Annotated in this window: 109 protein-coding genes and 5 pseudogenes (2 of these 114 only partly in view); 79 read left to right on the top strand and 35 right to left on the bottom strand. The window is 31.1% G+C overall.

Annotated elements, in window-relative coordinates:
• From wecB to AC0L3M_RS11880, 29 genes and pseudogenes are all read left to right on the top strand, one after another.
• Positions 1 to 380 carry the 3' portion of a non-hydrolyzing UDP-N-acetylglucosamine 2-epimerase gene (gene wecB, locus AC0L3M_RS12020; protein ID WP_292948129.1) on the top strand. Its footprint begins 757 nt before the window's first position, so 380 of the gene's 1137 nt are visible here — the last part of the coding sequence; its start codon lies beyond the left edge, outside the window; it ends in the stop codon at positions 378 to 380.
• Positions 365 to 1414: a glycosyltransferase family 4 protein gene (locus tag AC0L3M_RS12015; protein ID WP_473430909.1), complete on the top strand. Its 1050-nt coding sequence runs from the start codon at positions 365 to 367 to the stop codon at positions 1412 to 1414. Before wecB ends, AC0L3M_RS12015 begins: the two co-directional genes overlap by 16 nt.
• A 2-nt stretch (positions 1415 to 1416) precedes the next feature.
• Positions 1417 to 2823, top strand: a complete 1407-nt coding sequence (locus tag AC0L3M_RS12010) for a lipopolysaccharide biosynthesis protein (protein ID WP_473430908.1) — start codon at positions 1417 to 1419, stop codon at positions 2821 to 2823.
• A gap of 364 nt (positions 2824 to 3187) precedes the next feature.
• The gene (locus AC0L3M_RS12005; RefSeq protein ID WP_473430907.1) at positions 3188 to 4111 is read left to right on the top strand and encodes an O-antigen ligase family protein; all 924 of its coding nucleotides are present in this window, start codon (positions 3188 to 3190) and stop codon (positions 4109 to 4111) included.
• Between the two features lie 1215 nt (positions 4112 to 5326).
• Positions 5327 to 6412, top strand: coding sequence for a CapA family protein (locus AC0L3M_RS12000; protein WP_473430906.1), 1086 nt, complete (start codon positions 5327 to 5329; stop codon positions 6410 to 6412).
• A 62-nt stretch (positions 6413 to 6474) separates the two neighbouring features.
• On the top strand, positions 6475 to 7809 hold the full coding sequence (locus AC0L3M_RS11995; RefSeq protein WP_473430905.1) for a phenylacetate--CoA ligase family protein: 1335 nt from the start codon (positions 6475 to 6477) through the stop codon (positions 7807 to 7809).
• Positions 7810 to 7813: 4 nt separating this feature from the next.
• Entirely contained in the window at positions 7814 to 8962 is a 1149-nt protein-coding gene (locus AC0L3M_RS11990) for a glycosyltransferase family 4 protein (protein WP_473430904.1), read from the top strand.
• Between the two features lie 23 nt (positions 8963 to 8985).
• Positions 8986 to 9564 carry a hypothetical protein gene (locus AC0L3M_RS11985; protein ID WP_292948114.1) on the top strand — a complete coding sequence of 193 codons (579 nt, stop codon included), beginning with the start codon at positions 8986 to 8988 and terminating at the stop codon, positions 9562 to 9564.
• 6 nt (positions 9565 to 9570) lie between these two features.
• Positions 9571 to 10171 (top strand): annotated as a pseudogene (locus tag AC0L3M_RS11980) (sugar transferase).
• 6 nt (positions 10172 to 10177) lie between these two features.
• Complete coding sequence (locus AC0L3M_RS11975) at positions 10178 to 10819, top strand: acetyltransferase (RefSeq protein ID WP_473430903.1); 642 nt, start codon at positions 10178 to 10180, stop codon at positions 10817 to 10819.
• A gap of 3 nt (positions 10820 to 10822) precedes the next feature.
• Positions 10823 to 11953, top strand: coding sequence for a DegT/DnrJ/EryC1/StrS family aminotransferase (locus tag AC0L3M_RS11970; RefSeq protein WP_473430902.1), 1131 nt, complete (start codon positions 10823 to 10825; stop codon positions 11951 to 11953).
• A gap of 1309 nt (positions 11954 to 13262) precedes the next feature.
• Complete coding sequence (locus tag AC0L3M_RS11965; protein WP_473430901.1) at positions 13263 to 15224, top strand: polysaccharide biosynthesis protein; 1962 nt, start codon at positions 13263 to 13265, stop codon at positions 15222 to 15224.
• 13 nt (positions 15225 to 15237) lie between these two features.
• Positions 15238 to 16536, top strand: a complete 1299-nt coding sequence (locus AC0L3M_RS11960; RefSeq protein ID WP_473430900.1) for a UDP-glucose dehydrogenase family protein — start codon at positions 15238 to 15240, stop codon at positions 16534 to 16536.
• Positions 16537 to 17526 (top strand): UDP-glucuronic acid decarboxylase family protein, encoded by a 990-nt coding sequence (locus AC0L3M_RS11955; RefSeq protein ID WP_473430899.1) that lies wholly within the window; start codon positions 16537 to 16539, stop codon positions 17524 to 17526. It begins immediately after the preceding gene.
• Positions 17527 to 17532: 6 nt separating this feature from the next.
• Entirely contained in the window at positions 17533 to 18777 is a 1245-nt protein-coding gene (locus AC0L3M_RS11950) for a sugar transferase (RefSeq protein WP_473430898.1), read from the top strand.
• Positions 18720 to 18941 carry a sugar transferase gene (locus tag AC0L3M_RS11945; protein WP_473432506.1) on the top strand — a complete coding sequence of 74 codons (222 nt, stop codon included), beginning with the start codon at positions 18720 to 18722 and terminating at the stop codon, positions 18939 to 18941. Before AC0L3M_RS11950 ends, AC0L3M_RS11945 begins: the two co-directional genes overlap by 58 nt.
• Positions 18942 to 18943: 2 nt before the next feature.
• Positions 18944 to 19720 carry a glycosyltransferase family 2 protein gene (locus AC0L3M_RS11940; RefSeq protein ID WP_473430897.1) on the top strand — a complete coding sequence of 259 codons (777 nt, stop codon included), beginning with the start codon at positions 18944 to 18946 and terminating at the stop codon, positions 19718 to 19720.
• 326 nt (positions 19721 to 20046) lie between these two features.
• Entirely contained in the window at positions 20047 to 20292 is a 246-nt protein-coding gene (locus AC0L3M_RS11935) for a hypothetical protein (protein ID WP_292942504.1), read from the top strand.
• A 3-nt stretch (positions 20293 to 20295) separates the two neighbouring features.
• A complete protein-coding gene (locus AC0L3M_RS11930) occupies positions 20296 to 21048 on the top strand; it encodes a GLPGLI family protein (protein ID WP_473430896.1) in 753 nt (250 codons plus the stop codon).
• Between the two features lie 85 nt (positions 21049 to 21133).
• Entirely contained in the window at positions 21134 to 21847 is a 714-nt protein-coding gene (locus tag AC0L3M_RS11925; RefSeq protein WP_473430895.1) for a GLPGLI family protein, read from the top strand.
• Positions 21848 to 21889: 42 nt separating this feature from the next.
• Positions 21890 to 24568: a TonB-dependent receptor gene (locus AC0L3M_RS11920; RefSeq protein WP_473430894.1), complete on the top strand. Its 2679-nt coding sequence runs from the start codon at positions 21890 to 21892 to the stop codon at positions 24566 to 24568.
• A 378-nt stretch (positions 24569 to 24946) separates the two neighbouring features.
• Complete coding sequence (locus AC0L3M_RS11915) at positions 24947 to 25237, top strand: hypothetical protein (RefSeq protein WP_473430893.1); 291 nt, start codon at positions 24947 to 24949, stop codon at positions 25235 to 25237.
• Positions 25238 to 25323: 86 nt separating this feature from the next.
• Complete coding sequence (locus AC0L3M_RS11910; RefSeq protein WP_473432505.1) at positions 25324 to 26193, top strand: GLPGLI family protein; 870 nt, start codon at positions 25324 to 25326, stop codon at positions 26191 to 26193.
• Positions 26194 to 26852: 659 nt separating this feature from the next.
• On the top strand, positions 26853 to 28106 hold the full coding sequence (locus AC0L3M_RS11905; RefSeq protein WP_473430892.1) for a hypothetical protein: 1254 nt from the start codon (positions 26853 to 26855) through the stop codon (positions 28104 to 28106).
• A gap of 1035 nt (positions 28107 to 29141) precedes the next feature.
• The gene (locus AC0L3M_RS11900; protein ID WP_473430891.1) at positions 29142 to 29792 is read left to right on the top strand and encodes a hypothetical protein; all 651 of its coding nucleotides are present in this window, start codon (positions 29142 to 29144) and stop codon (positions 29790 to 29792) included.
• 65 nt (positions 29793 to 29857) lie between these two features.
• Entirely contained in the window at positions 29858 to 30688 is an 831-nt protein-coding gene (locus AC0L3M_RS11895) for a GLPGLI family protein (protein WP_473430890.1), read from the top strand.
• Positions 30689 to 30693: 5 nt separating this feature from the next.
• Complete coding sequence (locus AC0L3M_RS11890; protein ID WP_473430889.1) at positions 30694 to 31818, top strand: carboxypeptidase-like regulatory domain-containing protein; 1125 nt, start codon at positions 30694 to 30696, stop codon at positions 31816 to 31818.
• The gene (locus AC0L3M_RS11885; protein WP_473432525.1) at positions 31761 to 32570 is read left to right on the top strand and encodes a hypothetical protein; all 810 of its coding nucleotides are present in this window, start codon (positions 31761 to 31763) and stop codon (positions 32568 to 32570) included. Before AC0L3M_RS11890 ends, AC0L3M_RS11885 begins: the two co-directional genes overlap by 58 nt.
• 3 nt (positions 32571 to 32573) lie before the next feature.
• Positions 32574 to 33350, top strand: coding sequence for a hypothetical protein (locus tag AC0L3M_RS11880; protein WP_473430888.1), 777 nt, complete (start codon positions 32574 to 32576; stop codon positions 33348 to 33350).
• Positions 33351 to 33445: 95 nt separating this feature from the next.
• Here the strand turns inward: AC0L3M_RS11880 and AC0L3M_RS11875 are convergent, their stop codons facing one another.
• Positions 33446 to 33823 (bottom strand): helix-turn-helix domain-containing protein, encoded by a 378-nt coding sequence (locus AC0L3M_RS11875; RefSeq protein WP_473430887.1) that lies wholly within the window; start codon positions 33821 to 33823, stop codon positions 33446 to 33448.
• A gap of 11 nt (positions 33824 to 33834) precedes the next feature.
• The gene (locus tag AC0L3M_RS11870; protein ID WP_473430886.1) at positions 33835 to 34131 is read right to left on the bottom strand and encodes a type II toxin-antitoxin system HigB family toxin; all 297 of its coding nucleotides are present in this window, start codon (positions 34129 to 34131) and stop codon (positions 33835 to 33837) included.
• A gap of 204 nt (positions 34132 to 34335) precedes the next feature.
• Here AC0L3M_RS11870 and AC0L3M_RS11865 point away from each other — a divergent pair, with 204 nt between their 5' ends.
• Together AC0L3M_RS11865 and AC0L3M_RS11860 are read left to right on the top strand one after the other, a co-directional pair.
• Complete coding sequence (locus AC0L3M_RS11865) at positions 34336 to 34878, top strand: Riean_0653 family protein (protein WP_473430885.1); 543 nt, start codon at positions 34336 to 34338, stop codon at positions 34876 to 34878.
• An 85-nt stretch (positions 34879 to 34963) separates the two neighbouring features.
• Positions 34964 to 35089, top strand: coding sequence for a hypothetical protein (locus AC0L3M_RS11860; RefSeq protein ID WP_473432504.1), 126 nt, complete (start codon positions 34964 to 34966; stop codon positions 35087 to 35089).
• Positions 35090 to 35137: 48 nt separating this feature from the next.
• On the opposite strand, the gene AC0L3M_RS11855 is transcribed toward AC0L3M_RS11860, so the two are convergent.
• A complete protein-coding gene (locus AC0L3M_RS11855; RefSeq protein WP_473430884.1) occupies positions 35138 to 36445 on the bottom strand; it encodes a phenylacetate--CoA ligase family protein in 1308 nt (435 codons plus the stop codon).
• A gap of 112 nt (positions 36446 to 36557) precedes the next feature.
• Between AC0L3M_RS11855 and purD the strand changes: the two genes are divergently transcribed.
• Complete coding sequence (gene purD / locus AC0L3M_RS11850) at positions 36558 to 37829, top strand: phosphoribosylamine--glycine ligase (protein WP_473430883.1); 1272 nt, start codon at positions 36558 to 36560, stop codon at positions 37827 to 37829.
• Positions 37830 to 37832: 3 nt separating this feature from the next.
• On the opposite strand, the gene AC0L3M_RS11845 is transcribed toward purD, so the two are convergent.
• Positions 37833 to 38060 carry a DUF6341 family protein gene (locus AC0L3M_RS11845; RefSeq protein WP_473430882.1) on the bottom strand — a complete coding sequence of 76 codons (228 nt, stop codon included), beginning with the start codon at positions 38058 to 38060 and terminating at the stop codon, positions 37833 to 37835.
• 46 nt (positions 38061 to 38106) lie between these two features.
• Here AC0L3M_RS11845 and AC0L3M_RS11840 point away from each other — a divergent pair, with 46 nt between their 5' ends.
• Complete coding sequence (locus AC0L3M_RS11840; RefSeq protein WP_473430881.1) at positions 38107 to 39030, top strand: DUF6427 family protein; 924 nt, start codon at positions 38107 to 38109, stop codon at positions 39028 to 39030.
• Here the strand turns inward: AC0L3M_RS11840 and upp are convergent.
• A complete protein-coding gene (gene upp / locus AC0L3M_RS11835; RefSeq protein WP_473430880.1) occupies positions 39019 to 39678 on the bottom strand; it encodes a uracil phosphoribosyltransferase in 660 nt (219 codons plus the stop codon). The genes AC0L3M_RS11840 and upp overlap by 12 nt on opposite strands.
• Before the next feature lie 111 nt (positions 39679 to 39789).
• Here upp and AC0L3M_RS11830 point away from each other — a divergent pair, with 111 nt between their 5' ends.
• Together AC0L3M_RS11830 and AC0L3M_RS11825 are read left to right on the top strand one after the other, a co-directional pair.
• Positions 39790 to 40398, top strand: coding sequence for a DUF4254 domain-containing protein (locus tag AC0L3M_RS11830; protein WP_292948687.1), 609 nt, complete (start codon positions 39790 to 39792; stop codon positions 40396 to 40398).
• A gap of 36 nt (positions 40399 to 40434) precedes the next feature.
• Positions 40435 to 41460: a glycosyltransferase family 9 protein gene (locus AC0L3M_RS11825; protein WP_473430879.1), complete on the top strand. Its 1026-nt coding sequence runs from the start codon at positions 40435 to 40437 to the stop codon at positions 41458 to 41460.
• Between the two features lie 197 nt (positions 41461 to 41657).
• Here AC0L3M_RS11825 and AC0L3M_RS11820 read toward each other — a convergent pair whose 3' ends face one another.
• Positions 41658 to 42713, bottom strand: a complete 1056-nt coding sequence (locus AC0L3M_RS11820; protein WP_473430878.1) for a 2Fe-2S iron-sulfur cluster-binding protein — start codon at positions 42711 to 42713, stop codon at positions 41658 to 41660.
• A 109-nt stretch (positions 42714 to 42822) separates the two neighbouring features.
• On the opposite strand from AC0L3M_RS11820, the gene AC0L3M_RS11815 reads away from it, so the two are divergent.
• From AC0L3M_RS11815 to AC0L3M_RS11690, 26 genes and pseudogenes are all read left to right on the top strand, one after another.
• Positions 42823 to 43161: a PadR family transcriptional regulator gene (locus tag AC0L3M_RS11815; RefSeq protein WP_101202823.1), complete on the top strand. Its 339-nt coding sequence runs from the start codon at positions 42823 to 42825 to the stop codon at positions 43159 to 43161.
• Between the two features lies 1 nt (position 43162).
• The gene (locus tag AC0L3M_RS11810; protein WP_473430877.1) at positions 43163 to 43813 is read left to right on the top strand and encodes a hypothetical protein; all 651 of its coding nucleotides are present in this window, start codon (positions 43163 to 43165) and stop codon (positions 43811 to 43813) included.
• A 2-nt stretch (positions 43814 to 43815) separates the two neighbouring features.
• The gene (locus AC0L3M_RS11805) at positions 43816 to 44439 is read left to right on the top strand and encodes a hypothetical protein (protein WP_473430876.1); all 624 of its coding nucleotides are present in this window, start codon (positions 43816 to 43818) and stop codon (positions 44437 to 44439) included.
• 3 nt (positions 44440 to 44442) lie between these two features.
• A complete protein-coding gene (locus AC0L3M_RS11800) occupies positions 44443 to 45120 on the top strand; it encodes a hypothetical protein (protein WP_473430875.1) in 678 nt (225 codons plus the stop codon).
• A gap of 6 nt (positions 45121 to 45126) precedes the next feature.
• Positions 45127 to 45816 carry a hypothetical protein gene (locus AC0L3M_RS11795; protein WP_473430874.1) on the top strand — a complete coding sequence of 230 codons (690 nt, stop codon included), beginning with the start codon at positions 45127 to 45129 and terminating at the stop codon, positions 45814 to 45816.
• Between the two features lie 53 nt (positions 45817 to 45869).
• A pseudogene (locus tag AC0L3M_RS11790) lies at positions 45870 to 46219 on the top strand (DUF5687 family protein).
• Complete coding sequence (locus tag AC0L3M_RS11785; RefSeq protein ID WP_473430873.1) at positions 46206 to 47348, top strand: DUF5687 family protein; 1143 nt, start codon at positions 46206 to 46208, stop codon at positions 47346 to 47348. Before AC0L3M_RS11790 ends, AC0L3M_RS11785 begins: the two are co-directional and overlap by 14 nt.
• 21 nt (positions 47349 to 47369) lie before the next feature.
• Positions 47370 to 48078: pseudogene (locus AC0L3M_RS11780) on the top strand (ABC transporter ATP-binding protein).
• 270 nt (positions 48079 to 48348) lie between these two features.
• Entirely contained in the window at positions 48349 to 50769 is a 2421-nt protein-coding gene (gene porW, locus AC0L3M_RS11775; protein ID WP_473430872.1) for a type IX secretion system periplasmic lipoprotein PorW/SprE, read from the top strand.
• A 106-nt stretch (positions 50770 to 50875) separates the two neighbouring features.
• Positions 50876 to 51166, top strand: a complete 291-nt coding sequence (locus tag AC0L3M_RS11770) for a bactofilin family protein (RefSeq protein ID WP_473430871.1) — start codon at positions 50876 to 50878, stop codon at positions 51164 to 51166.
• On the top strand, positions 51135 to 51377 hold the full coding sequence (locus AC0L3M_RS11765; RefSeq protein WP_145004811.1) for an AtpZ/AtpI family protein: 243 nt from the start codon (positions 51135 to 51137) through the stop codon (positions 51375 to 51377). The genes AC0L3M_RS11770 and AC0L3M_RS11765 overlap by 32 nt, the downstream gene beginning before the upstream one ends.
• Positions 51370 to 51741 carry a DUF6168 family protein gene (locus AC0L3M_RS11760; protein ID WP_473430870.1) on the top strand — a complete coding sequence of 124 codons (372 nt, stop codon included), beginning with the start codon at positions 51370 to 51372 and terminating at the stop codon, positions 51739 to 51741. Before AC0L3M_RS11765 ends, AC0L3M_RS11760 begins: the two co-directional genes overlap by 8 nt.
• Before the next feature lie 134 nt (positions 51742 to 51875).
• The gene (atpB, locus tag AC0L3M_RS11755; RefSeq protein WP_341587742.1) at positions 51876 to 52991 is read left to right on the top strand and encodes a F0F1 ATP synthase subunit A; all 1116 of its coding nucleotides are present in this window, start codon (positions 51876 to 51878) and stop codon (positions 52989 to 52991) included.
• Positions 52992 to 53031: 40 nt separating this feature from the next.
• Complete coding sequence (atpE, locus tag AC0L3M_RS11750) at positions 53032 to 53220, top strand: ATP synthase F0 subunit C (RefSeq protein WP_090837241.1); 189 nt, start codon at positions 53032 to 53034, stop codon at positions 53218 to 53220.
• A 92-nt stretch (positions 53221 to 53312) separates the two neighbouring features.
• Positions 53313 to 53813, top strand: a complete 501-nt coding sequence (locus AC0L3M_RS11745; protein ID WP_473430869.1) for a F0F1 ATP synthase subunit B — start codon at positions 53313 to 53315, stop codon at positions 53811 to 53813.
• Between the two features lie 9 nt (positions 53814 to 53822).
• Complete coding sequence (gene atpH / locus AC0L3M_RS11740; RefSeq protein WP_341587737.1) at positions 53823 to 54359, top strand: ATP synthase F1 subunit delta; 537 nt, start codon at positions 53823 to 53825, stop codon at positions 54357 to 54359.
• Positions 54360 to 54401: 42 nt separating this feature from the next.
• Complete coding sequence (gene atpA, locus AC0L3M_RS11735; protein ID WP_145004797.1) at positions 54402 to 55982, top strand: F0F1 ATP synthase subunit alpha; 1581 nt, start codon at positions 54402 to 54404, stop codon at positions 55980 to 55982.
• Between the two features lie 104 nt (positions 55983 to 56086).
• Entirely contained in the window at positions 56087 to 56947 is an 861-nt protein-coding gene (atpG, locus tag AC0L3M_RS11730; RefSeq protein WP_341587735.1) for an ATP synthase F1 subunit gamma, read from the top strand.
• A gap of 115 nt (positions 56948 to 57062) precedes the next feature.
• Complete coding sequence (locus AC0L3M_RS11725; RefSeq protein ID WP_473430868.1) at positions 57063 to 57536, top strand: hypothetical protein; 474 nt, start codon at positions 57063 to 57065, stop codon at positions 57534 to 57536.
• A gap of 64 nt (positions 57537 to 57600) precedes the next feature.
• Complete coding sequence (locus tag AC0L3M_RS11720) at positions 57601 to 59028, top strand: oligosaccharide flippase family protein (RefSeq protein ID WP_473430867.1); 1428 nt, start codon at positions 57601 to 57603, stop codon at positions 59026 to 59028.
• A 41-nt stretch (positions 59029 to 59069) separates the two neighbouring features.
• Positions 59070 to 59504: a dUTP diphosphatase gene (dut, locus tag AC0L3M_RS11715; RefSeq protein ID WP_473430866.1), complete on the top strand. Its 435-nt coding sequence runs from the start codon at positions 59070 to 59072 to the stop codon at positions 59502 to 59504.
• A gap of 85 nt (positions 59505 to 59589) precedes the next feature.
• Positions 59590 to 60609, top strand: coding sequence for a sugar phosphate nucleotidyltransferase (locus tag AC0L3M_RS11710; RefSeq protein WP_473430865.1), 1020 nt, complete (start codon positions 59590 to 59592; stop codon positions 60607 to 60609).
• Between the two features lie 29 nt (positions 60610 to 60638).
• The gene (locus AC0L3M_RS11705; protein WP_145004780.1) at positions 60639 to 62003 is read left to right on the top strand and encodes a tetratricopeptide repeat protein; all 1365 of its coding nucleotides are present in this window, start codon (positions 60639 to 60641) and stop codon (positions 62001 to 62003) included.
• On the top strand, positions 62003 to 62776 hold the full coding sequence (gene lolB1 / locus AC0L3M_RS11700; protein WP_473430864.1) for a lipoprotein insertase outer membrane protein LolB1: 774 nt from the start codon (positions 62003 to 62005) through the stop codon (positions 62774 to 62776). The genes AC0L3M_RS11705 and lolB1 overlap by 1 nt, the downstream gene beginning before the upstream one ends.
• A gap of 3 nt (positions 62777 to 62779) precedes the next feature.
• Positions 62780 to 63103 (top strand): hypothetical protein, encoded by a 324-nt coding sequence (locus AC0L3M_RS11695; protein WP_473430863.1) that lies wholly within the window; start codon positions 62780 to 62782, stop codon positions 63101 to 63103.
• A gap of 23 nt (positions 63104 to 63126) precedes the next feature.
• Positions 63127 to 64011 carry a murein hydrolase activator EnvC family protein gene (locus AC0L3M_RS11690; RefSeq protein ID WP_473430862.1) on the top strand — a complete coding sequence of 295 codons (885 nt, stop codon included), beginning with the start codon at positions 63127 to 63129 and terminating at the stop codon, positions 64009 to 64011.
• Positions 64012 to 64062: 51 nt separating this feature from the next.
• On the opposite strand, the gene AC0L3M_RS11685 is transcribed toward AC0L3M_RS11690, so the two are convergent.
• Positions 64063 to 64572 (bottom strand): acyl-CoA thioesterase, encoded by a 510-nt coding sequence (locus AC0L3M_RS11685; RefSeq protein ID WP_028282450.1) that lies wholly within the window; start codon positions 64570 to 64572, stop codon positions 64063 to 64065.
• Between the two features lie 134 nt (positions 64573 to 64706).
• Positions 64707 to 65642: an HU domain-containing protein gene (locus tag AC0L3M_RS11680; protein ID WP_473430861.1), complete on the bottom strand. Its 936-nt coding sequence runs from the start codon at positions 65640 to 65642 to the stop codon at positions 64707 to 64709.
• A gap of 106 nt (positions 65643 to 65748) precedes the next feature.
• On the opposite strand from AC0L3M_RS11680, the gene dprA reads away from it, so the two are divergent.
• Positions 65749 to 66852 (top strand): DNA-processing protein DprA, encoded by a 1104-nt coding sequence (gene dprA / locus AC0L3M_RS11675; protein WP_473430860.1) that lies wholly within the window; start codon positions 65749 to 65751, stop codon positions 66850 to 66852.
• A gap of 8 nt (positions 66853 to 66860) precedes the next feature.
• On the opposite strand, the gene trpS is transcribed toward dprA, so the two are convergent.
• Positions 66861 to 67829, bottom strand: a complete 969-nt coding sequence (gene trpS / locus AC0L3M_RS11670) for a tryptophan--tRNA ligase (RefSeq protein ID WP_473430859.1) — start codon at positions 67827 to 67829, stop codon at positions 66861 to 66863.
• A gap of 78 nt (positions 67830 to 67907) precedes the next feature.
• Between trpS and AC0L3M_RS11665 the strand changes: the two genes are divergently transcribed.
• Positions 67908 to 68645 carry a lysophospholipid acyltransferase family protein gene (locus AC0L3M_RS11665; RefSeq protein WP_473430858.1) on the top strand — a complete coding sequence of 246 codons (738 nt, stop codon included), beginning with the start codon at positions 67908 to 67910 and terminating at the stop codon, positions 68643 to 68645.
• Positions 68646 to 68725: 80 nt separating this feature from the next.
• On the opposite strand, the gene AC0L3M_RS11660 is transcribed toward AC0L3M_RS11665, so the two are convergent.
• From AC0L3M_RS11660 to recA, 4 genes are all read right to left on the bottom strand, one after another.
• Entirely contained in the window at positions 68726 to 70276 is a 1551-nt protein-coding gene (locus AC0L3M_RS11660; protein WP_473430857.1) for a hypothetical protein, read from the bottom strand.
• Positions 70276 to 70818, bottom strand: a complete 543-nt coding sequence (locus tag AC0L3M_RS11655) for an RNA polymerase sigma factor (protein WP_292948741.1) — start codon at positions 70816 to 70818, stop codon at positions 70276 to 70278. The genes AC0L3M_RS11660 and AC0L3M_RS11655 overlap by 1 nt, the downstream gene beginning before the upstream one ends.
• A gap of 29 nt (positions 70819 to 70847) precedes the next feature.
• Positions 70848 to 71252, bottom strand: a complete 405-nt coding sequence (locus tag AC0L3M_RS11650) for a hypothetical protein (RefSeq protein ID WP_292948743.1) — start codon at positions 71250 to 71252, stop codon at positions 70848 to 70850.
• 100 nt (positions 71253 to 71352) lie between these two features.
• Entirely contained in the window at positions 71353 to 72357 is a 1005-nt protein-coding gene (gene recA, locus AC0L3M_RS11645) for a recombinase RecA (protein ID WP_145004751.1), read from the bottom strand.
• A gap of 430 nt (positions 72358 to 72787) precedes the next feature.
• On the opposite strand from recA, the gene trhO reads away from it, so the two are divergent.
• The 7 genes from trhO (at position 72788) to AC0L3M_RS11610 (ending at position 80338) form a co-directional block, all read left to right on the top strand.
• The gene (trhO, locus tag AC0L3M_RS11640; RefSeq protein ID WP_292948744.1) at positions 72788 to 73852 is read left to right on the top strand and encodes an oxygen-dependent tRNA uridine(34) hydroxylase TrhO; all 1065 of its coding nucleotides are present in this window, start codon (positions 72788 to 72790) and stop codon (positions 73850 to 73852) included.
• Positions 73853 to 74041: 189 nt separating this feature from the next.
• Positions 74042 to 75409: a PSP1 domain-containing protein gene (locus AC0L3M_RS11635; RefSeq protein ID WP_473430856.1), complete on the top strand. Its 1368-nt coding sequence runs from the start codon at positions 74042 to 74044 to the stop codon at positions 75407 to 75409.
• Positions 75396 to 75878 carry a gliding motility lipoprotein GldH gene (locus tag AC0L3M_RS11630; protein WP_292948748.1) on the top strand — a complete coding sequence of 161 codons (483 nt, stop codon included), beginning with the start codon at positions 75396 to 75398 and terminating at the stop codon, positions 75876 to 75878. Before AC0L3M_RS11635 ends, AC0L3M_RS11630 begins: the two co-directional genes overlap by 14 nt.
• Positions 75879 to 75893: 15 nt before the next feature.
• A complete protein-coding gene (locus AC0L3M_RS11625) occupies positions 75894 to 78254 on the top strand; it encodes a penicillin-binding protein 1A (RefSeq protein ID WP_473430855.1) in 2361 nt (786 codons plus the stop codon).
• Positions 78255 to 78342: 88 nt separating this feature from the next.
• On the top strand, positions 78343 to 79044 hold the full coding sequence (locus AC0L3M_RS11620; RefSeq protein ID WP_473430854.1) for a CoA transferase subunit A: 702 nt from the start codon (positions 78343 to 78345) through the stop codon (positions 79042 to 79044).
• A gap of 11 nt (positions 79045 to 79055) precedes the next feature.
• The gene (locus tag AC0L3M_RS11615) at positions 79056 to 79709 is read left to right on the top strand and encodes a CoA transferase subunit B (protein WP_473430853.1); all 654 of its coding nucleotides are present in this window, start codon (positions 79056 to 79058) and stop codon (positions 79707 to 79709) included.
• Between the two features lie 2 nt (positions 79710 to 79711).
• Positions 79712 to 80338, top strand: coding sequence for a hypothetical protein (locus AC0L3M_RS11610; RefSeq protein ID WP_473430852.1), 627 nt, complete (start codon positions 79712 to 79714; stop codon positions 80336 to 80338).
• 283 nt (positions 80339 to 80621) lie between these two features.
• Here AC0L3M_RS11610 and AC0L3M_RS11605 read toward each other — a convergent pair whose 3' ends face one another.
• Positions 80622 to 82310, bottom strand: coding sequence for an ABC transporter ATP-binding protein (locus AC0L3M_RS11605; protein WP_473430851.1), 1689 nt, complete (start codon positions 82308 to 82310; stop codon positions 80622 to 80624).
• 182 nt (positions 82311 to 82492) lie between these two features.
• On the opposite strand from AC0L3M_RS11605, the gene AC0L3M_RS11600 reads away from it, so the two are divergent.
• Positions 82493 to 85147, top strand: coding sequence for a GEVED domain-containing protein (locus AC0L3M_RS11600; protein WP_473430850.1), 2655 nt, complete (start codon positions 82493 to 82495; stop codon positions 85145 to 85147).
• Positions 85148 to 85238: 91 nt separating this feature from the next.
• Here AC0L3M_RS11600 and AC0L3M_RS11595 read toward each other — a convergent pair whose 3' ends face one another.
• The 16 genes and pseudogenes from AC0L3M_RS11595 to hemA form a co-directional block, all read right to left on the bottom strand.
• On the bottom strand, positions 85239 to 85952 hold the full coding sequence (locus AC0L3M_RS11595) for a 3'-5' exonuclease (protein ID WP_473430849.1): 714 nt from the start codon (positions 85950 to 85952) through the stop codon (positions 85239 to 85241).
• Between the two features lie 6 nt (positions 85953 to 85958).
• A complete protein-coding gene (locus AC0L3M_RS11590) occupies positions 85959 to 87812 on the bottom strand; it encodes a S41 family peptidase (protein WP_473430848.1) in 1854 nt (617 codons plus the stop codon).
• An 89-nt stretch (positions 87813 to 87901) separates the two neighbouring features.
• Positions 87902 to 88168 carry a hypothetical protein gene (locus tag AC0L3M_RS11585; protein WP_473430847.1) on the bottom strand — a complete coding sequence of 89 codons (267 nt, stop codon included), beginning with the start codon at positions 88166 to 88168 and terminating at the stop codon, positions 87902 to 87904.
• Positions 88169 to 88241: 73 nt separating this feature from the next.
• Positions 88242 to 89399, bottom strand: coding sequence for a serine hydrolase domain-containing protein (locus AC0L3M_RS11580; RefSeq protein ID WP_473430846.1), 1158 nt, complete (start codon positions 89397 to 89399; stop codon positions 88242 to 88244).
• 52 nt (positions 89400 to 89451) lie between these two features.
• Positions 89452 to 89970: a DUF4442 domain-containing protein gene (locus AC0L3M_RS11575; RefSeq protein ID WP_473430845.1), complete on the bottom strand. Its 519-nt coding sequence runs from the start codon at positions 89968 to 89970 to the stop codon at positions 89452 to 89454.
• Positions 89970 to 90443, bottom strand: a complete 474-nt coding sequence (locus tag AC0L3M_RS11570) for a methylated-DNA--[protein]-cysteine S-methyltransferase (RefSeq protein ID WP_473430844.1) — start codon at positions 90441 to 90443, stop codon at positions 89970 to 89972. Before AC0L3M_RS11570 ends, AC0L3M_RS11575 begins: the two co-directional genes overlap by 1 nt.
• Before the next feature lie 2 nt (positions 90444 to 90445).
• Complete coding sequence (locus AC0L3M_RS11565) at positions 90446 to 91519, bottom strand: CNNM domain-containing protein (RefSeq protein WP_473430843.1); 1074 nt, start codon at positions 91517 to 91519, stop codon at positions 90446 to 90448.
• 30 nt (positions 91520 to 91549) lie between these two features.
• Positions 91550 to 92539, bottom strand: coding sequence for a porphobilinogen synthase (gene hemB / locus AC0L3M_RS11560; protein WP_473430842.1), 990 nt, complete (start codon positions 92537 to 92539; stop codon positions 91550 to 91552).
• A gap of 7 nt (positions 92540 to 92546) precedes the next feature.
• A pseudogene (locus AC0L3M_RS11555) lies at positions 92547 to 92842 on the bottom strand (YchJ family protein).
• Between the two features lie 94 nt (positions 92843 to 92936).
• A complete protein-coding gene (gene hemF, locus AC0L3M_RS11550) occupies positions 92937 to 93839 on the bottom strand; it encodes an oxygen-dependent coproporphyrinogen oxidase (protein ID WP_473430841.1) in 903 nt (300 codons plus the stop codon).
• A complete protein-coding gene (locus tag AC0L3M_RS11545; RefSeq protein ID WP_473430840.1) occupies positions 93829 to 94368 on the bottom strand; it encodes a GNAT family N-acetyltransferase in 540 nt (179 codons plus the stop codon). The genes hemF and AC0L3M_RS11545 overlap by 11 nt, the downstream gene beginning before the upstream one ends.
• The gene (locus AC0L3M_RS11540; RefSeq protein WP_473430839.1) at positions 94368 to 95120 is read right to left on the bottom strand and encodes an EI24 domain-containing protein; all 753 of its coding nucleotides are present in this window, start codon (positions 95118 to 95120) and stop codon (positions 94368 to 94370) included. The genes AC0L3M_RS11545 and AC0L3M_RS11540 overlap by 1 nt, the downstream gene beginning before the upstream one ends.
• Positions 95121 to 95122: 2 nt before the next feature.
• Positions 95123 to 96475, bottom strand: a complete 1353-nt coding sequence (locus tag AC0L3M_RS11535; RefSeq protein WP_473430838.1) for a TrkH family potassium uptake protein — start codon at positions 96473 to 96475, stop codon at positions 95123 to 95125.
• A 2-nt stretch (positions 96476 to 96477) separates the two neighbouring features.
• Positions 96478 to 97506, bottom strand: coding sequence for a uroporphyrinogen decarboxylase (gene hemE / locus AC0L3M_RS11530; protein ID WP_473430837.1), 1029 nt, complete (start codon positions 97504 to 97506; stop codon positions 96478 to 96480).
• Positions 97507 to 97585: 79 nt separating this feature from the next.
• On the bottom strand, positions 97586 to 99163 hold the full coding sequence (gene hemC / locus AC0L3M_RS11525) for a hydroxymethylbilane synthase (RefSeq protein ID WP_473430836.1): 1578 nt from the start codon (positions 99161 to 99163) through the stop codon (positions 97586 to 97588).
• Complete coding sequence (gene hemA, locus AC0L3M_RS11520) at positions 99156 to 100418, bottom strand: glutamyl-tRNA reductase (protein WP_145004678.1); 1263 nt, start codon at positions 100416 to 100418, stop codon at positions 99156 to 99158. Before hemA ends, hemC begins: the two co-directional genes overlap by 8 nt.
• 195 nt (positions 100419 to 100613) lie before the next feature.
• Here hemA and AC0L3M_RS11515 point away from each other — a divergent pair.
• Positions 100614 to 101506 (top strand): annotated as a pseudogene (locus tag AC0L3M_RS11515) (helix-turn-helix transcriptional regulator).
• A 38-nt stretch (positions 101507 to 101544) separates the two neighbouring features.
• On the opposite strand, the gene AC0L3M_RS11510 reads toward AC0L3M_RS11515, so the two are convergent.
• The gene (locus AC0L3M_RS11510) at positions 101545 to 105027 is read right to left on the bottom strand and encodes a TraB/GumN family protein (protein WP_473430835.1); all 3483 of its coding nucleotides are present in this window, start codon (positions 105025 to 105027) and stop codon (positions 101545 to 101547) included.
• Between the two features lie 152 nt (positions 105028 to 105179).
• On the opposite strand from AC0L3M_RS11510, the gene hemH reads away from it, so the two are divergent.
• The 5 genes from hemH to AC0L3M_RS11485 are packed head-to-tail and all read left to right on the top strand — an operon-like array spanning position 105180 to position 110440.
• Complete coding sequence (hemH, locus tag AC0L3M_RS11505; RefSeq protein WP_473430834.1) at positions 105180 to 106211, top strand: ferrochelatase; 1032 nt, start codon at positions 105180 to 105182, stop codon at positions 106209 to 106211.
• Entirely contained in the window at positions 106211 to 107551 is a 1341-nt protein-coding gene (locus AC0L3M_RS11500; RefSeq protein ID WP_473430833.1) for an MATE family efflux transporter, read from the top strand. Before hemH ends, AC0L3M_RS11500 begins: the two co-directional genes overlap by 1 nt.
• A 37-nt stretch (positions 107552 to 107588) precedes the next feature.
• Positions 107589 to 108137 carry a CopD family protein gene (locus AC0L3M_RS11495; protein WP_473430832.1) on the top strand — a complete coding sequence of 183 codons (549 nt, stop codon included), beginning with the start codon at positions 107589 to 107591 and terminating at the stop codon, positions 108135 to 108137.
• Between the two features lie 54 nt (positions 108138 to 108191).
• Entirely contained in the window at positions 108192 to 109646 is a 1455-nt protein-coding gene (locus AC0L3M_RS11490) for a sensor histidine kinase (protein ID WP_341587684.1), read from the top strand.
• Between the two features lie 11 nt (positions 109647 to 109657).
• The gene (locus tag AC0L3M_RS11485) at positions 109658 to 110440 is read left to right on the top strand and encodes an enoyl-CoA hydratase/isomerase family protein (protein ID WP_292948798.1); all 783 of its coding nucleotides are present in this window, start codon (positions 109658 to 109660) and stop codon (positions 110438 to 110440) included.
• Positions 110441 to 110514: 74 nt separating this feature from the next.
• Here the strand turns inward: AC0L3M_RS11485 and AC0L3M_RS11480 are convergent, their stop codons facing one another.
• Entirely contained in the window at positions 110515 to 111099 is a 585-nt protein-coding gene (locus AC0L3M_RS11480; RefSeq protein WP_473430831.1) for a hypothetical protein, read from the bottom strand.
• Between the two features lie 214 nt (positions 111100 to 111313).
• Here AC0L3M_RS11480 and AC0L3M_RS11475 point away from each other — a divergent pair, with 214 nt between their 5' ends.
• Both AC0L3M_RS11475 and AC0L3M_RS11470 read left to right on the top strand, forming a co-directional pair.
• Positions 111314 to 112186: an AraC family transcriptional regulator gene (locus AC0L3M_RS11475; protein WP_292948802.1), complete on the top strand. Its 873-nt coding sequence runs from the start codon at positions 111314 to 111316 to the stop codon at positions 112184 to 112186.
• Between the two features lie 61 nt (positions 112187 to 112247).
• Positions 112248 to 113009: a hypothetical protein gene (locus AC0L3M_RS11470; RefSeq protein WP_473430830.1), complete on the top strand. Its 762-nt coding sequence runs from the start codon at positions 112248 to 112250 to the stop codon at positions 113007 to 113009.
• A 65-nt stretch (positions 113010 to 113074) separates the two neighbouring features.
• On the opposite strand, the gene AC0L3M_RS11465 is transcribed toward AC0L3M_RS11470, so the two are convergent.
• The 3 genes in view from AC0L3M_RS11465 to AC0L3M_RS11455 are tightly spaced (at most 4 nt apart) and all read right to left on the bottom strand, a layout consistent with a single transcriptional unit that may run on beyond the window.
• Positions 113075 to 113731 carry an HD domain-containing protein gene (locus AC0L3M_RS11465; RefSeq protein WP_473430829.1) on the bottom strand — a complete coding sequence of 219 codons (657 nt, stop codon included), beginning with the start codon at positions 113729 to 113731 and terminating at the stop codon, positions 113075 to 113077.
• Between the two features lie 3 nt (positions 113732 to 113734).
• Positions 113735 to 114721, bottom strand: a complete 987-nt coding sequence (locus AC0L3M_RS11460; protein ID WP_292948810.1) for an acyl-ACP desaturase — start codon at positions 114719 to 114721, stop codon at positions 113735 to 113737.
• 4 nt (positions 114722 to 114725) lie between these two features.
• Positions 114726 to 115343, bottom strand: the 3' portion of a protein-coding gene (locus AC0L3M_RS11455) for a lysophospholipid acyltransferase family protein (protein WP_473430828.1). The gene runs 120 nt beyond the window's last position; only the last 618 of its 738 coding nucleotides appear in the window; its start codon lies beyond the right edge, outside the window — the gene reads right to left on this strand; its stop codon occupies positions 114726 to 114728.

Here is a 115343-nt window from a genome sequence, read left to right as displayed (position 1 = left end):
TGAAAACACATAAAAACATTCAGTTTTTAAAACCATTAGGATTTTCAGATTATAACGCATTACAAATGTATTCTTTTGCTGTGTTATCAGATTCTGGTACAATATCAGAAGAGTCTTCTATCCTTAATTTTCACGCACTTAATATTCGTGATGCACATGAGCGTCCAGAAGCTATGGAAGAGGCTTCTGTGATGATGGTAGGACTAAATCCAGAACGTATTATGCAAGGATTAGCAGCGTTAAATGTTCAAGAAAGAAGCCCTAAAAGAAATTTTAGAGAAGTATATGATTATTCTATGCCAAATGTTAGCGAAAAAATAGTAAGAATTATACTTTCTTATACTGATTATGTAAATAGGGTCGTATGGTCAAAAGAATAACGATTTTATTAAACTCTAATACTGAAGGTGCAGGTTTAAATAGGATAAGATTATGTGCTAAAGGCTTTGAAGAACTAGGTATAGAAGTGCAATGGATTTATCTGTTGGATAAAAATTTAAAATATAAGGTTTTTCAGCTTGCTAATTTTTTTGTTCAGTGTATTAAACTTCTTTTTTTAAAGAATCGGAAAATATGGGTTTATGGGCACAAACCAAGTTTTGTACTTAAACTAATTAAAAGTAATAACCTTATTTTTGAAAGAACAGAGTATCCCTTACAGTTAATACAATCTGACAGCAATAAGAAAGAGGACTTAAATAACTATAAATATGCATCTAAATTTATTTCGTGCTCAGATGCATTGATTAATTACTATAAAGGTTACACTAATGATAGTTGTGAGTTTATTAAAGTACCAGCTGTTGTGGATTATAACAAATTTTCTAAAACAGACATGACTTCACCATTAGGTGAAAGAGAATATATAGCTTATTGTGGCGATATGAATAACAATAAAGATGGGATTTATGATTTATTAAAGGCTTTTGCTTTAATTTCTAAACAATTTTCGTCAATATCACTTTGTTTAATTGGAACTGCTTCTAAAACCGAATTAGGTAAAATTCAGGCAACTGTTAAAGATTTAGACATAGTGGATAGGGTTCATTTTACTGGTAGAATACCGCATAGTCAAATGCCTACATATTTATTTCATGCAAAACTTGTTGCTTTAGCTAGACCAGATAATAAACAGGCTGAAGGAGGTTTTCCTTCTAAATTAGCAGAGTATTTATCTACAGGTACACCAACATTAGTAACTAAAGTTGGCGAAATCCCTTTATATATAAAACACAATATAAATGGTTTTTTATCAGAGCCTAGTAACCCTGAGCTGTTTGCTAAAAATATTGCAATTATTTTAAAAGATTACGATAAAGCAAAACAAGTTGCAAGATCAGGTCAACAATTAGCTATAAATGAGTTTGCTTATAAAGCAAAATCAAAATTACTAGCCGATTTTATATTTAATTAATTGTGAAAAAAGATTTAATAAAATCATTTTTAGTATACGGTATAGGTGATGCGTTTTCAAAACTTGTACCTTTTTTATTATTACCTTTTTTTACAGAAGTTTTAGTTCCGTCAGAGTATGGAATTTTAGAAATAATAAATACAATTATTTTAATTCTAGCAGTTTTAGGTCGTGTACAATTGGACACTTCATTACAGCGTTTTTTTTACGAAGAAAAAAATCAATCTAAATTAGTATCTACGATCTTTTGGGCAATTACATTGTTTTCATTAGTTCTAGGTGCTATTGCATTCTTGTTTTCATATCAATTATCTGTACTTATTTTTGAGAATCCTGATTATAGTTTATTAATTAAAATGGCTGCTATTGTGGTTTTTTTAATGAATGTTAATTCCTATTTTTCAATAGTATGTCGGTATTTAAATATGCCTATATATTTTACTGTAATTACTTTTTTAGGCGTCTTTTTAAATGGATTGCTATCATTATATTTAGTTTATTATTTAAAAATAGGTCTTATAGGTATCTTATATGGTCAAATTCTAGGTTTTGGCACAACAGCCTGCTTGTTTATGATACTGTGCAGGAAATACATCCGATTTACCTTTTATAAAGATATTTTTAATAGATCTTTAAAATTTGCATTTCCCTCCTTTCCAGCAGCAATTTTGGCGGTATTTAATATGCATATAAACAAATTTGTAATACTTTATTTTTTAACATACGCCAGTATTGGTGTTTATTCTATCGCATTAAATATAGGTAGTGGTGTAAATATTATTGTCGGAGCATTCTCTTTGGTATGGTATCCATTTATGTATAAAAATTATGATAATACGCAAGGGAAAAAACTTATTTATGATATATACTATTTAGCTTGCTTTTTAATAATGATTGTTATTATAATAATATCATGTTTTGTTGAGGATTTGCTTCCTTTTTTAATTAAAAACACTGCTTATCATGATTCTTTTTATTTAGTAGCAGCTATGTCACTTTGCTTTTTTTACAGAATTATCAAGTATATTTTAGACAGCAGTATACTTATTCAAAAGAAAACAATCTATATTACATATCAGTATTTGGCTACATTGTTTATTAATATTTTATTTTTATTTGTGCTTATAAACAAACTTGAATTGCTAGGTGTCGTTATTGCTTTAATTTTAGCTACAATAACCAGTTTAGTTATTAGTTTTATTTATATGAAAAAAATCAAGATATTTTCATTTAAAGCTTCTGTATTAAGTTATACATTACTTATCGCAGTAATAGTTGTGTTTATAAATTTACTTTATGATTTTGATTTTTTATATCGTTTATTATTTGTTTTAATGTCAATCTTTATATCATTTCTAATAATAGCGAAAAATTACAATTTAAATTTACTAAGCAAATTTAAATTCTGAAAGTAATGGAAGTTAGCAAGTTTAGGTTTTGGGATTTATTTAAAAGTAAAGTAACATATTATTTGTTAATTCTACTTTGTGCTTTTCCATTAATGGTTTTTCATATACAGTCCAAAGTAATAATTGTTTGGGCATTGTTGTCACTAATTTTTATGGTAAAAAAATCTGGCAAAAAATTTGTTAGAGAAAATTTAGTCTTATACTTTATAAACATTGGTTGGGTTATTTGGCTTCTTGCTACCTTAATTTATTCTAGTGATGTTTTGGTTGGCTTAAAAGAATTTGAGCGGATTATTTCTATAATAATAGTTCCTCTAATAATCTTTTTTTTACCGATAGAATATCTAGTCGGAAAAAATTTATATTGTTTTTAACTTTTGCAATAGCTATTCTGTGTTTTACTATTTATAGTTATGTTTATATCATTAATTACTTTAAAGTTCATTACTATTCTTTATACCTAAAAGGAAATGAGTTTGATTTATTCCATTACATTAAATTTCATTTAAAAGTTAGTAGATTATATCTTTATGGTAGTGATTCAGACTCTAGTTTTTTGCTATTTTATCACAAGTCCTATTATTCTTTGAGCTTATTGTTTTGTATATGCTTTTTGGTTTATAGCACTTTTAAAAAGCCTAAGTATAAATTTTATTTTATACCGCTTTTATTAGTTTTTGTACTTATGATGTTTGTTCATTTATCAAAAGTTCATGTATTACTGCTTGTTTTTTTCTGTGTAATTTCACTTTTGTTTTATCTTAGTAAAATTGACTTATCAACAATTAAACATAAGAATATAATCATAATAGTAAGTATGATTACAGCAGCTATTGGATATTATGGAGCTAATAAAAATGCAGACTATCTAGGGAGTAGTTTTATAAGTAGAAATAATATTAATGAGTGTTCTGTGGCACTAATAAAAGAAAGTCCTATTCTTGGATATGGCTTTGGTAGTGTTAAAAGAATAATGAAGGATTGTTATACAGAAAAATTAAAAACAAATCCAAATTTTAAGTTTCCATTACAATTAAATCAAAACACTCATAATTATTATTTTTATATTTATTTGTCTGGAGGAATATTAGGACTGATCTTATTTTTAATAATGGCATATTATAATATTAATATAGCGTTGCAAAATAACGATAAGTTATATTTGTTGTTTTTAATAGGCTTTTTTATAACCTTGTTGTTTGAAAACTCTCTATTTAGAATTTACGGAATATTGTATTTCACCATTTTTAATAGCATTTTTTTACAAAAATACTTAAGAACAAATTAGAATAAAATTGCAATCCTACAAATGACATATTTTATTTATTTAATATTTAATGTACTAGTTTTCGCTACAATTATGACCGTTTATCTTTATGGGACAAAAAAAGTCACATTAAAGATGTCAAATGTTTGGCAGAAAAAATTCATTTGGCTTTTACTGTTGTTTCACTTATTGTTCACCTTTGCTTTTTATTTATTGTCGGTAAACTCAACTTCGGACGCAGGCGCATATTATAAAGTGGCATCATGGTCCAAGAGCTGGTTTACATTATTTGGAATGGGAGCTGATTTTATGAGATTTATAACTTACCCATTTGTAAAACTCCAATTTTCCTATTTTAATATTAATTTATTATTTTCAATTTTTGGGCTTTTTGGGTTTTATAATTTATACTACCTTTTAATTAAAATTGCACATAAAGATAACAGTAAGATTTATTGGGGAGCTAATGTATTGTTCTTGCTGCCTACTTTTCATTTTTATACATCAGGTATAAGTAAGGACAACCTTCTTTTTTTTTAGTAACAACACTAATGACTTACCTCTACTTTAAGGAGCTAAAAATTTGGAAATATTTTGTAATCCTATTGTTAATCTTTTTTGTAAGATCTTATTTACTAATTTTCTTATTTGTTTCGTATCTAATTTATATTCTTTTTTTAAGTAAAATTAAAGTCATAATTAGGGTTTCCATTATTCTTTTAGGTTTATTAGCATTGTTTATAATGGAGCCAATTATATCTTCAAAATTAAACATCGAGATTTTCTCATTAGATAGTGTTGCTCAATTTTTAGAAAGGGTACAATCTTATGGTACAAATGACAGACTAGGAGGAGGAATAATCGATGCTTCAAATATGTCCGTTTTATATAGGATGTTTGCTTTTTCGTATTTACCATTAATTCTTGAATCTAATTCTCTTTTAAAGCACCTTACATCAGTTGAAAATTTCTTTCTGCTTTTTATTTTTTTTAAGTTTCTATTAAGTAGTGGTAAATTTAAATTGTTTAGCACATCAATTCCATTAATAAAAGTTACGATAGTGTATACTTTAATAACTTGGTTTATAATGAGCTTTACTTTGTACAATTTAGGTGTTTCAACACGACATAAATATATGTACATCCCTTATCTATATTTGGTTATATTTGTGCACTTAAAAAAAGAAAAGATATTAGTCTTGTCTGATTTATAAGCATATATATAAATATTACATTATGAAAATTGCATTGTTAGGTGATATTGGCTTTTTTGGAAAATATACCTTAGAAAACAATACCGATATTAAGCAATATTTTAAATCTGTTTCCGAGGTTTTAAGTAAGTACGACTTAGTAGTTGGTAATTTAGAGACTCCTTTTGTAGGTGATTTAAAACCAACTTTAATAAAATCAGCTTGTATAGGTTCTCTTAATGAAAATGTACAACTATTAAAATACTTAAACATAAGTTGTGTTAACCTAGCTAATAACCATTTATTGGATTATGGTATCGATGGTTACAATTTGACTTTAAAGTTATTAAAGGAAAACAATATTAATTATTTTGGAATAGAAGATAAAGCATATTGTTTTGAAAAAAATAACAATAAAATTGCATTTCATGGTTACTGCGCCTACAATACTAGTCCTGCAGGAATGTATAGTAAAAGAAAAGGGTACGGAGTTAATGTTTTAAATTTTCCAAATGTATTAGAAAATTTTAAAAAGTTTGATAGTCAAGGTTATTTTAATATATTAAGTATGCATAGTGGGCAAGAACATATAAACATTCCTAGCTTTGAAGATATAAAAATGGCAAGATGTTTATCAGAAACAGCTCCTTATGTTTACTATGGTCATCATCCTCATGTATTACAAGGAATAGAAACGGTTAATAACGCTCTTATAGCATATAGTTTGGGTAATTTTTGTTTTGATGATATATATACAACAAAATCTAAAGAACCATTAGTTGTTCAAAATGAAAATAATAAATCATCAATAATATTAGAAGTTGAAATTATAGATAATAAAATAGCTAACTATAAATCAATACCTATTTATTGTGATGAGAAAGAATTAGTAGTTGGATCAAAACTTATTGAGAAAAACATAAAGGAGTATTCAGAAAAACTAAAAATTAATGAGTCTGATTACACAGAAGCTAGAAATAAACAAATAAGTAAGTTTGTTAATAGCAGAAAACAAATGCGAGATTTTAATTGGTACCTTAAAAGATTAAGCTACCAGTCGATTGTAAGGATTTACGACGCAAAATCTAATATTAAAAAACAACACGATAATGTGTCACAATATTTTTAGAATTTATTATGCTTAAGCTGTTTTTTTTATTACCAAACGGATTTCAAAACTTAGTAATATCCTTGATTAATTCTTTGCAATATAAAAAGCGATACGGAGGGAATTATAAAAAATATAGAGCTGAAATAAATAAAAAAGAAGATTTAAAATTATCAAAAATTAATCAAATTCAAGAAGAGAAAGCTTTAAGTTTTTTAAACTATACTATTTTAAACTCTAAATTTTATCAAGAAAAATACAAGGATATTGATGTCAATAAAATAGAAACAATTTCAGCTTTTAAAATACTTCCTATTTTAAAAAAAGAAGAGTTAAGAAAACATATTGATTTGGTTTATACTATTCCAAAAAATAAGGGAGTTATCTCTAAAACTGGAGGTACAACAGGAAAACCTTTAGAGGTCATATATACCAAAGACGATATACAAACAAGATTTGCCTATTTAGATAACTTTAGGGGACGATTTGGTTACAAATTAGGTAAAAAAACAGCATGGTTTAGTGGTAAAAAATTGCTTTCAGACAGAGATGTTAATAAAAACAGGTTTTGGAAGCACGATTTTATTAATAAAGTAAGATTTTATTCAACATTTCATATTAATCAAAAATATTTAGAATTTTATATTAAAGATTTACTTCAATATCAACCAGAATATTTTGTTGGATTCCCTTCCACATTACTTGAGATAGCAAAATATGGATTAAAAAACAACCTAGCATATAGCAGTGATAACTTAAAAGCTATTTTTCCAACAGCTGAAAGTATAAATGATAATGACAGAGAAGTAATTGAGTCTTATTTTAAAGCTCCTATATATGATCAATACGCTTCTTCAGAAGGAGCACCATTTATTTTTGAATGTGTAAATAAAAACCTACATTTAGAGCTTTCAAGTGGTATATTTGAGGTGTTAGACGACGACGACAAACCAGCAAATACAGGTAGACTAATATTAACGTCTTTTAGTACTCATGGAACGCCATTAATTAGGTATGATATTGGTGATAGACTTAAATTAGCACAAGATAAAACTTGTAATTGTGGTAATAATAATCCGCTTGTTTTGGAGATATTGGGTAGAATAAATGATTTTGTGTATTCTCCTGAAACTGGAAAAATTAATTTAGGAAACATATCAAACACACTTAAAGGTGTAGAAGGCGTTATTAAATTTCAAGTAATACAAGATAATTTAGATCAATTAGATATTAATATTGTTATAGATAAACCCAGTTTTAATGAAAATAATCGATTAATTTTTAAACAAAATTGGATTGATCGTGTAGGAGAAAAAATGAAGCTAAACATTCATACGGTAAATGATATACCAAAAGAGAATAGCGGAAAATTTAGAATAGTAAAAAATAATATTAAGCATTTAATAGAAGAACAATAACCAAATGTCAAAACCCAAATTAATACGGATAACAACAGTTCCTCAATCCTTAGCCATTCTTTTAAAAGGGCAACTAGGGTTTATGAAACAACATTTTGATGTAATAGGCATTTCTTCCAAAAGTGCTTTGTTACAAGAAGTCGAGAAAAATGAAGGGGTAAGAACTTTATCAGTAAATATGACTAGACAAATTACTCCAATTAAGGATTTTGTCGCATTATATAAGCTATATAAAATTTTAAAATCCGAAAAACCTTATATTGTTCATACTCATACGCCAAAAGCAGGATTATTAGGTATGATAGCGTCTTACCTTGCAAAAGTTCCTAATAGGTTACATACAATTGCAGGTCTACCTGTTATGGAGGCAAAAGGCCTAAAAAGGCATATTCTCTTAGGTGTAGAAAAAATAACCTATGCTTGTGCTACTAAAGTTTATCCAAATTCTAAGGGATTGCAGGATTTTGTTTTAGAACAAAAGTTAATCACAAAGACTAAGTTACGTATTATTGGAAAAGGTAGTTCTAATGGTATTGATACAAATTATTTTAATAAATCTAATTTTAATGAATCTGACTTATTAAACCTCAAAGAAACTCTAAAAGTTACTTCAAATGATTTTGTATATATTTTTGTAGGTCGACTGGTTACAGATAAAGGCATTAATGAGATGGTAGAGGCTTTTTCAACTATAAGTAAAGACAACAGTCGTGTCAAATTATTACTTGTAGGACCTCTAGAGAGTGATTTAGACCCTTTGCAAAGCTTTACTTTAAACCAAATAGAAACTAACAATCAAATCATATCTGTTGGTTTTCAAAAGGACGTAAGACCTTATTTGGCCATATCAAATGCTTTAGTTTTTCCTAGTTACAGAGAAGGGTTTCCAAATGTAGTTATGCAAGCAGGAGCAATGGGATTGCCTGCTATTGTTAGCAACATTAATGGTTGTAACGAAATAATTGAAAACAACTTTAATGGTTTAATTATACCAACTAAAGATAGTGGTTTGTTAAAAGAGAAAATGGAACTAATTTTAAAAAATTCCGATCTATGCAAGAAAATGAGTGCAAATTCGAGACAAAAAATAGTCGTTAATTATAACCAAAAATATATTTGGGAAGAATTGCTACAAGAATATAAAAAATTATAAATTTGAATTGTAAAGTTTGAACTATGAAAATCAACATTAAATTAGTTATCCTATTTTTATTAATCATATCAGTTAATGCCTGTAAATCAGACAAAAGCGATCAGTCGGATACAGATGAGCAAAATTTAGAAATAGATGAAACCAACACGGAAAAATTAACTGAGAATAAAAACAAAATTGATGATGAAAATTTTATTGTTAAAATTGATTTTAGCTCAAGTGAAGAAGGGTTGTTTCAAGTACTATATAACTTACAGCAGGACCCAAGTCAATGGGAAAAAAGATATTTTAAAATAAATAAAGGAGAAGAAGTTCAAACTATTGAAGCTAAGTTTGATTTAAACAAATTTGGCTCACCAAAGATAGTAAGACTTATTCTAGGAGGAGAACAGCCAAAACAAATTAGCTTAAAAAAATTCCAACTATCTGGAGACGGTAATTTAATAGATATATCTTCAGATAATTTTGATGAATTTGTTAATGTAAATGAATTTGTACAGTTAAATAAACAAAACAATACCTTAACAACTTTTAAGGTTAAAGATAGGCACATTCCTATTATTGCGCTTTCTAAAAAAGCATTAGACTCATTGTTATATTAATTGCTTGTGTATAAAACTATTTTTAAACGCTTAATTGACCTTCTCATATCAATAACTGGTATGATATTTTTATGCCCTATATTTTTAATTGTCTTAATTTATTTGTGGTTTTATAATCAAGGCTCTCCATTTTTTTCAAAAAAGACCAGGTGAAAACTGTAAAATATTTTCAATAATAAAATTTAAAACCATGAATGACAAAAAAGATGTTCATGGAAATTTATTATCAGATGAACAAAGGTTGTCTAAAGCTGGGAAAATTATTAGGAAATTATCATTAGACGAAATCCCTCAATTAATTAACGTAATTAAAGGAGATATGAGTTTAATTGGTCCTAGACCTTTATTGGTAGAGTATTTACCACTATATTCAAAGGAACAAAATAAGAGACATCTAGTTAAACCAGGAATAACTGGTTGGGCACAAGTAAATGGCAGAAATGCTATTAGTTGGGAGAAAAAGTTTGAATTAGATGTTTGGTATGTTGAAAACATTAGTTTTAAATTGGATATTAAAATCTTCATAAAAACAATTTTTAAAGTAATAAAATCAGAAGATATCAATACTGAAAACCAAGCAACAACCACTAAATTTAAAGGTAGTTAATATATTATGGAAAAAATTGCAATAATTGGAGCTGGAGGTTTTGGGCGAGAAGTTAAAACTTTAATAGATAGCATTAATCAATCAGAAAAAAGGTATAATTTAATAGGTTTCTTTGATGATAATATTGATCGTGGTACCATAGTTAATGGATTAATGGTATTAGGAGGATTAACTGATTTAAATAAAATTGATTATAAACTAAATGTAGCTTTAGGCATTGGTGTTCCTGATGTTAAACAAAGATTAATATCCAGTATAACAAATTCAAACATTAATTTCCCTAATTTAATTCATCCTTCTGTTATACTATCTGGTGATGATGTAACATTAGGAAAAGGTAATATCATTTGTGCAGGAAACATCTTAACATGTAATATAATAATAGAAAACTTTATCACTCTTAATTTATGTTGTACAGTTGGACATGACACTAAAATTGGTGATTATAGCTCATTTATGCCTAGTGTAAATATTTCTGGTGAGGTAGATATTAATCAGTCTGTTTATGTTGGTACAGGTGCAAAAATAATAAATCAATTAAGTATTGGAGAAAACACTATTGTTGGCGCAGGAGCAGTCGTTGCAAAAACATTACCAGCCAATTGTACAGCAGTTGGTATACCAGCAAAACCAATAAAATTCCATTAGACTATGAATACTAAAATATGGCTATCCTCTCCACATATGGGAGGAACTGAACAAGATTATGTAAAAGAAGCTTTTGAGGCTAACTGGATAGCACCACTAGGACCAAACGTGAATGGTTTTGAAAAAGATTTAGAAACTTATTTAGGTGAAGATAAAAAAGTAGCATGTTTATCATCTGGTACTGCAGCTATACACTTAGCGTTAGTTCAATTGGGAGTTCAACTAAATGATGAGGTTATTTGTCAAACCTTTACTTTTTGTGGTTCATCTAACCCAATAGCATATCAAGGAGCAACACCTGTGTTTGTAGATAGTGAGTCTGAAACTTGGAATATGTGCCCTAAACAACTTGAAATAGCCATAGAAGATAGAATAGCTAAAGGTAAAAAACCAAAAGCAATTATTATAGTTCATTTATATGGAATGCCTTCAAAAATTGACGAATTATTGCAAGTAGCTTCAAAGTATAAAATCCCAGTTATTGAAGATGCTGCAGAAGCTTTGGGGTCAACTTATAAAGGAAGGAAGTGTGGTACATTTGGAGATTTTTCTATATTATCTTTTAATGGTAACAAAATAATTACGACATCAGGAGGTGGAGCAATGGTGTGTAATACGGATGAGGATAAGATTCAAACGGTTTTCTATGCTACGCAAGCAAGAGATAACGCACCACATTACGAGCATTCTAAAATTGGATACAATTACAGGATGAGTAATATTAGTGCAGGAATAGGAAGAGGTCAAATGGAAGTTTTAGATAAACACATTGCTTTAAGAAGAGATATGCATGATTTTTATGTTGATTTGTTTGAAGATATCAAAGGAGTAGAGGTGCAAAAACAACCTAGTTCAGATTTTTACTCAAATTTTTGGTTAAGTTGTATTTTAATACATGAAAACGCTGCGTTTACAAAAACTCAATTTCAGGAAGCTATGGAGGCTGATAATATTGAAACTAGACCTTTATGGAAACCAATGCATTTACAACCTGTTTGTGCGGATAATCCTTATTATGGAGATGGGTTTTCAGAGAGTTTATTTGTAAAGGGTCTGTGTTTGCCTTCAGGATCAAATCTTACAATAGAAGAAAAAAACAGAATTAAACATAGTATAGCATCTCTTATTAAGTAACGGTATTTTAATGCTTTAAAATAGTTTTACATTGTTTTTGTAATTAAATAAACGCTTAACAACTCTGTTTTTAATCACTATAACAAAAACAAACTAAAGTGATAATTAATATAATATTTATACTGCTTTTAGTAGTTCTGTGTGTTGCGATTTTTAGATTTTTCGCAAAAAAATCAAATGGTTTGTATACCAATATATTGCTATTTGGAGTAAGTATAGTTCACTTTTTTATATTTGTTTATCGTTTTTTTTACCTTAATATAGATGATGTAGACTCTAGAAGATTTTATGATGTAGCAAGCCAATCTACTGATTGGTTTAGCCTATTTGGAATAGGGAACAAGTCTATGCCTTTTTTGTTATACCCATTTGTAAAAATAGGAATAAGTTATTTTAGTCTCTCTCTGTTATTTAGCATTTTAAGTTTTATAGGTTATTTAATTTATTTTAAGATACTTACAAAAAGCATATCTAATAAAACCCTATTAGAAAAGACTTTGATTGCCCTTTTTTTATAATACCTTCTCTACATTTTTGGACAGTATCTATAAGTAAAGAAGCTATTATTTTTTTATTAATGGCTATGGTTTTTGAAAAAATAAATAATCTTAAATTTAGCAACTTAAATATAATTGCTAGCATTGTAATTATATTATTTATTAGACCATATTTGGCAGCTATTCTTATGTTTCCATTAATTATTTTAAATTTTAAAAATTTCTCTTTTAAATATAAAATAATAATCACTAGTATCTTAGCAGTATCAGTACCAGTAATTTTAAATTTTCTAAGAATCTCTAGTCTTGAAAGCTTAAAGTCAAACTATCTAAAAGTCATATTGTTTGCTAAAGAAAACGGAAGTAGCTCAATTAATTTATTAGATAATAATTATTTTGAAAGGGTGTTTCTCGTTTTATTTAGACCTCTTTTTTATGATGCTCAAACTATACTACAGTATTTAGTTTCGTTTGAAAATGCAATTTGGATAATTCTTTTTGTTATATTTATTTTACTTTTAAAAAACAAACCTACCGTGTTTAAGAGTATGATTTTTAAATTCTTAATTATCTATGCAATTAGTGTTGTAGCTTTTTACAGTATTTATATGTATAACCTAGGTTTGGCAAGTCGAATGAGGGTAATGTTTATGCCTTATGCAATGATATCACTTATACTTCTTAGTAACAGTAGCGAAAAAAATATAATAATTTTTAAAAGTTATTTTCGGTTTTGATTCTAGTAATAGATTGATATATTTCTCTATTATAGATTAATTTAAGATATTTACACTCTTTTATAGCTACACATAATGTTTAAACAATTAAAACAAGCTTTATTTCAAGTTTTAGAATCTAGTCAGAAAAAGATAGATTTTAAAAATGTAAATTACTTACCAAGGTGGGCAATACTTTGTTTTGATAGTTTCATTTTAGTAATTTCTTTATTTTTTACTAAGATTATTGTAAGCAAAATTAAAAATGCAGCTTTTTTTAATTTAGGATTTTCAAAAGAGGAGCTTTTAATAGTTGTAATTAATGTCTTATTTTTTATACTATTTAGGACTTATGCTGGCCTGATAAGGCACTCAACTTTTATTGATGCTGCTAAGTTTTTCCTAGCGTCTATAGCTACATTGCTTTCGTCCTTAGCATTATACTACGGTTATTTTTATTTGGTTGGAGACGAGTTGTTTTCAATTCCTCAACTGTTTATATATTCCATCGTATCTTTTTGTGGTTTATTTTTATTCAGGATTTTGGTTAAACAAGTCTTTGAAGTTTACCAACGTTACAATGATGAAGAAGCAAGACTAAATGTTTTAATTTATGGTACCAGTGAAAATGCAATAGCAATAGCAAGTGCATTAAAATCGGAAAAACCTTCGCGATACAAGGTTTTAGGATTTATTGATAAGGATGGTAAAAATAAAAGTAAAGAAATATTAGGTCTACCAATTATTTATTTAAAACGTAAAACAGCTGTATTACTTAGGATATATAATGCACAAGCACTTATTATAGCAGATAGCTCCTTAACAAAAGAGGAAAGTATTAAAATTGTTGATAGCTGTTTAGAGTTTAACTACAAGGTTTTTAGGGCGCCTTTAATTTCCGATATAGAAAAAAACACTACACTGTCTAATCAAATTCAAAAAATACAAATTGAAGACATTTTAGAGAGAGAACCAATACAGTTAGATAACAAGTTAGTTGCAAAAGAAATTTTTAATAAATGTATTCTAGTTACAGGTGGAGCAGGTTCTATTGGAAGCGAAATTGTTAGACAAGTAGCTAGCTATAAACCTAGTAAACTATTGATTTTTGATCAAGCAGAATCGCCTTTATACGAAATTCAGCAAGAAATTAAACATGATTTTCCAGATCTAAACTTCGAAGCAATTATAGGAGATGTAAGAAAAGTAGATGTTTTAGAAGATGTTTTTAAAAAATATAACCCACAAGTAGTTTATCATGCAGCAGCATACAAGCATGTGCCATTAATGGAAAAACACCCATCGGAAGCTATTTTTGCTAACATAATGGGATCAAAAAATGTAGCGGATTTATCTTATAAATTTAAATCAGAAAAATTTGTCATGGTCTCTACAGATAAGGCTGTTAACCCAAGTAACGTAATGGGAGCCTCAAAACGTATTGCCGAGATTTATGTCCAAGCTTTACAGGTTAAAGCTATGGCAGATCCTAAAAACAAAACTAACTTTGTAACCACTAGATTTGGAAATGTTTTGGGTAGTAATGGCTCTGTTGTACCATTATTTAAAAGACAAATTGAAGAAGGTGGACCTTTAACAATAACGCATCCAGATATTATTAGATATTTTATGACCATACCAGAAGCTTGCCAATTAGTTTTGGAAGCAGGTGCAATGGGTAATGGTGGAGAGATTTTTATCTTTGATATGGGAGAAGCTGTTAAGATAATTGACTTGGCTAAAAAAATTATCCGTTTAGCAGGTTTTGTGCCTTATAAAGATATTGATATTAAAGTTGTTGGATTACGACCAGGAGAAAAGTTGTATGAAGAGCTGCTAAGCGATAAATCTACAACATTGCCTACTTACAATAGCAAAATCATGATTGCCAAAGTAGATAACTGTACTCATACAGAAATTAACAAAGATGTAAATGAGTTATTTATTTTAGCTAAAGAAGACAATAAAAATGAAATCGTAAAAAAAATGAAGGATATTGTACCTGAATTTTTAAGTATGAATTCTGATTATGAGGTTTTTGATAAAAAGATAGTTTAAAAGAAAAAAACAAATGAAAATAGCAGTAATTGGTACTGGTTACGTTGGTTTAGTAACAGGAACTTGTCTAGCCGAAACAGGAAACGAAGTACTTTGCATTGATATAGATCAGGAAAAAGTAAAACAAATGCAGTCTGGAAAGGTGCCGATTTACGAGCCTCATTTAGATGTATTATTTGAAAGAAACATTAAAGCTAATAGGCTTAAATTTTCTACTAGTTTAGAAGAAGGATTGGAGCATGGAGATATCATTTTTCTTGCATTACCAACGCCAGAAGATGAAGATGGATCTGCAGACCTTAAATATATTTTAGGTGTAGCAGATAATATTGGAAAGTTAATAAAGGACTATAAAGTCATCGTTGACAAAAGTACAGTACCAGTAGGTACATCTGATAAAGTTAAAGCAGCCATATCTAAAAATGCAAGAGTAGATTTTGATGTTGTTTCTAATCCAGAGTTTTTACGCGAAGGATTTGCTGTAGACGATTTTTTAAAGCCAGAGCGTATCGTTGTTGGTTCAAGTAGCGATCGTGCAACTAAGCTTATGGAAAAACTATATAAACCATATGTAAGATCTGGAAATCCAATTATTGTAATGGATGAAAAGTCTGCCGAACTTACAAAATACGCTTCCAATTCGTTTTTAGCTGCCAAAATAACCTTTATGAATGAGATTGCTAACTTTTGCGAAAAAGTAGGAGCAGACGTAGATAAAGTTAGAATTGGTATGGGAACAGACTCTCGTATCGGAAAACGATTTTTATTTCCAGGGATTGGATATGGTGGCTCATGTTTTCCTAAAGATGTAAAAGCATTACATAAGTCGGGATTAGATAATAATTACGATTTTAAAATTTTAGACGCAGTTATTAATGTCAATGCTAGACAAAAACTAGTATTAATTCCTAAGATAGAATCTCATTTTAATAATGATTTAAAAGGGAAAAATATAGCTGTTTGGGGATTAGCATTTAAACCAGAAACGGATGATATTAGAGAAGCTCCAGCATTATATATGATAGACGTATTGTTAGAAGCAGGATGTAATATTACAGCTTTTGATCCAGAGGCTATGCCAAATGTTAAACGTAAATTAGGTGATAAAATTAACTTTGCAGATAGTATGTATGAAGCATTAAATAATGCAGATGCGTTAGTTATATCAACAGAATGGAGTATTTTTAGAACACCAGATTTTAGTAAAATGAAACAATTAATGTCCTCGTTTTCAATTTTTGATGGTCGTAATCTATATGACGTAAAAGATGTAGAAAATGAAGGATTTAAATATGTGTCAATAGGAAGATAAATGAGTCAAAAAAGAGTTTTAATTACTGGAGCAGCAGGATTTTTAGGATCACACTTATGTGACCGTTTTATAAATGAAGGTTATTTTGTTATTGGTATGGATAACTTTATAACAGGAGATCCTAAAAATATAGCACACCTGTCTTCAAATGCTAATTTTCTTTTTATACAACATGACGTTACCAATTTTATAAATATAGAAGGTGACCTAGATTATATTTTACATTTTGCTTCTCCTGCAAGTCCAATAGATTATCTTAAAATACCTATTCAAACACTAAAAGTAGGTAGTTTAGGGACACATAATTTATTAGGTTTGGCTAAAGCTAAAAATGCAAGGTTACTTATTGCTTCTACATCAGAGGTTTATGGTGACCCATTAGTGCATCCACAGACAGAGGATTACTATGGTAATGTTAATACCATTGGACCAAGAGGCGTGTATGACGAGGCTAAACGTTTTCAAGAATCTATAACTATGGCGTATCATAGGTTTCATGGATTAGAGACACGTATTGTCCGTATTTTTAACACTTATGGACCAAGAATGCGACTTAACGATGGACGTGTAATTCCTGCTTTTATGGGACAAGCATTGCGTGGTGAAGACTTGACCGTATTTGGTGATGGTGTGCAAACGCGCTCATTTTGTTATGTGACAGACCAAGTTGAAGGGATTTATAGACTGCTTTTAAGCGATTACGCAAACCCAGTTAATATTGGTAATCCACATGAAATTACCATTAAAGATTTTGCAGAAGAGATTATTAAATTAACAGGCACAACGCAAAAAGTAATATATAAAGATTTACCTGTCGACGATCCCATGCAACGTCAACCAGACATAGCATTGGCTAAAAAGTTGTTAGGTTGGGAGCCTAAAGTAGGTCGTGCGGAAGGAATGAAAAAAACCTATGACTACTTTAAAAACTTAACGCAAGCAGAGCTTCATAAAAGCGAACACAAAGACTTTTCAAATTATAATAAGTAATTTTTTATGGAGTATAAACGCGGAAGGTACTCTTGGTTACTTAGACCTGCATTAATCATTTTTGACCTAGTTGTCATCAATGTACTTGCGTTTTACTTTTTTAACTTTAATCAATCAAGTCTTTACTATTTTGATATAGATATATTGAATAACAAACACTTTTTGTATGTGGTGTATTCAATATTTTTCTGGATGATATCGACGTCTTTATTGCGATTTTACGAAGTCTATCGTTACACCTCAAGTATTAACATTATATCCTTAATTATAAAGCAATTTTTAGCTTTTGGTATTATCGTATATGCCTTTATAGGTGCTTTTAGAAGCATAGATACACCTGCATTTACAACACTTAAATACTTACTACTTTCATTTTTAATTATAAGTACTGCAAAACTAGTTAGCTATTATATTTTAAAATCGTATCGTTCCTTTTTAAAAGGTAATGTTAGACGTGTTGTTATTATTGGAAAGGATGAAGGTGCACAAGAGTTAAAACAATTATTTACTAAACGCAAAGAATTAGGGTATACCATTAAAGCGACCTTTGCAAATACAGATGCTAAAGGGTTTACAGGAAATATTTCAGATAGTTTTCAATTTTTATCTAACGATAAAAGTATTGACGAGATTTATTGCGCAATTGATGAACTAACTGAGAAGCAAGTCAATGATTATGTAAAGTATGCCGAGATTAATCATTGTAATATAAAGTTTATTCCAAGATCCAGCAAATTACTAACTAGTAGATTAAAAACAGATTATTATAATTACCTACCTGTATTGTCAATGCCAGAGGTAACATTAAATAATGATTTTAATAAATTTATTAAACGCATTTTTGATGTTGTTTTTTCATCACTTATTATAATTTTTATCTTATCATGGCTAGTCCCATTATTGTTTATTGTTATAAAATTAGAATCTAAAGGACCTTTGTTTTATAAACATACACGTAACGGAATTAATTATAAAGAGTTTGATTGTTATAAGTTTAGATCATTAAAAACTAATAAAACTATTGCAGGAACCTATATCACCCAAAATGATAAACGAGTAACTAAAATTGGTAAGTTTTTACGTAAAACTAGTTTGGACGAGTTTCCGCAATTTTACAATGTATTAAAAGGTGACATGAGTGTTGTTGGTCCCAGACCACACATGCTATCTTATACAGATGACTATTCAAAAAAATTGACAAGTACAATTTTATATTTAGACACAACGTTAAGCCTGGCGTTACAGGATTAGCCCAAGTTAAAGGTTATAGAGGTGAAATTAAAAATGACGAAGACATAATTAACCGTATTAAATATGATAATTTTTATATCGAAAATTGGTCACTAGTCTTAGATATTAGAATCATTTTTCAAACCATGATAAACGTTTTTAAAGGTCAAAAAGAAGCCTACTAAACATGAAACCATTAGTCTCTATAATAACACCAATGTATAACTCAGAAGCTTTTATAGATCAGACTATAAAAAGTATTTTGTGTCAGACGTATACTAATTGGGAGTTATGGCTAATAGACGACTGCTCAACAGATAATACCATTGCATTAGTAAAAAAATATGTTGCTATGCATGACAATATTCAATTACTATCAAATGCAACTAATGCAGGCGCAGCAATATCCAGAAATAAAGGTATTGATGCATCACTAGGCGATTTTATCACGTTTTTAGATGCAGATGATTTGTGGATGCCTAATAAATTGGAAGTTCAAGTTAATGTTATGCTAACTCAAAATTGTGATGTAAGTTTTAGTAGTTACAAACAGATTAATGAGGCAGGACAATCATTAAACAAGTTAGTAAAAGCATTACCACAACTCAGTTACAAAAAATATTTAAAAACCAATTACATTGGTAATCTTACCGGAATGTATAATGCTAAAACTTTAGGCAAAATAAAAGCGCCTAACCTGCGTAAAAGACAGGATTGGTTACTATGGTTGTCTGCTATCAAAAAGTCCGGTAAACCTGCTCTAGGCATCCAAGAGCCATTAGCATATTATCGTGTCAGAGCAAACTCTATCTCTTCTAATAAATTAGAGTTATTAAAGCATAACTATTGGGTGTATAAAAAAGGCTTAGGATTTTCAACAATAAAATCCATATACAGCATGGTTATTTTTATTTACGAACATTTTTTTGTTAAGTCAAGACTAATTGTATCTACTAAACAGTAGTTTATACACTGTATTTTGCTAAATATTTGATTATGTGTGGTTTTAACCACAACACAAAATGAGTAAAATATGCTACTTTCGATAAGGCGCAAAAAAAACGCTTAAAAAACTGTTGTTTTATTTTTTTAAACTTAGCTTCGATTTGTTAATAGTAAAATAGTTAAACTTTGTCGATTTTAACTACTAGCTAGAGACACAAGATTTATCTTTAACAAGCGCTTGTTTTTTATTTTTTTCGACTACTTATTACAAATTTAATAGCGAAAATTAACTTAATTAATAATCTACCAGTTTAAACAATGTGCTGTTTTAAAATTTTAGAAAGTATGAAAAAAGTATTAGGATTAACTTTTGTGGCTTTATTTATGATGAGTACGACATCGTCTAATTTTAAAAAAATTGAAGACCCATCGTTTAATTATGATCATTGTTTTGCTGGTGCTGAAGGTTATGAAGCCTTAGGCGTTTCTTTGGGTCTTGATGCTGAGGCTGCTTATGCAGTAGGAAACACTTATTTTGATAAGTGTGTTTTAGAAGTAGATTTTATTGCTGGATCTTATTGGAGTCAATAAATTATGAATAGAACAAGCTATATTATTTTCATTTTTCTATTGGTGGCAAATTCTTATGCTCAGCAAAGTTTAACCGTTGATTATAAAATAACTTTTAATAGTCAAAAAGTAGAAAATGACACCATTAAAAAGCACTTAAATAAAATTGAGGATGCGCCAGAAGTGGTAAAAACCTATAGTAAGGGAATAGCATTATTAAGCTCGATAAAAATGATTTTAAATGCTAATCAAAATTCAGCAGTTTTTACTGGAGTAAATCAAATGGATAATGATGTTAATCCGTTTGAGTCTAAACTTGCTAAAATCATGTCTGAACTTGAAACCAAGTATTATTATAACATCAAACCTAATGAATGCAAAAAGTGGTTTAAATTTTTAAATAAAAAATACATTTATAAGGATTCTATTAGTATTAAAAATTGGAAGATTACAAACCAAAGTAAAACAATTGATAAGTACGTCTGCTATTTAGCAACAACAGATTATGTTGAATATGTCAATGGAAAAAAGCAATTGCATAAAGTATCAGCTTGGTTTGCACCAGAAATACCATTTAGATTTGGTCCAAGAGGATTTTATAATTTACCAGGATTAATTTTAGAATTAAATTTTAAAACTTTAATTTATACTGCTACTCAAATAAAATTTCATAAAAACAGTCAGGAGCTTGAAAAAACACCAAAAGGCGAATTTATTTCTAAAAAAGAATTATCTCATAAAATAGCTAAACTTAAAGAAGAAAGAAGGAATAATTAATGGCTAAAATTCAAAAAAATAAAAATAAACAACAAGAATTTAGTTTTAATATTTAAGGCGTTTTAAACAGTTTCAATTTTTAGTTATGAAATATATTTTAATATTCCTACTATGTTTTGCTTATCAAGGGATTAGTCAAAACAAAATTAATAAGGTAACCTACAACAGAGTAGTAAACCTTGAGGCTATAAAAGAAAATTTAAAAAGTGACTTTTCTGAGTCCTCATTAAAAAAAATAGTTGAAGATGCCGATAATTATAAACATCTTAGTTATAGCTTACTATTTGATGCAAATCAATCCTACTTTTCTTTAAATGACATTAAAATAACTTTAGATTCAGACAACGAACAAAACGAGTTAAATAAAATTATAAAAAGAGTAAAACACCAAAAGTATTACGTTAATCTAAAAGAGAACAAAACATTGTATGCAATGACAATGGGAGGCGAAAAACTTTTGGTTGTAGATAGCACAAAGCAACTAAATTGGAAGTTGACTAAAGACTATAAAAAAATTGGCGATTATACTTGTTTTAAAGCACAACTATTAAATGGCTCAGAGGTTTTGGCTTATAAAGATGGTATGGCTATAGAGGCATGGTATACACCACAAATACCAGTACCTTTTGGTCCACTTCAGTTTGAAGGTCTGCCTGGATTAATCTTAGAAGTAAATGTAGGTAATAACACTTATTTTGCTTCAGAAATAAAATTTGATGTAGACCACAAAATAGAGCAACCAACCGAAGGAAAAGAGGTACAACGAAAAACTTTTTTTCTGAAATTAAAGCTAATTTAGAAGCTAGAATAAAACGAGCAAAGCAATCTAGACAATAAAGCTATGTTAATTAAACATTTAGTTTTGATTTTAGTAATGTCAATTAGTGTAGCTCTACAAGCACAAACCATTACCTTGCAAGGTAAAGTATCAGACAGCTTGCAACAACCCTTGCAATATGCTAATATTTTGGCAGTTCCAGTTGCAGATAATATTGACGTTACGTTTGCAATTACTAACCAAGATGGTAATTACAAATTACAATTAGAAAAAAATCAAAATTATACCGTTACAACAAGTTATTTAGGGTTTTTACCTAACGTCGAAGATGTTAATTTAGACAAAGACACCTCCAATAACATCATTTTAAAAGAAAATTTAGACCAATTAGACATGGTCACTATTACATACACTCCACCAATGGTGGTCAAAAAAGACACCATTGTTTATCTAACAGATAAATTTGTAACAGGCGAAGAACGTAAACTTAAAGATGTCCTTAAAAAATTACCAGGTGTAGACGTGGATCGTAGCGGTAATGTCACAGTTAATGGTACTAAAGTCACTAAAGTTTTAGTAGAAAATAAAACCTTTTTTACAGGAGACAGTAAACTAGCTGTTAATAATATTCCTGCAGATGCAGTAGATAAAGTTGAGGTTTTAGACAATTACAATGATGTCGCAATGTTAAAAGGCTTGCAAGATAGCGATGACATGGCTTTAAACATTAAGTTAAAAGAGGACAAGAAAAAATTTATGTTTGGAGATATTGAAGCTGGAGCAGGCATAAAAGACCGTTACGTAGTACATCCAAGTATTTTTTATTACAGCCCTAAAACCAATGTAAACGTTATTGGTGATCTTAATAACACTGGTGTCAAAAGTTTTACTATTAAAGATTATTTAGAGTTTGAAGGAGGTATTGGTAAATTGTTAAGCGATTCAGGAAACTATTTTAAACTATATCGCAGTGATTTTGCCCAATTTTTAGACAATCAAGATTATAAGTCTAGTACCAACCAATTTGGCGCCTTTAATATCAGGCAATCCATTAACCAGGTTACAGATTTAAGCGCTTATGCGATTGTTAATAACGAAAAAAATACCACTGCAAGTAATACCATAAATACCTATCAAAATATTGACCAACCATTTACAGAACAACGTTTTGCTAATAATACGTTGGATAATTTTTTTACCATAGGAAAAGTAACTTTAGAGTATAAACCAACCATAAAAGAAGATCTAAATATAAATACCGTAATAAAAGTAACCAACAATAAAGGTTTAGGAGTAATAAATACGATTAATCCATCACAGGATAATACTATTAGCACAACTAACAATGTTACAGGATTAAATCTAAAGCAAAACTTTAGTTATAGCAGGAAGTTATCCAAAAATCACACCGCAACTTTACAAAGCATATATAATTTTAAAAATGATCAACCCATTACTAATTGGCTAACCAATCAGCAAATATTACAAGGTTTAATACCCTTGCAAATAGATGTAAATTATAATATACAACAGACTAAAACGGTAAAAACCAATAGCGTAAATACCATTTTAAAAGACTATTGGGTACTAAATAATTTTAATCATTTATATACGTCTTTGGGTGTTAATGCAGCATTTAATAGTTTTAATACTCAAGATTTACAACAACTTAGTGATGGGACTATTAACAATTTTGAAACCGCAGGATTTAATAATCAGTTGCATTATAATTTAATGGATACTTATTTAGGCTTAGAGTACAAGTTTCAAATAGGGATTGCAACATTTAAGCCTGCAGCTTATCTTCATTTTTATAATTGGCAGGCTAATCAATTGTCTCATGGTATAAGTAATTCTAAAACAGTACTATTACCTCAATTTACTAGTAATATCGAGTTTAGTAATTCCGAAAAAATAGATTTTAAATATAAGCTTAACGCTACTTTTCCAACAGTAAACAGGATTGTAAATAATTTTGTTTTAAATAATTTTAATAGTGTGTTTAAAGGTGACGCAAACCTAAGTAATACATTATACCATACTGCAAGTGTAAGTTATAGGAGATTTAGTTTGTTTAGAGGTTTAAATTATAGTCTGATTACAACTTATAATAAACGTGTAAAAAGCATAAAAAATACAATACAGTTGCAAGGTATCGAGCAGTTTAGCACACCAGTAATGTTTGATCAACCAGAGCAAGCGCTTAGTGTGTCTGGTCGTTTTTCTAAAAATATTAAAAAGCTAAAGCTGAAATTTAATTCTAGATGGAGTTATAATGATTACTATCAAATTGTAAATCTAAATACTAGTTTAAACAGTTCTAAAAACTTTAATAATACACTAAGCCTAGAAACTAATTTTAAAAACCATCCTAATATTGAGGTTGGTTATAAGCACGCGACTAGTAATTACAAATCTAGAGGAAATCTTACTCAATTTTTAAATACCAGTTTTTTTACCAATTTGGAGTATGATTTTTTAAACGACTTTATTTTTAAAGCAGACTACAGTTTAGATACCTTTAATAACAAAACAACAAATAACACCAATCAATTTGATATGGCTAATGCCAGTTTGTTTTATCAAACCGAAGATAGTCCTTGGGGTTTTGAGGTTAGTGCAAGTAATATGTTTGATGTCAAATTTAGACAAACCAATAACTTTAGTAACTTTTTGATTCAGGATAGTAAAACATTTGTTTTACCACGTATTATCATGTTTAAAGTGATTTATAAATTGTAAAAAAAATTGATTTTTATAATTTTAATATGCTTAAAAACAGATAGGTGAGGTTTTAACCACAACACAAAATGAGTAAAATATGCTACTTTCGATAAGGCGCAAAAAAAACGCTTAAAAAACTGTTGTTTTATTTTTTTAAACTTAGCTTCGATTTGTTAATAGTAAAATAGTTAAACGTTGTCGATTTTAACTACTAGCTAGAGACACAAGATTAATCTTTAACAAGCGCTTGTTTTTTTATTTTTTCGCCAACTATTAATTTAATAGCGCCAACTATTAATTTAATATCGACTAATAACTTAATTAATAATCAACCAGTTTAAACAATGTAATTGGTTTAAAATTTTAGAAATTATGAAAAAATAATTGACAGTTGTTATGATGTTTTTTGCGCTAGCCAGTTTGGCAAATAACTCTATAAGAAACGAAGACATTAAGTCCAAAACTAGCAGTCTTGAATTAACAAACCAGAAGTTACTTAACATAGTAATGACTAATGTTGATCAACGATATATTGCTCTTTGTTATGTAACTATTACAAACCATGAAACAGGAGAAACAAGAAAAATTTATGGTATGGGTACTGGATCATCACCAAGCGTTGCAATGTCTAATTGTGGATCTAATGCATATGGTAATGCACAGTCTACAATTGGTGGTCTACAATAAAAAAACTTATATTAAAAGTAAACTTGGAGGTTAGTTTATTATTAGAACTAACCTCCAAAATTTTTTAGTTAAATTATGATAAAAAAATATTTATATTAACAATTATAATTCTATTTGAATTAAATGTTTATGCACAACAAGACTCTATAAGTGTTTACCAAGTACAATATGATAGAAGTTTAACCGTAGAGGCAACTCAAAATACATTACATGGCGTTTATGAGTTAACTACTTTTATTGAGTTTGAAAAATCACTATTTCAAAGAAAAACCCCATATAAAAACACAGATAAACTTGTCATGGATGATGACGATGACACTGCTTTTATATACACACCATCAGATAAAAATGTGAGTGTAGTCTTTAAAGATTACAATAATAATAGTTTTTACAATAAACATGAAATAGCCTACAAGTATTTTGTAGTCAGAGACAGCCTAAACATCTATAATTGGACTATTTTAAGCGATAGTAAAGAGATTTTAGGCTTTAAATGTCAGTTAGCTACTATGGATTTTAGAGGAAGACAATATGAAGCGTGGTTTACACCAGAGCTTCCTATTGGTGGTCCATGGAAGTATGATGGATTACCAGGAATGATTTTAGAGATTAAATCATTAGATAATTTTATAGTTTTCGAAGCATTTAATATAAAAAACGCAAAAATTAATTTAGACACTATTGAAAACCCACTTAATATAAAAAAAGCACTTACATGGGAAGAATTTAAAGCTTTATACAAGAAAAAAGCTATTGAACTTATTAGCTATAAACCAAATGAAAATGCAGTTGGTGTAGAATCTTCTAGAGGAGGTATTGAAAACTACATAGACCAAGATGACGAGGAATATAATAAAGCTTTAAAAAAATACATAAATCGCAACAATAACATATTCATTGTATCAATTTTGAATAACTACACAAATAAACTTATTTATCTCTTATTTTTTTCTTAATTATAGTTATGCTCAAACAATAAGCGGAACTGTATTTGACAGTATAGGTAATCCTATTAAAGCCAATATATTAATAAAGGATCCTAATAAAAAAGAGGTCATAAGCGAGTTTATAATAGCCCAAAAAGGCATATTTAGTCATAAACTTAAAAAAGAATATAGTACTAATGGTCTTTTATTGGAAGCTACTGCTATTGGTTATAGTACATATGAAAAGTTTATAAAACCTATCGAACTAAAAAAACATAGATTTTAATATTACCCTTTCAAAGGAAAAAGTAGAAAAACTTGATGAAATTTTTTTAGAAAGTAGAAAAAGACCGTATGCAATAAAAAATGATACTGTAGTCTATAATGTAGATTCTTATAGTGATGGTACAGAAAGAAAAGTAGAAGATTTATTAAAAAAAATACCTGGAATTGAAATAAGCGACGATAGTAACATAATTAAATACAGAGGTAAAAGTATTGAAACCGTTACTATAGAGGGAGACAACTTATTTGATTATAATTACAGTATAGGTACTAAGAATATTAATATTGATTTAGTTAAGGAGATTGAAGCTATAGAAAATTATTCAGAAAATAAGCTGCTAACGGATATTGAAAACAGTGATAAAGTAATATTAAATTTAAAGTTAAAAGAAAATAAAACGGATTTGTCAGTAAATACAGATATAGGGTTGGGAGATTTTCCTGATGCAAGTAAAACGCCCATAAATTTATCTAGTAATCTATTATCTATTAATAAAAAACAAAAATCATTTTTAGTAAGCACATACAATAACGTGGGTGAAAATGCTTCCCCTTTTAACTACTCAGGCAATCAATTTAATTTAGAGCAATTAAAAGAAAATCAATATTTAGCTAAGCAAATTATACCAGAATTATACTTGCCTCAGGTAACAAAAAATAATCTTTCAAATATTAATAATCAACTATTTGGCAACTTAAATAGTGTTTTTACACTTTCAGATAAAATAAAAACAAAAATTAATCTATATTATATTTCTGATAGAGTTAGGAGTAATCAACTCTCTGAAAGTAACATCAGGATTAATAATCAAGAGTTTTATACATTTGATAATAAATTAATTGAAAAAAAACCTATTCAATACCGAGGAGATATAGAATTAAAATTTAATACTTCTAAAACTTCTTTACTCGAATATAATTTAAGTTTAAGAGATGAATCTATTAATACAAACGCTTCTATCTTATCAAATCAAGAAAATGATTTTAGATCATTTTTACAATCAATTAATACGTTTCTAAAACAGAATCTTGATTACACTAAAAAGTTATCAAAAAAAGAAGCCTTACAAATCAAAATCACAAATACAACAAACATTTTAGGTCAAAACTTTAATATTCAACCATCAACTTTAAGTAGCCTAGCGTTTGGTAATGACATTCAAAATAATAATACAAAAAAGCAAAACACCTCTTTAAAGGCTCTTTTACTTGGAAAAGGAATAAAGAATAACAAATATAGTATTGGTTTTGGATTTAAATTGAATAATGAATCCTTCAACTCTAATTTGTTCAGTCAAGATAATACTCAAATAGTAACTATAGATAATGGTACAAATAATTTAAATTACAGAAAGAATGTCTTTTATACCAATGGTTCATATAATTGGCGTTTGGGTAAATTTACGATAACACCAAATTATGCTTTAAAGTATATAGATCAAATTTTAGAAAAAGAATTTTCATTATCAAAATCTAACCATTTTGTTTTTGAGCCTTCAATTACCATAGCATACAAAGTTGATAGAACTTCTTTTTTTAATTTAACTTCAGGTTTAAATAATAACACTTCATCTTTACAGTATTTGTTTACTAATCAAATATTAATTGATAACAGAATAGTAAAAAAACACACCAAATATATCGTTGCAAAAAAATAAAACTATAAATCTATTTTTTTCAAAAAACGACCTATTTAATCAGTTAGAATTATATTTAGGAGCAAGTTATACTAAACAAAAAGGTAATATTTTTAATAACGTATCAATTACTGAAAATACAACAGAAATCGAAAATTTCTTTCTCCCAAAAAACACAGAAAATATTGCTTTTAATTTGAATTTTTCAAAATTAATAACCCTTTTAAAAACCAACGTAAAGCTAATTTCTAACTATTCAATTTTTAACTTTAAAAACGTAGTTAATAATTCTGGATTAAGAAGCAATAAAAGTATTTTTTCTTCTAATAGTATTTTTTTAAAACAGTATTTAATTTACCCTTTAATTTAGAGAATAAAACCACGTATCTTTTGCAAGAAACTAAGAATACAAGTACATTTCTTAATAAGTCTATAGAGAACAATTTAAAATTAATTTTTACACCTAATAAAACAATATCAGGTACAATTTCTTATGATTATTTTATTCCTTCTCTTAAGAATAAAAAGAACAATTACTCGTTTTTAAATTCTGAATTAATTTTCAAGCCAAAAAATAAAAATTGGCTATTAAATGTATCTGGTGTTAATTTGCTAAATCAAAACTATTTTATTCAAGAAAATACGACTGATATTTCAAATAACGCCTTTCGCGTTAACTTACTCAAAAGATATTTTTTAATAAATTTCACTTACTCTTTCTAAAATTTTAATTTAGACAAACCAATAACTTTAGTAGCTTTTTGATTCAGGATAGTAAAACATTTGTTTTACCACGTATTATCATGTTTAAAGTGATTTATAAATTGTAAAAAAAATCGATTTTTATAATTTTAATATGCTTAAAAACAGATAGGTGAGGTTTTAACCACAACACAAAATGAGTAAAACACGCTGTTTTCGATAAAGCGCAAAAAAATAAGATTATAAACATGGTGTTTTATAAATTTATATCTAGTTTAGAATTGTATAAGAAAAGTAGGTTACTTTTTTAGTCAAGTAAACTACCAATTTGGGGCAGTTTTAAACCTAAAACACATGAAATATATATACATAATTTTCGTAGTATTAATTACCAATCCATTTTTAATAGCTTCAAAAAAAACGGACACAACCAAAACGTGGAAATTTATCTATCAATCCAGTATTACAGCTACAGATAATTTCAAAATACCTACTATTAAAGTTAAATCTACTTGTTTTACAGATCAAAAAATTATTCTTGTAGAATCTAAAATAATTAATGATGATATGGCTTTTACTTCGTTTGACACGGAATCTGAATTGGTACTAATTGATATTAACACAAAAATAGCTTACACACTTAATCAGGACTTAACGGTAAAATCAATAGAAAAAATATTGACAGAATTAATAGAGCCAGAATCAATAATAGAATCTAAAAACACGAAGTTAAATTTAAGCACCTCAACTTTTAATATTAAATCGTCAGAAGCAACTGTAACAACTTGCAAAACGTTAGGTAATTATATAACAATTGGTGTATTTATAAAAAACACAGATGGTGGTTTAGTTGGCTTTACTAAAAGCAATAGTAAAAACACATCTAAAACACTACTAACTAATATCGAGGAAGCAAAATTTTCATTTTCAAAATATTACGAAATTATTAAAAATAATCAACCAATTGACAAAAATAGTCTTAAGTCATTTAGCTTTTTTAAATAATTTGCATTGTAAGTTAACATAACTATCGCCAAATAATTGATAATTAACTTCATAAAACACATATTATGAAAAAAATTTTACTACTACTGTTTTGTGTTGGAACTTTCTTTACAGCAAGTGCTCAAAATAATGAAGAAATAAATACTCCAGAAACTGTAGGCAACCAATACCAAATAGAATACACAGTTAATTTCAATACTTATATTCCGCTTTCTAAAAAAGGAATTTTAATCCCATATTTAAAAGATAATAAGTCCAATTATTACGAAATGCCTTTTGATGAAGATAATGCAACAAAAGACGAAGCGGATGATTCGGAAATAAATGAAACTATTGTTGTTGGTAAAAAAAATGTTATAAAACGAAACTTTACAAACCTTAATACAAATAAGCTATCATCTACAGAGACTATAACGTTTGACAACAGTTTGTATTTAGTAACGGAAGCACTCCCAAAACTAGATTGGGATCTAAGCCATCCAGATACCCTTAAAATTGGCACATATATGTGCAATAAAGCAACCACAAGTTTTAGAGGTCGAAAATATATAGCATGGTACACTAATGACATCCCAATTACTTTTGGACCATGGAAGTTTCATGGATTACCTGGACTAATTTTAGATATGTATGACCAAACACATAAATACGAATGGATTGTCACTAAAATAACTAAAAAAACGATTAATGAAAAGATACTTAATCAAGACAAGCACGATGTAAACATTAGTTTAGAAGCATTTGTAGCGTTAAGAGAAGAGGTGTTTAATACAAAGATGAATAACTTTAAAAATAATCTAAAATCTAGACAAGACAGAGGGACAAATGTCTCTGTAGATACCTTTAATACAAGACAAGGACGTGAGTTGTTGTTTGAATGGGAAGACAAAAAATAATAATATTGAAAAAACTAATTTTCATAACGTTATTGTTAGTGTTCCAAACCATTGGCTTTTCGCAGTCAACATTGTCTGGAAAGGTCTCAGATAGTAATGGCAGCTTATATTCCGTTAGCATAACTATAAAAGATACGTTAACTAATCGTATTTTAAATTACACATATTCAGACAACAACGGAAACTATACATTGGTTACCAAAAACCAAGGTCAGTTTAATATGGTTTTTAAAGCGTTAGGCTATAAAACCAAAACAATCCCTTTAGTATTAGATGGCACTCAAACTAATAAAACTATAAACGTAGTTTTAGAAGAGCAACCTTTTACATTAGATGAGGTTGTTATAAAATCAGAACGTCCAATGGTAATAAAAAAGGATACCATAACCTTTAAAACTAAATACTTTACAAGAGGAAATGAACATACAGTCGAGGATTTACTAAAAGTAATACCAGGTTTAAATATAGACAGTGAAGGCACTATAAAAGTTGGTAATAAAGAGATTGAAAAACTAATGATTGATGGTGACGATTTATTTGAAAAAGGGTATAAATTATTATCCAAAAATATGCCTGCTTATCCTATTGAAACGGTCGAGGTGTTACAAAACTACTCCAACAACCATTTGCTAAAAGACATAGAAGTAAGCGATAAGGTAGCTTTAAACTTAAAATTAAACGATAAGTCAAAACGCATTTGGTTTGGTAATTTGGAGGCTAATGTTGGTAACGATAGTTTTTATCATTACAAGGCTAATTTGATGAATTTTGGTAAAAAAAATAAATACTACTTTTTAGCCAACGCCAATAGTATTGGTTATAATGCTACAGGAGATATACAGCAATTAATTAAACCTTTTAGACTTAATCAGCCAGCAAGTATAGGAGATAATCAATCGGTAAGTAATTTAATAGGCTTATCGGCTTCCGATTCTAATTTTAAAAAAGAACGCACCAATTTTAATAATGCCGAGTTGATATCGCTAAATGCCATATTTAATCCATCTGATAAGTTAAAGATTAAAACTTTAGGCTTTTTTAATTGGGATGAAACCTCTTTTTTAGAAATCAAGTGGATAATATTACCACAAATACCAACAGTTTTACCAACACAGAAAATTATAAGCTGAATAATAAAAAGCAATTGGCTTTTGGAAAGGTGGATTTGATCTACAAGCCTTCTAACACTAAAATGTTAGAGTCTACCACAAAGTACAATAATGGTAATTATAATAATGATGCTAATTTAGTATTTAATGGTGTGTCTACACTCCAAAATTTAGAACAAAACACTACTTTTTTTGATCAAAAATTAAACTATACTAATAAATTTAAAGACCAAAAGGTAATGTTACTTACAGGTCGTTTTATAACTGAAAAAAAGCCACAAAACTATACTATAAATCAGTTTTTGTATCAAGATTTATTTCCAGAGTATAGCACTGCAAACAATATCTTTCAGGTTAGTAATAACCAAATGCAGTTTGTTGGTGTAAATGCGCATATTTTAGATCGTAAATCAAATGGTCATTTATTGGAGTTGCAACTTGGTAACCAGTTTAGAGAAGATAAATTAAACACCAGTTTTACACTGTTAGAAGATAATGTATCGCTACATCAGCCAATAGAGTATCAAAATCAGACTAAATACCAGGTTAACGATATCTATTTTAAAAGCAAATACAGGATAAAACTTGATAATATTGCATTAAGTGGTAACCTTGAAGCGCATCAGCTGTTTAATACTGTACATAGTAACAATGTATCTACGCAACAAACCCCTTTTTATATTAATCCAAGTGTTGGTGCAGAGTGGACAATAAATAGTAATAATAAAATACAAACCACTTATAGTTACAATACGGCTAATGCCAAAGTGTAAGACGTGTACAGTAATTATGTGTTAACAGGATTTAGATCTTTCACTAAAGGAACAAATACGTTTAACCAATTAAAAGCCTCTAGTGTGATGCTTAATTATCAATTGGGTAATTGGGCAAATCGGTTTTTTGCAAACACCTTGGTGCTATATACTAAAAACCATGATTTTTTATCAACCAACACGCTAATCAATCAAAACTACACACAAACCCAGAAAACACTTATTAAAGACAGTCAGTTTTTTACCATTAATACCAAGTTTGATTACTATTTTAAGTTTATGTCATCTAACCTAAAGTTAGATTTAGGGTATACTAAAAACGAATTTAAAAATGTCGTAAACAATTCTAATTTAAGAACAGTGGTGTCTAATAATTATAATTATGGATTAGAATTACGGTCTGCTTTTAAAGGGTTTTTTAATTACCATATTGGTACTGCTTGGACAACCAATAAAATTGAAACCTTTGCTAATAGTAAGTTTACTAACAATCAATCTTTTTTAGATCTTAACTTTATCTTTAATAAAAAGTTTGATGCAAAAGTAAAAACGGAACGTTACCAATTTGGGAGTTTAGAGACGGATAATACCTATTATTTTTTAGATTTTGAAACACAATATAAGTTGATTGATAAAAAACTAACGCTAGGCATAACTGGTAAAAACTTATTTAATACCAAACGTTACACTAGTTTTTCTATTAGCGATTTAGGGTCTTCAACTACAGAAGTTATATTGCTACCACGCATGGTACTTTTAAAAGCAGAATATAGATTTTAACCTACAATCCAGACCTAAACTGTTTTAGTTTAGTCTAAACCCAAATTTAAAATCCGTGTCAATAACGGTCTTATATATTGCTAGAAGCGTGCAAATTAATGGTTATTTTTTGTAAGTTGATAGTTATTTACTAAAACTGAAGCTGAGATTTGAAGTTTTTGTTCCAATTCTCTAATCATATCGACAGTCAATCTTTTCTTTCGGTTCAGAATTTCGGATACTCGACTTTTTCCACCAATTATTCCAACCAAGTCTTTTTGGCGCATATTCAATTCTTCCATTCTAATTTTTATCGCCTCGATTGGGTCTGGCGCTTCAATTGGATAATGTTCGTTTTCATAATTATCAATAAGCAAAGAAAGTATTTCCGCTTCGTCTCCATCTTTTGTGTCAATTGGAGCATCAAAAATCATTTCCAAACGCTTTAGTGCGTTTCGGTAATCTTTATCAGATTTAATTGGTTTCATGTTCATAGTCTTAATTTTTAAATAGTGTCTGCATTTATTTTGTCATATTCAGCGTGTGTACCAATAAACCTAATAAATGCCCATTGCCTTTCATAATTAAACTTTACAATCAGTCGATATGAATTCCCTTTAATGTTGAAAACTACTCGACTATCTTTAAGAATACTTGCGTTGATGTAAGTTTGCTTTACATCATTTGGTGAAAACCATTTGGCACTCTTGGCTGTATCATACCAAGTTTTCAAATACTGTTCAGAATCAGTGTGTTTTTCCCAATATTCCCGAAGTGTACTTTTTGCAATTATTCGTTTCATTTGCTCAAATATTATACAAATATATGAAAAGTTCTCGAATAACGAACAATTTACAAATTTTCTTTATAATAAAGGGTCACATATTTTATGTACCTATTGCCAAATAATAAGCTAAAATAATTTAACTGTCCATATTAAAATTTACGGTTTTTACCACAGCAAATAGTATAAAACTGTGACTATCTTTATAAAAAAAACAAAACGATGAAAAAACTACTCTTACTTCTAACAATTATAACAACATTAAGTTGCTGTAACAACGATGACGACAACACACCCACAAACCCAATAGACCAATTACCACCTGCAACACAAACAGGAGAGCAAACCTTTGGTTGCTTAATTAACGGAGAACCTTTTGTGCCACCAAGTTTTGGTAATAACGCACCAAGTGCTTTTTACCAATTTGTGGGTGGTGCTTATACATTTAATATTAGCGGTAGTAAAGGAGGTGGTTCATCCTTACAATCTATTTCTATAGGTGGTATTGATGTCAATCAATTACAAGAAATTACATACTCTCTATATGAAGAAAGTCAAAATAATCATTATGGCGAATATAATATTGGAGGAGGAATTACTTTTAGCGGAGCATCAACTACAGAAAACCCAGGAACTCTAACCATAACAAATTTCGACCAAGATAATTTTATAATATCTGGAACTTTTGAGTTTACCGTTTTAGACTACGATGATAACGAAATAAATATAACAAATGGTCGCTTCGATATGAACTATACTAACTAATTTAAAACTACCAACTATGACTTGACAGTAAAATTAAAACAGAAAGGCTACTATTAGATAGTAACCCTTCACAGGAGAACTAACTATTACCAAATTAGATTTCATTAATAATATCGTATCAGGCACATTCTGGTTTGATATTGAAAACCCATACACTGGAGAAACCGTTGAAATACAAGAAGGTCGTTGTGACACTTTATTTACACAATAGCAAAAAAAACCTAGCGTTAACTAGGCTTAAACTAAATACCAATTGTAACTACAATCCAGACTTAAACTGTTTTAGTTTACCACTAACTTCCCGTTCCAAAACAGTTTTCTGCTCAAAAATTAATTTTAAATTAGGTTCCAAATATTTATCTACAGCTAATTGTACAGCCTTTTGCTGAGGTTGGCTTAACGCTTCGGTAGAAACATAGTCAATTTTAAAGGTATCAATTTCAATTTGTTCGACTATAAATTCTTTTACATTCACGTCTTTGGTCATGACGGTTTTAGTCACATAATAAAAGGTTAAACCTGCTGCAATTTTTCCGCTTGGAAGCGTAATAAAATCACTGGTACGTCCTGTTAGAGAGTCTAAAATTGGACGTTGTAATGTGCTTTTAGTGGACAACTGTCCTAAATCGCCAAGCTCATAACGTATAAAAGGGTGTGCACGATTATATAAATCGGTGACCACAATTTTACCAGGTTGACCATAAGGGACTGGTTGGTTGTTGTTGTCTAAAATTTCGACATATAAATGGTTGGTATTTACTATCCAATTGTCGTGTTGGTCCTCAAAAGCAATAAGCCCTAATTCGGCTGCGCCATATTCATTTACAATAGGAATATTAAATTGTGTTTCAAGCAGTTTTTTATCATCATCAAATAGCATTTCAGAGGTGACAATACAAACAGTTAATGTGGGACAAACGTCTTTTAAAACAATATTATTTCGTTTTAAAAACTTTGCAAATTGTACGATAGCACTAGTGTAACCGTTAATGTAATTAAATTTTGTACGTTTAAATTTATGTAATACTTTATTTAAAGCAGCATCACTTAAATCAAACACCGAAAACCTAAAACGGTTACCTAACCAATCCTTTAAACGTTCTTTATAATACCCATTGGTATCTAACGGAATGCCATAAAAACGTGCTTGTTTAGAGGTGTTTAAATCTATATTAAACCAACTATAACGTTGCATAAATGTCACCCAAGTCATGGCATGCGCAAAATTGTCTTTAGCAAACTCAAAAGGGGTTCCGGAAGATCCTGAGGTTTTATGCTTATGTACGGTTTTTAAAGTATACTTATCGGATAATCTATTAGCTAAAGGTTGTTGCAAGTTAGCTTTGGTTAACACAGGTAAGGCACTCCAATCTTTGGTGTCAATACCTTGACATAAAGTGTTGTAAAATGGTGTGTGTTCTAAATGAAACGCAACAATGGCTTGTAATTGCTTACTTAGGTAATTAGCATAATCAGCTTGTGTAAACCCATCAATAATAGCTTGTGTTTTTTTAGCTTCATTAACAGGAAATCCTTTTAACCGTAAAGACCATTCAAATTGTTTCAATGCAATAGATTTTCTGTAAAATAAAGAAATAAAAAACTATTGGATTTAAAGTCAATCAAATTCTTTTAAATAATTATTTTTGTGGAAACAACAACAACACAACATTACTACAATGAATATTTTAATTTTAGGATCAGGAGGAAGAGAACATACAATTGCATGGAAGCTTAAACAAAGCCCAAAATGTAGCTCGCTTTTTGTAGCACCAGGAAACTCTGGTACAGCACAAATAGCTAAAAATGTACCTGTTAGCGTAACCGATTTTGAAGCCATAAAAGAGGTGGTTTTAAATAATAAAATTACTATGGTAGTGGTTGGTCCTGAAGATCCTTTAGTATTAGGTATTCATGATTTTTTCTTAGCAGATAACGCGCTTAAAAACGTAGCGGTAATTGGACCACAACAAGCAGCTGCAACTTTAGAAGGTAGTAAAGAGTTTGCCAAAGAGTTTTTGTACAGACATAACATACCAACAGCAGCTTACCAAAGCTTTAATAAAGACACTGTGGAAGATGGTTACGCGTTTTTAGAAACCTTAAATCCTCCATTTGTGCTTAAAGCAGATGGATTAGCAGCAGGTAAAGGGGTTGTTATTTTAAATGATATTGATCAGGCTAAAGCCGAATTAAAAAGCATGCTTGTGGATGCTAAGTTTGGGCAAGCTAGTACTAAAGTGGTTATCGAAGAATTTTTAGACGGAATAGAGTTAAGTTGTTTTGTGCTAACCGATGGTAAAAATTATAAAATCTTACCAACTGCTAAAGATTACAAACGTATTGGCGAAGGTGATACAGGTTTAAATACAGGCGGAATGGGAGCAGTGTCTCCTGTACCTTTTGCTAATCAAGCCTTTTTGGATAAAGTCGAAGCGCAAGTGGTTAAACCAACGATTGCTGGTTTGCAAAAAGATAATTTACCTTATAAAGGGTTTGTATTTATTGGGTTGATAAAAGTAGGAGATGAGCCTAAGGTTATCGAGTATAACGTGCGTTTAGGTGATCCAGAAACAGAAGTCGTATTACCAAGACTTAAAAACGATTTAGTTGAGGTTTTTCAAGCAATTGCTAACCAAACGTTAGATCAAATTACTATTGAGGTAGACCCAAGAGCAGCAACTACAATTATGTTAGTATCTGGTGGTTATCCTGAAGCTTATGAAAAAGGAAAAGTAATTTCAGGTCTAGAAAATATTGAAGACTCTATCGTGTTTCATGCAGGCGCACAAAACAAAGATGGTGGTATTGTAACCTCAGGTGGTCGTGTTATGGCAATAACTAGTTATGGCGATACGTACCAAGAGGCCATAAAAAAATCTTACCAAAGTATAGATAAACTAAACTTTGATAAGATGAATTATAGAAAAGATATAGGTTTTGACCTATAAGTTTTATAAATATGAGTGTGAAGAGATACTTTTATCTTCTTCGTTGTTAGCTGCGTAACCTTTTAATTGTAACATCCAATAAACAAACGCTACAAATCCAATGATGATAAATATCCATGACATAAAGTTTGCTGCCCACCAGTTTTCTAGTTCTAAGGCTCTTAATGCGTCATAAGGAGCAAATAATACGTCAACAAAAAGGCTTGCTATAGCTTCAAAAAAATCTTTCATAATTATATAATAGTATATTTATAGTACAAAAATACAAAAAGAGTTAATGATTACAACAATTTTTAGCAAATCCAAACCAATTAATTTTTTAATTGTTTTTAGTATCACACTAATTGCTTTTTTATTGTTGCCTTTTAAGTACTCAAATTTAGTTAATGCTGAAACGTCCATTTGGACCAATATCGCTGTTTTTATATTAGTCTATTTGTCTATATTACTGCTTAATTTTATAGTTACTAAAAACTTATTATCGCAACAAAATAACTACGAAATTTTATTATTTGCGCTGTTTTTTTTGGCTATTCCGCAAGCCTTTTTGGACTATAAAATTGTTGTCTCTAATTTTTTTATCTTGCTTACATTAAGACGTTTAATAAGTATTAGGTCAAAAAAAGACGTAATTAAAAAGCTATTTGATTCAGGGTTTTTAATTGCTGTGGCATCGCTATTTTATTTTTGGGCTATTTTGTTTTTTCCGTTGCTGTTTATAGCTATGTTGTTGTTTTCAGAGACTAACGTAAAATATTACTTGGTTCCGTTTATTGGTTTTGCAACAGTTGTTGTTTTGACTATTAGTTTTTCGATAGTAGTTTACGATGATTATTTTTTAGCACTAAATATAAATCCAGCAGTTAATTTTGACTTTAACAACTATAATTCGGTACAATTTATAACAGCAATAACCATGTTGTTATCTTTTGGGATCTGGTCATCTTTGTTTTATTTAAAAGATATTAAAAAGAAAATGAGAAGTTACCGACCATCTTATAAAATCTTGTTTTTAGCTTGTATTTTTGCTAGCATTATAGCAGCATTTGCACCACAAAAAAACGGAAGCGAACTCTTATTTCTTTTTGCACCTTTAGCTGTAATAATTACCAATTACATTGAAACTATTGAAGAAAAATGGTTTAAAGAATTGTTTTTAGGATTGTTATTAGTTATTCCAATAGTCCTATTAGTGTTGTAGTTTGGCACCAAAAGCTAAATCGCCAGCATCTCCTAATCCAGGAACGATATAACCTTTATTATTTAAGCTTTTATCTATTGCAGCAATCCACAGATTAGTATCTTCTGGTAAATTATTTTTTAAATAATCAACACCAGGTTCTGCACCAATTGCAGCTACAATATGTACGTTTTTTGGTTTTCCAAAAGGCTCTAAAGCTTTATAAGTTGCAATTAAAGATTGTCCTGTGGCTAACATAGGGTCTGCAAGTATTAAAGTTTTACCAGTAAGGTCTGGACACGCTAGATATTCGACAACTATTTCAAAAGATTCAGGATTATCTAAATGGTGTCTGTAGGCAGATATAAATGCATTTTCTGATTTATCAAAATAGTTTAGTAAACCATTATGTAATGGGACTCCAGCTCTAAGTATTGAGCATAAAACCACATCGTTTTTTGGGGTTTCTGTTGTTAACGTTGCTAAAGGCGTTGTAATAGATCTAGTTTCAAATTCTAAAGATTTACTTAATTCGTAGCCTAAAATTTCTCCAATACGCTCAATATTTCTTCTAAAACGCATACTGTCGTTTTGGACAGAAACGTCTCTGATTTCAGCAATAAATTGATTTAAAATAGAATTTTGTTCAGATAGATTATGAATATGCATGATAATTGTTTCTTTAAAAAGTAAAGTTACTCTAATATTTAAAAAGCCAAAACGCGTACAGCCTAAAATTCAGTTTAATTTATGTAATTTTACAGTCTTAAAAATAACAATATGTTTACAGATACAGCAAATACAATATTCCAAGACGTTATAAAAAAGTACCATATCACTAATACGGTAGACCAACCGTTTACTAATATTTATGACAAAAGTACGCACTTATTAGAACATCTTTTATACCGTAAATGTTGGATAGATACTGTACAATGGCATTATGAAGATATTATTCGTGATCCACAAATAGATCCAGTTGCAGCATTAACTTTAAAACGTAAAATTGATGCCTCTAACCAAGACAGAACAGATATGGTAGAATATATTGACAGCTATTTTTTAGAGCAATATAAAGACGTAACACCTAAAAGTGATGCGACTATTAATACAGAAAGTCCTGCTTGGGGAGTTGATAGATTGTCTATCCTTGCATTAAAAGTATACCACATGGAAGAGGAAGCAACTAGAGCAGATGCGTCAGCCTCTCATAAAGCTGCTTGCCAAACTAAATTAGATATTTTATTAGAACAACGTGTGGATTTAAGCACTGCTATTGATACCTTATTATCTGATATCCAAAGTGGTGATAAATACATGAAAGTATATAAGCAAATGAAAATGTATAATGACGACGAGCTTAATCCTGTTTTAAGAAACCAGAAATAAAAACGTGCACTTGTAATTTTAGCACGTGTTTTTAGTATGTCCAAAATACCAAAGCATATTTTAGTAATACGTCTCTCTGCAATGGGAGACGTTGCTATGACTGTTCCTGTTTTACAAGCGTTAACACAACATTATCCAGACCTTAAACTAACCGTTTTAACACGTCCGTTTTTTGCTCCTTTTTTCAGAGATTTAAAAAATGTTGAGGTTTTTGCTATTGATTTAAACAAGCAGCACAAAGGTGTTTTTGGATTATATAAACTATCCAAGCAACTAAAAGCATTGCATATTGATGCTGTTGCAGATTTACATAATGTTTTAAGAACTAAGATTTTAAAGCTTTTTTTCTTCGGAAAAAAATTTAAACAAATAGATAAGGGTCGAAGCGAAAAGAAAGCGCTTGTTAATGGACAAAATTTTCATCCTTTAAAAAGTACACACCAACGTTATGCAGATGTTTTTAAAGCGTTAGGTTTTAAGCTTAGTTTAGATAACCCAAGTTTTCCTGGTAAACAACCACTTCCTAATGCAATTTTAAATACCGTAAATAACCAAAACACAAAGCAATGGATTGGTATTGCGCCTTTTGCACAATATACATCCAAAATGTATCCATTGGATCAGATGCAAGAGGTTATTAATATATTAAAGGAGAATTATATTATTTTTCTGTTTGGTGGTAAAGCAGATCAAGCTAAACTAGACTCATTGGCAGCAAATAGTGATGCTGTAATAAATGTTGCAGGTCAATATAATTTAAGCCAGGAGTTAGATTTAATATCTAACTTGGATGTCATGATAAGCATGGATTCTGGTAATGCGCACTTGGCAGCTATGCTTGGTGTTAAAGTGATTACTATTTGGGGAGTCACGCATCCTTATGCTGGTTTTGCTGCATTTAATCAGCCTAAAAGCTATAATATTACACCAGACAAAATGGTGTATCCTAAATTACCGACGTCTATCTACGGTAATAAATATCCAGAAGATTATAAACATGTCGCTGGAAGTATACAACCTAAACAAATTACAGAAAAAGTTACTGCTGTTTTAAACGCATAAAAAAAGCCTCAATTTCTTGAGGCTTTTAGATTTTAACTACTAATATAAAATTAATATCATCCCTTAAACTAACAAATTTCAGTGTTATAATCTGTTTCAAAGATATCTGATACTATACTAGTTTTATTTTTTGAAGGTCAGTTTTAGATGTGATTCGGTAAAAGGTGTTAAAAAAACGTTTAAATGTATGTTTTGGTCTAAACATCATCATAATCTACAACTAATGTTGGTGTTGTAGGATGTGCTTGACAGGTTAAAATTAAACCTTCAGCCACTTCGGCATCGGTAAGTATGTTGTTTTGTCTCATGACTGCTTTACCATCTGTAACTCTTGCAATACAGCTACTGCAAACACCACCTTGACAAGAATATGGTGCATCTAGGTCTTGTTTTAATGCAGCTTCTAAAACGGTTTGTTTTTGCGACATTGTAAAGGTCTCTGACTCGTCATCCACTGTCACTGTTATTTGTGTGTTACCATCAGTTGCTTCTACAGTGGTTGTAGTATTTTGGGAAGCAGCAGTAAATAATTCAAAATGAATAGTATTTTCTGCAATATTATTTTCAATTAAAACCTCTTTAACGGTGTTAATCATTGCTTCTGGACCACAAAGGTAAAAAGCATCTATTGTAACATGTTTGTATTTGTTTTTTACAATAAGGTTAACGGTACTTTTTTCGATACGTCCAAATAAGGCGTTGTCTTCTTGAGATTTACTATATAAAAATTGTACATAAAAACGCTCTGGATATTGATGGTGTAAGGCTAAGATATCTGCTAAAAATATAGTGTCATTAACCGTTTTGTTACCGTAAACTAATACAAAGTGGCTTTTAGGTTCTTGCTCTAATACTGTTTTTGCAATACTTAAAATTGGTGTGATTCCGCTTCCTGCTGCAAATGCTGCAATAGTACGTTCCTCAGATGCTTTTGGTTCAAAAACAAAACGTCCTTGTGGTTTTGCAACGTCTAATGTGTCACCAGCTTTTAAACTGCTGTTGGCAAAAGTACTAAAGGTTCCGTTTGGTACTGCTTTAACCGCAACGGTTAGTATTCCGCTTGACGGAGAAGAACATAATGAGTAATCACGTCTTACTTCTGCGTCATTAATTTTAGTTTTTAGTGTAATATATTGACCTGCTTTAAAGGCGTAGTCTTGTTTTAAATTATCTGGTACAGCAAAAGTCAACGTAACACATTGGTCTGTTTGACGTGTGATATCCGAAATAGTTAGTGTATTAAATTGAGACATGATTTTATTTTTTTTGTAAAAATAATGAAGCTTTACCGTTTTGCCTTCTGTTTAGAAAAAATTAATACATAAGTTTATTATGCATAAGAAAATTATGTATGTTTGTAATATGGCAAATTCAAAATTATATAAGGGTAGTCTGACCACTATTATTTTAAAGCTTTTAAATGAAAGTGAAAAAATGTATGGTTACGAAATGACACAAAAAGTGAAAGCAATAACTAAAGGTGAACTGAATATTACTGAAGGTGCTTTGTATCCTGCTTTGCATAAACTTGAAGCTGAAGGATTGCTAGATGTCGAGGTCAAAAAAGTAGATAACCGATTGCGTAAATACTATAAACTTACCGAAAAGGGTAATAAAGAAACGGTTAGTAAATTGGAAGAGCTTAAGGATTACATTAAAACCATGGAAACGTTTATGAATCCTAAATTTAGCTTAGATTAGTATGAAGTTAAGCCAAGAGAACATACAATTTATAGATACTTATTTAGAGAATTCTGAAATCCATTTTGCAGATATCAGAATGGAAATGGTGGATCACATTGCATCTGCATTAGAAGCTGAGTTAGAGTTAAACAATGAATTGTCTTTTTACGAAGCCTTTAAAGCGTACATGATTAGTAATAAAACTAGATTATTACAGGATAATGAGGGTTTTTTAAGAAACACTTATAATAATTTGTTGAAACTAATTTGGCTAAATATGTTAACTGTTAATAGTTTTTTAGTGTTTATAGGTGTCATAATTAGCGCTCGTTTTTTTATTAATAATTTTGGTTTTGAAACCATTGAGACTGCTATTTTTAGTGTTCCATTGCTGTTCTTTATTGTCTTAGGAATTGTTTACTTGGTTGTATTAAGGGTATTTAATTATGATCGATTTTCTGGTGTAGAGCGTATTGGATTGGTATATGTGTTTTTGTTTCAAGTGGTTAATGCTTTGCATTTATTAACGAAGTATCAAGCTGAATCAGAAAGTGGTCATTGGATTGCAGCAGGAGTGTTTGCAATATCATGTACACTGATTTATACGTTTGTAAAAACAGCTGTTAGTATTATGAGAAACTATGAAAAGGAATATAAAAAACTTGTTTAAGAATGAGCTTAACCGAAGAAAATATAAACCAAATTGATAACTACCTAATTAAACTTAAGGTAAAGTATGTAGATGTTAGATTGGAGCTTATTGATCATTTAGCTTCAGATTTTGAAGCATCTAATAAAGACCAGCAGTTAGAAGGTTATCTTAAATCTAAAATAGATTTTATTCAAGATTTTGAAAAGAAACGTCAAAAAACAATCCATTGGAGTTATCAAAGAGAAATGTGGCGACGTTTGGCTATGTTTTTTTATAAGCCTAATTATCTTCCCTTTACTATAGTATTTGGATTTGCAGTGTATTGGATGCAGCAGTTTCAGCCAAATAAAGCACTTACTTTAATACTTATAGTTAGTCTGTCAATTATACATTTTTGGGCGCTTATTACTGGTTATTCTCATCTTAAAACTTTTAAAAAGTTGCAAATGGCACAGCCTTTATATTCAATAATGGCTTTACCGTCTTTGTTTTTATATACTATGGGAGCAGCTAAACCATGGTTAGAAAATCAATATTTTTTTATTGCCTTTTGGTTTTTAGCAATTTTATTTAACATCGCTGGAGGCATCGAGTTGCTTAACAAAAAGAATAAAATTTTAGAGTATTCAAGAACTATTGTCTAAATCATGAATTTAACCAAAGACCAAATACAATATATAGATACCTACGTTGAAAAAAGCGGGATAGAATGGTTTGATTTAAAAATTGAATTAGTGGACCATTTAGCTGATGCAACTGCTCAGATTTTGGAAGATAATCCGGAAATTGTTTTTGAAGCAGCGGTGACAAAAGCAAAATTAGCATTTGGAACAAAAGGTTTTAGACCGTTAATAACTAATAGGACCAAACAGATTGAAAAATCTTTTTATAACAGGGTTTTTAAGTACTTGTTGTCTTTTTTTAGTTTACCTAAAATTATTATTACTGCAGCTTTAATGTATGTATTAATTACCCTTTTTAATGTTATAGAGGTTAAAGAGGACTTTTTATATAGTTTAGTAGGTATATTATTTGTTTTTACTATCCTTTCATTTTGGTGGTCTTATAGACGTAAAACAATAGATAATAAAAAACATTTGTCATTAAGTTATATGCAATCCGTTTCGGGATTTGTAAATATGTTGGCTCAGTTATTTAGTTTCTCTCTAACACTTTTTAAGTCAAGTTTTATTGAAGGTCAAGGCGCACTTTGGTTTATTGTTTTGTGGGTAATTTCTTTTCTGTTTTGTATTGCGTCAGAAGTTGTGTCAAGACAAATTTATAAAGACCAAAAAGCATTGTATAATCAATATAAAACAGCATAATTTAATATGAAGTTAACCCAACCTCAAATACAAAACCTATACGCCTTTACAAGACAACATTACGTTGAGCATTATGATTTACAAACCGAGTTAGTGGATCACTTAGCAAACGACATTGAGTCTGTATGGCAAACAGAAACTAACTTATCTTTTGAAGAAGCAAGAGACCAAGCCTTCAAAAAATTTGGAGTATTTGGCTTTATGGACGTGTTAGAACGTCGTCAAAAGGCAATGAATAAACGCTACTTCAAATACCTGTGGACAGAGCTAAAGCAATGGTTTACGTTTCCTAAATTAATTACTACGCTAGCTTTGTTTTTTGGTATTTATTTAGGGTTGTCTACAATTTTTGCAAAATCGTTTTTAATTGGTCTTTTTGTAATAATATGTGTTTTTACAATCTACAAAAGCGTACAACTAAAAAAACAATTTAAACAGCGTAAAGCACTGTCCAATAAAAAATGGATGTTAGAAGAAATAATATTTAAACAAGCAGGAGGTTCTGCAATAGTTTTACTAACTCAGTTGCCACAATGGTATAATTTTTCTGGTAATATTTTTAGTTATCCTTACATTGTTTTGGGCTTGTCTATTTTTTCTACACTGTTTTGTCTTTGGATGTACATTAGTTTTGAGGTTATACCAAACAAAGCAGAACAACTTTTAAACCAGACCTATCCAGAATTTTGTTTGTAACATTTTTAAACATTTGTATACTTATCTATTAAACCAACCAAAACCATCAGCATATGATTACTAAATTTTTAAGCCTAGAATGGAAATCTTTTATACGCTCGGCAAGCTTTGGTAAAAGCTTAGCAATAAAAATTGTCATGGGCTTTTTTGCTTTATATTTTATTTTAGTGTTTTTAGCATTAGGCTTTGGATTATATCCAATTTTAGAGAAAACTTTTCCGGATCAAGACCCTTTTAGAGTGGTTAACGGATTTATCTTTTTTGGTTTTTAGGCGATTTATTATTACGCTTTTTTCTTCAAAAATTACCAGTATTGAGTGTCAAACCTTTGCTTACCATACCTATTAAAAGAAGTAGTATTGTGCATTTTGTTTTAGGAAAATCTGCAAGTGTCCTTTTTTAATTTTTTACCCCTTTTTGCCATAATACCTTTTAGTATTATTCTTATTACTAAGGATTATCAACTAGCAGACGTAATGACTTGGGCTGCTGCCATGATTTTACTAACCTTAATAAATAACTTTTTAAATTTTATTATTGAAAGTTTTTCTGCAGAAACAGAATTGTCATTTCTACCAGTAATCATATTTGCTGGTACGCTATTTGGACTTAACTATTTTAATATTATTAATATTTCTGGAGCTTTGTCTTCAGCTATGTTAGCCATAGTAAACAATCCATTTTTACTGCTAATTTTGATTGTAATTTTAATTGGTTTATACCTGTTTAATCATAAAATATTAATTAAAAAATTATACTTAGACCATTCACTTAAAACAAAAATTAAAGAGGTAACCACTTCAGATTTAGGATGGACCAAGCGTTTTGGTGATAGTGCACCTTTTATGCAATTAGATTTAAAATTAATTTGGAGAAACAAACGTCCAAGGTCTGCAGTTTTTATGTTGGTATTTGGATTATTATATGGTTTGTTTTTTTATCCACAACCAATGTACAGAGACATGCCTATTATGTATGGTTTTATTGGTGTATTTGTGACTGGTATTTTCTTAATTAATTTTGGACAATTTATTCCAGCTTGGGATAGTGGATATTACAAAATGCTAATGAGCCAAAACATCAAGTATGAGCAATATTTAAAATCTAAATACACCTTAATGGTACTTAGTGTTATTATCATGTTTGTGCTAAGTATTCCATATGTATATTTTGGTTGGAAAATTTTAGTTGCGCATTTTGCAGCAGCAGTGTATAATATAGGTGTTAATACTTATGTTATAATGCTTGGTGGATCTTTTAATCGAAAAAAAATAGACTTAAATCAACGTGCGGCTTTTAACTTTCAAGGTACAGGAGCAGTACAATGGTTAATTGGTATCCCATTGTTACTTTTACCATTGGCTATTTTTGGGTTATTATCTCATTTTGTTAGTTTTTATGCAGGTATATCTGCGTTAATACTACTAGGAGTTATCGGAATTATTTTTCATCAAAAAATCATGCGCTTTATTACCAATAAGTACTTAGACTCCAAGTATGAAATGATAAAAGCATTTAACCAAGACAATTAATATTTACAAAACTTTTTAACTATGATAACAACAACAAATCTTTCAAAAAAATATAGCGGAAACGAAGTTTTAAATATTTCTAATTTAGACATACCTAAAGGTCAAAGCTTTGGTCTTGTGGGTAATAATGGTGCAGGAAAAACAACGTACTTTAGTTTGTTGTTGGATTTAATAAAACCTACTACTGGTTATATTAAAACTAATGGAATATTAGTTAACGAAAGCGAAGATTGGAAACCTTTTACGTCTGCTTTTATTGACGAAAGCTTTTTAATTGGCTATTTAACACCAGAAGAATATTTTTATTTTATTGGTGATTTACGTGGACAAAACAAACAAGACGTAGACAATTTAGTGTCACAGTTTGAAGACTTTTTTCATGGCGAAATTTTGGGTCAAAAAAATACCTTCGTGATTTAAGTAAAGGAAATCAGAAAAAAGCAGGTATTGTCGCTGCATTAATTGGTAATCCTGAGGTAATTATTTTGGATGAGCCTTTTGCTAATTTAGATCCAACAACACAAATTAGATTAAAACAAATTATTAAGGATTTAGCAGAAAAAAAGGAGTCACTGTTTTAGTGTCAAGTCACGATTTAATGCACGTCACAGATGTATGCGAGCGTATTGTGGTCTTAGATAAAGGTCAAGTAATTAAAGATATACAAACTAGCGAAGCAACTTTAAAAGAGTTGGAAGCGCATTTTTCTGGTACAGTAAATCCAGTGTAATATGCTCTTGGATGACTAAAACATCTAAGTTTCAGTTCATTTTTTGGCAAAAAGTAAAAAAGATGCTTATTTTTACGCACCTGTCAATAATTATAAATAATAATTATGGCATTAATTAGTTATGTATTACACTAAATACAACCGCATTGAAGATAGCATTAAAAATTTGTATAGTTTCTGGTTTGATCTTAGCAACAATTACTAGTTGTTCAAGAAAAAAACAGTTTTATAAATCGTAATTTTCATGCAGTTACTGCAGAGTATAATGCTTTGTTTAATGGTTACGAGGCCTTAAAACAAGGACAAAACAGTCTTAACGATGGTTACAAGGACAACTATTGGGACATCTTGCCTGTCGAGCGTATGCAAGTTAGTGATGAGATTGTTTTACCAGGACAATCAAAAAATGAAAGTTTTACTAAAGCCGAAGAAAAAGCAGTAAAGGCCATCCAAAAACATGGGATGAATATTCAAGGTAAAGAGTATAATCCTCAAATTGATGAAGCCTATTTATTGTTAGGAGAAGCTAGATATTTTGATCAACGCTTTGTGCCAGCTCTAGAAGCCTTTAATTACATCCTTTACAAATATCCTGCTTCAGATAAAATAAACACTGCAAAGGTTTGGCGAGAAAAAACTAACATGCGTTTGGATAATGACGAGTTAGCCATTAAAAATCTAAAACGTCTAATAGAACAAGAAGAGTTAGAAGGTCAAGAACTAGCAGATGCGACGTCCATTTTAGCACAAGCCTACATCAATACTAAAGCTTTAGATAGTGCTTTAACGCAAATCAAAATTGCAGCTAAAGCAACTAAAAATAATGACGAAAAAGGACGTTTTGGTTTTATAACAGGACAACTATACAACGTACTTACTTACAAGGACAGTGCAAATATTGCATTTGACGAGGTTATAGATTTAAACCGAAAAATTCCACGTCGTTACTTAATGGCTGCACATGTTGAGAAAGCTAAAAACTTTGATTACAATAAAGGCGATAAAATTGCATTTTTAAAATACTTAAGCAAATTAGAAAAAGACCGAGAAAATCGTCCGTACCTAGATAAGATATATCACCAAATTGGCGAGTTTCATTTAACTAATAAATCAGATTCTTTAGCAGTAGTATATTACAATAAATCACTAAGAGAAAAATCTACAGATAAAATTTTAACAGCCAAAAACTATGAGACTCTAGGCGATTTTTATTTTGATAGAAACAACTATAAAGTAGCAGGAGCTTATTTTGATAGCACAATGACTAGTATGGTTGAAAACAGTAAACCTTACAGAACCATTAAGCGTAAACGCGAAAACTTAGATGATGTTATTTATTATGAAGGCGTAGCCGAAGTTAATGATAGCATACTTAAACTAGTTAGCATGTCTGATGCAGATCGTGTTACATTTTTTACAGACTATACCAACAAGCTTAAGATAGAAGCTGAAAAAGAAAAAGAACGTTTAGAAATCGAAGCTAGAAAAAAAGGATTAGCAACAACAAATACGCCAATAAATAATGTCACTAAGCCTAGAGGTGGATTACCAGGTGTTGGTAGTAATTTTTATTTTTATAATCAAAGCACAGTCGCTTATGGTAAAAACGAATTTACACGTATTTGGGGAGACCGTAAAAATCAAGACGATTGGAGGTGGTCATCTGCAAGCGGAAGCGCAATTGGCAATCAATCCAATTCTGATATTGCAGCAGTTTTAGAGCAAGATCAAGAGTTTTTAGATCCGCAATTTTATATAGCTCAAATCCCTACAGCACAAAAAGAACTTGATAGTTTAAAAAAGGATCGTAATTATGCCTATTATCAGTTAGGTCTGATTTATAAAGAAAAATTTAAGGAATATAATTTATCTAAAAGCAAGTTTTTAAACCTTTTAGCTAGTAATCCTGAGCAAAAATTAATTTTACCTTCTAAGTATAACTTATATAAAATATATGAGATTTTAGGCGAAAACGACGAAGCACAAATCACCAAAACAGATATTATAGCCAACTATTCAAGTTCCAGATATGCCGAGATTTTGAAAAACCCAGAATTAGCAGCTACTAGAGACAAAAGTAGTCCGGAAAGTCTATATGAGGCAACCTATAAATTACTAGAAGAACAAGATTATGCTCAGGTAATTGAAAATTCAAATAAATATATTAAGTTTTTTGATGGCGAATCAATAGTAGCAAAATTTGCGCTCTTAAAAGCAACAGCAAATGGTAGGTTAAATGGATATCAAGCCTATGTAGATGGACTTAATGACGTAGCATTAGCTTATGCAAACATGCCAGAGGCTATTAAAGCAGAAGCTATAGTTAATAGCTTAAAATCTGTAAGTGATAAAACGTTTAAACCAAATACTGAGTCTACGTCTTTTAAAGTGTTGTTTCAATTTGAAAAAAACAATACTGAAGCGATAACTGCATTTAAAAAAATATTAGATGAGGTAACACCTAAGGTGCAATATTATAATTTATCAACATCTGTAGATGTTTATAATCCAGAAACTTCATTTGTAGTTGTTCATGGTTTAAAAAGCGTAGATGGAGCAAAAGGGTTTGCAGAGATTTTAAAAGCAGAAGATAAATATAAAATAGATAGACCTTATTTTGGAATTTCTTCTGACAATTATAAAATACTTCAAATACATAAAAATCTAAACCAATATTTAGAAAATCAATAATTTCCCTAAAAATGAAAAAAAGCAACAAGAGCAATTTTCTATTCAAAATATAATAGCAAAAGGCACTAAAATAGTAGGAGACTTTTTTAGCGAAGGCGACTTACGTGTGGATGGGTTAATCGAAGGTAATGTAGAGGCGTCTGGTAAAGTAGTTATTGGTAAAGAAGGCGAAATAAAAGGAACTCTTAAATGTAGTAATGCCTATTTTGAAGGTAAACTAGTAGGTGCTTTAGAGTTAACCGAAACCTTAACCTTAAAGTCCACTGCACATATAGAAGGTGAAGTAGTCACACAAAAACTGGCTGTAGAGCCTGGAGCAACCTTTAATGTATCGTGTGTTATGAAAACGACTGTAAAAGATATAAATGGCGGATCAAAAACAAAAAAAACAGCTTAATCCTTATATTAGGTTTACATCTATTGCCATACAAATGGGTTTAACCATTTGGTTAGGTAGCCAATTAGGTAATTGGTTGGACAGCAAATATGGCGATGGTAGTCAATTATATTTTAAAATAATTACATTATTATCTGTGTTTATAGCAATGTACGCTGTAATCAAGCAAGTTGTTAAAATAACTAACGATCAAAAGACTAAAAATGAATAAACGCATACTATATGTAGTTGTTATAATATTAGTATTACTAGCAGTTGCCTATAACCTTCAAAATTATCTAACAGAAGATAATCTACCTTACTCGTTACAAAAACTATATTTATTCCATGGTATTGCAGTATTGATAGTATACTTAGGTATTGAGCTTGTTTACGATAAAATGCCCAATCAAATAGGTGTAGCATACCTAACAATGATGTTTTTAAAAATAGGAATTTTCATACTATTGTTTAAATCCACGATATTTACTGAGCAAGATTTAGCGATGCAACATCGCTTAGGATTATTAATTCCATTTTTTTTATTTTTAATAGTAGAGGCTGTTTGTATAGCAAAATTATTAAAAAGTAAGTAAGTGCTTGAAATAAAGAATAATAGTGGTTATTAAAACCTTAAAAAAATCTAATTAAAAAAAGCGTTTACCTTTTTAAATTATTACTTACATTTGCACAAAATTTACAGACCATAAATTTATTAGTTACAAAAAGTATGATGTTGGCAAAAAAATCTATCAATTTTATAGCGATATTAGTTCTGACTTTATTTTCCGTGTCCTCTTATGGAAGCGATGATAAGCAAGAACCAGGAAATCCGGTGAATACTGCTCAAGAAATTAAAGAGTATATCGCACATCACTTAAAGGATTCTCATGACTTTCATTTGTTTACACATAATGAGTCTGGAACACACTACAGCTTTCCGTTGCCAGTAATCGTATGGACAAGTAATGGTTTAAAAACGTTTATGTCTTCAGCATTTCATCATGATGATAGTGGAAGCGTAATCGTAGAAAAAGGAGACACACGTTTAGTAAAGCTACATAGTAAAATTTACGAGTTAGATAATGGCGCAACAACAGTAGCTTTTGATGATGCACACCATCCAACAAATGCACATAAAGTTATAGATTTTTCTATTACAAAATCTGTTTTCGGAATGTTGTTAACAGGAGTGTTAATGTTATTAGCTTTTACAGCGTTAGCAAGAGGTTACAAAAAAGGACACTCTGTACCAAAAGGATTTAGTAGAGTTTTAGAGCCTTTAGTAATATATGTTAGAGACGATATTGCTAAACCAAATATTGGAGAGAAAAAGTACCGCAAGTTTATGGGCTTTTTATTAACTGTATTTTTCTTTATCTGGATCTTAAACTTATTAGGATTAACGCCAATTGGGTTTAATGTTACAGGACAGATTGCAGTAACAGCTTGTCTAGCAATTTTTACAGCAGTTATATATTTATTTAGTGGAAGTAAAGACTTTTGGAAACACACCTTATGGATGCCAGGAGTGCCAGTTATTTTACGTCCAATATTAGCAGTAATAGAGTTAATAGGTTTTGTGTTAATTAAACCTTTCTCATTATTAGTGCGTTTATTTGCAAACATGACAGCAGGTCACTTTGTGGTAATGAGCTTAATAGCATTAATGATAACAATGAAAGAATCATTTGGAGCTGTTGGATCAACAGGGATGTCTTTAGTGTTAGCTTTATTTATTTCGGTTATTGAAATTTTAGTAGCCTTTTTACAAGCGTTTATTTTCACGATGTTATCATCGTTATTTATAGGAATGGCAGTCGAAGAACACGACGATCATCACTAACAAGAATTTGTTTAATTAATATTTATAAAACCAAATTAGTATGTACAATTTAATTGGAGCAGGATTAATCGTAATCGGAGGAGGAATCGGATTAGGTCAAATTGGAGGAAAAGCAATGGAAGGTATTGCTCGTCAACCAGAAGCAGCTGGAAAAATCCAAACTGCGATGATCATCATCGGAGCCTTATTAGAAGGTTTAGCATTCGGTGCGTTAATCTTAGGAGCATAATCCTAAAACAAAAAGAAACAGCTTTCTGCAACGGTTGGTTGCAGGAACTGTTTTAAATTAAACAAACAAAGAATTACAGTAATCTATATAGTATGGAAACTTTATTAAATGACTTTTCGGTAGGTTTATTCATTATGCAAGGTGTTATCTTAATAATACTAATTGTATTAATGAGAAAATTTGCATGGAAACCTATTTTAGACGCTTTACAAACTCGTGAAGACGGTATACAAAATGCATTAGACTCAGCTGAAAATGCTAAGCTAGAAATGCAAAATCTTCAAGCAGATAACGAGAAGTTATTAAAAGAAGCACGTGCAGAGCGTGAGTCTATGCTTAAAGAAGCAAGAGAGTTAAAAAACAAAATGATCGAAGACGCTAAAACGGAAGCTCAAGCTCAAGCAAACAATATGATTGCCCAAGCACAAGCAGCTATTGAAAGCGAAAAGAAATCAGCTATGGCAGAATTAAAAAATCACGTAGCAGGATTATCTTTAGACATTGCAGAAAAAGTAGTACGTCAAGAATTATCTAACAAAGACAAACAATTACAGTTAGTTGAGTCTATGTTAAATGATGCTAAATTAAACTAAGTTTAAGTCATGGCAGGAGAAAGAGCAGCAATACGTTACGCAAAAGCAGTTTTAAGCTTAGCTACAGATAATAATACAACTGACGTTGTAAACAATGACATGGAGCTAATTAATAATACAGTAGCGCAAAGTAAAGATTTAAAAGATATGCTTTACAGTCCTGTAATTAGTTCTAGCATTAAAAAATCTGCATTATTAGAAATTTTTAAAGGTATTAATCCAGCAACGGTAAACCTTATAGACACTCTAATTACAAACAAACGTACAGATTTATTACCAGAAGTGGCTTCAAAGTTTATAACTTTATTCGAGCAACAAAAAGGTAGTCAAATTGCTACAGTTACAACAGCAGTTCCTTTAACAGAAGCTTTAGAAGCTAAAGTTTTAGCAAAAGTTAAAGAACTTACAGGTAAAGATGCAGCAATAAAAAATATAGTAGATGAAAGCATTTTAGGTGGTTTCATTTTACGTGTTGGAGATACGCAGTATAATGCTAGTATCGCTAACCAATTAAGCAAGTTAAAAAGAGAATTTACAATAAACTAAGACTTACCCTGAGTTTGTCGAAGGGTCTAAATATCAATAAAGATGGCAGAAGTAAAACCAGCTGAAGTATCAGCAATCTTAAAACAACAACTTTCAGGTTTTGAAGCTAGCGCTTCATTAGACGAAGTTGGAACAGTATTAACAGTAGGTGATGGTATTGTACGTGCTTACGGATTAGCTAACGCACAATATGGTGAGTTAGTAGAATTCGATGGTGGTTTAGAAGGTATCGTACTTAACCTTGAAGAAGATAATGTAGGTATTGTACTTTTAGGAACTTCAGTAGGAGTTAGAGAAGGATCTACAGTAAAACGTACTAACCGTATTGCTTCTATTAAAGTAGGAGAAGGTATTGTTGGACGTGTCGTAGATACACTTGGTAACCCAATTGATGGTAAAGGACCAATCACTGGAACAACTTATGAGATGCCTTTAGAGCGTAAAGCGCCTGGAGTTATTTACAGAGAGCCAGTAACTGAGCCATTACAAACAGGTATTAAAGCAATTGATGCTATGATCCCAGTTGGTAGAGGTCAACGTGAGTTAGTAATTGGTGACAGACAAACAGGTAAGACTGCAGTTTGTATTGATGCTATCTTAAACCAAAAAGAATTTTTTGATGCAGGTGAGCCTGTATACTGTATATATGTTGCAGTTGGACAAAAAGCTTCAACAGTAGCACTTATTGCTAAAACTTTAGAAGAAAAAGGAGCTTTAGCTTATACTACAATAGTAGCTGCAAATGCATCAGATCCTGCTGCAATGCAAGTTTATGCACCTTTTACAGGAGCTTCTATTGGAGAGTATTTTAGAGATACTGGTAGACCAGCTTTAATTGTATTTGATGATTTATCAAAACAAGCTGTTGCTTACCGTGAGGTTTCTTTATTATTACGTCGTCCACCAGGACGTGAGGCGTATCCTGGAGATGTATTTTACTTACACTCAAGATTATTAGAGCGTTCTGCAAAAGTTATTAATAATGACGCGATTGCTAAAGAGATGAATGATTTACCAGAATCATTAAAACCAATCGTAAAAGGAGGTGGATCTTTAACTGCATTACCAATTATTGAAACACAAGCAGGTGACGTATCAGCATATATCCCAACTAACGTAATTTCTATTACAGATGGACAAATCTTCTTAGATGGAGATTTATTTAACTCTGGTGTACGTCCAGCAATTAACGTAGGTATTTCTGTATCTCGTGTTGGAGGTAACGCACAGATTAAATCAATGAAAAAAGTATCAGGTACTTTAAAGTTAGATCAAGCACAATATCGTGAGCTTGAAGCATTTGCTAAGTTTGGTTCAGATTTAGATGCAGTAACTTTAAACGTAATTGAAAAAGGTAAACGTAACGTAGAGATCTTAAAGCAAGGTCAAAACGATCCATTTACTGTTGAGGATCAAGTAGCAATCATTTATGCTGGATCTAAAAACTTATTAAAAGACGTACCTGTAAATAAAATTAAAGAATTTGAAAGAGATTATCTTGAATTCTTAAATGCTAAGCACAGAGGTGTTTTAGATACTTTAAAAGCAGGTAAATTAACTGACGAGGTTACAGATACACTTATCGCTGTATGTAAAGACCTTTCAGCTAAATATAGAGCATAACAATTATAAATTTATAGTTATAGATTAGTCGTCTATAACTATAAATTTGAATTATTAAACTAATGTCACTCGGAGCGTGTCGAAGAGTCTTTATAATATAAAGAATGGCTAATCTAAAAGAAATACGTAATAGAATATCTTCAGTATCTTCAACGATGCAGATTACTAGTGCCATGAAAATGGTATCTGCTGCTAAGTTAAAGAAAGCTCAAGATGCTATTACTGCTATGCGTCCTTATTCAGATAAGTTAACTGAACTTTTGCAAAGTTTAAGTGCAACTTTAGATGAAGATGCTGGAAGTAAATTTGCAGAACAACGCGAGATTAATAACGTTTTAATCGTATCTATAACTTCTAATAGAGGTTTATGTGGTGCTTTTAATTCTAACATAATCAAGCAAACACAACACTTGATTTCTAATGTCTATGCAGGTAAAAAAGTATCTGTTTTAGCTATCGGAAAAAAAGCGAATGATGCATTTGCTAAAAAAGGAATTGTAATTGGTAACCAAAGTGCCATTTATGACGACTTAACCTTTAACAGTGTTGCAGATATTGCAGAAATGTTAATGGGTAAATTTACAAAAGGCGAATTTGATAAAATCGAAATCGTTTATAATAAATTTAAAAATGCAGCAACACAAGAAGTAATGACGGAACAGTTTTTACCAATTGTACCAATAGAAGGTGAAGCAGATAATAATTCTGATTATATCTTTGAACCATCTAAACTAGAAATAGTTGAAGAACTTATACCTAAGTCTTTAAAAACACAGTTATATAAAGGAATTAGAGATAGTTTTGCTTCAGAGCATGGTGCACGTATGACTGCTATGCATAAAGCAACAGACAATGCTACAGAGTTAAGAGATCAACTTAAATTGACTTATAACAAAGCGCGTCAAGCAGCAATTACTAACGAGATTTTAGAGATTGTTGGTGGTGCAGAAGCATTGAATAACTAATACAATTTTTCTACTTTAGTAGAATGTTTTATACATTAAAACCTTATTCAAATTGGATAAGGTTTTTTTATGGAATACCTTTTGATTAATTACCTTTATACAAATTCCTACAATTATGAAATTTATACAATATTTAAGCCTATCGATAGTATCAAGTTTTTTATTTATGCAATGCTCTAGCGCACAAAAACTTCAAAAGGAAGCAGCTTTTCAAACAGACAAAGCCTACTACCAAAAATGGGTAGCAGGTCTTAAGGATGGTGGTTCTGGTATAAATGTGTTTATTCCTATAAACGCTAATCCTAAAAATTTAAAATTAGATAGTTTATATTTTAGAGGACATATAGTAACCTTACAAACTAAACCAAATTTTCCTGACCTATACATTGGACGTATAACAACTAACGCTAATCAGCCAAAAGATTATAGTGTAGATACAATAGATATTCCTTTTGACTTAAAGGATAACGAAGCAGTAGTTAGTTATACAGAAAATGGTACAACTAAGTACTTAAAGATTGAGAATCTAGTCGAAAAACAAATGGAGCAATACCCAAGTGCACCACCAAGAAATATGAATAAACAATAATAAAGCTTAAACCTTATTTTTGTTAACTTCACACGGACTCTTATAATTCAAATTGTAATATACCTTGAGCGTACTAAAAAAGTTTTTTAAAGACACAATTATTTATGGTTTAGCAACTGTATTACCTCGTCTTATGAATTTTGTTTTGGTGCCTCTTCACACAGGTAACTTAAAAACCACAAGCTTTTCTGATAACACAACCTTTTATATTTACGCTGCATTTTTTAATGTAATGCTTACCTATGGAATGGAAACAGCTTTCTTTAGATTTTTTACAAAATCTAAAGAAAAGGACAAGATATTTTCTACTACGTTTATCAGTTTAGTTGTTACTACTTTTTTGTTTTTAATAGCGATGCTACTTTATAGTCAACAACTATCTAGTATGTTTGGCATTTCTCAAAAGTATTTTAATTTATTAATTGGTGTCATTGTGTTAGACACATTGGTAGTGGCTCCTTTTGCGTATTTACGTGCAACAGGACGACCAATTAAATTTGCAGCAATTAAAATTAGTAACATATTAATTTATGTTTTGCTTAATTATTTTTTCCTTTGGTGTATTCCAAAATTTAATATGTCTTTTTCTTGGTATGACACTTCAGACTTAGTCCAATATATATTTGTCGCAAATTTGGCAGCAAGTGCAGTAACATTATTATTGTTGTTACCTTACTTTTTCAAAACCAAGTTATACTTTAGTAAGACCATTTTTAAACAATTAATTAATTACGGTTGGCCAATTATGGTTGCTGGTTTGGCTTATGTTATTAATGAGAATTTTGATAAATGGATTATACCTAATTTATTAGACAAGGACATTAATGGTGCTTACAGTGGTTGTTACAAAATAGCAATGTTCATGACTATTTTTATACAAGCCTTTAGGTTAGGTGCAGAGCCTTTTTTCTTTTCTCATGCAAAAGAAAAAAACGCGAAACAGACCTACGCTTTAATCATGAAGTATTTTGTAATAGCAGGTAGCTTAATGCTTGTCTTTATAATTGCTTATTTAGATATTTTTAAAGCCTTGTTAGTTACAGATTCTAGTTATTGGCAAGCCATACAAATCGTACCAATAGTATTATTAGCTAATTTATGTTTAGGTATTTATTTTAACTTAGCTATTTGGTACAAACTTACAGACAAAACCAGATACGGTATGTACTTGTCTATTGTTGGTGCAATTGTTACAATTGGTTTAAATATTACTTTAATACCCAAATTTGGTTTTATAGCAGCAGCTTGGACAACTTTGGTAGCTTATGGGATTATGATGATATTATCTTATTTATTGGGACAAAAACATTATCCAGTACCTTATAATTTAAAGCAAATTTTAGGCTACTTATTTATGGCTATAGCGCTATCTATTGTAGCATTAAGTACAAAAGCCAACTATTACATTAATACTATTATAGTTTTAGTATTTTTGGGTTTAATAGTTCTTTTTGAAAAGAAAGAAATAAAACGTTTATTAAAAAGAAATTAAATTAACCTGAAAATCAGGTTAAACAGAAAGAAGTAAACAGTATGCAAATTAAAATAATTAATAAATCCAATCATGCATTACCACACTATGAAACCATAGCGTCTGCAGGAATGGATTTAAGAGCCAATATTACTGAAGCAATACAACTGCAGCCTTTACAACGTACTATCGTTAAAACAGGCTTGTTTATTGAATTGCCTATAGGATTAGAAGCTCAAGTTAGACCTAGAAGTGGTCTTGCAGCAAAAAACGGAGTGACCGTATTAAATGCACCAGGAACAATAGATGCTGATTACAGAGGAGAAATTGGTGTTATTTTAATAAACCTTTCCAACGAAGATTTTATAATCCAGAATGGCGAGCGTATAGCACAATTAGTAATTGCAAAACATGAACGTGCAGAATGGGTAGAAGTACAAACACTTTCTGAAACCGATAGAGGTGAAGGTGGATTTGGTAGTACAGGCACAAAATAAAAGCTCTGTAAGCCAAAAATTTAATTTAAAATAAAATATTAGTTTAACTATAACAAGATTCCTGCTTAGGTAGGCATTTAATAACATGAAAATAATAGTTCCTATGGCAGGACGAGGTTCTCGTCTAAGACCACACAGTTTAACAGTACCAAAACCTTTAATTCCAGTAGCAGGACAACCAATAGTCCATAGATTGGTTAAGGATATTGCTAAAGTTTTAAATCAACCCATTACAGAGATTGCTTTTGTTTTAGGCGATCCAGCTTGGTTTGGTGACGACGTGGTATCTAGCCTAAAGGATTTAGCAAAAAGCTTAGGTGCTAAAGCATCTATTTATAGACAAGACCAACCTTTAGGGACAGGTCACGCTATAATGTGTGCAAAGGATTCATTATCTGGTCCTGCAGTAATTGCATATGCAGACACGTTAATTAGGGCAGATTTTAATTTGGATCCAGAAGCGGACGCTGTAATTTGGGCTAAGCAAGTCGATCAACCGGAAGCTTATGGTGTTGTTAAGCTAAACGATAATAACGAAATTATTGAGCTTGTTGAAAAACCAGAACAGTTTGTTAGCGATTTAGCTGTTATTGGTATTTATTATTTTAAAGAGGTAAGCCAACTTAAAAAGCAACTTCAAACTGTTTTAGATAACAATATTATACATGGTGGAGAATACCAAATTAATGATGGTATTAAAGGGATGATGTCTGAAGGTAAAGTATTTAAAACAGGTGTTGTTAGCGAGTGGATGGACTGCGGAAATAAAGCCATTACCTTAGAAACTAATCAACGCATGTTAGGCTTTTTAAAAGCAGATGGAGAAGAACAGTTAGTGTCAGACACGGTTAAAACCGAAAATGCAACCATTATTGAACCGTGTTACATTGGCAAGAATGTAGTGCTTAAAAACACAACTATTGGACCATACGTTTCGGTTGGAAACAACTGTGTTATTGAAGACTCAATCGTTAAAAATAGTCTAATACAAAACCATACGTCTATTAAAAATGCTAATTTAGACGAAGCTATGATTGGTAACCATGTTAAGTTTGATGGAAAATTCACCAAAATTAGTATAGGAGATTATTCTGTATTAGAATAAAATTTAAAGCAAAGCGAAGCGTCAAATTAATGAAAAAACAAGGTTACATACTACTTATCATATTAGGGATATTTCTATTTCCGCAGGTTAATACTGCGCAAATTGATTTTGACAAAAAACCTGATGATGATTTAGGAGATGTTTCAGACGCTTACCAAGAATACTTTTTTGAAGCCCTAAAACAAAAAGGAATAGAGAACTACCAACGTGCTATAGATAACTTATTAAAGTGCATAGAAATTGATGATTCTGAAGCTATTTTATATTTTGAATTAGGTAAAAACTATAACCAACTTAAAAACTTTGGTGCAGCAGAGGATGCGCTAAAAACAGCTGTCAACAAAATTCCTGATAACGAGTGGTTTTTAGATGAATTGTATAGTACTTATATTCATCAAAAAGAATATAAAAAAGCCATAAAAACAGTTAGGCAACTAGTTAAGTATCATCCAGATTATAAAGAAGATTTGGCTAATATATATATGCAAACTGGAGATTTTAAAGAGGCACTTAAAATTTTAGATGAATTAGATGAAGAGCTTGGTATTAATAAGGATCGTGACTTGCTACGTAACAGGATTTATAACGCAACAGGTCGTAAAAAAGATCAAATTGAAAACCTAGAAGAACGAGTAGATAAAAACCCAGACTCTGAAGACACCTATTTAAGATTAATTTATCGTTATAGCGAAAGTGGAGACACCAAAAAAGCATTTGAAACCGCAAAAAAATTATTGGAAGTTAACCCTAAATCAGAGCTAGTACATTTAGCTTTGTATAAGTTTTATTTAGAAGCTGGAGAAAATGAAAAGGCTATCCAATCCATGAAAGTCACATTGCAAAGCTCACAAATTAACCCAGAATCTAAAATCAAGGTATTAGCAGATTTTGTAAAATTTGTCAGCATAAATCAGCAATACGAGCAAGATTTGGTAGAGGTCACGTCCATGCTTACTAAAATAGAATCCAGCGGAAAAACTTTAGTAGAGTTGGCACAGTATTATTTAGTAAAAGGCGAAAAGCAAAAAGCATTAAATTTTTACGAGCAAGCGTTACAGAAAGAAGAAGAAAACTTTGGTATTTTACGAAACATTATTTTACTTCACATAGACTTATCACAGTTTGATCAAGCACATCAAAAAAGTGAAGAAGGTTTAGAGGTTTTTCCTTCGCAACCCGTTTTATATTTAGCAAATGGTGTCGCTTTAAATTATTTAAATCGTCCTAAAGACGCAATAAATAGCTTGGAAGTAGGTGTGGATTATATAATTGAAGACCCAAAAATGGAGATTGATTTTTACAAGCAGTTAGCCAAAGCTTACACTGCTACTAACAATTTTTCTAAAGCAAAAACGTTTACAGATAAAGCAAAAAAACTAGAAGGTTTAAACTAATGGCATTTAAAACACGCATATCTTTTGTAATACTATTAATCACTATAGTAGTATCTGGCTGTAAAGGGTCTAAAACTTTAGTGACTAATGGAACGATAGACACTAAACTATCAGTCAAACAACTTATTAAAAATAGTACAAAAGCTAATATAGATTTTACGTCTTTAACAGGAAAGCTAAAAGTAGATTACACACAAAATCAAAAATCAAAAGGTGTGTCTTTAAGCTTTAGAATGGAAAAAGATAAAACCATTTGGATGAGTTATTTAGGGATTGCAAAAGTACTTATTACGCCAGTAAGAGTTGCGTTTTATAACAAATGGGATAATACTTATTTTGATGGTGATTTTGCTTATTTAAGTAACCTACTAGGTACAGATTTGGATTTTAATAAGGTGCAAAATATGCTATTAGGTCAATCGCTTTTTGACTTAAACGATGATAAATATAACCTGTCGGTTAATGACAAATCCTATATTTTACAGCCTAAAAAACAACGCGAACTATTTGAGTTGTTTTTATTTGTAAATCCGTCGCATTTTAAAATGGACGCTCAAGAAATCTCTCAACCTAATGATAAGCGCATTTTACATATTGATTATTTAGCTTATCAAAAAGTAGATGACAAAACCTTACCTGAACTAACCAAAATACTAGCAATAGAAGATGAAGAGCAATTGGAAATTAATCTAGAGCTTAAGTCTGTAAAATTAAATGAAGACGTACGTTTTCCTTTTACTATACCTTCTGGCTATAAAAAAATAGAGTTGTAATTTATGAAGTATCGTCAATTACTATTACTAGTTTCTTTTTTTGCAATATTAGGCACAACTTCCGCTTTAGCGCAAAAAAATAAAATTGATCAATTAGAGGCTAAACGTATTGAAATTAAAAACCAAATAAAGCAAATCAATGCTTTACTGTTTCAAAACCAGTCCAAGCAAAAAAGCCAAACAACACTAATTGAAGACTTAAATTACAAATTAAGTGTTAGACGTAACTTGATTAAGGTTACCAACCAACAAGCTAATTTGATTAACCGAGAAATTGCTGTAAACCAAAAAAAATATCTGGATTACGTGATGAGTTGGTTATTTTAAAGGACAATTACGCTAAAACAATTTTGAATACTTATAAAAATAAAAGCAGCCAAAGTCGTGTTATGTTTTTATTGTCTTCCAACAATTTTAGACAAGCTTACAAGCGTTTACAGTACATGAATCAGTACTCTAAATATCAAAAGCAACAAGGAGAAAACATCAAAGAAAAAGCATTAAAACTTCAAAATTTAAACCTTGAACTTGGTAAACAAAAAGCAGCTAAAGATAAGTTGATTGCAGAGAATAGAGAGGTGCAAAAAGCTTTGGAGGAAGACATGAAGCAACATGAAACCATCATGGCTTCTATTAAAAAAGATTTAAATAAGTATACTGCTCAGATTAAAGAAAAGCAACAAGAAGCAAGAGAGGTTGATCGCGAAATTGATCGTATTATTAAAGAGGCTATTGCAAATTCTAACAAAAAAGCTGGTACAAAAACCACAACAACTAAAGCGTCTAGTACGTTTGCATTAACTCCTGAAGCAAAACTATTAGCAGCCGATTTTTTAAGCAATAAAGGTAAATTAGTTTGGCCTGTAGAAAAAGGTTTGGTTAAAGTTAAATATGGTGTACAACGTCATCCAACAGATGCGTCATTAACTATAAACAGTAGTGGTGTGCGTATTGCTACAGAGCAAAATGCTATTGTTAGATCTGTTTTTAAAGGAGAAGTTTTAAAAATTATAATTCAAAAAAGAGGTAATCCTACGGTTTTAATTAAGCATGGTAATTACATCTCTGCTTACCATAATTTAAAGAAAATATCCGTTAAAACAGGTGATAAAATAGTAACCAAACAAGAAATAGGAGAGGTATTTACTAATAGTGAAGGCGAAACACTTTTATGGTTTAGTTTGTATAAAAATGATGCTTCAGTGGATCCAGCAGAATGGATTTATAAGATGTAAAACGTGTAAAAACAAAAACCCAATGCAAAGCATTGGGTTTTTTATTTAATGTTATTCAAACAAAGCTTTAAGCTCTGTAGCATCGTTTGGTTTAATTTTTCCCGCTAGTAGTAAACTTAATTGTTTACGTCTTAAGGCAGCAGCAAAACGTTCTTTTTCTAAGTCAGTTTCTGGGATTAATTCTGGTATTGCAACAGGTGTTCCAGTTTCGTCCACTGCAACAAAAGTATAAATAGCTTCGTTTGCTTTAGATCGGTTTCCAGACTCTCTGTCTTCTACCCAAACATCAATAAATATTTCCATTGAGGTTTTAAAGGCTCTAGATACTTTAGCTTCAACTGTAACTACACTTCCTAAAGGGACTGCTTTGTTAAAAGCAACATGGTTTACAGAAGCAGTGACTACAATACGCCTTGAGTGTCGTCTTGCGCTTATACTTGCTGCACGATCCATTCTAGCTAGTAATTCGCCACCAAAAAGGTTATTTAAAGGATTAGTTTCACTTGGTAAAACTAAATCTGTCATTACGGTTCTAGAGTGTTCAGCTGTTCTTGCGTTCATCATAATTTTTTCTTTTCAGGCGCAAAGGTAAACTGATTTTAAGATTTAGTTAGTGCATTTTAGAATAAATTAAGAATTAAAAAACCTCGTAAATTTACACTTACGAGGTTTTTAATATACTTAATTGCTTAGTTTTAGTCCAAAGACTTAATTAATAACCAAGCGTCTTTGTTCTGTTCTGTTCTTATACTGTTTAAAGCGTTATTAGCCTCTTCTCTGGACGTATAACTTGCATAAGCTACTTGATGTAGACCATATTGGTTTACTCCAACTTTACGCGCTTTAAAACCTTGTTCTTGTAATTCTGCAACTTTCTTATCAGAGTTTTCTTCGACTCTAAAAGCACCAGCAACAATATGATAATTTCCTGTTTGCTTATTTACATTTAAAGTAATAGCAGGTAATGGGTTGCTAATTACAAAAGTAGCTTCTTGTATTTGGCTATCTAATTGTGTATTTGCCTCTTCTTGTGCAATTTGATTGTGTTGCGCTACTGTATTAACGTAGTTATTAAAACCAAAACCAGCTAAGCCTAAAGCAACAACTGCAATAGCAGCATACTTAAGGTATGATTTGCTTTGACGTTTTTCTGGTGTTACCGCAATTGGGATAACACGCTCAATGGTTTCGGCTTCTTCTTTGTAAACAACTCTAGTTACTGCAGGAGATACAAACTGTGATAAACCAAAAGCATCCGTTAAATAATTTAAATGGTAAGATGGATTAAATTCTATTTTACCTTCATTATTTAAAATTAACTCACCAATGTTTTCAAAACTTAACGTTTCACCTTCAACTAAATAAGACTTTAAAGACTTAACACGTTTAGATAGGTTTTGTGCAGCAGTTTCAAAAGGTATTTTTTCAACATCTGCTATATAACGTACCAATAAACCGTCGTTATTTTGTATTTGCTCGTTAAAAGACAATTGCTTTTTAGGAGGATAAAAGGCATTGGTACTATCGTGTACTTGCGCAGATTTACGTTGTGTTAAAAACGATCCAAATTCTGGAACCGTAACACAATCATATCTGTATAATAAATCGCTTATGTAATGTTCTAATTGCATAGTAACAAAGTTAGAAAATTTTAAAAACCAATAAAATTTAGTGCGTATTAGTTATTAACAGACTTAAATTTCTTTTCTTGTAGTTTCAAAATCAGTGCAATAAAAAATGAATGACGACCAATTACGCTATATTTTAGCCTTACAACACGTCTCTAAAATAGGAGATACTACCGCAAAAAAGCTAATTAACCATTGCGGAAGTGCAGAAGCTGTGTTTAAAGAAAAGAAACAAAACCTTTTAAAAATTGATGGTATAGGCGAAATTATTTTAAGTGAATTATATCAATCCAGTCATTTTGAAGAAGCGGATAAAGAACTAAAATTTATTAATGACGAAAACCTAAAACATCACGTATTTACTGATCCGACATATCCATCAAACCTAAAACATTGCATCGATAGTCCTATAGTCTTGTTTGAAAGCGGAAACATTAACCTTAATAATAAACATATTATTAGTATTGTTGGAGCCAGAAAAATCACCACATCAGGTATTGCATTTTGTGAAAAATTAATTGAAGAGTTAGCCATATATAAACCAATTATAATTTCGGGATTTGCTTATGGCACAGATATTACAGCACATAAAGCTGCCATTAAAAATAAATTACAAACTATAGGTTGTTTAGCACATGGGTTAAACCAAATTTATCCAAAAGTGCATAAAAAGTACGTTGCAGAAGTTGAAAATAATGGAGGCTTTTTTACTGACTTTTGGAGTAGCGATACTTTTGATCGTAACAATTTTTTAAAAAGAAACCGCATTATAGCAGGTATAAGTCAAGCAACCATAGTAATTGAATCTGCAGAAAAAGGCGGAAGTCTGGTTACAGCAGATATTGCAAACTCATATAACAGAGATGTTTTTGCAGTCCCTGGACGTGTCACAGATAGTCAAAGTATTGGTTGTAATAATCTAATTAAACAACAAAAAGCGCATTTGCTATCTACGCCTTTAGATGTACCTTATATTTTAAACTGGCAATTAGATAACTTACAAAAACCTCCTGTACAAAAGCAGTTGTTTATTGAGTTAGATCCTGACGAAAAGATGGTGTATAATTACCTGAAAGAAAATAATAAGGCGTTGTTAGATAGTATTGCTATTAAATGTAATATGCCAACCTATAAGCTAGCTGGCATATTACTTAATATGGAATTAAAAGGTGTGGTAAGACCACTTCCCGGAAAATTATTTGAGGTTATTTAGATATTATATTAATACCCAACTTTTGCTCTAACTCTTGCTAATACATCATTAGCAATTTGCCTAGCTTTTTCAGCTCCTTTTTCTAAAGCAGCATCTACTTCATGTAAGTTAGCCATATAATGGTTGTAACGTTCACGTTCCGTTTTAAAAGTAGTTAACATTAACTCATACAATGCTTGTTTAGCATGACCATAACCATAATTACCGTTTTCGTAATTAGCTTTCATGGTTTCAATTTCGCTCTCCGAAGCTAATAATTTATATAAAGCAAAACAGTTGCAAGTTGACCAATCTTTAGGAGCTTCTAACGGTGTGCTATCTGTTTCAATACTCATTATTTTTTTACGAAGTTGCTTTTCTGGTAAAAAGATGTTAATGTAATTGTCTCTACTTTTACTCATTTTTTCGCCATCTGTACCAGGAATAAGCATAGTGTTTTCTTGCAGTTTTTCTTCTGGTAAAACAAAAGCTTCGCCCATTTTTGCATGAAAACGAGAGGCTACATCTCTAGTAAATTCGATATGCTGAAGTTGGTCTTTACCCACAGGGATAACTTCTGCATCATACAGTAAAATATCTGCAGCCATAAGCATTGGGTACATAAATAAACCAGAGTTTACGTCTTCTAAACGGTCAGCTTTATCTTTAAAACCATGTGCTAATTGCAATCTATTAAAAGGAAAAAAACAGTTTAAATACCAAGCAAGTTCTGTAACTTGAGGGATATCACTTTGTCTGTAAAACACTGTTTTTTCTATGTCTAATCCAAAAGCTAACCAGGTTGCAGCAACAGAGTAGGTATTGTGTCTTAATTCTTCTGCATTTTTAATTTGTGTTAAGGTGTGCAAATTTGCTATAAACAAATATGATTCGTTATCACTGTTTTCTGATAATTTTATAGCAGGTAAAATTGCACCTAGTATATTACCTAAATGTGGTGTTCCTGTACTTTGAATTCCTGTAAGTATTCTTGCCATGATTAAATTTAATTCTGAACAGCAAAGGTACTTTTTTTAGTAGAATACCTCAATTAATTTAGTTAGTTTTGACAGCAAATGATAGTATTTAAGTATATTTTTTGGGTATTATATCGTATTTGGTTCTACATATTAGTAGCAATACCAATTATAATACTATTTCCGTTATTGATTGTTTCTATTTTAAAAGAATCTTGGTATCCTTATTTTTTCAAATTAGCTCGTATTTGGGCTAGATTTATTTTAATAGGTATGGGATTGCCAACTAAAACAGAGTATTTGCAAAAACCGGAACGTAACAAGAGCTATATGTTTATAGGTAATCACACCTCTATGCTAGATATTATGTTAATGTTGGTTACTGTTAAAAATCCTTTTGTTTTTGTTGGAAAAGCTGAGTTGGCTAAAATACCATTGTTTGGATTTTTTTATAAAAGAACATGCATATTAGTGGATAGAAATAGCGTTAAGAGTAGGCAAGCAGTTTTTTTAAGAGCGCAAAGACGACTTAAACAAGGGTTAAGCATTTGTATTTTTCCTGAAGGGTTAGTCCCAGAAGAACATATAATATTAGACCAGTTTAAAGATGGTGCTTTCCGTTTAGCGATAAACCATAAAACGCCTATTGTGCCAATAACTTTTGCAGATAATAAAAAACGTTTTTCTTATACTTTTTTTAGTGGTGGACCAGGAGTATTAAGAGCTAAAGTGCACCATTTTATACCCACAAATGATTTAACTATAGAGGATACTGAATCTTTAAATAAAAAATCTAGAGAGATTATTTTAAAGCAATTAGAGATTTATAACGCATAAAAAAAGCTGCTCTTGGCACAGAGCAGCTCTTACAGTATTAATTCCCTACTTAAAGGGACACTTAAAAACTAAATCAATACTTAAAATCTATAACTAAACCCTGTGTAAACTCCTATAATATAAGGATTGAAGTTTCCAGAGGTGTTGGAAAATGCATTTAATTGATATTTAAAGGTTGGTTCAAAATTAAAAATTACAGATTCTGAAAATTTATAATTTAAACCCACACCAAAATTGGCACTAAAACTTAAGTTGTTAATATTATTAGCGCTACCAATCTCCATTTTAAAACCATCAAATTCTGAAACCAGTTTATTATCATCTAAAACAAAAGTGCTTAGACCTCCAATTAGGTTCAAGCTAAATTGATTATTAACTACAGCATATTCAATTTCTACAGGGACTTCGTAATAAGATATTCTTTGACTAAGCCCAACATTTTTGATTAAACTGGAGTTGTTGTTACCCAATAGCAAGCTATTACTACTTATAATATTGATTGATTGGTTGTTTTCTGGATTAAAATCTATGTTTCTAATGTCTTTAGGACTAGGATTGGTACTAACGTTTTGATATACAATAACGTCGTCTGTGTCGTAGCTTAAATTTAACTTATTAATACCTGATCTAATAGTTAATTTATCATTTAAAGTATAACCTACTTTAACGCCATAACTTGTATTAACCTCTCCTGATTTATTGTTTTTGTTAAACTGCTCATCTATATGTGATCCTTCTCCAAATGCATTGTAATAAACAGGCGCAATGTTAGCATAAACATTCCACCTGTTATTAGCCTCTTCTTCTTCTTCTTTTTCAATAAGGTCTTCAATAGCTTTATTATTTGCAAGTGCATCTTCAATAGATGGTTTTTGCTGTTGTATAGTATCCTTTACAATAGTGTTTGTTGCTATGTTTTCTTGAGTTATAGCTTTAATTATATTGTCTTTGGTCGTAATATTAGTAGGTTGTTTTATAGGATTCACCTGGTTTTTAACTACAGATTCTTGTAATTGTTTAGTTTGATTATCTGTTGCTGTTTTGTTTGAAGAAACTGAGAATTTATTTTTTGGAATAGTATAATTACCGTTTGTTACCTTATTGTTGTTCTGAATAGTGTTAGTAGCAATAGAAGACTTGGTATAGTTTGAAGCTGATTGCTGTTGGATTAAATTAGCTTTGTTGTCTTTTTTGCTATTACCTTTAATTTTCGTGTTTTTAGGGTCTTGGTTATTAGTAACTATAGTGCTGTTGTCTTTGTTTATAGTTTCTGATGCATCAGTAGTTGCTTCATTAATATTGGATTTATTTTGTTCCAGCTTTTGCTTTTCATTTAAAGTTGAGCTGTTTTTTATGGTGTTGATATTTGGACTTGGATTATCTACTGTTGTTTTTGTATTTACAGCAGAAGGACTACTAAAAAAGGTGCTTCCTAAAACTAAAAGTAAGACAAATGAGGCTGCAATACCACTTAATTTTAACCACAACGGAAGGATAGCAATAGGTTTGTTATCTTCCTCTTCTTCTTTTAATTTTGAATGTATATTCTGCCAAACCTTTGGGTCGGGTTTAGCTTCAAAATCCTTGAATTTTTCCTGAAATAGGCGATCTATATTCTTTTTACTACTCATTATAACAATTGGGATTTTTGTCCCGTTTTATAGGCTACTATTTTTTCTTTTAATAATTGTCTAGCTCTAGCTAAATTTGATTTTGTTGTTCCTGTTGTTATTGCAAGCATTTCTGCAATTTCTTTATGCGAATAACCGTCTAAAACATATAAATTAAAAACCAAGCGATACCTATCTGGTAACTCTTGTATACATTGCAATAAAAAATCTATCCCAACATCTTCGTCATCTATGTCAATGCTTTCGTCAATTATAGCTTCTTCATTAATTATTTCAAAAACTTTTTGACTTCTGTAGCGTTGCATTATGGTATTAATGGTTATTCTTTTTAACCAACCTTCAAAACTACCTTTGTTTTTATATTGTTTTATTTTTGCAAAAATGGTTATAAATGCATCTTGTAAATTATCTTCAGCTTGCGCATAAGAGCTTGAATACTTTAAGCTAACAGAGAATAATTTGCTTGAAAAAAGCTGGTATAATTCGCTTTGCGCTTTAGTATCATTAGACTTACATTTATGTATGAGTTGTTCTAAACTCAAATTTAAACAAGGTGTTAGTTAATAATTATTTACTCAACAGTAACTTCCATTAATAGGTACATATCTTGTCCATCTTCATCTTCGCCTTGCCAGAATTTAAAGATATGTAATCCAGTAGTATTTGCTTCAAAGTTAAAAGACGTTTGGGCTTCTAGATTTGTTGTTTCGCAATTTCCGTTATCTACTACTGTATTTAAAATAGCAACATGACTTGTGTTTCCTTCTAGGTCATAATAAATATCATTAAAATAATGACAATTGGTAGGAGCTAAGTAAGTTATTTCTATTTGATAAGTTTCGCCATATTCAAAGTATTGAGGCATAGAGACACTTGCAATAGGCAAAACTGCTATGTAGCTATTTGTATTATCTTCTTCTTCAATACTACAAGAAAAAGCAAAAAGAGCTATTAAACAAATAAAAAATGGCTTCATTGTTTTGTGTAAACTAACGTTGTTTAAAGTGTAGATGCTTAATAAGTTAAAAGGTTGCGTCTTAAAATAAAAAAATCCCGATTTATCGGGATTTTTTGTTTTAAAGACTGTCTTTAATAGCTTGTTTAATTTTCTGTTCTAACTCTTCAAATAATTCTGGATTATCTTTAATTATTAGTTTAACAGCGTCTCGACCTTGACCAAGTTTAGTGTCTTCATAGCTAAACCACGAACCACTTTTCTTGACAATTTCTTTTTCAACTGCTACATCTAATATTTCTCCAACTTTACTTACGCCTTCACCATACATGATGTCAAATTCAGCCATTCTAAAAGGTGGAGCTACTTTGTTTTTAACCACTTTAACTCTGGTTTTATTACCAAGTACTTCTCCATTACTATCTTTTATTTGTGTAGATCGTCTAATATCTAACCTAACAGAAGCGTAAAACTTTAAAGCATTACCACCAGTTGTTGTTTCTGGGTTACCAAACATAACACCAATTTTTTCACGTAATTGGTTAATAAAAATAACAGTACAATTAGTTTTACTAATAGATGCAGTTAATTTTCTTAGTGCTTGAGACATTAATCTTGCATGAAGTCCCATTTTAGAGTCTCCCATTTCACCTTCAATTTCGCTTTTAGGTGTTAAAGCTGCAACCGAGTCAATTACTACTATATCAATTGCTCCAGATCTAATTAAATTGTCAGCAATCTCTAAAGCTTGCTCACCATTATCAGGCTGAGATATAATTAAGTTGTCAATATCTACGCCTAATTTTTGTGCATAAAATCTATCAAAAGCATGTTCTGCATCAATAAAAGCAGCAATACCACCAGCTTTTTGCGCTTCTGCTATAGCGTGTAATGTTAAAGTAGTCTTACCAGAAGATTCTGGTCCATATATTTCAATGACTCTTCCTCTAGGGTAGCCACCAACGCCTAAAGCAATATCTAAACCTAAAGATCCTGTAGGGATAGCTTCCACATCCACTACTGCAGCATCACTCATTTTCATTACTGTTCCTTTACCGTAAGCCTTATCTAACTTGTCTAAAGTTAGTTGTAGTGCTTTTAGTTTTGCTTCGTTTTCTTTACTCATCGTCAATAGTTTATTAAAAATTCTATGCTAAAATACTACTTTTTTTAACGAATTTTAATTTTATGACGCAACCTTTTTAAAGTTTTTGCATCTACTTATTGAAGTGGAAAAAATATGCTATGAAAAAGAAAATTTAATCCGCTTTTAAAATGTTAATCCTTTAATAATTAGAGGCATGAGATATTTAAAAAGACTAGTATTTACAAAAAAAATAGGCGTTTCAGTTGCTGTTTTACTTAATAGTAACTGTAAAGCCGATGGAGGTTAACTCGTAACATTTTTTAATTAATATTAAAAAATTATTAACGAGTTAGTCTATTAAAAGTCCTTTGCAAAGCGCAAGGGACTTTTTTTGGATGTAAATTGGCTAATTCATTTTAAATAATACCTTTGCAAAAACTTTTTATTAACACTTAAAACTAAGTATAGCATGCAACTGTACAACAAATTAAGCGCTATTGAAAGAGCAGAACTTATAGAAAAAGCTGGAAAAGACCGTCTAACGTTATCTTTTTATCAGTATGCTCAAATTAGCAATCCACAACAATTAAGAGACCAATTATTTATTAAATGGGATAGTTTAGACGTCCTAGGTCGTATTTATGTCGCTACCGAAGGGATTAATGCACAACTATCATTACCAGCAGATCAATTTGACGCCTTTAAAAACCATTTAGATAGCATCGATTTTTTAAAAGATGTTAGATTAAATATAGCTGTAGAACAGGACAACATGTCTTTTTTAAAGCTAAAAGTTAAAGTTCGTGACAAAATAGTAGCAGACGGATTAAACGACGCTACTTTTGATGTCACCAATAAAGGTGTACACTTATCCGCTAAAGAGTTTAATGACATGTTAGCAAATCCAAACACAGTATGTGTAGATATGCGTAACCATTATGAAAGTGAAATTGGGCATTTTGATGGTGCAGTAACTCCAGATGTAGATACTTTTAGAGAATCTTTAGATATAATCGAAGCAGATTTACGCGAGCATAAAGAAGAAAAAAACCTACTAATGTATTGTACAGGAGGTATACGTTGCGAAAAAGCAAGTGCTTACTACAAACATAAAGGATTTAAAAATGTATATCAACTAGAAGGTGGTATTATTGAATACACCAGACAGGTTAATGAAGAAGGTATAGACAATAAATTTATAGGAAAAAACTTTGTATTTGACGAGCGTCGTTCAGAAAAAATTAGTGATGACGTTATCGCAAAATGCCACCAATGTGGTACCTCATGTGATACACATGTAAATTGTGCTAATGATGCCTGTCACTTACTTTTTATACAATGTGAAGATTGTAAGACCGAAATGGATAATTGCTGTTCTACAGCTTGTAAAGAAATACATGCGTTACCATTTGAAGAGCAAAAAGAACTAAGAAAAGGACAAGGTAATAGTAACGATATCTTTAAAAAAGGTCGTGCAGATCATTTACCATATAAAAAAGATTTACGTAATATATTTGAAACTTTTAAAAAGTAAAAAACACTATTTTAATATTGCAAAAAGCGTGGTAAATTTTACTGCGCTTTTTTTATATTTTAAAGTCACCTAAATAATCTTATCTTTACACATTAACAAGAGTTGGTATGCGCTTTCGCGGAAACAACTAATTATTAATCTTCATCTTTGGGTTAACACCTTAAGATTCAATATATACATATAAATAGTATGGCTTGTCAAAGTTGCGCTACAGGAAAAGACGGACAACCAAAAGGTTGCAAAAATAACGGAACATGTGGTACAGATAGTTGCAATAAATTAACCGTGTTTGATTGGTTAGCAAATATGTCTGTCCCAAATGGCGAAAAACCGTTTGATTGGGTTGAAGTTAGATTTAAAAACGGACGTAAACATTATTATCATAATTCAGAAAATTTAACACTAAGTATTGGAGATATTGTTGCTACTCAAGCACAATCTGGTCATGATATTGGTATGGTTACCCTTACGGGAGAATTAGTTCGCGTTCAAATCAAACGTAAAAAAATAGATACTAAAAACGATATTCTTAAAATATACCGTAAAGCCTCTCAAAAAGATATAGATATCTGGAGCGAAGCACGTGATAAAGAAGAACCTATGAAGGTTAAAGCACGTCAATTTGCTATCGATTTAAAACTATCCATGAAAATCTCTGATATCGAGTTTCAAGGTGATAGTAGTAAAGCAACATTTTATTACACAGCTGAAGAGCGCGTAGATTTTAGAGAGCTTATTAAAATATATGCCAGAGAGTTTAGAATACGTATCGAAATGAAACAAGTCGGTTTCCGTCAGGAAGCCTCTAGACTTGGTGGTATAGGATCTTGTGGTCGTGAGTTATGTTGTTCTACTTGGTTAACAGATTTTAGGTCTGTAAGCACAAGTGCTGCACGTTACCAACAATTATCACTAAACCCTCAAAAATTAGCAGGTCAATGCGGTAAGCTTAAGTGTTGTTTAAATTACGAGTTGGATTCGTACTTAGACGCCTTAAAAGCATTTCCAAAACCAGATACTAAATTATACACAGAAAAAGGAACTGCTGTGTGTCAAAAAACAGACATTTTTAAAGGACATATGTGGTATGCCTATGAAGGAGAATGGATGAATTGGCACTTAATTACTACAGATCAAGCTAGAGAAATTATTGCAATAAATAAAAAAAGAGAAAAGGTAGCAAGCCTTGAAGAATACGCTGTAGAGCTGCTTGTAGATACTAAAACGGAGTTTGAAAACGTTGTAGGTCAAGATAGTTTAACACGTTTTGATAGTCCAAAAGGCAATAAAAAACGTAAAAACAATAGAAGTAGAAACAAAAAGCCTGTTCATAACAAAGCTGAGGTTAAAACTACCGATAACAAAAAAGCTAAACCTAACAAAAGGGTTAATACAAATAATAAAAATCAGGCTAATAGCAAAGCGCACCCAAATAAAAACCATCCAAATAAAAGTCAGGCAAATAGTGCTAAGCCAAAACCTAAACCTAGGCCAAAACGTAAGCCAAACAAAAAAAGACCTGAAAACAATAACAATCCAACTAATGAAAATAAGTAAAATTGTAGTTGTCTTATTGCTAGTATTGTTATCGTCATGCGATGATAAAGCGGTGTTTGATCAGTATAAAAGTGTTTCAACATCTTGGAACAAAAAAGATGTAGTTAATTTTAAAATAAACGCGCCAGACTCTATCAATCCTTATAATTTATTTGTTAACGTTAGAAACACAAATGATTATAAATTTAGTAATTTGTATTTAATCGTCGAAATGAATTTTCCTCACGGAAAAACTTTAACAGATACTTTAGAGTACGATATGACTAAAAAAAATGGTGAGTGGTTAGGTGAAGGGTTATCGTCCGTAAAAGAAAATAAATTGTGGTACAAAAAAGGCGTTATTTTTAACGAAAGTGGCACGTATAATGTTAATGTGCAACAAGCTATGAGAGGTAGTGGTCAAGTTAATGGTATCGTTAATCTAGAAGGTATTACAGACGTAGGATTTAGAATAGAAAAAACAGAATAATCAAGTCAGATAGATATGGCAAAAACAAAAAAAGCAGAAGCAACAAACTTTGATAAGTATATTAGATGGTTTTGGATGCTGTTTTTAGGAGGTTTATTATCAGTAGTGTTATTGTTTCTACTAGCATCTTGGGGAGTGTTAGGCGAAATGCCAGATCACACACAATTAGAAAATCCAAAAACCAATTTAGCAACAGAGGTTATTTCATCCGATGGAAAAACATTAGGTAAATTTTACTTTCGTGATAATAGGACTCCAGTTAGCTATGACGAGTTACCAGAGCATTTAGTACAAGCATTAATTGCAACAGAAGATGTAAGGTACATGGAGCATTCTGGTATTGATGGACGTGGTACTTTGCGTGCAGTTTTAAAGCCTGGAAGTGGAGGAGCAAGTACAATTACGCAACAATTGGCTAAGCAACTATTTACAAAAAGAGCCTCTAGCAATAAAGTAAAAAGAGTCCTTCAAAAATTTAAAGAATGGATTATAGCTATAAGATTAGAGCGTCAATATACCAAAGAAGAAATTGTAGCGCAATACCTTAACATCGTGGATTTTGACAATAATGCAGATGGGATTCGTTCAGCCTCAAGGATTTATTTTGGAGGTAAAGAGCCTAGAGAGTTAACACTTAAAGAGTCTGCAATGATTGTTGGGATGCTTAAAAACCCATCACTTTTTAATCCACTTAAAGATAAGGGACAACGTGCAATTAGGACCAAACAACGTAGAAATACAGTATTTGACCAAATGGCTAAATATGGTTATATCACAGATGTTGAAAAAGATTCGCTTCAAAAAACAGATTTAGGAATTAGATATACGCCTGATAGTCATAGTGCTGGTACTGCCACCTACTTTAGAGAGTACCTAAGGGATTTTATGAAAAATTGGATTGAAGATCCAAAAAACAGAAAGCCAGATGGTTCTAAGTATAATTTAAATAATGATGGTTTAAAAATATATACAACTATAGATTCGCGTATGCAAAAATATGCTGAGTTAGCAGTTGCTAGACATATGCCAAGACTTCAGGCAGAGTTTTTTAATCAAAATACACCAGAGCGAAATAAAACTGCTCCTTTTTTAGATTTATCTTCAGATGAAGTTGATAAGTTATTAAATACAGCAATGAAACGTGGTGAGCGTTGGAGAATCTTAAAAAATGCTGGTAAAAATGAAAAAGAAATTAGAGCGTCTTTCTATAAGCCAGCAAAAATGACCCTTTTTAAATGGGAAAAAGATGGTAGTCCAGGAGAATTTGATACCATAATGAAGCCTATTGACTCTATGCGTTATTACAAGTCTTTCCTACACCCAGGAATGATGAGCATGGATCCACAAACTGGTCATGTTAAAGCATGGGTTGGTGGTATGAATTATAGACATTTTCAATACGATCACGTAAAACAAGGTAAACGTCAGGTAGGTTCTACTTTTAAACCTTTTGTTTATGCTACAGCAATTAATCAATTGCATATGTCACCTTGCGATAAGCTACCATTGGCTCCTTTAACTATTGAGGCTAATAAATATGGAAACCCAGAGCCTTGGGCACCTACAAATGATGGCGGAAATTATAATGGTGAGTTAACATTAAAAGAAGCATTAGCAAACTCTGTAAACACAATTACTGCTAGATTAATGGATAAGGTTGGTCCACAACCAGTAGCCGAATTAGCTAAAAATTTAGGAATAACATCAGACATACCATTAGTGCCTTCTATTGCATTAGGTACACCAGATATAAGTGTATATGAAATGGTAGGCGCATATTCCGCTTTTGCTAACCAAGGGGTTTATACAAAACCGGTTATGGTAACCACAATTGTAGATAAAAATGATACGGTATTATACCAATTTGTACCAGAAACAAAAGATGTTTTAAGTGAAGAAACAGCATATGTAACCGTTAAGTTAATGGAAGGTGTTACACAATCTGGATCAGGATCAAGACTACGCAGAACATGGATGCCAAAAACAGGAGTGTATCCAGAAATTATAACAGGGTACCCTTATGAGTTTAAAAATCCAATAGCAGGAAAAACAGGAACTACTCAAAATCAGTCAGATGGTTGGTTTATGGGAATGGTACCTAATTTAGTTACTGGTGTATGGGTTGGTGCAGAAGATAGAGCTGTGCATTTTAAAAGTATTACTTATGGACAAGGAGCAGCTATGGCATTACCAATTTGGGGAATGTACATGAAAAGTTGTTACGAAGATGAAACACTAGACGTTTCTGAAGCAAATTTTGAGCGTCCTTCGGACTTATCAATTGCTGTAGACTGCGAAGGGTATGTTCCAGATGGAGGAAATTCGCAAGGGTTAGATTTATTAGATGACGAAGTCCCAGATGAGTTAGAAATGTAACTCAAAATATAACTTAAAAATTAAAAGCCATTCTCTTCAGAATGGCTTTTTTATTTATTAAATTTAAACCACAAAAAATTAGAAAATAATGATTCTAAAAACAGTTAATTCAGTTTCAGATGCGTTAGAAGGCGTACAAGATAATATGACCTTTATGTTAGGTGGTTTTGGTCTTAGCGGTATTCCGGAAAATGCTATTGCAGAGCTGGTAAAGCGTAATGTTAAAGGTGTAACTTGTATTTCAAATAATGCAGGTGTTGACGACTTTGGTTTAGGTTTACTACTTCAAAAAAAGCAAATAAAAAAAATGATTTCTTCTTACGTTGGAGAAAATGACGAGTTTGAAAGACAAATGTTGTCTGGCGAATTAGATGTAGAGCTAATTCCGCAAGGGACTTTAGCCGAACGTTGTCGTGCTGCTCAAGCAGGATTTCCAGCTATTTTTACTCCAGCAGGTTTTGGTACAGAAGTAGCCATAGGAAAAGAAACTAGAGAGTTTGATGGTAAAATGTATGTACTAGAACACGCTTTTAAAGCAGACTTTGCTTTTGTAAAAGCATGGAAAGGTGATGCAGCCGGAAATTTAATCTTTAAAGGTACAGCTAGAAACTTTAACCCTTGTATGGCTGGAGCAGCCAAAATTACTGTTGCTGAGGTGGAAGAGTTGGTTCCGGTTGGTGATTTAGATCCTAATCAAATACACATTCCAGGTATATTTGTACAACGTATTTTTCAGGGTGAAAAATATGAGAAAAGAATTGAGCAAAGAACAGTTAGACAAAGAAGTTAAAGACATACATTATGTTAGATAAAACAGGAATAGCAAAGCGAATAGCTAAAGAAGTACAAGATGGCTACTATGTTAATTTAGGAATTGGTATTCCAACGTTAGTTGCCAATTATGTGCGTGATGATATAGAAGTTGAATTTCAATCTGAAAATGGAGTTTTAGGAATGGGACCTTTTCCGTTTGAAGGAGAAGAAGATGCAGACATTATTAATGCAGGAAAACAAACCATTACGACCTTACCAGGAGCTAGCTTTTTTGATTCAGCGATGAGCTTCTCTATGATTAGAGGACAACATGTTGATTTAACTATTTTAGGTGCTATGGAAGTGTCGGAAGATGGTGATATTGCCAATTGGAAAATACCAGGTAAAATGGTTAAAGGTATGGGTGGAGCTATGGATCTTGTAGCTAGTGCAGAAAATATTATTGTGGCAATGATGCATACCAACAGAGCAGGCGAATCTAAGCTGCTTAAAAAGTGCAGTCTTCCTTTGACAGGTGTTGGTTGTGTTAAAAAAATTGTTACCAACTTAGCTGTTATTGAAGTTACAGATAGCGGTTTTAAACTATTAGAACGTGCACCAGGAGTTACTGTAGATCAAATTCAAAAAGCTACTGAAGGTCATTTGATTATTGAAGGAGATATCCCAGAAATGGATATATAATAATGCGTATTAAGACCTTAAGTAATCAGTTTGTAGACTATCATTATGTATTAGATAGAAATCATGATATAATTGAAGATCGGTTTTTAAAAAATGTGACCATTGCTTTGGATTTTTTAGTAAAAAGTAGTGCGCTTACCATAACTTTTAAAGAGGACAATCAAACACATAATGTTGATGTTATTGATGTGTTAATTCAAGACGTCGATAATAATATAACAATTGTTTCAGGTCAAAAAAATGCTTACAGCCCTAAATATAACACCATTATGTTTTACGATACACATGGTGTTATTTTTAGGAAAAATCATAAAAAAAGATGGTTTAAACGCAATAAAGGATACAATTCTCCTGTATCCTTATTATCTCATGAATTAATCCATTGTTATAATGAGTTATATGATACAGAAGATTATTTAGCTAGAAAGAGAAACCATACGTCTAAAGGTCAAAAAATAGATGCAGATGGACGCGATTTGTCGTTTCCAAATGCTGAGGAGGTGTTTGTAATTAAAATGACTAACCAAGTGGCAGCTAGATTAGGCGAGGATAGACGTTCTAATTACGGTAGAAGTTACTATCCTACTAGAGGTGTTTTGACTACTAAGCCAGCTAAAAAAACAAAGTAAAAAGGTGTAGTAAACACACTAAATGTTAAAATTAAGTGTATTTCATCGAATAATTATGCTTTTTGTCTGATTATTATGAAAAGAGGTTGTATGTTTACAATCCCAAACCTAACCATTAGAAATAACCCAAGTCTACCATGACTTAATCTATTTTTAATACTTTTTTGTTTCAAATTTATCAAAAACTTGACCTACTATGTTTTTTAAGAATTTAAGAAAAGGATTTAAAAATGCTGTTAATTTTATTAGCAGCGTTTTCTATTTAACCAAAAAAGTATTTATGCTATAGTCCCTTTGGGATGGCAGCAATTAGCTTTTTTGTATAGGCTTTTTGAGGTGTGTTGTATATTATATCAGCATCAGCTAATTCTTCTATTTTACCCTTATTCATTACTAAAAGTTGATCACTCATGTATTTTACTACTGCTAAATCGTGAGAAATAAAAATGTAGGTAAAACCAAACTTTTCTTTTAGTTCATTTAATAAATTTAAAACTTGTGCTTGTACAGATATGTCTAAAGCAGACACAGACTCGTCGCAAACAATTAATTTAGGCTGTAATGCAATAGTACGCGCTATTCCTATACGTTGTCTTTGTCCTCCAGAAAACTCATGTGGATATCTATTATAGGCAGTGTCATCTAGTCCAACACGATTTAATATCTCTAAAGTTTTTGCTTTTCTTTCAGTATCATTAGTATATAAATTATGCACTTTCATAGGTTCCATGATAGCATTACCAATAGTTAGCCTTGGGTTTAGTGAGGCATAAGGATCTTGAAAAATGATTTGAATATCTTTCCTAATAGCTATTGTTTCAGCTTTAGTTAAATTGGTAATGTCTTTGCCTTTATATAAAATTTGACCTTTAGTGGCTTTATTTAGTAGTAGGATGGCGTTTCCTAAGGTAGATTTACCACAGCCGGATTCGCCTACTAGTCCTAAAGTTTCACCTTCGTACAAATTAAAACTAACGTTATTAACTGCTTTAAATGTTTCTGCTTTAGCAAAAAAACCTGATTTAGAAATATATTCTTTTTCAAGATTTTTAACTTCTAATAATGGTGATTTAGCATATATTTTTTTATGCTGAATTTGACGCATAGCGCTAGTCACGACTACTTCCGAAACTTCATTTTTTAATACATCAGCTATTGTTGGTAGTGTTTTAAGTCTAACATCTAATGATGGTCTAGATTTAATAAGTGCTTTAGTATAATTGTCTTTTGGCTTGTTAAAAATTGTGTTAGCAGTATTTTGCTCTACAATTTGACCTTTATACATAACAAGCACTCGGTCTGCAATTTCTGATATTAAACTTAAATCATGAGTAATAAAAATAATACTCATTTTAGTTTCGGTTTGTAGCTCTTTTAATAGACTAATTATTTCTTTTTGAACCGTCACATCTAAAGCTGTGGTTGGCTCGTCAGCAATAAGTAGTTGAGGTTTGCATGCAATTGCCATAGCAATCATGACACGTTGTTTTTGTCCACCAGAAATTTCGTGAGGATAAGCTTGATAAACGCGTTCAGGATTTGGAAGTTTTACTTTTTCGAGTAATACTAGTGTTTCTGCCTTAATTTGTTTTTTAGTTAAAGAAGTGTGTTGATGTAAGATCTCTTCAACTTGCTTACCACATGTCATAGATGGATTTAAAGAGCTCATTGGTTCCTGAAAAATCATTCCAATTTTAGCACCTCTTATGGTTTGCAGATTTTTATTACTTAAAGTTGTTAAGTCTTTATTTTCAAAAATTATACGTCCTGAAGTTATTTTAAAAATAGCTTTAGATAGCAACCCTAAAATAGCTAAAGACGATACGGATTTACCAGAACCAGATTCTCCTACTACACCAACAATTTCGTTAGTATTAATATGGTATGAAATGTTATTAATAATGGTCTTGTAGTCAGATCCATTTTTTACGTCAATTTTTAGACCTTCTGTTTTAAGTAAAATCTCGCTCATATAGGGTAAAAGTAATTAATTTCTTTCAAATGATTGTGGGTTAAACCACACTTAAAAGCGAATGTTTTTTAATACGTTGTTTTTAATCGAAAAACAAATAGTTAAAAATGATTTATTGTTAAAGTTTTAATAATTTACGTAACAAATCATTAATAATTATAATAATCTATTAAATAATTAATATGAAAAAAACAATTACTTTATCATTATTAAGTTTTCTGTTAACACTTTCTGTTTTTGCTCAGCAAGATAGAAATTGTTCAACAATGGAGAACTTAGAATACAGAAAACAATTAGATCCAACCTTAGAGCAAAGGATGGATCAGATCGAAGCTTTTACGCAACAACGTGTTGCACAATCCCAAAATGCGAGAATTGATGGAAGCATAATTACCATACCAGTCGTAGTGCATGTTTTATATAGAAACAGTACCGAAAACATTAGTGTAGCTCAAATCCAGTCACAATTGGATGTTTTAAACGAAGATTTTAGACGTACTAATCCTGATGCAGATAATACGTGGTCACAAGCAGCCGATTCTGAAATTCAGTTTTGTTTAACAACCATTGATCCAAACGGAAATACAACAACAGGTATTACTAGAAAACAAGTGACACGTCAAGATTGGGGAACGTCTGATGATATGAAGAGAACGTCAACTGGAGGTGTTAACCCATGGAATACTAGTGAGTATTTAAACATGTGGATTGTACCACAAATGACAAGTGGAGGAAATACTATTTTAGGTTATGCTCAATTTCCTGGTGGTAGCGCAGCAACAGATGGTGTTGTAATGGGTTACAATTACTTTGGTAGAGTAGGTAATGTTAGTGCGCCTTTTGATGGTGGAAGAACAACAACACACGAAGTAGGTCACTTTTTAAATTTACGTCATATTTGGGGAGATGCTAATTGTGGTAATGATTTTGTAAGTGATACACCTACACATCAAACATCAAATGGTGGATGTCCAGTAGGACAAGTCTCTTGTGGGTCTACAGATATGGTGCAAAACTATATGGATTACACCAATGACTCTTGTATGAATTTATTTACACAAGGACAAAAAGCGCGTATGCGAGCAACGTTACTTAGTGGAGGACCTCGTGCAGCTTTAGGATTATCTGATAAGTGTGGAGGAGGTGGAACTACACCAACTTGTACAGATGGTGTTCAAAATGGAGACGAAACAGGAGTTGATTGTGGTGGTTCTGCATGTACACCTTGTACAACAGGTACGCAATATTGTGCTTCGCAAGGGAATAGTGTTAGTGACGAGTATATTAGTCGTGTTCAGGTAGGATCTATTAACAATGCCTCAGGAGCACAATTATATTCAGATTTTACTAGCATAACAACTAATTTAACTAAAGGATCTTCTAATACTATTACTATTACACCAACTTGGACAGGAACCACTTATGCAGAGGGTTATGCAGCTTGGATTGACTATAATAACGATGGTGATTTTACAGATTCAGGAGAACAAATTTTCTCTAAAGCTGCATCAACAGCAACTCCAGCAACAGGAAGCTTTACAGTGCCAAGTAGTGCTGTTACAGGTAGCACAAGGTTAAGAGTATCGATGAAATATAACGCAGTGCCTACATCTTGTGAAACTTTTTCTTATGGAGAAGTGGAAGATTATACTATTAATTTAACGATTGGAGTTGCAGATACTGTTAAACCAGTTATTAGTTTAATTGGAGGATCTACAATCAACTTAACCGTTGGTGATACATATACAGAACAAGGTGCTACAGCAACGGATAATGTTGATGGAAACCTTACTTCTAGTATTGTAATTTCAGGAACAGTTAATACTAATACAGCAGGAACGTATACAAGAAACTATAATGTTAGTGATGCAGCAGGTAATGCAGCAAACCAAGTCTCTAGAAGTATTGTAGTAAGTCCAGCAAGTACTACTGGTTGTTCTGGAGCAATTTCTTCTTTTCCTTATAATGAAGGTTTTGAATCAGGTTTTGGCGCTTGGACACAAGGTAGTGGTGACGACTTTAATTGGACTAGAAGAAGTGGGTCTACTCCGTCAAGTAACACTGGACCATCTAGCGCAAGTGAAGGATCACAATATGTATTCATGGAGTCTTCAGCACCAAATTATTCTACTAAACGTGCCTTATTAGTATCGCCTTGTTTTAATTTATCTGGAATTAATAACGGAAACTTTAGCTTTAAATATCATATGTATGGTACATCTGCAATGGGAAGTTTAAGTTTAGCTATTAGTACTAACAATGGATCAACTTGGTCAACAATTTGGACGCGATCTGGTAATCAAGGTAATTCTTGGTTAGATGCAAATGTAGATTTGTCCTCTTACTCAGGAAATTCAGTAAGATTAAGATTTGATGGGACAACAGGTACAACTTGGCAAGGTGATATGGCAGTAGACGCTATAAGTTTAACCAATGGATCTGCAGATAAGTGTGCAGGAGTTGCAGAATATAATGGTAGCCAATCTTACTCAGTTGGAGATCAAGTAACTTATTTAGGTAATTTATATGAAAGAACAGCAAGTGGATGGACTAATCTAGGTGCTTGCGGAACAGCAAGAACATCTAACGAAGGGTTTGTACAACATCTAGGCGTTGAAATTGCTGTATATCCAAACCCAGTAAAAGGTGATGCCTTATTTGTTAAAACTAATATAGAGGATTTACCATTTACGGTAATTAACATGATAGGACAACAAGTCGTTAAAGGTGTTACAACATCAAACGGTATTAATGTAAGTAAGCTTGAAGCTGGATTATATCTAATACAATTTGAAGTAAATGATACTATTGAAACAAGAAAATTTATAAAGCAATAACAATTAGTCTTAATTAATCAATCATTTTTTTATTGCTAAAAGCCTCAACGTAAGTTGAGGCTTTTTATTTATGTAATACCCTTATGTTTATTTAAATATGAATGATTTCATCATCAGTAAGAATGGAGTCGCCACGTAAACGTAAAAATATTTGTGCTACTGCAATGGTGTCTTTTTCGCAATAAATAATAATACGATCAATGTCATTGTCTTCATAGTAAGTTTTATAAACTTCGCTACCATCAATATCATCTTTTGGACTAGGAATGCCCAAAACGTTAGTCATTAACTTTAATGATGTATACGTTTTGTAGTCACCAAACTTCCATAATTCCATGGTGTCTAAGTGCGGAATTTCCCAAGGTTTTTTACCAAAAAGATTTAATTTATAAGGTAATTCTATGTTATGAATAATCATACGTCTAGCGATGTATGGAAAGTCAAACTCCTTACCGTTATGTGCACAAAGTAAATGCTTTGTTTGACTAAAATGAGAAATTAAAAGGTTTTTAAATTCGACTAAAAGTTTACGTTCTTCTCCATAAAAGGATGTTGTTCTAAACAAGCGTGTGTTGCCTTTAATGGTAAAGTATCCAACCGAAATACATACTATTTTTCCAAACTCAGCCCAAATACCAGCACGATCGTAAAACGCTTCTGCTGTAAAATCTTCCTTGCGTTGGTAACGTGATTTAGCATCCCAAAGATCTTGCTTAGTTTTGTCTAAATCAGAAAAATGTTGTGTTTCCGGAACGGTTTCTATGTCTAGAAATAAGATGTTTTCAAGGTTGAGTTTGGTTATCATTAGTGGTCAATCTTTAGCGTTTATTGGTATAATTTTAGCGTCATCAATGATTTCTATTGCTTTTTCAATCAATTCATCACGTCCTTCTATTAGTCCTTTAATCGTTGGTTTTACCTCAATATCTGGTACGATTCCAACACGTTGGGTTGGAGTACCATCAGGATAATATACGCCAATTCCAGAAATCATAGTTCTTAATCCTCCTGGAAGATAAATTGTAGATACATTACCATCTGCTCCAGCTGTTGTGCTACCTATTATAGAAACATTATCTCCTGCTCTAAATGCCATAGCTGTATATTCAGCTGCGCTCTGAGATATTTCGTTTACTAATACTATTACTTTACCTTGATATGTTTTTCTTTTTGAAGGAATGTATAAATTGTCACCAAACGTGAATTCTCCTGGATAATCTATATTACCTGTCGTAAATTTCACAAAAGGTGTTTTAGATGAAGTAAAAAAGCTACCAAGTGTAAAAGGCGTAAAGGCTGATGGGTAGTTTCTAATGTCTATAATAATCCCTTTGGTGTCTTTAAATTCTTTTTTTATTTTGTCCACGTCTTTGTTTTTAATGTTTTTAAGAGAAACGTAACCAATATTGTTTTTAAGTAGCTTAAAACTACTAATATTTTCATCTTTAGTATACCATTTGTAAAAACCAGCTATGTCTTTTTTGTTATAGACAGGTATTGCTTTAATTAATTTGTTTCCGTTGTTTTCTATTTCAATGCTTATGCTGTCACTTGTTGTGCGTAATAAATTAAAACTGAAATCTCTTAAGCGTGTTGGTTGATTTGAAGCTGGATAAAAATCGTGATTATCTCTAACAATGTCTTCAACTTTTTTTCCGTTAATACGCGTAATAATATCTCCTATTTTCAAACCGTTTTTAGCATTGTCTTCGTTATAAAAGTTGTCTATAACCAGCTTGTTTTCAATAAATGAAACATGGAAATTTGGATAGTTGTCACCAAGTATTTCGTTAATTTTATCTTTTCCTCCCCAAAGATTAGCATGAGTGTCTTTAATGTCTGCAATCATCTTTAAAGCTGCTAATTCATATTCTAATTCGTTTTTAGCATTTATAAATGGTGGAATATTTTCTTTTAAACTTTCATTCCAGTCTTTATCCATTATATGTTTATAAGGAAAAAAATAATTAATCATATTCCAGTATTTATAAACCGATAATAATCTAAAACCATCATCTGGATATGGCATGTTAGCATAGGGATTTTCATTTTTAAACTCTGGATTTCCAACACCGCGAACCATATCAATATAATAATGGTTTCCTTGGTGTCTATTTTGGGTAATAAACTGTAGTTTGCCACTTAAATCTTTAGATAAATTACCATCTGTAATCCAACTTAAATTAGGTTTTAAAACAGCATTTTCGTCTAATGGTTTACATTTTTTACAGATTTTTACAGTTCCTAAATTATCTATCCAATTACTAAGGATTTTATCTCGATCTTTATTAGATTTAGCTTTTTGATAATCTGGTAATATTCTAAATAATTCGTAATCCCAATTAAAATTTCCTTTTCCAACTTCTGGATGGTAGTATTTTAAGAAACCCCAAATTCGTCCCAGAAGCGTTAAATTTTCTATTTGGTTTTTTTGAGATAAATCTATTGTGATTTTAGAACCTTTATCAAATTCTTTGTCCAATTCTTTCTCAGGAGCTTGATCCAGTGGTTTACCATCAACTGTTATATTAAAATTATCTACCCATATTTTTCCTGTTCCAACTATTAAACCACCAAAGGAAATAGATGTTGCATTGTTATTAGTCTCTAATTCTACTTCGTATTTTTTCCAATCTGTGGTACCTTGGACCTTTCTTGATTCCATGTTATCAATACTTATATCTGGATCAATTCGCATCCATAAACCAGCCCAACCATTAACTATGCTTTCAGTTTTTAAATAGCCAGTTAGCTTTATTTTTTTCCTCCAAAATCAGCAGGAATAGTATATGTTAAAACTCGAAACTCATCAGTATTACCATTACCCTCTATAGATGCAGATGTTACTCCGTTTTGAGAAATTGCTGTGTCATAAACAATATTATATTCTTTGTTTCCAAAGGAAGACCATCCAACAGCCTCTTTCTCTTTCAGGATTTCAAAGTCAATATTTAATGAGTCTTGTGCATACGTACTGTTACACAATAAGAGTACATAAAATGTAAAAATTAGTTTTTTCATGGTTGATTAGTTTACTCAAAAAAATGAATAAATTAAAAGCGTATTAACTAACACTATGTTAAATAACAAAATATCAAGGTTTCATATTTAGCATTTTATAAGCTTCATCAATGTATAAGGTAATATCATTAGTAAATACACCAACACCAGCATCTGGAGATTTTTGATGTCCTAATCGTACAATTATAACATTGTCTTCTGGTTGTACAATTACATATTGTCCTAAATGTCCACGCATCATGAAAAAGTCTTTACCAATCTGGTTTTTTAACCACCAGCCATAGCCATATTCTGGACTAGCTGTAAAACGAGGTTTTAAGGATTTAGCAACAAAAGCAGAATCTAGAACTTGTTGTCCATTCCATTTTCCATGGTCTTTGTATAGTTTACCAAATCTTGCAAAATCTTTAGCGTTACTAGCTATACAGCAATAGGCTTTTACTAAATCGTGTGTTTCACTATCGACTTGCCATAAGGTTTCGTTTTCACTACCTAATGGTTTCCAAAAGCTTTCGGTTAAATAATCGTACATTTTTTTACCTGTTGCTTTTTCAATAACCATTGCTAACATTTGTGTGTCTCCACTAGCATATTTAAAAGCTTGACCAGGTTGATCAACAACTTTTAAACCATTCATAACTTTAGCTAAGTCATCGTCAAAATAAGCACGTGTAGTAATAGATAAAGGCGAGTAGTATGCTTCATCCCAATTGGTACCAGAGGACATGCTAGACAAATCTCCAACAGTCATTTTTGCTGCTTCGCCATCACAAAATGCTGGTAAAAAGTCACAAACTGGCTGATCTAAACTTTTAATGTAACCTTCCATTATCGCTTTTCCCATAAGCCCAGAGACATAACTTTTAGCCATAGAAAACGAGTTAGATTTAGAGTCTTTGTTGTAACCATCATAGTAGTTTTCAAACCAGATACTATCGTTTTTTATAATAACGTATGCTATTGTTCCCCAATCTTTATTGGCTTTTTGCAATGTTTTGGTTTCTGTTACTGTATTGTAGTTAATATGATTAGGCCAAGGTTGAGGTGTTCCATTTTTTACCTCTTGGTTATCAAATTTTTTGTAGTCATCTAAAAAGGCGGTTGTATAACCACGCATGTAAATGGTACGTACAGCTTTAATTAAGTAGTCTGTGTCTGTTATGTAAAGGGTTGCGATTAGTAATCCAAAAAGAACTACAAGCACTTTAAGAAGCTTTTTTAAGAATTTCATTTATTTTATTAGTTTAGATTTTAAATATAATAAAATTATGAATCAAAATTTATTATTTGCTAAGTCTTAGGGCAAGCTTTTTCTTGTAGTATGCTTTTTGCGCGATGTATAGCGTTTTGGAAAATTCTGCAATAACTTCAGCTTTGGTATTTACCAATTGCATTGTTTTGATAATATCAACTTGTTGTTCTGTTTTTAATTGATTTTTTAAGGCTTCAATTTCTTCTTTAGTAAAAATAAATTCACCATAAATAGTGCTTTTACCAGGACGTTTATATTTAGCAGTAACTGCTTTATCCCAAACGACATAGTCGTCACCTAAAATTTGAATAAGTTGTATCATGTAAATAGGATCTGTTGCAGATAGCATACTACCACCAAACATAGATCCAGCGTAATTACGATTTTTATAATTAAGCTTTAAGCGTATTTTGACATAGTGTAAATCGTCGCTAACTTCTGTAAGTCTAGCGGTTGTACGCCTATACATTGGTGACCAGTTAAAACCGTATTTATATATGGTTGCTGGTTTAACAAAACGTGTTAAAAATTGAGAGACTACTTTGTACATTAAAATAAAGATTGCTGTTTATACGGACTTTCATGGTCTAACAACCATTGTTTGCGGTGTAAACCTCCTGCGTATCCTGTTAAGCTTCCGTCTGTGCCAATAACCCTATGACATGGTATTATAATCCATAATGGGTTTTTACCATTAGCGTTAGCAACAGCTCTGATTGCTTTTACATCACCTAATTGTTTTGAAAGCTGGAGATAAGATGTGGTTTTGCCAAACGGAATGGTTAGTAAGGCGTCCCAAACCTTGTTTTGAAAAGCGGTACCTTTTGGGTTTAGCTTTAAGCTGAATTGTTCTCGTGAACCTTCAAAATATTGGTTAAGCTGAAGGACGCAGTCATTTAAAACCTTAGGTATTTTTACCGAAACTTGTTCTTCTGAATTTAAAACGATTACTGATGCAATACCATTAACATCACCTGTTATTTTTGTAAAACCTAAAGGTGATTTGATAATGCATGATTCCATTGTTACTCAGGGTTGTTTTCGTCTAATATGCCTAGTTTTTTAGCACGCGCTTCCCAACTTTTTCTAGCTAAGTTTTGTAGGTCACTTACGTTATCACTTTCGTCCATAATCTCCATGCCCAAAAGTGTTTCTATAACATCTTCCATAGTTACAATTCCACTAACAGATCCATACTCGTCTACCACTAAAGCCATATGATTTCTAGTTTCTACAAGTTGTTCAAAAAGTGTTGGAATAGGTAAGTTACGATCTACGATAATAATGTCTCGTTTTAATTCGACTAACTTCTTAGATCCATTTCCTAAAGCCATTTCTTTAAAAATTTCGTCTTTTAAAACTAATCCTTTGATATTATCTTCTGTTTTAGAATACACAGGAATTCTTGAAAAACGAAGGTTCATGTTTCTATTAAAAAAGTCTTCCACAGTTGTGGTTTCATTTTCAGATTGCATTACAGTACGAGGTGTCATTACGTTTTTAGCAAAAACCTCTTTAAATGTTAACAGGTTTTTAATAATTCTGCTTTCGTTACCCTCAAAAACACCCTCTTCATGAGCCATATCTGCCATAACCAAAAATCCTTCGCGACTTAGTACGCTACCATGACCTTTACCACCAATTAACTTTGTTGTAAGTTGCATTAACCATAATAATCCAGTCCATTTTAATGGGAAAATTAAAATATTAAGTGCTGTTGTTGTAAAACCAGCGAAACTTTTCCAATAAGTTGCACCAATTGTTTTTGGAATAATCTCTGAAGCGACTAATATTAAAATAGTCATAACTGCAGACACTACAAAAACTCCGTATCCATCACCATTTCCGTAAAGTCCTTCTGCCTCTTTACCGACTAAAATTGCACCAACAGTGTGTGCGATTGTATTTAGTGTTAAAATAGCAATTAAAGGTCGATCTACATCTTTTTTAAGATTTTCTAAATTTGTTGCAAACGCTTTACCTTCTTGCTTTTTTAGGTTAATAAATGTTGGAGTAACACTTAGTAAAACAGCTTCTAGAATAGAGCATAAAAACGAAAAAAATATTGATATAACTCCGTAAAATAGTAATAATCCCATGGATTGATTTTTAATTAATGTACTGCGAATTTACGATATTAATTTTACAATATCTTTAGCAAAATAACTAGCAATTACATCTGCACCAGCACGTTTGATAGCTGTAACTTGTTCCATCATAACAGCATCGTGGTCTAGCCAGCCTTTTTCGGCAGCAGCCTTAAGCATTGCATATTCTCCAGAGACTTGATATACAGCAACAGGTACGTCGACTTCGTTTTTAATTTCTCGGACAATATCTAGGTAGCATAATCCTGGTTTTACCATTACAATATCTGCACCTTCATCTATATCCATTTCGGTTTCGCGTAGCGCTTCAAAACGATTAGCATAATCCATTTGGTAGGTTTTTTTATCCTTCGGGATATCTTGTGCATCCACAGGAGCTGAGTCTAAAGCATCACGGAAAGGACCATAAAAAGCTGAGGCATATTTAGCTGAATAGCTCATAATACCTGTATCTGTAAATCCTTCGTCTTCCAAAGCTTCGCGAATGGCTAGTATGCGACCATCCATCATGTCGCTTGGTGCAACAAAATTTGCTCCAGCTTGAGCGTGTGATACACTCATGTCTGCTAAAACGTCTACAGTGTCATCATTGACAACTATTCCGTTTTCAATAATTCCGTCATGTCCATAAACTGAATAAGGATCCAATGCTACATCTGTCATCACTAACATGTCAGGACAAACATTTTTAACTGTTTTTATGGCACGTTGCATTAATCCATCAGGATTAATAGCTTCTGTCCCTTTATTGTCTTTTAAATTGTCCGGAACTTTTACAAATAGCAATACCGATTTTAAACCTAGTTTCCACAGTTCTTTAACTTCGGCTTGTAATAAATCTAAGCTGTAACGATAGTAATTTGGCATAGAAGCAATTTCTTCCTTAATACCTTTTCCTTCGACAATAAAAAGAGGTACTAAAAAATCGTTTGGAGAGATTATTGTTTCTCGTACTAAGCTTCTAATAGCTTCGTTTGTTCTTAATCGTCTATTTCTTTTAATTGGATACATAATTATATTAGTTTTTGGCATAACCTAAGTAATACCATTTGTTGTTTTCTTTTATAAAAGCAGAGTTTTCATGTATTACATCAATGCTTCCGTTGTCATAAAAATAGGCATTAAACAGTACTGTGCCATCTTCATTATTACTTAAACCATCAGTTGTATTTAAAATCTCAAGTTTTATCCACTCTACAGATTTAGCCCATTTTACAATTGCTTTTTTTCTGAAATTGGTCTAGCAGAAATATGGTGTGTTTGCATTAAATAATCGCCATTTGCCAATACAAATGCGCTATATCTTGAGCGCATTAATTGCTCTGCTGTTTCGGTTTTTCCATTATTTAAATGAAACACTTCACAACAGGTTTTATAACTTTTATTATTTCCGCAGTAGCAATTCATTTTAGACCCAATCCTTAGGGTTTTGCAATATTTTAATTAACCTTTCCTCTTCGCTTCCTGTTTCTGGATGATGGTCGTAAACCCATTGCACATGTGGCGGAAGACTCATTAAAATACTCTCTATTCTACCATTGGTTTTTAAACCAAAAAGGGTTCCTTTATCATGCACTAAGTTGAACTCTACATATCGACCACGACGTATTTCTTGCCAATCGCGTTGTGCTTTGGTGTAATCTAAATCTTTTCTTTTTGTTACAATAGGTACATAGGCTTCTAGGAAACTATCACCAACTTCTGTTACAAAATCGTACCAGTTTTGCATAGTCATGTCTTCTGAAGCTTTACAGTAATCAAAAAACAAGCCTCCAATACCACGTCCTTCATTACGATGTGTATTATAAAAATACTCGTCACAACGTGCTTTATATTTTGGATAAAATTCTGCATTGTGTTTATCGCAAGCTGTTTTACATGTTTGATGGAAGTGCGTTGCATCCTGATCAAATAAGTAATAAGGTGTTAGGTCTTGTCCTCCTCCAAACCATTGGTCTACAATATTTCCGTCTTTGTCATACATTTCAAAATAACGCCAATTTGCGTGTACAGTAGGCACCATTGGATTTTTAGGGTGTAAAACTAGACTTAATCCACAAGCAAAAAAATCGGCATCTTCAACACCAAAATATTTTTGCATGCTGTCTGGTAATTTACCATGAACTCCGGAAATATTAACACCACCTTTTTCAAAAACATTTCCGTTTTCTATAACTCGTGTGCGTCCTCCACCACCTTCTGGTCGTTTCCAAATGTCTTCTTGAAAGGTAGCTTTGCCATCTATTTTTTCTAATCCAGCGGTTATGCTGTCTTGTAATTGGTGTATGTATTCAAAAAATTTATCTTTCATTGTATAATTCATATAACTCCATATCAAGAGGGTTTTCACCAATTGGAGTAAATTCGTTTTTTAAGGTTTTAATCCAATTAAAACTATTGTTATTTGCTACTTTAACACTGCTAATATTGTCTTTAAAAACGATGATTTGTAGTGTGTTTAAATCTAGATTTTTAAAGGCGTAAGATGATAATGCAGCAACAGACTTTGTCATTAGTCCTTTGCCTTGAAAGTTGTAATCAATGCAATAAGCAAACTCACCTTGTTTGATGTGATGGTCGACTTCTTTTATATAAATTAGTCCTACTAAATCTCTAGTCTCAGCATTTTTTAAAGTGAATAAAAACTCTTCTTTATTATTAAATTGTTTTACTTTTTTATCTACAAATAGTTGTGATAAAGTCGGTGTTAGATTTTGCTCTAATGTTTTAGGAAAATAACGTTTTAACCTATCTTGATTAGTAACCATGAAATCACAAATTTTCCATGCATCTCCATTGTGGATGGGATTGATTTCAAAATCATCAAAAGTTGCAATCATTAGATTAGGTTTTGATTTTCGGGTTTAAGACGTTTTACAGTGCTAATTGTTCCTGCTGTTACACTTAAGGGTAGTACTAAAATTACACCAATTATTGGAATAAATAAAAACAGGATAAAAACTAGTCCGTTACCTATAGCTAGTCCACGATTAGCTCTAACAAATTTTACACTGTCTTTGTAATTAAAATGACGCTCCAAGGTGTAATCCATATTACCAAAACCAGCATAATAGGATTGTATGATTATTAATAATGCTGTAGAAAAGATATTAATTACAGGAATAAATTTAAGCAATAAAATAGGAATGGTAATTAGTAGCTCGCGACCTAAATTTCTGATGTTAATTCTAATCCCACGCCAAAGTTGCTCTTGAAACGATGTTTTTCTGTGATTGTGTTTAACTATACCAGTTAAATGCGTTTCTATTTTTTCTGACACAGGACTCATAAATGGAGCCGATAATGCCATAATAATGTGTTTGTAAAGAATTATGCCTAATGCTATAATAATTATAGCACCAAGGACTGTAGATATGGTTGTAAAGGTTTGTTTACCCCATTCCCAAAACCAAATTTTTGCTATGAATTGTCCAACATTGTCAGAAAGGCCATAAGCTGTAAATCCAATAACAGTTGCTGTTAGAATACTAATAATAATAGGAATAAAAAAATACTTCCAAAGGTTAAGTTTTGAAATTAGTGCAAATGCACCAGAGTATCCGTTTATTCCTTTTATTATGTTTTGTATCATTTTTAAACTGCGATATCTTCTTTTATAACATTTGGTTTTTCTTGTTGTCTTTGTCTTGACCAGATGGCTAATCCAAAAGTTAAAACACCTAAACGACCAATAAACATTAAAGCAATAATTACCAATTTACCACCTGTATTTAAGTCTCCTGTAATACCTGTACTTAAACCTACAGTACCAAGTGCAGAAGAAACTTCAAACAGGATTTCTTCAAATTTAAAATCGTTAGTTAAAGTTATTAAAAAAGTTCCGATAAGTATTATGATTGTGTAAAAGATAAAAGCAGAGGTGGCAATGTATAATCTTTCAAAAGGAATTTGTCTCCCTAAAAAAGTTACAGTTTTACTTCCAGTTAGTCTACTTTTCATGACTGCAAAAACAGCAGTTAGTGTTGTGATTTTAATTCCTCCAGCTGTTCCAGATGGTGAGGCTCCAATGTACATTAAAAAGATGCAAATTAACATCATTGCCTGAGTAAAATATCCAAAATCTACAGTGTTAAATCCTACTGTGGTCATGGCTGACATACATTGAAAAAAGGCAGCTATAAATCTTGAATCAGAATGGTAATTGACTATGGATGGTTCAAAATAAAAAAATGCTGTACCAAAAGTAAGTAGCATTAAAAATCCGTAGATAATTATTTTTGTTGTAAAACTAACTTTGTGTGATTTGTTTTTAATTTTTAATCCAAAATCTGTAATAACAATAAAACCTAATGATCCACAAATAGCTAACATTGAGATTATAAAATTGACAAAATTATTGTCAACATAATCCATAAAACTATTGTTAAATAAACTAAAGCCTGCTGTGCAAAAGGAGCTTATGCTATGAAAAACAGATGACCAAATAGCCTCAAAGGTTGGCATACCTTGTGCTTTAAAAGCTATAAAAAACAGAATAGCACCTATTAATTCCATTATTAGTGTAAATAACACTACAGATTTTAAAAAGTCTGTAATTTTAATTGTGTTAGGTAGTGTGAATTCTGTGGATAATATTTTTTTATGCCATAAGGTTATTTTTCTGGTAGTGGATAAAATCATATAGGTGGTAAAGGATAAATATCCAATACCACCTAATTGAACCAGGACCATTATTATAAATTGTCCAAAAATATTATAGGTGTCAAAAATTGAAACTGTAACCAATCCTGTAGTTGATACAGCAGAAGTAGCAATAAACAAATGGTCTAAAATAGAAGCGCTTTGTTTTTGAAATATTGGCAAACAGAGTAATATGAAACCTAGAGCAATATAAGTTAGAAAACCGTAAAATAAATTTTGTTGAGGTGTCCAGCTTTTTTTAACTAAAGCATATTTTTTTGCTGTTTGGTTAAATGAAAGTTTCATTTTTAATCCGCTTTATACTCTTTTACAGCGTCTATAAATGCTTTTGCATTTTCTAGTGGTATGTTTGGTAAAATACCATGACCAAGGTTTACAATGTATTTGTCTTTACCAAAATCGTTTATCATTTGGTGTACCATTTTTTTAATTTCGGCAGGAGGAGAGAATAATCTAGTAGGATCAAAATTTCCTTGAAGTGTGATGTTTCCTCCAGTTAAATAACGTGCATTTTTAGCAGAACATGTCCAGTCTACACCTAAAGCAGCTGCTCCAGATTTAGACATTTCTTCTAATGCAAACCAACAACCTTTACCAAATGCAATAACAGGTGTTTCGTCCTTTAATGCATCTATGATTTGTTGAATGTATTGCCAAGAAAACTCTTGGTAATCTACAGGAGATAACATGCCTCCCCAAGAATCAAATACTTGTACAGCATTAACACCTGCTTTTACTTTTTCTTTTAAGTAAGCAATCGTTGTGTCTGTTATTTTTTGTAATAATTGGTGTGCAGCAATAGGATTTGTAAAACAAAACTCTTTAGCTTTATCAAAGTTTTTAGAGCCTTGACCTTGCACGCAATAGCATAAGATAGTCCAAGGTGAGCCTGCAAAACCTATTAATGGCACCTCGTTGTTAAGTTTTTCTTTAGTGGCTTTTATGGCTTCGTAAACATAGTTTAAAGCTTCCTTTACATCAGGTACTATAACATTATCTACGTCCTTTTGTGTACGAATTGGATTTGGTAAATAAGGACCAAAATTAGGTTTCATTTGTACCTCAATATTCATAGCTTGTGGGATAACCAAAATATCACTAAATAAAATAGCAGCATCCATACCGTAACGACGGATTGGTTGTACAGTGATTTCGCTAGCTAATTCTGGCGTTTGACAACGTGTAAAAAAATCATATTTAGCCTTTATTTCCATAAATTCTGGAAGGTAACGACCTGCTTGACGCATCATCCAAACTGGTGGACGCTCTACTGTTTCTCCTTTTAATGCTCTTAAAAATAAATCGTTTTTCAACATATCCTTGTGTCCTTTCCGTGTAGACGGAAAATCTTTTAAATTATTATTACTTGATACTTTATGTTGTCCTTTTGGTGGACTATGACATGTAATGTTGGTTTACTAACTCTATTACACTTTCTACCGTTGGTACTTTTGCTATACGTACATCTTTAAAATGTTTGCTTGCTTCTTTAGCGGTAGTTTCGCCAATACAAAAAGCAATACCATTAGCATCATTTTCTTTTTTATAACTCTGTACTGTTGATGGGCTGTAAAACATAACACCTTCAATACTTTCTGGAAGACTAATGCTGTCAAGCTTAGTTTGATAAGCTTCAATCTCGTTAACTGTGATATTGTTTTCTTTTAAAATTGATGGTAAATCATCTAATCTTAAGTCGCTACAAAAATAAGTTACTTCTGTGCCTTCAATAAAATCTACTAAATATTGCGCTAGTTTTTTTGCGTTTTTTTCAGTGTGTGTGACTTTACCAATACGCTTTTCAATCATTTTTTTGGTACGACGACCTACACAGTATATGTTTTTAAATTGAAGCTCTATAGCAGAATAATTATTTAATAATGCTTCAACAGCATTTTGGCTAGTTATAACTACGTTTTTTATTTCGTTTTTAACAAATCTTGGGTGTATTCTATTTAAACTAATCTTTACAAAATCAGAGCTTTCTGCTTTTACTTTTTCGTTAAATAAAAAGCGTTGATCTTCAGTTAATGATTTGGTAGAATAGATGTTTGTTGGTATATGAGACTCTTTAAGCTCGTCCATTAAACGGTTACCACCACGATCTAAAATGTAATTGGCACACCATTCTGCAATATCATGATGTTCTCCTACTGCTTTAACGCGTTTAACCTGTATTTTTTTAGTTCCGTCTTTGCTTAAAAGTATCCCTTCAAAAGTTAGCTCTTCATCTTTAATAAAGGCTAAAGCACCAATTGGAGCAGTGCAACCACCTTCAAGTTTGTTTAAAAAAGCACGTTCTATTTTGGTACAAATTTCAGTTTCTTGATGATTTATTTCTGATAAGATTGCTAAGGTTTCTTCATCGTCAGCCAAAGCAGCAATCATAATTGCACCTTGTGCAGGTGCAGGAATCATCCAATCTAAATTAACAGCGTCTTCTGGTCTTAAGTCTAAACGACCAATACCTGCAGCAGCAAAAATAGCTCCATTCCAATCGCTATCTTCTAGTTTTTGTAATCTAGTGTTTACATTTCCTCTTAAATCTACTAAGGTGTGTGTTGGAAAACGGTTTAACCATTGTGCACGTCTACGTAAACTTCCGGTTGCTATGGTTGCCTCTCTTGACCCTAAAAATTCTTCGTTATTTTTAAAGACTAAAGTGTCCCTAACATTACCACGTTTTAATACTGCAGCTTGTACAATACCATTTGGCAGTAGTGTTGGTACATCTTTTAGGGAATGTACTGCAATATCAATATCTCCATTTAGCATGGCAATATCTAAAGTACGTGTAAAAATTCCTGTAATACCTAGCTCGTAAAGTGGTTTGTCAAGTACGATGTCTCCTGTAGATTTTATAGGGACTAATACGGTTTGATGACCTAATGCTTGTAATTGACTTTGTACTGCTTTTGCTTGATATAAAGCTAACTCGCTATCACGAGTTCCGATTCTAATTATTTTAGACATGCTTTGCGGTGTTTTCTAGTTGAAACACTTTTTTTATTAATTCCAAACTTTCGTCTGTTGAGAAAGCATCATCTTTTAGATGATGAGCGAAATGATTGGTTATTTTTTGAATAATTTTATTACTTATAATTTCGGCTTGTTCTTCGTTAAAGTTAGCCATTTTTTTGCGTTGTGTATCTAACTCGGCATTTTTAAAACCTTGTAGTTTATGTTTTAAAGCCTTGATTGTTGGAGCAAACTTTCTGGTTTCTAACCATCCTATAAAGTCTGCTTTTATGTCTTCAATAATACTTTCTGCTAAAGGTATTTGTAGTTTTCTACGCTCTAAAGTCTCATCGGTAATTTGCGATAAATCATCTAAATGTATACGTTTTACGTTAGGTAAATCTGTTACGTTTTCGTCTACGTTTTTAGGAATAGATAAATCTAAAATTAATAAGTCTTTTTTAGATTGAATTAATTGTTTATCAACCGTTGGGTTTTGCGCTCCAGTAGCTACAATTAAAATGTCAGCTTCATTTATTTCTTCTTGTAGGTTTGCATAATCCTTAACCACTAAATTAAATTTACCAGCAACAGCTTCTGCTTTTCCTTTGGTACGATTTATTAATGTGATTTGCTCGTTTTTAGTATGTTTTACTAAATTTTCGCAGGTGTTACGTCCAATTTTACCAGTACCAAACAATAGTATGTTTTTGTTGGTTACGTCTTCAATAGTATTTAAAATGTATTGCACAGAAGCAAAAGAGACGCTTGTTGCACCAGAAGAAATTTCGGTTTCGGTTTTAATGCGTTTGCTTGCTTGAATTACAGAGTTTACTAAACGCTCAATAAAAGGGTTTAGTAAGCCATGTTTTTTAGACTCGATAGTACTTTTTTTAAGTTGTCCAATTATTTCAAAATCTCCTAAAATTTGGCTGTCTAATCCAGAACCAACTCTGAATAAATGCGAAATAGCCTCTTTGCCTTTATAGATATATGCAAATTTTTGAAACTCTTCAACAGTTCCTTTTGTGTTATCGCACAATAGTTGAATTAATTGATATGGGTGTTCTGCAAAACCGTAAATTTCTGTACGATTGCAAGTTGACGTTACGATTAGGCTTTCTACTCCGTTTGATCTAGCTTGGTTTAAAAGGGCTTCTTTAGAAGATTCATCTAAACTAAAATGACCTCTAATTTCTGCATCTGCCTTTTTATAACTTAAACCTAACGCGTAAAAATATGTGCCTGTTGACATGTGATAGTGCTCCATTTACCTGACTGGGACTTTATTGGTAGCAAATTTATGTTGTATATTATTTAAAAAGTAACGCTAAAAGAACTTTTAATAACGATTGTGGTTTTTTAGTCGTTATTTTAACGTAACAATGATATTTATCATATTTTTGTAGTGAAATCAATGGTTTTAAAGCTTGTTGTTTAGAATCAATCTAAATAAAATAATTTTATGGCACTTATTAAAGATCTTAAAAATGTCGCTGAAGGTTCGTTTAACGAAACACAGGTTGATCAGGATGTTTTTGTTTTAACTTATCAAAATGAAACATCTAATAATCAGATTGTTGAGCGCTTTATTGATAGTGGTTTTATTCAATTTCATTTTTGTTTAAAGGGTAATAGTGACTTTATATTTAACAATGGTAACTACGTTTTAAATATTGCTGAAGAAACCTCATTGCTGCTTTATAATCCGCAAAAGGACTTGCCTATTAATCTACATGTAAAGCCTGATTGTTGGTTGGTTTCTGTTTTAATATCTATAAAAAAGTTTCATGGTTTGTTTTCTCAAGAAGCCGATTATATCACGTTTTTAAGTAGTGATAATAAGGATAAAAAATATTATAAGGATGGAAAGATTTCGCCATCTATGGCTATTGCATTAAATCAAATTATTAATTATAACTTAAACTCATCTATTAAAACCTTGTATTTTAAAGGAAAAGCATATGAGTTACTTAGCTTGTATTTTAATAGAGGAGAGGATGCTAATATTGATCAGTGTCCCTTTTTAGTAGATGAATCTAATGTTGCTAAAATTAAACAAGCCAAAGATATTGTAATTGCTAGAATGGCTGAACCACCTACTTTACAAGAATTATCGGATGAGATAAATTTGTCTCTAAAAAAGCTTAAAGAAGGTTTTAAACAAATTTACGGAGACTCTGTTTTTAGTTTTTTGTTTGATTATAAAATGGAGGTCGCAAGAAAGCTTTTGGAGACAGGTTCGCACAATGTTAACGAGGTTGGTTTGCGTGTCGGATATAGTACAGCTAGTCATTTTATTGCTGCTTTTAAAAAAAGTATGGGATTACTCCTAAAAAGTACATACAGTCCATATAAACAAAAAGCGCTTAATTTATTAAGCGCTTTTTGTTTGTTTAGTAACCACTATCATCCAGTCGTCTGCGGTTTTTATGGATAACTAGGTCTAAAACATCTTTCATTAATTTATCTTCTTCCTCGTTTTGATCGATATAATTACCACTGTAACCAGAGTCATAATAGACTTCGGTCTGGAGTCTGTCTTTTGTTTTAGATTTTAAAAATCCTGCATAATATAAACGTTTGGTTTCATCTTTATCCTCTTTTTGTACTAACATATAAAAATACATGTCTCCTTCTTGATCGTCGTCTGTTTTAAAGGTTTTTTTGCCTAAAAAATGAATAGAATCTCTTTCTTTTTCGATAGTCGTGTTTCCAAACAAACTAGATTTAGCATACATTTCTTGACTAATTTTTTCTGTTAGATACGGTTTGTATAGCTTTTTACGATACATTTTGTCTACTAGGTTGGCTTGGTTTTTATAGTCGTCTATTGTTTTTTCTTTTAATTTTTCTGGTATTGCTTCTCCAGCTTCTTCTAGTAATACATAATATGTTGTAAGCGCAGTGACATTGTCGCTATCTAATAATTTGTTAAAAAAGTTTTTAGCTTCGGCTTCTTTTCTAAACGGAAAAATTAATTTTACAAAAGCATATAATGAGCTACTATAAGATCTGTAATTATAACTTGCTTTAGATTTTAGGCTTCGTTTAACTTCTATTTTACCATCTTTTATTAATTGCTTTCTGTATTTTTTATATGCTTTTGTTTTAATAACACTACTGTCTTTTAGTTTTGCTAGCAGCTCGTAAATAGGCTCTTTATATTCCTCAATTGATGTATATTCTAAAAGGTCAGGAAAAAGTGTTTTTTTAAGCGCTAAGGAGTCGTTATAATTATAAAACATTGAGCTAATAGATCCACTTAAGGGTAGGTCTTTATTAAGTAGGTCTAAAAAAGTAGCGTAAGATTTTTTTGTTGATTTATTTAAAAGTGACCTTAAAATAGTGTTTTGAATATCAGGTTTAGAGTAAGACTCTTCGTATAAATTATTTAAAAAAGCATCTGTTCTAGGGTCTTCAAGTTTTGCTAATTCTGAAATTAAAAAAGTTTTAAAATCTTCTTTATTATCCGGAAAATCAAAGTTTTTAATCAAATCTATCATAGTACTTGCGTTAGATTTATTAAACTTTACTTTATTTTTTGCTTTAAATACTATGCTGTCGTTATCACGTAGTGCTTTAAAAAAACGTTCAGTTTTGTCACTAAAAACAGATTCCCCTAACAACGTGTCTAAAGGTTGAAATGTATTATAAAAATTAGCGATAAAAGGTGTTGGTTTTGATAGTGTATCTGTTAGGCTTTTAATTTCAAAAAGAGCACCTTTATTAAGTATGTTTTTTACTAAGATTGCTTTTGCACTTAACGAGTCTTTTAAGGTGTACTCATAAACATACTGATTATCTTTTTTGTACTTTTTCTTGTCAGAAATGTTATATTTTTTGAATCCGTCAATTTTTTCAACAGCTTTTAATTCTGCATCAATTTCATTCCATAGGCTATCTACATTTTTATACATCTGCAAATCATGAAATTTTAGTTTGCTTATGTATACTTGCTCATTTGATTTTGAATAGTAAGTGGTACGCTTAGTTTTTTCTTCGTAATCTTTAGGAGTACTATAGCTGTAATAGTCGTATGGAGGTGTTGATTTTGTGTTAGTGATTACAGAAAAATGTAACGATGTGTCAATTATTTTTGTAAACCCTTCCTGATTAATAGGTGTAAATTTAAAGGATTTAAAAAAGTTGTCTGCTAAGTCTTTATTAGTGCCAACGTAGCCTAATAAAAAGTAGCTTCCGTCTTTTACTATGCTTTTTAAGTGGATGTTTTCTAAAGACGTTGAGTCCTTTTTTGCTACACCTTCATAACTATAATATTTGTTGTTTTTGTACTCTCCAGTAGAATCTTCAATTTCAAAATCTTTGAAAAAGTTAGTGACGATATATTTAGCTTCAAATTTATCTTCTTCGATGTAGTAGACATCGTTAAAAGCGACTTCTTTTACAAAATAATAATCGTCTTTTATTTTACCTTGGATTAATTTTTGTCCTGCATTTTGGACGTTATCTGTGGTATGGTATTCTGGAAAATTAACCTTGTATTTATTGTAGGCAGAGGTAAAAGTTGTTAATGTATTTGTTGGTGTTTTAAATTTTATAGATTTAAATATTGGTGCTTCATTTTTTAAAACATACTCTTTTTGACCAGCAAATTTTATCACGACTACTTCTAAAGGTGTTTTGTATATATGATATTTTTGATAGTCACCTTTTTTAGTTTTATTTAAAATACTAATACCTGGATACGGATTGGATAGTATTTCTTTTTTGATAATATCTCCAGGAATATCCTCAAATAAAAAATTATCTAATCTATCTAAAGAAATTTCTTTATCGTTTGGTAAATAATCAAAAGTATTAAACCTACTAATAGTTAAATACGCACCATTGGTCATGTCTGGTGATATGTAATATTTTTGACCACCATAATAAAACTCATACAGTTCCGTAAAAGCCTTTAGGGTTAAAAAACCGTCAGGTGTACTTTGTTTTGTAATGCTAGTTGGTGCAATAAATGCTTCAATTTGTTCTTTTTTAGTTTGTGCGACGGTCGTTTGTTTAGATAGTAACGGTTTTACTTTGTAACCTTTGTCTTCAAGCATTTTAAGCATCCCTTTATTTCCTGGTAAATGTGCAGCACCAACACCTGCAAATACGGATTGTGATTGCATTAATGAGTCTAAAACATGTACCATATTGGCATTGCGTATGTATAACATGTTTTCTCTAAAATACTCCGTGTTGGAAGCAACTCCGATAGAGTCTAATAAAGCTAAATTGCGATCTCTATAAGTGTTTTCTTGAACTAAATATGGGTTTTCTTTTTCATACAATTTAGTTAACCAAGGGTCTATTTTGTTTTTTCTTGCGTTACGTTGTGCTTTGGATACTAAATAGCGAGACTCTTCAATATCTTCTAAGCTATAAATGGCTTTATTTTTCTTTTTACCAGCTTGATAAATAAACATATCCAAATAGGTTTCTTCTTCAAAATTATCGGCATAACCATCTTTACGATACAGATAACCATTAATCATTCTGTTATCAGATCTTATGCTACCTCTAATAGCAACTTCCTCTGGATGTTCTATTCCAAAAAGTGTTGAGTAAAAATTTTTGTCATAGCTCTGAGAGTAATTTTGAGGAGTTAAAGTCGTTGTTTGGTAATTAAAAGCTAACCAAGTGGAAGGGTCAGACTCTAAAGCAATGCTCTCACTGTTTTCTAAAGCCTTAAAAAAAACATCATCTAGTCTAAAAGCAACTTTTGCACTAACGTGCATTGTGCCATAAATATATGACGATTTAGTTAAATTGTTTCCAGAGATTTCCCAAAGCAAACTTTGATCGTTATTTTGATTTTGTGAAAGTGAGGTAAATGAAATTGCACAGAAAAGTGCAAATATGTAATTTTTCATATATTAATAATATCTACTCGTAAATATATCAAACTTAATTTTAACTGAAAGATTTTGATTATATTATAATAAGCTATAAGTATAATCAACGTCTTAAGTTTATTATATATTTTAAATTAGAGTTGTATTTTTGCGTCTGAAAAAGATAACAGATGAAAAAAGGAATACTACTTGTAAATTTAGGGTCACCAGAAAGTCCGACTCCAAAAGATGTTAAAAAATATTTGGGAGAATTTTTAATGGACGAGCGTGTTATAGATGTTCCGCTTTGGGCTAGAACGCTTTTAGTTAAAGGAATAATTTTAAACACTAGACCTAAACAAAGTGCAAAAGCTTACCAGAAAATTTGGTGGGATAATGGGTCACCATTAATTGTGCTTTCAGAGCAGTTACAAGAAAAGGTTCAAGAAAAAGTAGACTTTCCGGTAGCTCTAGCTATGCGTTACGGAAGTATGACTATTAAAAAAGGGCTTCAAGAATTGGTTGATAAAGGTGTGGAAGACGTCTTTTTAATTCCGTTATATCCTCAATTTGCTATGGCAACTACCGAAACCATTTTGGTATTAGCAGAGGAGGTTAGACAAGCCAATTTTCCTAATTTAAAAATTGATAGCTTACCGGCTTTTTATAACAAGCCTGATTATATTAAAGTGTTAGCCGAGTCTATTAAAGGACATTTACAAGGTAAAAATTACGAGCATTTATTATTCTCGTATCATGGTGTTCCAGAACGACATATTAGAAAAAGCGATATTACTAATGGACATTGTAAAATTGATGGTAGTTGTTGCGAAACCGCAAGTAAAGCACATGAGTTTTGTTATAGACACCAATGTAAAGAGGTTACCAGATTAGTTGGACAATATTTAGGTTTGGAAGACAATACGTATTCTACCTCGTTTCAATCTAGATTAGGTTTTGATCCATGGTTGCAACCTTATACAGATCGTACTATAGAGCGTTTAGGTAAACAAGGCATAAAAAACATGGCGATTGTTACACCTGCTTTTGTTAGCGATTGTTTAGAGACTTTAGAAGAAATAGCAATGGAAGGAGAAGAAATTTTTCATGAAGTTGGAGGTGAGGGCTTTACAACAATACCTTGTTTAAATACAGATCAAAATTGGGTAAACTTATTAGCAGATTGGATTAACGATTGGTCTAAAACTGCTGTTAAGGGATAATGCAGACAAGCAAATCTTCAAACTTAGGGACAGAAGCCATAAGCAAACTCTTGATAAAACAAGCAGTACCTGCATCTATTGGTATTTTGGTAATGTCACTAAATATTTTAGTGGATACTATTTTTGTTGGTCAATGGATTGGGTCTACAGCAATTGCAGCTATAAATGTTGTGCTACCAGTCTCTTTTTTTATTGCTGCCTTAGGGATGAGTATTGGTATTGGAGGCTCTTCAATTATTTCGCGTGCTTTAGGTGCAGACAATAAAGAAAAAGCTTTAAAAACCTTTGGTAATCAAGTCTCTTTAACATTGCTGTTTACTGTAAGTTTTGCTGCATTTGGGCTTTATTTTGTTGACCAATTAATTCCTGCTTTTGGAGGTAAAGGTGCTATTTTTGATCCAGCAAAAGTATATTATGAGATTATCCTATACGGAGTTCCTGTTTTGGGTTTTGTTATGATGGGTAATAGTGTAATACGTGCAGAAGGTAAACCTAAATTTGCAATGTATGCTATGCTAATTCCTTCTGTTGGAAATTTAGTATTAGATTATATTTTTATTGGAGTATTAGATATGGGAATGTCTGGTGCTGCTTGGGCTACAACAGGTTCATATATCGTGTCATTTTTGTTTATTTTCTGGTATTTTTTATCAGATAATTCTGAATTAAAAATAGACGTTTCTCATTTTAAATTACATAAAAAAATAGTCACCGAAATCGGTTCGTTAGGTTTTGTAACCCTATCAAGACAAGCTGTGGTTAGTGTTACTTTTTTACTAGTTAATAATGCCTTGTTTGATTTTGGTGGCGAAACATCTGTAACAGCCTATGCAATTGTAGGAAGGATGAGTATGTTTGCGTTATTTCCTGTGTTTGGTATAACGCAAGGATTTATTCCTATAGCAGGTTACAATTTTGGATCAGAGCAGTATGATCGTGTTAAACAGGTAATTTATGTTGCTATTAAATACGCGACTATTTTGGCAACTATAGTTTTTGCTATTTTAATGTTGTTTCCAGAAGCTATTACTAAATTATTTACAACAGATATACAGGTTTTAAAAGTGACACCAAACAATATGCGTTGGGTTTTTGCTGCCATTCCTATATTAGCAATTCAGTTAATTGGAGCTGCTTATTTTCAGGCAGTAGGGAAGGCTTTACCTGCGTTACTCTTAACCTTAACAAGACAGGCTATTTTCTTTATTCCTTTGATGTATATATTACCAATGTATTTTGGCGAATTTGGTATTTGGGTGTCCTTTCCAATTTCGGATATTTTATCTACAATCGTAACCGCTTTCTTTTTACGTAGGGAAGTAAAGCTTAAACTAAATTAGTAATTGCCTATATTTAACTAGTTATTTTAAAAAAACTATGGAGCACTATAATTACATTAAATCGTTACATCTCATATTTGTAGTCACGTGGTTTGCTGGTTTATTTTATATACCAAGATTATTTGTTTATCAAATAGAAGCCTTTTATAAATCCTCTCCAGATAAAGAAATTTTAGGAGAGCAGTTAAAGCTTATGGCTAAACGCTTATGGTTTATTATTACTTGGCCTAGTGCTATATTAGCTACAATTTTTGCAGTTTGGTTATTAATTTTACAACCGTTTTGGTTGCAGCAACCTTGGATGCATGTTAAGTTAACTTTTGTGGTATTGTTATTTTTATATCAATTTCAAACACATGTTTATTTTAAGCAATTACAAAATGATGTGGTTAAAAAATCTTCAAATTTTATGCGTATGTATAATGAAGGAGCCACATTTATTCTTTTTGCAGTTGTTTTTTTAGTAATACTTAAAAGTGCCATAAATTGGATGTTTGGCGTTATAGGTATTTTTGTTTTAGGGGTTTTGCTTATGTTAGGCTTTAAGGTTTATAAGCGCATCAGAGAGAAAAATCCAAAAGCTTAATCTAAGCATTGCTAAATCTTATGTTTTTGGTGTGATTATTGTTATATTTAAACAATGAAAATTACTAGACTTTCTTTACGACTTCGCATCTTTTTTGCGATGATTTTTTTGGTCCTTTTGGCATCCATTTTAATTGCATTAGTTGCTGCTTATCAGTATAGCGAAGAAACTCAAGATTACCATAAGTTACGTTTAGAAAGAAAAGAAATTAGTATAAAACGTCACATTAACTTTATTATTAAAGAAACCTCTTTTGAGGTGGTTCCAGAAAAGTTACCATTAATTTTTAAAGATGAAATCTATAAAATAGCTAACGTACATGGACTTCAGGTTAACTTGTACGATTTAGAAGGGTCCTTGCTAATTTCTTCCAAAGCAGCATTGCCTTATGATATTGCAGAAAAATGCGTAAAAGCGGAAGCGCTTAATACATTATCTAATACCACTACTCATAGATTTGTCGAGTTAAGAGAAGAAAAAGGAGAAAGTTTTAGATCGTCTTATACCTACATTGTCGATGAGAAATTTAAACCATTAGCCATATTAAATTTACCTTATTTAGAAAATGATGACTTTTTATCTAAAGAGTTAAATGAGTTTTTTGAGCGTTTGGGATATGCTTACCTTTTAATGTTAATTATAGCGATTGTTTTAGCTTATTTTTTGTCAAAATATATAACTAAAACATTAAAAACTATTAGTGATAAAATGAATCAAACACGTTTAGAAAAACGTAATGAAAAAATAGAAATAGAAAGTACAACAGAAGAAATTTCTACTTTAGTAAAGGCATATAATAGCATGATTGATCAGTTAGAAGAAAGTGCTGTTAAGCTTGCTAAAAGCGAGCGTGAACAAGCTTGGAGAGAAATGGCTAAACAGGTAGCTCATGAGATTAAAAATCCATTAACACCAATGCGTTTAACGGTTCAAAGTTTTCAGCGTAAGTTTAATCCAGAAGATCCAGATATAGTACAAAAATTGGATGAGTATAGTAAAACACTAATACAGCAAATTGATACTATGAGTGCAATTGCAGGTGCTTTTTCTAATTTTGCTAAAATGCCAGCACAACAAAACGAACTACTTGATGTGGTTAAAATTGTAGACTTAGCGTTGGATATTTTTAATGAAGATTATATCCAGTTTGCACCAGAAAAAGACGAAATTATTGCCAAATTTGATCGTACCCAATTAATTAGAGTGATTACCAATTTGGTTAAAAATGCAATACAAGCCATTCCAGATGATAGGATACCTCAAATTATTGTAAAAGTAATTGAGGATAACAATCGTGTTGTTTTAACTATTTCGGATAACGGAATAGGGATTTCTGATCAAAATAAAGACAAAGTCTTTGAACCAAAATTTACAACAAAGTCTAGCGGAATGGGTCTTGGTTTGGCAATGGTAAAAAATATAGTAGAAACCTATCAAGGAACAATTACCTTTACATCTGTTAAAGATGTTGGAACAACCTTTACGGTTTCATTTCCAAAAGAATATTAAAACACTTACATATGAATTTCGAAAACATACTTACTAAAACAGCAAACGGAATAACAACTATTTCAATTAATAGACCTTCAAAATTAAATGCGTTAAATAAGGCTACTATTACTGAGCTTCATCATGCATTTGATAATGCAAATAAAGATGCAGACACTAAGGTGATTATTATAACCGGAAGCGGAGAAAAAGCATTTGTTGCAGGAGCAGATATTAGCGAGTTTGCAAATTTTACTGTTGAAAATGGTGGTAAATTAGCAGCGCTTGGTCAGGAAATGTTATTTGACTTTGTTCAAAATTTACAAACGCCTGTTATTGCAGCTGTCAATGGTTTTGCGCTTGGTGGAGGATTAGAGTTGGCGATGGCTGCTCATTTTAGAATTGCCAGTGATAACGCAAAAATGGGTTTGCCAGAAGTAAGTTTAGGTGTAATACCTGGTTATGGTGGTACGCAACGTTTACCACAATTAGTTGGTAAAGGTCGTGCAATGGAAATGGTTATGACTGCAGGAATGATTGATGCCGATACAGCATTAAATTATGGGTTAGTTAATCACGTTGTAGCTTTAGAAGAATTAATACCTCTTGCCGAAAAAATAGCAAGTAAAATTATGCGTAATTCTAGCGTAGCAATTGGTAAAGCTATTCAAGCAATAAATGCTAACTACACAGATGGTGTTAATGGATTTGATATAGAAATCAAGGAATTTGGTGCTTGTTTTGGTACAGCAGACTTTAAAGAAGGTACAACTGCATTTTTAGAAAAACGTAAAGCAGATTTTCCTGGAAACTAAAAAATAGCTTTCTAAATATTAAACAAAAAAAAGACGCATTATTGCGTCTTTTTTTTGTTTTTTGGATACTAATACTAAAAGTTGACAATTGATGTAAATGTGCGTCCTTCGTAAGTAATAACGACTTTATAATCTTCTTTTTTATCTTCTAATAATTTGAATTTTTTACCATAATTGATAGCATCTTTAACGGTTTCGGTATGTATTTTTTCAAAATAGCTTCCGTTAGTGTTGTAAAAAATTTCAATTTTATAATCTGTAGGGTTTTGGTTGTATGATGTTACATACACCATATTGTTTTTAGCGCTAACCACAGGTTTATTAATTACCGTTAATTTAGCTTTATTAAAAGTAACTACAGATAAATCTACTTTAAATGGGTAAGTTTTAATTTGATGTTTTTTATCTAATTCAAAAATATAACTTCCATCAGGTAAAGATGTCAAATCAAATGACTTATTATATTGACCGCTTTTTTCGATAGACTCTTTATATAAAATAATTCCAAAAGCATCTTTAACTAATAATTGATCACCTTGGCTAACGTTTTCAAACATTAATAACGTTTTTCCGTCCTCTTTGTTTGTAAAAGTTACGGCTTCTGTTGCGTTGCTGCTTAGCGTAGCAAATACGATTGCTAAAGCTAAAATGTGTTTCATAATTTTTTTCATAATCTAAATCTTTTTAAGGATTACAGGTGCAAAGTTAATATAGAAGAGTAGTTTTAATAACAAGTCATTTGGCAACTTTATATGCTATTTTAACTTAATTACGTGTTACGAAAACGTTATAGGTTAAAATAACACATATTAAAGCTAAATTAGCATACAACCATACTATAAGTTGTTGTAATTTTGTCAAAAGTTTAATGCAGTGAATACTAAACCTACATTTAAAAAAATTACACCTAGTTTTGGAAGCTCAATAATTGCGGTTCAAAAAACTAAAAAACGTAAAAGAAGTGATGCGTTTTGGCATTTTCATCCAGAGGTAGAGATGGTGTATGTTAATAAAGGAAAAGGAAGACGACATATAGGTAATCACTTGTCTTACTTTAATAATAGTCAGTTAATATTAATTGGTTCTAATTTGCCACATAATGGATTTACAGACCGTTTAACTTCTAAAGGAAAAGAAACCTTGGTGCAATTTCATCCTCAATTTTTAGGTGACGCGCTTAATGCGTTACCAGAAATGAAAAATATTTTGCAATTGTTGGAGCGCGCAAAAAAGGGAATTCTGTTTAAGCCAGAAATAAAAAAAATAGTAGGTCCTAAAATAGAAAAGCTTCCTAAGTATGAAGGTATAAAACGAATTGCTAAACTTTTAGAAATTCTAGAATTGTTGGCAATAACTAATGATTATACATTACTTAATGAAAACGGTTACGTTTTTGAAACCCAACCACAAGACACTAATAAGATTGATAAAATTTATAAATACGTTAATAAAAATTTTCAAAACCATATTACATTAGATCAAATAGCACAGGAAGTAAGTCTTACTGTGCCAGCTTTTTGTCGTTATTTTAAAAAGATTACAGGTAAAACATTTACGCAGTTTGTAAACGAATATCGTGTCTTTTATGCTACCAAATTACTAACAGAAAGCCAAAGTAGTATTACAGATATATGCTTTGAATGTGGTTTTAATAACTTTTCTCATTTTAACAAAGTCTTTAACGAAGTGGTTGGTAAAAGCGCATCAAAATATAGAAGCGAAATAAAATCCATGGTGCAGTCTTAAATTTATAAATATTGTTATTTTCGTGACTTATTTAATAATTTAATTAATCAATAATTTATTTATGAAACTAAAATTACAAATTACTTTACTTACTGTTTTAGCTGCTTTTATGAGCTGTAGCGAAGATTCTGCAACCGACGAATTTAATGCAGCAAATCAAAATGCCACAGTTAAATTAATCACTAATTTGTCTGTTGTGTCTGCTCAAGATGCTTCAGAAAACCAATCTGTTACCATTAATTATAACGGAAATAATCAAGTTGCTAACATCACAGATGGTGTAGAAACTAGCATATTAGTTTATGACAATGACAACTTAACAAATGTAACAGGAGAAGGTGAAACATTAAATGTAGAAGAATTGTATGAATCGCCTTATGATGCTTTTGAAACTGGAGAAGTTTTGCAATATGATAGTAACATGAATCCTGTTAGTATTAGATTTTTAGAAGAAGAGTTTGACTTTGTTGCCAATACAATGAGTGTAGTGGAATATTTTGCAGAAATTGAATACGACGCAACACCAAATCCATTTTTTTACACGCTAGAAGCAGCCGGAATTATTGATGTGTTGGATAATGTAGATTTAAACTTTAGTATGGATGTTCAAGCACCAGAAATTGTACAAGCTAGATTATTATTACCTACAAATAACATTAAAAAAATTACATATAAAGATGAAGATTTAACACCAATCTATCAGATTGTTGCTAATTATGTTTATGATGCTCAAAATTACCCTTCAACAGGAACTGTAACGTCTACAGATTTAGAGGATGACAGCGTAAGTGTTTATACGACTACTTTTACTTATATGGAGTAAGCACATTTAATCAGTAAAAAAGGTTATTTTAATGTTAGTATTTTCTAACTTAAAATAACCTTTTTTTATTTCTCACCTTTCCATTCTGCATCAAATTGTTTTAAAAAGTCTACCATATATTGGTGTCGTTGTTTAGCAATTTTATAACCAGTAGTGGTATTCATTTTATCTTTTAAAAGTAGTAATTTCTCGTAAAAATGATTAATTGTTGGAGCGTTAGATGTCTTATATTCTGCTTTAGTCATATTTAAATTAGGCTTAATGTCTGGATTATATAAAGTCCTGTTTTTAAAGCCTCCATAATTAAAAGTGCGCGCAATACCAATAGCTCCCAAAGCATCCAAACGGTCAGCATCTTGCACAACGTCCAACTCGATGGACCTAAATGTGTTTTCTAAGCCTATATTAGAACTATAGGAAATGTTTTCAATAATTTTAATAACATGATTAATGGTTGCCGAGTCTACGTTGTGTTTTAACAAAAAAGCACCAGCGACTTTTGGACCAATGGTACTATCACCATCATAAAACTTACTATCTGCAATGTCATGTAGTAAAGCGCCAAGCGCTACAACTAATGGATCAACGGTTTCGCCTTTAGCTATTAGTAGTGCATTTTTATATACACGCTCTATATGAAACCAATCGTGTCCACCTTCGGCATCTTTTAAAGTGTCTTTTACAAAGGTTTTAGTGGTTTCAATTAGCTCTTGGTTAGACATACACTATAGTTTGGCTGGTTCAACCCATTTAAATTGATAAGAGTTTTCTGGAATTTTAATTCGGTCTGCCAAACGTAACATTCGGTCTGGAAGTTTCATTAGGTAATCACGTGCTTTTTCAGCGTCGTCGTTAAGGTCTGTTATTTTATCAATTTCCCAACGCTTGATTAGTTTTTGTAAAATGTCTATGTAGTCCATAGATGTGTAAACACCTATACGTTGTGCAGTATTAGAAAACTCGTCAAAAACAGTACTTATTTTACCTCCAGACTCTCTTAAAAAGTGAGCAGGCATTGTAATTTTTTGTTTCATCATGTATTGAAACGCTAGCATCATTTGACTTGGGTCTACTTTAAAAATACGCTCTACAAACTCGCTATAAGCATGGTGGTGTCTCATTTCGTCTCCCGAAATTATTTTACACATTCTTGCTAATTGCTTATTACCTTTTTCTTTGGCTAATTTTGCTACACGATTGTGTGAAACATAAGTTGCTAATTCTTGAAAACTGGTGTAAACAAAGTTTTTATAAGGATCTCTAGCTGTACCAATATCAAAACCATCTGCAATAAGGTGTTGTGTGGTTTGTTCTATCTCGCGCATATTAACACGACCAGAAAGGTATAGGTATTTGTTTAAAACATCACCATGACGGTTTTCTTCGCCTGTCCAATGTCTAATCCATTTTGCCCAACCATTTTTACCATCTTGTTCTACTCCTTCTATATCCATAAGCCAAGATTCGTAAGTTGGTAAAGCTTCTTCTGTAATCATATCACCAACTAAAACCACCCAAAAATCATAAGACAATTCTTTAGACAATTCTCTAATTTCTCTTACTTCTTCAAAAAAGTTAGGACCTTCAGAGTTTGGTAAAAAATCTGAGGGTTGCCAAATTTTTTCAACAGGGATTAAATATTTTTCTATTAAAGCATCAATATCTTTTTCTAAAAAAGACATGACTTCTAATCTTACATTTTTTGATGACATAACGTTATATTTTTATGCTATTTTTAATGGTAGTTTCTATGTGATTTAATAATACTTCAGTAGTTTCAAAATCACTAGGTTTAACAGGTTTATGAGCTGTAAAGGTGATGTTGTTACCTATTCCCATAGGGAATTTACCATAGCGTAAATTCTTCCAAGAATTATTAATTGTTACAGGTATTATTACTGCGCTTGGCACATATTTTATTAAAGTTTCTAAACCTTTAGTATGGAAAGGTTTAGGTTGTCCATCACGACTTCTGGTACCTTCCGGAAAAATAACAGCAGCACGATTAGTAGTTTCTATATAATCTGCAAATTTCCTAATCGCCACAATGGCTTGCCTAGGATTTTTACGATCTATTAATACAGAGCCACCATGACGTAAGTTGTAGGATACACTTGGTAGTCCTTTTCCTAACTCTTTTTTACTAACAAATTTGACATGGTGTTTTCTAAAATACCACATTAATGGAGGTATGTCTGCCATACTTTGATGGTTAGAGACAATTAAAACAGGTTGAGAATTATCTAAAGGATAAGGGTTTATAAATTTATGTGTTGAGCCTAATAGGTTTACGCATCGCATTAAACAAAACTGAAGGTAATCCACACTTTTTTT

The organism is Olleya sp. KJ81-1 (assembly GCF_055808135.1).
The sequence above is the reverse complement of the archived record's forward strand: the minus strand, read 5'-3'. Positions and strand labels throughout refer to the sequence as shown.

Coding starts and splice junctions, on each gene's coding strand:
- purD (WP_473430883.1), top strand. CDS start 36,558: ATGAATATTTTAATTTTAGGATCAGGAGGAAGAGAACATACAATTGCA.
- AC0L3M_RS11940 (WP_473430897.1), top strand. CDS start 18,944: ATGAAACCATTAGTCTCTATAATAACACCAATGTATAACTCAGAAGCT.
- hemE (WP_473430837.1), bottom strand. CDS start 97,506: ATGTTGAAAAACGATTTATTTTTAAGAGCATTAAAAGGAGAAACAGTA.
- AC0L3M_RS11965 (WP_473430901.1), top strand. CDS start 13,263: ATGTTTAAACAATTAAAACAAGCTTTATTTCAAGTTTTAGAATCTAGT.
- AC0L3M_RS11960 (WP_473430900.1), top strand. CDS start 15,238: ATGAAAATAGCAGTAATTGGTACTGGTTACGTTGGTTTAGTAACAGGA.
- AC0L3M_RS11870 (WP_473430886.1), bottom strand. CDS start 34,131: ATGAAACGAATAATTGCAAAAAGTACACTTCGGGAATATTGGGAAAAA.
- AC0L3M_RS11540 (WP_473430839.1), bottom strand. CDS start 95,120: ATGATACAAAACATAATAAAAGGAATAAACGGATACTCTGGTGCATTT.
- AC0L3M_RS11595 (WP_473430849.1), bottom strand. CDS start 85,952: ATGATAACCAAACTCAACCTTGAAAACATCTTATTTCTAGACATAGAA.
- AC0L3M_RS12015 (WP_473430909.1), top strand. CDS start 365: ATGGTCAAAAGAATAACGATTTTATTAAACTCTAATACTGAAGGTGCA.
- AC0L3M_RS11815 (WP_101202823.1), top strand. CDS start 42,823: ATGGCAAATTCAAAATTATATAAGGGTAGTCTGACCACTATTATTTTA.
- AC0L3M_RS11465 (WP_473430829.1), bottom strand. CDS start 113,731: ATGTCTAACCAAGAGCTAATTGAAACCACTAAAACCTTTGTAAAAGAC.
- hemH (WP_473430834.1), top strand. CDS start 105,180: ATGAAAAAAGGAATACTACTTGTAAATTTAGGGTCACCAGAAAGTCCG.
- AC0L3M_RS11765 (WP_145004811.1), top strand. CDS start 51,135: ATGGCGGATCAAAAACAAAAAAAACAGCTTAATCCTTATATTAGGTTT.
- AC0L3M_RS11620 (WP_473430854.1), top strand. CDS start 78,343: ATGATTCTAAAAACAGTTAATTCAGTTTCAGATGCGTTAGAAGGCGTA.
- AC0L3M_RS11955 (WP_473430899.1), top strand. CDS start 16,537: ATGAGTCAAAAAAGAGTTTTAATTACTGGAGCAGCAGGATTTTTAGGA.
- AC0L3M_RS11745 (WP_473430869.1), top strand. CDS start 53,313: ATGGAAACTTTATTAAATGACTTTTCGGTAGGTTTATTCATTATGCAA.
- AC0L3M_RS11495 (WP_473430832.1), top strand. CDS start 107,589: ATGGAGCACTATAATTACATTAAATCGTTACATCTCATATTTGTAGTC.
- trhO (WP_292948744.1), top strand. CDS start 72,788: ATGCAACTGTACAACAAATTAAGCGCTATTGAAAGAGCAGAACTTATA.
- AC0L3M_RS12000 (WP_473430906.1), top strand. CDS start 5,327: ATGAAAATTGCATTGTTAGGTGATATTGGCTTTTTTGGAAAATATACC.
- AC0L3M_RS11805 (WP_473430876.1), top strand. CDS start 43,816: ATGAGCTTAACCGAAGAAAATATAAACCAAATTGATAACTACCTAATT.
- AC0L3M_RS11600 (WP_473430850.1), top strand. CDS start 82,493: ATGAAAAAAACAATTACTTTATCATTATTAAGTTTTCTGTTAACACTT.
- AC0L3M_RS11565 (WP_473430843.1), bottom strand. CDS start 91,519: ATGGGATTATTACTATTTTACGGAGTTATATCAATATTTTTTTCGTTT.
- AC0L3M_RS11810 (WP_473430877.1), top strand. CDS start 43,163: ATGAAGTTAAGCCAAGAGAACATACAATTTATAGATACTTATTTAGAG.
- AC0L3M_RS11830 (WP_292948687.1), top strand. CDS start 39,790: ATGTTTACAGATACAGCAAATACAATATTCCAAGACGTTATAAAAAAG.
- atpG (WP_341587735.1), top strand. CDS start 56,087: ATGGCTAATCTAAAAGAAATACGTAATAGAATATCTTCAGTATCTTCA.
- AC0L3M_RS11900 (WP_473430891.1), top strand. CDS start 29,142: ATGAAATATATATACATAATTTTCGTAGTATTAATTACCAATCCATTT.
- AC0L3M_RS11920 (WP_473430894.1), top strand. CDS start 21,890: ATGTTAATTAAACATTTAGTTTTGATTTTAGTAATGTCAATTAGTGTA.
- hemC (WP_473430836.1), bottom strand. CDS start 99,163: ATGTCTAAAATAATTAGAATCGGAACTCGTGATAGCGAGTTAGCTTTA.
- recA (WP_145004751.1), bottom strand. CDS start 72,357: ATGAGTAAAGAAAACGAAGCAAAACTAAAAGCACTACAACTAACTTTA.
- AC0L3M_RS11580 (WP_473430846.1), bottom strand. CDS start 89,399: ATGAAATTCTTAAAAAAGCTTCTTAAAGTGCTTGTAGTTCTTTTTGGA.
- atpA (WP_145004797.1), top strand. CDS start 54,402: ATGGCAGAAGTAAAACCAGCTGAAGTATCAGCAATCTTAAAACAACAA.
- atpE (WP_090837241.1), top strand. CDS start 53,032: ATGTACAATTTAATTGGAGCAGGATTAATCGTAATCGGAGGAGGAATC.
- AC0L3M_RS11695 (WP_473430863.1), top strand. CDS start 62,780: ATGAAGTATCGTCAATTACTATTACTAGTTTCTTTTTTTGCAATATTA.
- AC0L3M_RS11760 (WP_473430870.1), top strand. CDS start 51,370: ATGAATAAACGCATACTATATGTAGTTGTTATAATATTAGTATTACTA.
- dprA (WP_473430860.1), top strand. CDS start 65,749: ATGAATGACGACCAATTACGCTATATTTTAGCCTTACAACACGTCTCT.
- AC0L3M_RS11545 (WP_473430840.1), bottom strand. CDS start 94,368: ATGATTGCAACTTTTGATGATTTTGAAATCAATCCCATCCACAATGGA.
- AC0L3M_RS11585 (WP_473430847.1), bottom strand. CDS start 88,168: ATGAAAAAACTAATTTTTACATTTTATGTACTCTTATTGTGTAACAGT.
- AC0L3M_RS11470 (WP_473430830.1), top strand. CDS start 112,248: ATGAAACTAAAATTACAAATTACTTTACTTACTGTTTTAGCTGCTTTT.
- AC0L3M_RS11930 (WP_473430896.1), top strand. CDS start 20,296: ATGAATAGAACAAGCTATATTATTTTCATTTTTCTATTGGTGGCAAAT.
- AC0L3M_RS11490 (WP_341587684.1), top strand. CDS start 108,192: ATGAAAATTACTAGACTTTCTTTACGACTTCGCATCTTTTTTGCGATG.
- AC0L3M_RS11630 (WP_292948748.1), top strand. CDS start 75,396: ATGAAAATAAGTAAAATTGTAGTTGTCTTATTGCTAGTATTGTTATCG.
- AC0L3M_RS11985 (WP_292948114.1), top strand. CDS start 8,986: ATGAAAATCAACATTAAATTAGTTATCCTATTTTTATTAATCATATCA.
- AC0L3M_RS11660 (WP_473430857.1), bottom strand. CDS start 70,276: ATGAGTAGTAAAAAGAATATAGATCGCCTATTTCAGGAAAAATTCAAG.
- AC0L3M_RS11800 (WP_473430875.1), top strand. CDS start 44,443: ATGAATTTAACCAAAGACCAAATACAATATATAGATACCTACGTTGAA.
- AC0L3M_RS11605 (WP_473430851.1), bottom strand. CDS start 82,310: ATGAGCGAGATTTTACTTAAAACAGAAGGTCTAAAAATTGACGTAAAA.
- lolB1 (WP_473430864.1), top strand. CDS start 62,003: ATGGCATTTAAAACACGCATATCTTTTGTAATACTATTAATCACTATA.
- AC0L3M_RS11865 (WP_473430885.1), top strand. CDS start 34,336: ATGAAAAAACTACTCTTACTTCTAACAATTATAACAACATTAAGTTGC.
- AC0L3M_RS11665 (WP_473430858.1), top strand. CDS start 67,908: ATGATAGTATTTAAGTATATTTTTTGGGTATTATATCGTATTTGGTTC.
- AC0L3M_RS11510 (WP_473430835.1), bottom strand. CDS start 105,027: ATGAAAAATTACATATTTGCACTTTTCTGTGCAATTTCATTTACCTCA.
- AC0L3M_RS11725 (WP_473430868.1), top strand. CDS start 57,063: ATGAAATTTATACAATATTTAAGCCTATCGATAGTATCAAGTTTTTTA.
- AC0L3M_RS11685 (WP_028282450.1), bottom strand. CDS start 64,572: ATGAACGCAAGAACAGCTGAACACTCTAGAACCGTAATGACAGATTTA.
- AC0L3M_RS11615 (WP_473430853.1), top strand. CDS start 79,056: ATGTTAGATAAAACAGGAATAGCAAAGCGAATAGCTAAAGAAGTACAA.
- AC0L3M_RS11990 (WP_473430904.1), top strand. CDS start 7,814: ATGTCAAAACCCAAATTAATACGGATAACAACAGTTCCTCAATCCTTA.
- dut (WP_473430866.1), top strand. CDS start 59,070: ATGCAAATTAAAATAATTAATAAATCCAATCATGCATTACCACACTAT.
- AC0L3M_RS11635 (WP_473430856.1), top strand. CDS start 74,042: ATGGCTTGTCAAAGTTGCGCTACAGGAAAAGACGGACAACCAAAAGGT.
- AC0L3M_RS11875 (WP_473430887.1), bottom strand. CDS start 33,823: ATGAACATGAAACCAATTAAATCTGATAAAGATTACCGAAACGCACTA.
- AC0L3M_RS11915 (WP_473430893.1), top strand. CDS start 24,947: ATGATGTTTTTTGCGCTAGCCAGTTTGGCAAATAACTCTATAAGAAAC.
- AC0L3M_RS11970 (WP_473430902.1), top strand. CDS start 10,823: ATGAATACTAAAATATGGCTATCCTCTCCACATATGGGAGGAACTGAA.
- upp (WP_473430880.1), bottom strand. CDS start 39,678: ATGCATATTCATAATCTATCTGAACAAAATTCTATTTTAAATCAATTT.
- AC0L3M_RS11680 (WP_473430861.1), bottom strand. CDS start 65,642: ATGCAATTAGAACATTACATAAGCGATTTATTATACAGATATGATTGT.
- AC0L3M_RS11895 (WP_473430890.1), top strand. CDS start 29,858: ATGAAAAAAATTTTACTACTACTGTTTTGTGTTGGAACTTTCTTTACA.
- AC0L3M_RS11845 (WP_473430882.1), bottom strand. CDS start 38,060: ATGAAAGATTTTTTTGAAGCTATAGCAAGCCTTTTTGTTGACGTATTA.
- AC0L3M_RS11570 (WP_473430844.1), bottom strand. CDS start 90,443: ATGGAATCATGCATTATCAAATCACCTTTAGGTTTTACAAAAATAACA.
- AC0L3M_RS11500 (WP_473430833.1), top strand. CDS start 106,211: ATGCAGACAAGCAAATCTTCAAACTTAGGGACAGAAGCCATAAGCAAA.
- AC0L3M_RS11535 (WP_473430838.1), bottom strand. CDS start 96,475: ATGAAACTTTCATTTAACCAAACAGCAAAAAAATATGCTTTAGTTAAA.
- hemB (WP_473430842.1), bottom strand. CDS start 92,539: ATGTATCCAATTAAAAGAAATAGACGATTAAGAACAAACGAAGCTATT.
- AC0L3M_RS11575 (WP_473430845.1), bottom strand. CDS start 89,970: ATGTACAAAGTAGTCTCTCAATTTTTAACACGTTTTGTTAAACCAGCA.
- AC0L3M_RS11950 (WP_473430898.1), top strand. CDS start 17,533: ATGGAGTATAAACGCGGAAGGTACTCTTGGTTACTTAGACCTGCATTA.
- AC0L3M_RS11820 (WP_473430878.1), bottom strand. CDS start 42,713: ATGTCTCAATTTAATACACTAACTATTTCGGATATCACACGTCAAACA.
- AC0L3M_RS11590 (WP_473430848.1), bottom strand. CDS start 87,812: ATGGAATCAAGAAAGGTCCAAGGTACCACAGATTGGAAAAAATACGAA.
- atpH (WP_341587737.1), top strand. CDS start 53,823: ATGGCAGGAGAAAGAGCAGCAATACGTTACGCAAAAGCAGTTTTAAGC.
- AC0L3M_RS11710 (WP_473430865.1), top strand. CDS start 59,590: ATGAAAATAATAGTTCCTATGGCAGGACGAGGTTCTCGTCTAAGACCA.
- AC0L3M_RS11935 (WP_292942504.1), top strand. CDS start 20,047: ATGAAAAAAGTATTAGGATTAACTTTTGTGGCTTTATTTATGATGAGT.
- AC0L3M_RS11460 (WP_292948810.1), bottom strand. CDS start 114,721: ATGTCATCAAAAAATGTAAGATTAGAAGTCATGTCTTTTTTAGAAAAA.
- trpS (WP_473430859.1), bottom strand. CDS start 67,829: ATGGCAAGAATACTTACAGGAATTCAAAGTACAGGAACACCACATTTA.
- AC0L3M_RS11840 (WP_473430881.1), top strand. CDS start 38,107: ATGATTACAACAATTTTTAGCAAATCCAAACCAATTAATTTTTTAATT.
- atpB (WP_341587742.1), top strand. CDS start 51,876: ATGATGTTGGCAAAAAAATCTATCAATTTTATAGCGATATTAGTTCTG.
- AC0L3M_RS11650 (WP_292948743.1), bottom strand. CDS start 71,252: ATGAAGCCATTTTTTATTTGTTTAATAGCTCTTTTTGCTTTTTCTTGT.
- AC0L3M_RS11705 (WP_145004780.1), top strand. CDS start 60,639: ATGAAAAAACAAGGTTACATACTACTTATCATATTAGGGATATTTCTA.
- AC0L3M_RS11485 (WP_292948798.1), top strand. CDS start 109,658: ATGAATTTCGAAAACATACTTACTAAAACAGCAAACGGAATAACAACT.
- hemA (WP_145004678.1), bottom strand. CDS start 100,418: ATGGAGCACTATCACATGTCAACAGGCACATATTTTTACGCGTTAGGT.
- AC0L3M_RS11625 (WP_473430855.1), top strand. CDS start 75,894: ATGGCAAAAACAAAAAAAGCAGAAGCAACAAACTTTGATAAGTATATT.
- AC0L3M_RS11610 (WP_473430852.1), top strand. CDS start 79,712: ATGCGTATTAAGACCTTAAGTAATCAGTTTGTAGACTATCATTATGTA.
- AC0L3M_RS11925 (WP_473430895.1), top strand. CDS start 21,134: ATGAAATATATTTTAATATTCCTACTATGTTTTGCTTATCAAGGGATT.
- AC0L3M_RS11975 (WP_473430903.1), top strand. CDS start 10,178: ATGGAAAAAATTGCAATAATTGGAGCTGGAGGTTTTGGGCGAGAAGTT.
- AC0L3M_RS11825 (WP_473430879.1), top strand. CDS start 40,435: ATGTCCAAAATACCAAAGCATATTTTAGTAATACGTCTCTCTGCAATG.
- AC0L3M_RS11795 (WP_473430874.1), top strand. CDS start 45,127: ATGAAGTTAACCCAACCTCAAATACAAAACCTATACGCCTTTACAAGA.
- AC0L3M_RS11480 (WP_473430831.1), bottom strand. CDS start 111,099: ATGAAACACATTTTAGCTTTAGCAATCGTATTTGCTACGCTAAGCAGC.
- hemF (WP_473430841.1), bottom strand. CDS start 93,839: ATGAAAGATAAATTTTTTGAATACATACACCAATTACAAGACAGCATA.